At 48.3% G+C, this 83,808-nt stretch carries 74 protein-coding genes, 6 tRNA genes and 3 pseudogenes; 69 read left to right on the top strand and 14 right to left on the bottom strand.

What is annotated here, in order from left to right; translation table 11 throughout:
- Nucleotides 1–272: 272 nt before the first annotated feature.
- The 7 genes from ADU23_RS04350 to ADU23_RS04320 all read left to right on the top strand — a co-directional run bounded on the left by ADU23_RS04350 (nucleotide 273) and on the right by ADU23_RS04320 (nucleotide 1,549).
- A tRNA-His gene (locus tag ADU23_RS04350) sits at nucleotides 273–348 on the top strand.
- Between the two features lie 29 nt (nucleotides 349–377).
- Nucleotides 378–452: transfer RNA gene (locus ADU23_RS04345), tRNA-Gln, on the top strand.
- A gap of 7 nt (nucleotides 453–459) precedes the next feature.
- Nucleotides 460–534 (top strand) — tRNA-Gly (locus ADU23_RS04340).
- A gap of 7 nt (nucleotides 535–541) precedes the next feature.
- Nucleotides 542–615: transfer RNA gene (locus ADU23_RS04335), tRNA-Cys, on the top strand.
- Nucleotides 616–632: 17 nt separating this feature from the next.
- Nucleotides 633–709, top strand: a tRNA-Arg gene (locus ADU23_RS04330).
- A gap of 13 nt (nucleotides 710–722) precedes the next feature.
- Nucleotides 723–804: transfer RNA gene (locus ADU23_RS04325), tRNA-Leu, on the top strand.
- A gap of 361 nt (nucleotides 805–1,165) precedes the next feature.
- Nucleotides 1,166–1,549, top strand: a complete 384-nt coding sequence (locus ADU23_RS04320; protein ID WP_053372625.1) for a RidA family protein — start codon at nucleotides 1,166–1,168, stop codon at nucleotides 1,547–1,549.
- Between the two features lie 227 nt (nucleotides 1,550–1,776).
- Here ADU23_RS04320 and ADU23_RS31940 read toward each other — a convergent pair whose 3' ends face one another.
- The 3 genes from ADU23_RS31940 to ADU23_RS04305 form a co-directional block, all read right to left on the bottom strand.
- Nucleotides 1,777–2,574, bottom strand: coding sequence for a TraB/GumN family protein (locus tag ADU23_RS31940; RefSeq protein WP_082310995.1), 798 nt, complete (start codon nucleotides 2,572–2,574; stop codon nucleotides 1,777–1,779).
- Between the two features lie 33 nt (nucleotides 2,575–2,607).
- Entirely contained in the window at nucleotides 2,608–3,036 is a 429-nt protein-coding gene (locus tag ADU23_RS31935) for a copper amine oxidase N-terminal domain-containing protein (protein WP_053372623.1), read from the bottom strand.
- A 177-nt stretch (nucleotides 3,037–3,213) separates the two neighbouring features.
- The gene (locus ADU23_RS04305; RefSeq protein WP_053372622.1) at nucleotides 3,214–3,972 is read right to left on the bottom strand and encodes a MerR family transcriptional regulator; all 759 of its coding nucleotides are present in this window, start codon (nucleotides 3,970–3,972) and stop codon (nucleotides 3,214–3,216) included.
- A 176-nt stretch (nucleotides 3,973–4,148) separates the two neighbouring features.
- On the opposite strand from ADU23_RS04305, the pseudogene ADU23_RS34180 reads away from it, so the two are divergent.
- Nucleotides 4,149–4,494, top strand: a pseudogene (locus tag ADU23_RS34180) (hypothetical protein); the annotation flags it as partial.
- Nucleotides 4,486–5,298 (top strand): M13-type metalloendopeptidase, encoded by an 813-nt coding sequence (locus ADU23_RS04295; RefSeq protein ID WP_442950644.1) that lies wholly within the window; start codon nucleotides 4,486–4,488, stop codon nucleotides 5,296–5,298. The pseudogene ADU23_RS34180 and the gene ADU23_RS04295, both read left to right, overlap by 9 nt.
- A 130-nt stretch (nucleotides 5,299–5,428) precedes the next feature.
- Here ADU23_RS04295 and ADU23_RS04290 read toward each other — a convergent pair whose 3' ends face one another.
- Complete coding sequence (locus tag ADU23_RS04290; protein ID WP_053372619.1) at nucleotides 5,429–6,595, bottom strand: epoxide hydrolase family protein; 1,167 nt, start codon at nucleotides 6,593–6,595, stop codon at nucleotides 5,429–5,431.
- A 110-nt stretch (nucleotides 6,596–6,705) separates the two neighbouring features.
- On the opposite strand from ADU23_RS04290, the gene ADU23_RS04285 reads away from it, so the two are divergent.
- Nucleotides 6,706–7,560 carry an AraC family transcriptional regulator gene (locus ADU23_RS04285; RefSeq protein WP_053372618.1) on the top strand — a complete coding sequence of 285 codons (855 nt, stop codon included), beginning with the start codon at nucleotides 6,706–6,708 and terminating at the stop codon, nucleotides 7,558–7,560.
- Between the two features lie 83 nt (nucleotides 7,561–7,643).
- On the opposite strand, the pseudogene ADU23_RS04280 reads toward ADU23_RS04285, so the two are convergent.
- Nucleotides 7,644–8,000: pseudogene (locus tag ADU23_RS04280) on the bottom strand (arginase family protein); the annotation flags it as partial.
- A gap of 104 nt (nucleotides 8,001–8,104) precedes the next feature.
- On the opposite strand from ADU23_RS04280, the gene ADU23_RS04275 reads away from it, so the two are divergent.
- The 20 genes from ADU23_RS04275 to ADU23_RS04180 all read left to right on the top strand — a co-directional run bounded on the left by ADU23_RS04275 (nucleotide 8,105) and on the right by ADU23_RS04180 (nucleotide 28,217).
- Nucleotides 8,105–8,446, top strand: a complete 342-nt coding sequence (locus ADU23_RS04275; RefSeq protein ID WP_053372617.1) for a winged helix-turn-helix transcriptional regulator — start codon at nucleotides 8,105–8,107, stop codon at nucleotides 8,444–8,446.
- 251 nt (nucleotides 8,447–8,697) lie between these two features.
- Nucleotides 8,698–9,159, top strand: coding sequence for a GNAT family N-acetyltransferase (locus tag ADU23_RS04270; protein WP_053377459.1), 462 nt, complete (start codon nucleotides 8,698–8,700; stop codon nucleotides 9,157–9,159).
- Nucleotides 9,160–9,196: 37 nt separating this feature from the next.
- A complete protein-coding gene (locus tag ADU23_RS04265; RefSeq protein ID WP_053372616.1) occupies nucleotides 9,197–9,781 on the top strand; it encodes a GNAT family N-acetyltransferase in 585 nt (194 codons plus the stop codon).
- Between the two features lie 624 nt (nucleotides 9,782–10,405).
- Nucleotides 10,406–11,161, top strand: a complete 756-nt coding sequence (locus ADU23_RS04260) for an ABC transporter ATP-binding protein (protein ID WP_053372615.1) — start codon at nucleotides 10,406–10,408, stop codon at nucleotides 11,159–11,161.
- A gap of 51 nt (nucleotides 11,162–11,212) precedes the next feature.
- Nucleotides 11,213–11,860 (top strand): ABC transporter permease, encoded by a 648-nt coding sequence (locus ADU23_RS04255; protein WP_053372614.1) that lies wholly within the window; start codon nucleotides 11,213–11,215, stop codon nucleotides 11,858–11,860.
- A 320-nt stretch (nucleotides 11,861–12,180) separates the two neighbouring features.
- Entirely contained in the window at nucleotides 12,181–13,740 is a 1,560-nt protein-coding gene (locus ADU23_RS04250) for an HAL/PAL/TAL family ammonia-lyase (protein ID WP_231637576.1), read from the top strand.
- A 31-nt stretch (nucleotides 13,741–13,771) separates the two neighbouring features.
- Nucleotides 13,772–15,382 carry an FAD-dependent oxidoreductase gene (locus tag ADU23_RS04245; RefSeq protein ID WP_053372613.1) on the top strand — a complete coding sequence of 537 codons (1,611 nt, stop codon included), beginning with the start codon at nucleotides 13,772–13,774 and terminating at the stop codon, nucleotides 15,380–15,382.
- Nucleotides 15,379–15,717: a 4Fe-4S binding protein gene (locus tag ADU23_RS04240; RefSeq protein WP_053372612.1), complete on the top strand. Its 339-nt coding sequence runs from the start codon at nucleotides 15,379–15,381 to the stop codon at nucleotides 15,715–15,717. The genes ADU23_RS04245 and ADU23_RS04240 overlap by 4 nt, the downstream gene beginning before the upstream one ends.
- Nucleotides 15,718–15,739: 22 nt before the next feature.
- Nucleotides 15,740–17,035, top strand: a complete 1,296-nt coding sequence (locus ADU23_RS04235) for a 4-hydroxyphenylacetate 3-hydroxylase C-terminal domain-containing protein (RefSeq protein WP_053372611.1) — start codon at nucleotides 15,740–15,742, stop codon at nucleotides 17,033–17,035.
- A gap of 12 nt (nucleotides 17,036–17,047) precedes the next feature.
- The gene (locus ADU23_RS04230; RefSeq protein ID WP_053372610.1) at nucleotides 17,048–18,472 is read left to right on the top strand and encodes a 4-hydroxyphenylacetate 3-hydroxylase family protein; all 1,425 of its coding nucleotides are present in this window, start codon (nucleotides 17,048–17,050) and stop codon (nucleotides 18,470–18,472) included.
- A 153-nt stretch (nucleotides 18,473–18,625) separates the two neighbouring features.
- Nucleotides 18,626–19,570, top strand: coding sequence for an ABC transporter substrate-binding protein (locus tag ADU23_RS04225; protein ID WP_053372609.1), 945 nt, complete (start codon nucleotides 18,626–18,628; stop codon nucleotides 19,568–19,570).
- 124 nt (nucleotides 19,571–19,694) lie between these two features.
- Nucleotides 19,695–20,582, top strand: coding sequence for a DUF427 domain-containing protein (locus tag ADU23_RS34175; protein ID WP_082198236.1), 888 nt, complete (start codon nucleotides 19,695–19,697; stop codon nucleotides 20,580–20,582).
- Between the two features lie 535 nt (nucleotides 20,583–21,117).
- The gene (locus ADU23_RS04215) at nucleotides 21,118–21,534 is read left to right on the top strand and encodes a DUF2203 domain-containing protein (protein ID WP_053372608.1); all 417 of its coding nucleotides are present in this window, start codon (nucleotides 21,118–21,120) and stop codon (nucleotides 21,532–21,534) included.
- A gap of 147 nt (nucleotides 21,535–21,681) precedes the next feature.
- The gene (locus ADU23_RS04210; RefSeq protein WP_053372607.1) at nucleotides 21,682–22,971 is read left to right on the top strand and encodes a PQQ-binding-like beta-propeller repeat protein; all 1,290 of its coding nucleotides are present in this window, start codon (nucleotides 21,682–21,684) and stop codon (nucleotides 22,969–22,971) included.
- Between the two features lie 31 nt (nucleotides 22,972–23,002).
- The gene (locus ADU23_RS04205; RefSeq protein WP_053372606.1) at nucleotides 23,003–23,773 is read left to right on the top strand and encodes an IclR family transcriptional regulator; all 771 of its coding nucleotides are present in this window, start codon (nucleotides 23,003–23,005) and stop codon (nucleotides 23,771–23,773) included.
- Between the two features lie 120 nt (nucleotides 23,774–23,893).
- Entirely contained in the window at nucleotides 23,894–24,622 is a 729-nt protein-coding gene (locus ADU23_RS04200) for a type 1 glutamine amidotransferase (protein ID WP_053372605.1), read from the top strand.
- A gap of 38 nt (nucleotides 24,623–24,660) precedes the next feature.
- The gene (locus ADU23_RS04195) at nucleotides 24,661–25,569 is read left to right on the top strand and encodes an aldo/keto reductase (RefSeq protein WP_053372604.1); all 909 of its coding nucleotides are present in this window, start codon (nucleotides 24,661–24,663) and stop codon (nucleotides 25,567–25,569) included.
- A 421-nt stretch (nucleotides 25,570–25,990) separates the two neighbouring features.
- Nucleotides 25,991–26,392, top strand: coding sequence for a VOC family protein (locus tag ADU23_RS04190; protein WP_053372603.1), 402 nt, complete (start codon nucleotides 25,991–25,993; stop codon nucleotides 26,390–26,392).
- Nucleotides 26,393–26,548: 156 nt separating this feature from the next.
- On the top strand, nucleotides 26,549–26,992 hold the full coding sequence (locus ADU23_RS04185; RefSeq protein WP_053372602.1) for an Rrf2 family transcriptional regulator: 444 nt from the start codon (nucleotides 26,549–26,551) through the stop codon (nucleotides 26,990–26,992).
- A 208-nt stretch (nucleotides 26,993–27,200) separates the two neighbouring features.
- Nucleotides 27,201–28,217, top strand: a complete 1,017-nt coding sequence (locus ADU23_RS04180) for an LLM class flavin-dependent oxidoreductase (RefSeq protein WP_053372601.1) — start codon at nucleotides 27,201–27,203, stop codon at nucleotides 28,215–28,217.
- A 387-nt stretch (nucleotides 28,218–28,604) separates the two neighbouring features.
- Here ADU23_RS04180 and ADU23_RS04175 read toward each other — a convergent pair whose 3' ends face one another.
- A complete protein-coding gene (locus ADU23_RS04175) occupies nucleotides 28,605–29,234 on the bottom strand; it encodes a M15 family metallopeptidase (protein ID WP_082310991.1) in 630 nt (209 codons plus the stop codon).
- A 150-nt stretch (nucleotides 29,235–29,384) separates the two neighbouring features.
- On the opposite strand from ADU23_RS04175, the gene ADU23_RS04170 reads away from it, so the two are divergent.
- The 5 genes from ADU23_RS04170 (at nucleotide 29,385) to ADU23_RS04150 (ending at nucleotide 35,076) form a co-directional block, all read left to right on the top strand.
- A complete protein-coding gene (locus tag ADU23_RS04170) occupies nucleotides 29,385–29,831 on the top strand; it encodes a MarR family winged helix-turn-helix transcriptional regulator (RefSeq protein WP_053372600.1) in 447 nt (148 codons plus the stop codon).
- 47 nt (nucleotides 29,832–29,878) lie between these two features.
- Nucleotides 29,879–30,856 carry a ring-cleaving dioxygenase gene (locus tag ADU23_RS04165; RefSeq protein WP_053372599.1) on the top strand — a complete coding sequence of 326 codons (978 nt, stop codon included), beginning with the start codon at nucleotides 29,879–29,881 and terminating at the stop codon, nucleotides 30,854–30,856.
- Nucleotides 30,857–31,022: 166 nt separating this feature from the next.
- Entirely contained in the window at nucleotides 31,023–32,639 is a 1,617-nt protein-coding gene (locus ADU23_RS04160) for an S-layer homology domain-containing protein (protein ID WP_053372598.1), read from the top strand.
- 98 nt (nucleotides 32,640–32,737) lie between these two features.
- Nucleotides 32,738–33,586, top strand: a complete 849-nt coding sequence (locus ADU23_RS04155) for a pirin family protein (RefSeq protein ID WP_053372597.1) — start codon at nucleotides 32,738–32,740, stop codon at nucleotides 33,584–33,586.
- Between the two features lie 251 nt (nucleotides 33,587–33,837).
- Nucleotides 33,838–35,076, top strand: coding sequence for a TraB/GumN family protein (locus ADU23_RS04150; protein WP_053372596.1), 1,239 nt, complete (start codon nucleotides 33,838–33,840; stop codon nucleotides 35,074–35,076).
- Between the two features lie 54 nt (nucleotides 35,077–35,130).
- Here the strand turns inward: ADU23_RS04150 and ADU23_RS04145 are convergent, their stop codons facing one another.
- Together ADU23_RS04145 and ADU23_RS33445 are read right to left on the bottom strand one after the other, a co-directional pair.
- A complete protein-coding gene (locus tag ADU23_RS04145) occupies nucleotides 35,131–35,610 on the bottom strand; it encodes a sensor histidine kinase (protein ID WP_082310989.1) in 480 nt (159 codons plus the stop codon).
- Nucleotides 35,611–35,705: 95 nt separating this feature from the next.
- Nucleotides 35,706–36,017, bottom strand: coding sequence for a hypothetical protein (locus ADU23_RS33445; RefSeq protein WP_231637308.1), 312 nt, complete (start codon nucleotides 36,015–36,017; stop codon nucleotides 35,706–35,708).
- Nucleotides 36,018–36,523: 506 nt separating this feature from the next.
- On the opposite strand from ADU23_RS33445, the gene abc-f reads away from it, so the two are divergent.
- The gene (abc-f, locus tag ADU23_RS04135) at nucleotides 36,524–38,338 is read left to right on the top strand and encodes a ribosomal protection-like ABC-F family protein (protein ID WP_053372593.1); all 1,815 of its coding nucleotides are present in this window, start codon (nucleotides 36,524–36,526) and stop codon (nucleotides 38,336–38,338) included.
- 111 nt (nucleotides 38,339–38,449) lie between these two features.
- On the opposite strand, the gene ADU23_RS04130 is transcribed toward abc-f, so the two are convergent.
- The gene (locus ADU23_RS04130) at nucleotides 38,450–38,758 is read right to left on the bottom strand and encodes a thioredoxin family protein (protein ID WP_053372592.1); all 309 of its coding nucleotides are present in this window, start codon (nucleotides 38,756–38,758) and stop codon (nucleotides 38,450–38,452) included.
- A gap of 95 nt (nucleotides 38,759–38,853) precedes the next feature.
- Here ADU23_RS04130 and ADU23_RS04125 point away from each other — a divergent pair, with 95 nt between their 5' ends.
- The 16 genes and pseudogenes from ADU23_RS04125 to ADU23_RS04060 all read left to right on the top strand — a co-directional run bounded on the left by ADU23_RS04125 (nucleotide 38,854) and on the right by ADU23_RS04060 (nucleotide 53,231).
- The gene (locus ADU23_RS04125) at nucleotides 38,854–39,144 is read left to right on the top strand and encodes a hypothetical protein (RefSeq protein ID WP_053372591.1); all 291 of its coding nucleotides are present in this window, start codon (nucleotides 38,854–38,856) and stop codon (nucleotides 39,142–39,144) included.
- Between the two features lie 897 nt (nucleotides 39,145–40,041).
- A complete protein-coding gene (locus ADU23_RS04120; protein ID WP_053372590.1) occupies nucleotides 40,042–40,635 on the top strand; it encodes a TerD family protein in 594 nt (197 codons plus the stop codon).
- A gap of 27 nt (nucleotides 40,636–40,662) precedes the next feature.
- Entirely contained in the window at nucleotides 40,663–41,244 is a 582-nt protein-coding gene (locus tag ADU23_RS04115; RefSeq protein WP_053372589.1) for a TerD family protein, read from the top strand.
- Between the two features lie 93 nt (nucleotides 41,245–41,337).
- On the top strand, nucleotides 41,338–41,916 hold the full coding sequence (locus ADU23_RS04110; RefSeq protein WP_053372588.1) for a TerD family protein: 579 nt from the start codon (nucleotides 41,338–41,340) through the stop codon (nucleotides 41,914–41,916).
- A 77-nt stretch (nucleotides 41,917–41,993) separates the two neighbouring features.
- Nucleotides 41,994–43,286, top strand: a complete 1,293-nt coding sequence (locus ADU23_RS04105; RefSeq protein ID WP_053372587.1) for a TerD family protein — start codon at nucleotides 41,994–41,996, stop codon at nucleotides 43,284–43,286.
- 24 nt (nucleotides 43,287–43,310) lie between these two features.
- On the top strand, nucleotides 43,311–44,102 hold the full coding sequence (locus ADU23_RS04100; protein ID WP_053372586.1) for a TerC family protein: 792 nt from the start codon (nucleotides 43,311–43,313) through the stop codon (nucleotides 44,100–44,102).
- A 100-nt stretch (nucleotides 44,103–44,202) separates the two neighbouring features.
- Nucleotides 44,203–45,408 carry an HpcH/HpaI aldolase/citrate lyase family protein gene (locus ADU23_RS04095; RefSeq protein ID WP_082310988.1) on the top strand — a complete coding sequence of 402 codons (1,206 nt, stop codon included), beginning with the start codon at nucleotides 44,203–44,205 and terminating at the stop codon, nucleotides 45,406–45,408.
- Nucleotides 45,350–46,654 (top strand): annotated as a pseudogene (locus tag ADU23_RS33440) (phosphoribosyltransferase family protein); the annotation flags it as partial. The gene ADU23_RS04095 and the pseudogene ADU23_RS33440, both read left to right, overlap by 59 nt.
- Nucleotides 46,655–46,735: 81 nt before the next feature.
- On the top strand, nucleotides 46,736–47,833 hold the full coding sequence (locus ADU23_RS33435; protein ID WP_231637575.1) for a cysteine protease StiP family protein: 1,098 nt from the start codon (nucleotides 46,736–46,738) through the stop codon (nucleotides 47,831–47,833).
- Nucleotides 47,830–48,627 carry an HAD family hydrolase gene (locus ADU23_RS04085; protein ID WP_053372584.1) on the top strand — a complete coding sequence of 266 codons (798 nt, stop codon included), beginning with the start codon at nucleotides 47,830–47,832 and terminating at the stop codon, nucleotides 48,625–48,627. The genes ADU23_RS33435 and ADU23_RS04085 overlap by 4 nt, the downstream gene beginning before the upstream one ends.
- A 42-nt stretch (nucleotides 48,628–48,669) precedes the next feature.
- Nucleotides 48,670–49,692 carry an ATP-grasp domain-containing protein gene (locus ADU23_RS04080; protein WP_157265595.1) on the top strand — a complete coding sequence of 341 codons (1,023 nt, stop codon included), beginning with the start codon at nucleotides 48,670–48,672 and terminating at the stop codon, nucleotides 49,690–49,692.
- 146 nt (nucleotides 49,693–49,838) lie between these two features.
- Entirely contained in the window at nucleotides 49,839–50,531 is a 693-nt protein-coding gene (locus ADU23_RS04075; protein WP_053372582.1) for a hypothetical protein, read from the top strand.
- Between the two features lie 31 nt (nucleotides 50,532–50,562).
- Nucleotides 50,563–51,660, top strand: a complete 1,098-nt coding sequence (locus ADU23_RS04070; RefSeq protein ID WP_053372581.1) for a toxic anion resistance protein — start codon at nucleotides 50,563–50,565, stop codon at nucleotides 51,658–51,660.
- A gap of 118 nt (nucleotides 51,661–51,778) precedes the next feature.
- Nucleotides 51,779–51,904 carry a hypothetical protein gene (locus ADU23_RS33920; protein WP_255314302.1) on the top strand — a complete coding sequence of 42 codons (126 nt, stop codon included), beginning with the start codon at nucleotides 51,779–51,781 and terminating at the stop codon, nucleotides 51,902–51,904.
- A 70-nt stretch (nucleotides 51,905–51,974) separates the two neighbouring features.
- Nucleotides 51,975–52,538: a hypothetical protein gene (locus ADU23_RS04065; protein ID WP_053372580.1), complete on the top strand. Its 564-nt coding sequence runs from the start codon at nucleotides 51,975–51,977 to the stop codon at nucleotides 52,536–52,538.
- A 102-nt stretch (nucleotides 52,539–52,640) separates the two neighbouring features.
- The gene (locus ADU23_RS04060) at nucleotides 52,641–53,231 is read left to right on the top strand and encodes a thymidine kinase (RefSeq protein WP_053372579.1); all 591 of its coding nucleotides are present in this window, start codon (nucleotides 52,641–52,643) and stop codon (nucleotides 53,229–53,231) included.
- Between the two features lie 67 nt (nucleotides 53,232–53,298).
- Here the strand turns inward: ADU23_RS04060 and ADU23_RS04055 are convergent, their stop codons facing one another.
- Nucleotides 53,299–53,745, bottom strand: a complete 447-nt coding sequence (locus ADU23_RS04055) for a tellurite resistance TerB family protein (protein ID WP_053372578.1) — start codon at nucleotides 53,743–53,745, stop codon at nucleotides 53,299–53,301.
- 340 nt (nucleotides 53,746–54,085) lie between these two features.
- Here ADU23_RS04055 and ADU23_RS04050 point away from each other — a divergent pair, with 340 nt between their 5' ends.
- The 7 genes from ADU23_RS04050 (at nucleotide 54,086) to htpG (ending at nucleotide 68,025) form a co-directional block, all read left to right on the top strand.
- Complete coding sequence (locus ADU23_RS04050) at nucleotides 54,086–61,663, top strand: glycoside hydrolase family 3 N-terminal domain-containing protein (protein WP_231637307.1); 7,578 nt, start codon at nucleotides 54,086–54,088, stop codon at nucleotides 61,661–61,663.
- A 310-nt stretch (nucleotides 61,664–61,973) separates the two neighbouring features.
- Nucleotides 61,974–62,174, top strand: a complete 201-nt coding sequence (locus tag ADU23_RS04045; protein ID WP_157265592.1) for a hypothetical protein — start codon at nucleotides 61,974–61,976, stop codon at nucleotides 62,172–62,174.
- Nucleotides 62,158–63,033, top strand: a complete 876-nt coding sequence (locus ADU23_RS04040) for a glycosyltransferase family 2 protein (protein WP_053372576.1) — start codon at nucleotides 62,158–62,160, stop codon at nucleotides 63,031–63,033. The genes ADU23_RS04045 and ADU23_RS04040 overlap by 17 nt, the downstream gene beginning before the upstream one ends.
- A complete protein-coding gene (locus ADU23_RS04035; protein WP_053372575.1) occupies nucleotides 63,006–63,704 on the top strand; it encodes a glycosyltransferase family 2 protein in 699 nt (232 codons plus the stop codon). Before ADU23_RS04040 ends, ADU23_RS04035 begins: the two co-directional genes overlap by 28 nt.
- 5 nt (nucleotides 63,705–63,709) lie before the next feature.
- On the top strand, nucleotides 63,710–64,834 hold the full coding sequence (locus ADU23_RS04030) for a glycosyltransferase (protein WP_053372574.1): 1,125 nt from the start codon (nucleotides 63,710–63,712) through the stop codon (nucleotides 64,832–64,834).
- 13 nt (nucleotides 64,835–64,847) lie between these two features.
- Nucleotides 64,848–65,906 (top strand): polysaccharide pyruvyl transferase family protein, encoded by a 1,059-nt coding sequence (locus tag ADU23_RS04025; protein ID WP_053372573.1) that lies wholly within the window; start codon nucleotides 64,848–64,850, stop codon nucleotides 65,904–65,906.
- A 238-nt stretch (nucleotides 65,907–66,144) separates the two neighbouring features.
- On the top strand, nucleotides 66,145–68,025 hold the full coding sequence (htpG, locus tag ADU23_RS04020) for a molecular chaperone HtpG (RefSeq protein WP_053372572.1): 1,881 nt from the start codon (nucleotides 66,145–66,147) through the stop codon (nucleotides 68,023–68,025).
- Between the two features lie 31 nt (nucleotides 68,026–68,056).
- Here htpG and ADU23_RS04015 read toward each other — a convergent pair whose 3' ends face one another.
- The 3 genes from ADU23_RS04015 to ADU23_RS04005 all read right to left on the bottom strand — a co-directional run bounded on the left by ADU23_RS04015 (nucleotide 68,057) and on the right by ADU23_RS04005 (nucleotide 73,217).
- Nucleotides 68,057–69,598 (bottom strand): GGDEF domain-containing protein, encoded by a 1,542-nt coding sequence (locus ADU23_RS04015; protein WP_053372571.1) that lies wholly within the window; start codon nucleotides 69,596–69,598, stop codon nucleotides 68,057–68,059.
- A 180-nt stretch (nucleotides 69,599–69,778) separates the two neighbouring features.
- Nucleotides 69,779–71,407 carry a response regulator transcription factor gene (locus tag ADU23_RS04010; protein ID WP_053372570.1) on the bottom strand — a complete coding sequence of 543 codons (1,629 nt, stop codon included), beginning with the start codon at nucleotides 71,405–71,407 and terminating at the stop codon, nucleotides 69,779–69,781.
- A complete protein-coding gene (locus tag ADU23_RS04005; protein WP_053372569.1) occupies nucleotides 71,397–73,217 on the bottom strand; it encodes a cache domain-containing sensor histidine kinase in 1,821 nt (606 codons plus the stop codon). Before ADU23_RS04005 ends, ADU23_RS04010 begins: the two co-directional genes overlap by 11 nt.
- 195 nt (nucleotides 73,218–73,412) lie before the next feature.
- Between ADU23_RS04005 and ADU23_RS04000 the strand changes: the two genes are divergently transcribed.
- From ADU23_RS04000 to pyrE, 10 genes are all read left to right on the top strand, one after another.
- Nucleotides 73,413–74,780 carry an ABC transporter substrate-binding protein gene (locus ADU23_RS04000; protein WP_053372568.1) on the top strand — a complete coding sequence of 456 codons (1,368 nt, stop codon included), beginning with the start codon at nucleotides 73,413–73,415 and terminating at the stop codon, nucleotides 74,778–74,780.
- Nucleotides 74,781–74,861: 81 nt separating this feature from the next.
- Entirely contained in the window at nucleotides 74,862–75,746 is an 885-nt protein-coding gene (locus ADU23_RS03995) for a carbohydrate ABC transporter permease (RefSeq protein ID WP_053372567.1), read from the top strand.
- A 55-nt stretch (nucleotides 75,747–75,801) separates the two neighbouring features.
- Complete coding sequence (locus ADU23_RS03990; protein WP_231637306.1) at nucleotides 75,802–76,686, top strand: carbohydrate ABC transporter permease; 885 nt, start codon at nucleotides 75,802–75,804, stop codon at nucleotides 76,684–76,686.
- A 122-nt stretch (nucleotides 76,687–76,808) separates the two neighbouring features.
- Nucleotides 76,809–77,672, top strand: a complete 864-nt coding sequence (locus tag ADU23_RS03985) for an ABC transporter permease (RefSeq protein ID WP_082198273.1) — start codon at nucleotides 76,809–76,811, stop codon at nucleotides 77,670–77,672.
- Nucleotides 77,673–77,718: 46 nt separating this feature from the next.
- Nucleotides 77,719–78,621 carry a carbohydrate ABC transporter permease gene (locus ADU23_RS03980; RefSeq protein WP_053372565.1) on the top strand — a complete coding sequence of 301 codons (903 nt, stop codon included), beginning with the start codon at nucleotides 77,719–77,721 and terminating at the stop codon, nucleotides 78,619–78,621.
- Between the two features lie 72 nt (nucleotides 78,622–78,693).
- Entirely contained in the window at nucleotides 78,694–80,355 is a 1,662-nt protein-coding gene (locus tag ADU23_RS03975) for an extracellular solute-binding protein (RefSeq protein ID WP_053372564.1), read from the top strand.
- 246 nt (nucleotides 80,356–80,601) lie between these two features.
- Nucleotides 80,602–81,030 (top strand): disulfide oxidoreductase, encoded by a 429-nt coding sequence (locus ADU23_RS03970; protein WP_231637305.1) that lies wholly within the window; start codon nucleotides 80,602–80,604, stop codon nucleotides 81,028–81,030.
- A gap of 66 nt (nucleotides 81,031–81,096) precedes the next feature.
- Nucleotides 81,097–81,561: an MEKHLA domain-containing protein gene (locus ADU23_RS03965; protein WP_053372563.1), complete on the top strand. Its 465-nt coding sequence runs from the start codon at nucleotides 81,097–81,099 to the stop codon at nucleotides 81,559–81,561.
- Between the two features lie 150 nt (nucleotides 81,562–81,711).
- Entirely contained in the window at nucleotides 81,712–82,590 is an 879-nt protein-coding gene (locus ADU23_RS03960; protein WP_053372562.1) for a DUF72 domain-containing protein, read from the top strand.
- A 102-nt stretch (nucleotides 82,591–82,692) separates the two neighbouring features.
- A complete protein-coding gene (pyrE, locus tag ADU23_RS03955; RefSeq protein ID WP_053372561.1) occupies nucleotides 82,693–83,214 on the top strand; it encodes an orotate phosphoribosyltransferase in 522 nt (173 codons plus the stop codon).
- A gap of 209 nt (nucleotides 83,215–83,423) precedes the next feature.
- Here pyrE and ADU23_RS31925 read toward each other — a convergent pair.
- Nucleotides 83,424–83,808, bottom strand: a 385-nt coding sequence (locus ADU23_RS31925) for an integrase core domain-containing protein (RefSeq protein WP_197286031.1), incomplete at its 5' end; no start/stop codon positions are given.

Genomic DNA, 83,808 nt, shown 5'->3' with positions numbered 1-83,808 from the left:
ACGACGAGGTTGATAGGTTCGGGGTGGAAGCACAGCAATGTGTGTAGCTGACGAATACTAATCGGTCGAGGGCTTATCCTAAAACCGTTTGCTGCGACCCATACATCCAGCAGACACAGTTAAAGAGGTTTTCAGCAAACCTAATCTTTCGTATCCAGTTTTCAGGGCGCAACTTGCTAATGCAAGCATTAGCAATTGACCCACAAATGTGGGTTTTATTTTTTGTCTATGAGCCATCGCTCATGTAGGCAAAGCACCTGAATTTAATTATGGCGGTCGTGGCGAAGTGGTTAACGCATCGGTTTGTGGATCCGACATTCGGGGGTTCAATTCCCCTCGATCGCCCCATTTTTACAAAAAAAAATAATAGCTATTGTTGGGGATTAGCCAAGCGGTAAGGCAACGGACTTTGACTCCGTCATTCTCAGGTTCGATCCCTGAATCCCCAGCCATTGATATGCGGAAGTGGCTCAGCGGTAGAGCATCGCCTTGCCAAGGCGAGGGTCGCGGGTTCGATTCCCGTCTTCCGCTCCATTAAGTTGGCGCCATAGCCAAGTGGTAAGGCAGAGCTCTGCAAAAGCTCTACCCCTAGTTCGAGTCTAGGTGGCGCCTCCAACTTATTTTCAAAACATGTGCCCTTAGCTCAGCTGGATAGAGCGTTTGACTACGAATCAAAAGGCCAGGAGTTCGAATCTCTTAGGGCACGCCATCTTTATTGAATTGCCGATGTGGCGGAATGGCAGACGCGCGCGACTCAAAATCGTGAGGGAAACCGTGGAGGTTCGAGTCCTCTCATCGGCACCAAATTCATAAGTAACGCTCATTAGATAAAGTATCTAATGGGCTTTTTTTATTTAGATCTAAAATTTCATTTATAGTATTAGCTGAAGAAACCTTTGAACTATACTCCAGATGACAATAAACATGAGCTGTAGTTGAGTAACAACTATGGCCTAGCCACGCTTGAACTTTTATTATCACTCCACCGTTTTCCAGCAGCAAGCTTACACAGCTTTATGATCTTATTAACAAAAGAGGGGATTCGATTCAGCCATACTCATATTTACACTATCCTTTCTGGTAGTACCTATCAATAAAGTGCGTACTGTTTTTTTATATGTTTTCATTCTATACTAACCTTACTTTAAGTAAAGGAGAGAAAGGAATGACTAAAGTAAAAACCTACAATCACGATCTTTGGGATCACGGAATTACCCAGGGATACTCCGTAAACGGAACTATCTACATTTCAGGACAATTTTCCCACGACACAGAGGGCACGTTCGTTGGCGAAGGCGATATCGAGGCACAGACCCGGCAAACGCTGGGAAATCTTGATCGCGTGCTGGCGGGATTTAATGTCACGAGGTCGAACCTCGCTTATGTGGAGATCTATTTGACAAACGCTCAAAAACATTCCGAGCCGGTCATCCGGCTGTTCAAGGAATACGTAGGACAACACCGGCCTGCCGGCAGTCTCATCGGCGTGACATATCTTGCGTTCCCTGAGCAATTGATTGAAATTAGCGCCGTCGCACACGCGGACTAACTCGGTTACCGTGGTTAGCGCAACAAGAGCGGTCGGGTCTTGGATAGGCGCGACCGCCATTGGCATAAAGCAGCCCCATTCTTGCACCAGTATAGCGCAAGACGATAAGGAAGGCGGAAGTCCCATATACCGTGCTACATAGTGACAAAAAATCTCTTAGCCAAATAAAGAACAGGGCCAACCTAACGGTTAGCCCTGTCGTGTCATGAACAATGAGTATATAAGTGCTACTGTTTTTCCAGCTTAAAGCCTTCCTTCTCCAGCAATGTAACCATACCCACGTCACCCAGCGTATGCAGCGATCCAACTCCAATAAAATACGTTTCTTTTTTACCACTGTTCAAATAGCCTTTAATCTTCTCGACCATAGGTACATTGCGGTCAACCATCTGGGCTTTCACCCATTCAGCATCAAAGCCAATAAATTTGGACGCTTCAGCCAAGGCGTCATAATCGCCCTCACTCCACATTTTAGCCAAAAAATCTACCGATACATCTGGGGTAGGCGGGTTCGGAGAACCTGGCTCCAGATTTTGAAGCAGTAACCTTTCATTCAGCGAGTCAGAGAAGTTGTCCATCGCCTGGAACTGGAGCTCCATATTTTCCAGCGAAATAACCGGCTTTTTAGCTTTATAGGCTTTTTCCATCAGGTACCTGTCAATACCCATATCCTGTTTTTGCTCGCCTTGTGAACTTTTAATATATAGTATTTGTTTCTCGACGAACCACGTCTTAAAGTTATCGAAGCTATTTTCCGGAAGTCCCTGTGCTTTCAAGAATGCTGTAACTTTTTTATATGTTTCTGCGGAGATATGATCCTGCAGTTTTGTTCCGTCTTTATAAACACTCAAATCCGCTATCAGTTTCTTTGATTCCTCAGAAGGTCCCTTCATGAGGTCGACCTCTACGCCCAAGTAGTCAGCAGCTTTGAACGCATTCTCAATCTCCGGACGCAGCGGATACATGCTTCCATCGGCTAGATGTATTGTACCAAGCAAATACACCGTGTTGCCCTTATTTTCTATTTTCCATAGAAAACCGCGGCCTCCTTCGGATTGCTACTTTGAGGTAAGGGTGACCCTATGCAGCGACGGGTTCCAGGCAACCTGATAGCCTGCAGCTTCAGCGACAAAACGGATCGGGACATATGTTACATTTCCGGTTTGTTTAGGCGCTACATCCAGCTGAACTGCTTTTCCATTTGCAGTTGCCTTCGTGCTGCCAATTTGCAGGGAAAAGGAGAGGCCTTCTTTGGTACCGCTGATAGTACGGGTTACTACATCCCATTTCACTTTTATTCCCATATTATTCAGAAGAGAGCGGATCGGGACGAGCGTAACTCCTTTTTCTACGATCGGCGCGGACTTGCCAAACTGGATTTGCTCGCCATTTAGCCGTACGGACAAGGAATTATCTGCTGCTTGAATGGAAGAGAATGTCGATGTAAGCAAGACTAGGGAAAGTATTGAAGCGCTAAGTTTTTTCATCTGTATATACAACTCCTTCTAGTGGGGATAATAATAAGCGGTCTGGATAGTTAGAGATTTTAAATGACTATTCAGGACGTCTTTAGGATTAAGCTTATTGAGCGATTAGTCGGGTCAACGCCAGCGCCCTGGCTCAACTGCTCGAGCGGATTGTAGGGGTGTTCACATTAATTCTGATCATTCGCCTTCTCCTCCCTTTGAACCAATGATCAGATGACCAAACACTTCAAGCAAGTAGTTAATAAAGTCCGGCTGAAAGTTACTTGGAAACTCCATTTCCATCAAAATTTTTCCCGTTTCGCTCATCCCAAGCTCCTCTAGCGGTTGCGCCAGCAACCGATCGAGTATCAGCTTCAGGCTAAGTCCACGCTCCTGTACAAGCGGATGTTCCGGTTGCAGCCCTTGCTTGGACATGACGAGCAGATCATTAAACACAATCATGATCTCATGTTCCAAGCTTGCTCCACTGACAAATATAGATTCTACGAATTCATCCGGCAGCCGATCGAAGAGCCACTGCTTCATCTCTCCTTCCTGCTGAATGGCATTAATCATCAGCATGATGAGCTGGGGATCAATCGTATCGTTATCCTTAACAATCGCTCTTACCCGTTCAATCGTAGCCATAACGCGCTGGATATGCTGCTGCTTCTGCAGCAGCAGCTCGTATTGCATGTCCAGAGAGGTTCTATAATCCTTGCCGCCCTGCTCCAAATACTTGCCGATTTCATCCAAGGAGAGGTCTAAATATTTTAAGGCCAATATTTGTTGGAGACGGAACAAATCCTCGTCGGTATAAGTTCGGTGACCCTGTTCATTGTAGCCGCTTGGCTTGAGCAGACCCTTGTGATCATAAAAGTCAAGTGTACGCACCGTCGTTGAGGTCAGTTTGGCGAGTGAACCAATGGTATAATACGTCTTGCTTATCGTTCTCAACCCCTTTCCAGCATCAGTATAGCGCACGACGTAACGTTATGCGCAAGCATATTTTTAATCTTATTATTCTTCTCATATCAAACAGTGAAGAAGCTAAGTGCCTATAGCAAAAATATTGACCTTGAAAAAAATTGTTGGTAGATGTTACCGGCAAAAAAACCGAGAAGGTTTCCGTCATGAAATTAGACTATTTTGAAAATCTGGATAAGTTTATGAACGAAAAAAATTGGGAAAAAATAAAAAGCTGGACGTACGCGACCTTTGTATTAAACTCCGCCGCTATGCTGTCCGATGAGTATGTAGAAAAATCAACTCAATTGGGCAGAACAATAGGGTCAAAAAATGCCGCCAATCGAAGACATGGTTTATAATATCGTAAATGCTGCTTTCAAAGATGTTGCTGGAAACTACTATGGCAAGACATATCTTGGAGCAGAAGCCAAGCAAGATGTTACTGGCATGGTTGAAAACATGATTGGAATTTACAGAAATAAGCTGCTTAAAAATGACTGGATGTCTGAGAAAACGAAGACAGAAGCGATTAAAAAACTGGATGCCATGAAAGTACATATTGGCTATCCCGACAAGCTGGATGACATGTATTCGATGTTAAAGGTGGATGAAAATAAGTCGTTATATGAGAACAATCGATTCATACAAACGATAATCACTAAAAACAACTTTGCTAAAATTGATCAACCCGTTGATCGGGATGAGTGGAGAATGTCTGCAAATTCTGCGGGCGCATTCTATGAACCGCTGAAAAACACGGTTACGCTTCCTGCTGCAGGTCTTCGGGCGCCATTTTATGATAAAAATCAAAGCGCAAGCCAGAATTATGGAGCCATAGACGGGATTATTGGGCACGAAATCTCTCACGCCTTTGATACAAACGGATCAAAATATGATGAGGTTGGAAATAGGATCAATTGGTGGACAGAAGAAGACTACAAGAAATTCGAAGCCAAAGCAAAGGCCGTTGTTGACCAATACAACAAAGTTGAGTATCTGGGCCAAAAAGTCAATGGACAAAGGACAGTACCAGAAAATATTGCAGACATTGGCGGGCTGATGGTTGCTCTTGAAGCGACAAAACTATTGCCGGATGCAAATCTTCAAGAGTTCTATCAATCATGGGCAACCGTTTGGAGACAGAAGGCTCGTCCTGAGATTGAACAAATCCTTCTAGTCATCGATCCTAACCCGCCAGTAAAATTCAGGGTAAATGTCGTGGTTGCCAACACCGATGATTTCTACTCCACATTTAAAGTCAAAGAAGGCGATGCGATGTACATTGCCCCAGAGGACAGAATCAAGCTTTGGTAAAATACGTTAATCCGATAGTGAGCCATACCAAAATCCTTCCATTGAATGTTGTCTCGTCCACTCCATTCAATAGGAGAATTTTTGCTATGGCTCTCTTTTGTTGATAAGAGCAAAAATGTGTTTAGATGACCTATTCAGAATGATTATTTTTCTTTCTAATAGGTCTGTAGAATTCACGTATGTCATTGGCCAGCAGTTCCGGTTCTTCCATAGCAGTAAAATGCCCGCCGGAAGGCATTGTGGTCCAACGAGTTACATTCAGATTGCGCACAGCCCAGGATTTAGGAGGCAGCAATATATCCTCGGGAAATATGGCCATCCCTGTCGGAACTTCTATGCGACCTAGTGGTGGCAAGGAATGCGAATTTTCATAGTACATGCGAGTTGATGATCCTATGGTGTTAGTCACCCAATAGATCATAATATGAGTCAACAACTCATCCTTGCTGTATTTCTGGTTGAGGTCACCCTGACAATCGCTCCATGCGCGAAATTTCTCGATTATCCAAGCTGCCAAACCTACCGGCGAATCGGAAAGTCCATAAGCAAGAGTCTGAGGCTTTGTCGATTGAATGGACATATAGCCTCCTTCTTGCAAGATCCATTCGGAAGCGTTTTTCTTATATATCAGCTCTTCTTCAGAAACTTCCGGCTTATCCAGTGAAGCCATGAGACTCCTTACAATGCCAACATCAGTTAGATGGATACCAAATAAAAGCTCGGGATAATTGGATGCCAGATATCTTGTAACACCGGAGCCAATATCTCCGCCTGCTGCGGCAAATTTTTTGTAGCCTAATTCTTTTGTCATCAGTTTACTCCACATCTGGGAGACAAAAAAAATGTTGACGCCAGGCCGATTAGGGCGACTAGAAAATCCGAAACCAGGTAAGGATGGAACAATGACATCAAAAGAGTCCTCAGGATTTCCTCCGTAACTAGCAGGATCCGTAAGAAGAGGAATCATTTTTTGATAACGAAGGTAACTGTCGGGCCATCCATGGGTAAAGATAATGGGCAGAGGGTCAGGTCCTTTGCCGCGTTCGTGTACGAAGTGCACATGTATCCCATCAATATGGCAACGATACTGGGAAAAACGATTCAACTTGGATTCTTGCGCGCGCCAGTCGTAATGATCTCTCCAATATGAAACGAGTGATTTTAAATAACTTAAGTCTGTTCCTCTCTCCCAGCCTGCGTTTTCTAATTGATCGGGCCAACGGATGTGATGAAGCCTGTATTGTAGATCGTCAAGGACTTCATCGGAGACATGGATATGAAACCGTTCAGCAGCCATCATGATTTCCTCCCTTTTTGTTCATCTTCAACATGATTATATCTGCTGAACTTGTATGTTACACTGGCATAAGTGAAGCAACCAACTATACTATTGGATAGGTGATCACTATGCCACAAGTAGACAGATACAAAGAACGTACCGTGAACATAGAATTTGTAGCCGTGGAGGATTTTGGCATTCTTCCGTATCCAGAACGGTTTACGCTGATTTTTATAACATCTGGAAGTATAAAGGGGGTACTGAACCAACGTCCAATATCTATTAGTGCTCCTGGTGTCCTTTGCTTGGCAGAAGACGCTCATTTGCAAGTGGTTGAAAAGATTAATGTATCAGCGCAATCCTTTCGTTTTCATCCTGAATTTCTTAACACCATTACGCTTTCCGAAACGAAGGATTATTTACCTGCAGCGCCTAGAATACAAACAGGACTTTCTCTTTTTCAAAGTCATAATCTGTATGCAGGAGTGCCTCGTGTAACGGAAAAGGCATACCCGCTATTGTTTGAATGGTTTTTCGTACTTGGCATGGAAGTGCAGGCGCAAAGTGATGCACTCTGGGTGTGCCGAATAAAAAAGTACCTCATTCAAATTTTGGGGTTGTTGGAGGAATTGAATCGAAATAGCGAACACTCACCTGTCGATGTAGCGTTAGACTATATCCACACGAATTATCCGACAAAGATTTCATTGGAGGATCTGACGAAGTGTGCTCATTTGAACCGCGTGACTCTAAATAAGAGGTTTCAGGAAAGGTGCGGGAATACAGCGATTGGTTATTTGCTTTCACATCGCTTAAAGGTTGCGAGTGACCTTTTGGTACATACAGATATGAGCCTTAATGAAATCGCGCGCGCTACTGGATTTGAGTATGATACCTACTTTATCAAACAGTTTACGGCTAGAAAAGGGATGTCACCGACGACGTATCGGACTACCTCTCGTAAGTTCGCCGGTGCTCAATAACAAAAGGGTGCCTATATCCATACCGCCACCGTTATCCATATTTCCTTTACCGTCTCCATTGACCCGCGCGCGAGGCGCGGGTTCAATATTTTGTGTGCATCGATCCAAACCAACCCTAATTCCCCGCTGTATCGTTCGTTTAAATAGGCAAATGGAGCTTGTTCGTCTAAGCAGTCGCCACCAAACATGACATTGCGATCGGCTTATGAGCATAAATGATATGATGAGCAGCCTCTAATTGCTCAAGCAGCTGTTTTCGACCATACGTACCGTTCTCGTTTTCAAGCGGGAATTCCGTCATAAGCTTGAACGGGGACATGAATAAGGGGCTGATCATTGTCAGGGGTTAGCCAAGCAAGCAGGTCGGCTTCAAAAGAGTAGTTAGGGTTGTTTCCCCCTTGCCATTGCGGCATCAGCAAGCGTATTGTTTGTTTAGTCACCTTTTTCTCTCCTTTATTTAAAGTAACGCCAGTATAAAATGTAAACATACAAAAAAACAGTACGCACATTATAGGCGGGTACTTTCAGAAAGGATAGTGTAAACATGAGTATGGCTGAATTTAAAGGTAAGGTTAAAAATATTCAAGATACGCCTTTTGGTTATACATTATCGGTTATTGGAGGGAAGTGGAAAATGATTGTTATTTACCTCCTATCTGAAAACGGACCGGTTCGCTTTAATGATCTGAAAAGACAGATCGGAGTTATCACTTATAAAATGTTGAGCTCACAACTTAAAGAATTGGAAGCAGATGGAATGGTAAAACGGACAGAATACCCTCAAGTTCCCCCTAAAGTCGAATACAGGCTCACAGAGAAAGCGGAAACCTTATTGCCCGTTTTGGAAGGGTTATGTGAGTGGGGAGTAAAGAACCAGAATAATTAAATCCATTTTTTTGACTCCGTTATGAAGCTGTTTTGCTAGGTTGCTATCCAAAGGGATTTTATGTAAGCTACATCTATTGCTTATACTTATTAATTAAGTTTTTGATTCGCGCTATTCAGGCGCTAGATATTCATTTGGATGAAAAGAGAAATAGATATTTTTAAGGTTCGAGATCTTTTTGCATAAGAAAGAAGGAATGAAGGGTGTCATCAGAATTTATCGTTCGTGAGCTGACGGAAATATCGGACAATATGAGGGTCCATTTAGCAGATTTGCTCGTTGAGGTAGTCGAAGAAGGAGCCTCCATCGGTTTTTTACCTCCATTAAGTATGTCAGAAGCGATTTCGTATTGGTCACATGTCATCCATGAAGATGTTATATTATGGATCGCAGAGCGGAATGGAGAAATGGTTGGTTCTGTTCAATTGCATCTCTGCTCGCGCCCTAATGGCAGCCACCGTGCTGAAATTGCGAAGCTCATGGTTCATCCGAATGCCCGCCGTAAAGGGTTGGGACACATCCTGATGGCTGCGGCTGAAGAAAGGGCAAGAGAGCAAAATCGCAGTTTGCTCGTCTTGGATACCCGGGCTGGCGATCCCTCAAATCGATTATACCGAGCTATGGATTATATAGAGGCAGGGCGAATTCCCCGTTATGCAAAATCTGCAGATGGGGAGCTTCATGACACGGTGTATTATTATAAAAACTTATAGATGATACCAGTAAACTAGATTTAGGAGGCATGCCTTTATGAGCGAATTGAATTCCAATCCATTATTGCTATCCATTCCCGAAAGTATTGAAAGCGATCGACTGCTCATTCGTGCACCGAAATGGGGAGACGGAATTCAGCTAAATGAGGCGGTCATTGAAAGCAGTAACGAGCTTAAGCCATGGATGCCATGGGCTCAAAGCATTCCCACAGTTGAGGAATCGGAAATCGTCGTTAGGCGCGCACGCTTAAGGTATTTGGAGCGCACTGATTTGATGCTATTGCTCTTCTTGAAGGAGACAGGTCAGCTCATCGGCAGCAGCGGTCTTCATCGAATCGATTGGGAATCACGGAAGTTCGAGATCGGCTACTGGGGCCGTTCAGCATTTAGCGGCAACGGTTATATTACGGAAGCAGCTGAAGCGATAACGAATTTCGCTGTCCACGATCTAAACGCCAATCGCGTTGAAATACGCTGCGACTCACGAAATCAACGAAGCGCGCGAGTAGCTGAGCGATTAGGTTTTACGTTAGAAGGCATTCTTCGTTCTGAAAAATGCGCAATTGACGGCTCGCTGCGGGATACGATGATATTTGCAAAGGTGAGAGGGAAAGAGCTTTGACGATGATCATGGACACATGCTCAAGCTTATCCCAGCTATAATTTTGGGCAAAAAGAAATTACTATATCCTATTGAGACTCATTGATAAATCTTTTGAAAATGATCGGAGAAGGCAAAGTGCCTTGAGCTGGTCATTTTTTTTGTTTTTAGGCGTTATTGCAATCATTCATGGCTTGTGCAGAATTCAATTAGCTCCATTAAGGTTCATTATTAAAAAAATTATTGTTTACAGTCTTCATTAAAATCTCATTTCGGTGTAGTTGATGAAGAGAGGCTCGTGAATCTGGGATTTGATTAAACGCCTATGAAAGTAAAACTTAAGCAAAATAGCTGGTTCTACAACGTGGATATCGATAATTTGATAATTCCTATAAGAATACTTTAAATTACCATTGACATTACTGATTAATGCTAATAATATTACATCAATAGCTTATTACAAGTTTTGCATAGTAATTATAAACTTGCAAATTTAAATCATTGTATTTAGATATTTATTTAATCACATATTAGACTGATCATACAAATGGAGGTCTTATTTTTCCTGATAAAGGGAGAAATAAGACCTTTTATTTTATTAATTTAATTATTTTTACATAATTTATTTTTATGGAGGATGATGGAATGAGTGGGAACGCAGTAGAATTTATAGGAGTCAGTAAGAGCTATGGCTCCAGCAACGTATTGAAAAACTTTGATCTGGTCATTCCAAAAGAAAAAATCATTACGATAATAGGACCCTCAGGTTGCGGGAAGACGACACTGCTTAAAATGATCAATCGGTTGATTGAACCTGAATCCGGGCAAATCCTGCTGGAGGGAAAAGTTATCAATAGTCTCGATCCCGTGGAGTTAAGGCGAAACATTGGGTATGTCATTCAGCAGATCGGCTTGTTTCCTCATATGACAATTGAGCAGAACATCTCCATTGTGCCCAGACTAAAAGGTGAGAAAAAACAGCATTTAATTGCAAGGGCCTCGGAACTACTGGATTTAATCGGCCTAGACCCGGCTAAGTTCCTTAAACGGTATCCCCATGAGCTTAGTGGCGGACAGCAGCAGCGAATCGGCGTTGCTCGTGCCCTGGCTGCCAATCCTTCGATTGTGTTGATGGATGAGCCGTTCAGTGCGCTCGACCCTATTAGCCGTGTTCAATTGCAAAAAGAACTCATTCATTTAAATAAACAGGTACGAAAAACAATTGTATTCGTCACCCATGATATTGAAGAAGCATTGAAGATCGCTGATCAAGTCGTTTTGCTTAATGAAGGTACAATTGTTCAACAAGGTTCACCTAATGCGCTATTGCAATCACCCATAAACAATTTCGTTCGTGATTTTCTAGGTGCGGAAAGGTTTCCGCTTGCATACAACCTTTAACCTTTGTTGTGGGGTTGTATATTCAACCAATTTGAGAAAGGAAATAACTGCATGATTGAATTCTGGGAGATCCTCCGAACAAATTGGCAAGAGGTTTTGCAAAAAACAAGCGAGCATTTTCAATTGTCGTTCATTTCAGTCCTCATAGCTTGTGCGATAGCGGTACCCGCAGGCATTTATGTTTCTACACATAAACGGCTAGCCAATATTATGATTACAGTGGTGTCTGTTATTCAGACGATCCCAAGTTTAGCGTTATTTGGATTCATGATCCCACTGCTCGGCATTGGAGTTAAACCCGCAATCTTTGCTCTTACACTATATGCGCTTTTCCCAGTCTTGCAAAATACTTACGTTGGCATAAGTGGTGTTAATCCTGCTTTGATTGAAGCAGGGACGGGAATGGGCATGACGCGGTTGCAAATATTGAGGTTGGTGCAGTTGCCTATTGCCAGGAGCATGATTATGGCTGGCGTAAGAGTTGTTACAGTTCAAACTATCAGCATGGCCACCATTGCCACTTATATTGCAGCTGGCGGACTCGGAGACATTATTACGCGGGGCATATCGATGATTAACACGTCAATCATTTTGCTAGGGGCTATACCGGTATCGATATTAGTTATTATTGTTAATTTATTATTACTTGGTTTGAATCGTGTATTAACACCGAAAGGTTTAAGACATCAAAAAACATGAGCGTAAGAGGAGTATTCATTATATATGGATTTAGACAGACGCGTTGTTGATTGAAGTCATCATGGGTGGTAGGACTCGTCATTATATTGCTCGCTGCTACTGCAGGGTGCGGCAATTTGCTGGAGGCAGGCTCTAGTAAGTCTGACACATTCAATATTGCTACAAAAGGTTTTGCAGAGTAGGATGTTTTGGCCAATATGATTAAATTGCTGATTGAGAATGATACCGATTTGAAGACAAAAGCTCAAGGGCTAATTAAATAGATCTTGCAAATGCAGGATGCCCAGTAATCAAAAAATCCAAAGGAGTGATGACAGTTGGTGACAGTCAACCAAACGATACGCAACCATCATAGCGCCGCAGACGATGCGCTGGTTCTGAACGGGAAGCGAATGACGATTCAAGATGTATATGATGTCGCTCATCACGGCAGGTCTGTGAAAATCTCGGAAGAGGCCATGAGCCGTGTAGAAGCGGCGCGAAAGCTGGTATTAGAGCTGGTTGAGGAGGACGTACCGGTATATGGCTTTAACCGGGGAGTCGGATGGAACAAGGATAAGGTGGTTGCGCCGGCAGTCTTTGAGCAATTTAACCGCAACCTGATTTTGTCGCATAGTTCCGGGGTAGCACCCTATGCCACTGAAGCAGAAGTACGGGCCGTTATGGTTGCCAGACTGAATACACTGCTGCTTGGCTGCACAGGCTCGCAATCCACGATACCTGTGCGTTATGCCGAATTTTTGAATCTTGGCATTCATCCATTACTGCCGCTCAGAGGCTCTGTAGGAGCAGCAGATATTACAACGGTTACGCATATTGGCCTTGCCTTTATCGGCGAGGGGGAGGTCGATCGGGGAGGAGAACGGCTCACGGCGGTCGCTGCTCTGAGTGAGGCTGGGCTTGAGCCGCTTGTACTCGGGCCAAAAGATGGGCTATCACTGATTTGTACCAATGCATTATCTGCGGGAACAGGAGCGCTGGCGCTGCATGAATGCGGAGAACTGTTGAAGCTTGCTGATATTGTATTCGCGTTATCTCTGGAAGCCATTCGCGGCAATGTCAGCCCATTGGATGAAGCGGTCCATCGCGTACGCCCGTTTCCCGGTCAGTTGCAAAGCCTGTCCCATATCAAAAGCTTGCTTACGGGGAGCGATCTATGGGACAGCTATAATCCGGAATCGCTGCAGGACCCGTTAAGCTTTCGCGATGCCTGCCAAATTCATGGGGCAGCCTACGATGCATTCCGTTACACGAGGGATCAACTGGAAATCCAGCTTAATAGCTCGGACGATAATCCGTGCGTGATAATAGAAGAACGTAGAATTATCTCTTGCGCCAATTATGAGCCGGTATCCTGGACGCTCGGTTTTGAAATGCTTGGCAGTGCGCTACATCACATATCCAAGAGCGCCTGTTATCGGACGATCAAGTTAGGTACGCCTGCTTTTACGGGATTAAGCCGTTTTCTGACTGCAGACGAAAGCCGTTCGATCGGTTATTGCACTGTGCAGAAGACGATTACTTCACTAGACACGGAAATTCGCCATCTTATAAATCCTGCTTCTTCTGATTATTTCTCTCTCGCCGGGGACATTGAGGATCATGCCGCCAATTCGCCGTTTGTTGTAGCCAAAACCCGCGAAATCATCGACCGGCTTCACATTGTACTCGGTATCGAGGCGCTTCATGCAGCACAGGCCATTGATTTGCGTGGTGGTATTCGTCTTGGCAAAGGCACCGAAGCTGCGTATCAAGCCATTCGCTCGGTTGTCCCTTTTCTAGCTGAGGACCGAAATTTATCGGTAGATATCGCACAGGCATACGGGGTGTTGAAAAGCGGAGAATTACTCTCACGGGTAAGAGAGGCATTGGATCAGTAAGCATGAACTTAAGGAAGGCGGACTGATAGGAATGAGTAATGAAGAATTGAAGCTGAAAGCCGATGTACTCATCATCGGCGGCGGACCTGCTGGCGCATGGGCATCCATTGCTGCAGCGGAACAAGGTGCTAGTGTCATCCTTGTCGACAAGGGCTATTGCGGAACAAGTGGGGCGACAGCGCCGGCAGGGACGGGGATTTGGTACATAAAGCCGAATGAACAAGAGCGTGAAGAGGCCATGATGAGCCGTGCAGAGCTTGGCGGACATCTGGCGGACCGAAAATGGATGCTGCGCGTACTCGATCGTACCTATCATAATGTACATCAAATCCGGGACTGGGGTTATCCCTTCCCGATCGATCAAAGGGGTGAGCTTAATTATAGCAGTGTGCAGGGACCGGAATATATGCGGCTGATGCGCAAGCGCGTGCAGAAAGCGGGCGTACGCATATTGGATCATAGCCCGGCACTGGAATTGCTTGCCGATGGCCATGGTGTAGCTGGCGCAACAGGTATTCAGGAACAGACTGGGCAAACATGGCGTATTGATGCCGCAGCGGTCGTTATCGCTACAGGCGGATGCGCATTTCTAAGCAAGGCGCTGGGTACCAATGTTCTGACTGGTGACGGTTATCTGATGGCGGGAGAAGCCGGAGCGGAATTTTCGGGTATGGAATTTTCGACAGCCTATGCGATCGTTCCGCATTTCTCATCGGTGACGAAGACCGTATTTTACAATTGGGCGACCTTCTATTATGAGGATGGCAGAGTTGTCGAAGGCGCGGGATCGCGAAGAGGCCGCTCGGTGATTGCCAAGACTCTGCTTAAAGAGCCAGTGTACGCACGTCTGGACAAAGCGGACGAAGCCTTGAAGCTGGCAATGAGAAAAGCGCAGCCCAATTTCTTTCTCTCCTTCGACCGGCTTAAAATCGATCCCTTTACGGAGAAATTCCCGATTACACTCAGGTATGAAGGAACGGTCAGGGGCACAGGAGGCATTAACATTGTAGACGAAACCTGCGCGACCAAGGTTCCAGGTCTATATGCGGCAGGTGATGCAGCGACCCGCGAGCTGATTTGTGGCGGATTTACAGGCGGTGGCAGCCACAATGCGGCATGGGCGATGTCATCAGGTTACTGGTCTGGCGAAGGTGCGGCCAGATTTGCCTTGAAGCAGGGAGCACATCGATTGGATAGAGATGCCCGCGGCTTGTCCGAGCAAACAGGGGTGCCGACACACCCTAACTCACACAAAAGCGCTGTGAATTCCGAAGAACTGATCCGCCTTGTTCAAGATGAAGTGTTTCCGTATGATCGTAATTGGTTCCGGAACGAGCAGGGCCTTACGGACTCGCTGGGACGCCTGAACCGGTTATGGCACGAAATCAAACAGGGGGTAAGCACAGGTGAAGGCAGTACGATAAGTGTGAGAGAAGCCGCCGCTATGACGGCTACTGCTAGATGGATGTACGAAAGCGGCCTCGAGAGAAGGGAAACGCGGGGCATGCATGTACGAACGGATTTTCCGGGCAAGGATGCTGCCCAACACTACCGATTGCTTAGCGGTGGTCTGGATAAAGTTTGGGTTAAGCCGCATACAGGCCCATACTCTGGGAACATAAGGGAGGCAATCCGCCCATGATCGAGATATTGAGTGCCGATCGCTGTATTAGCTGCAATCAATGTGTAAGGATCTGTCCGACCAACGTATTTCAGGCAGTACCTAACGATATTCCGGTCATTGCCAGGCAATCGGCTTGCCAAACCTGCTTTATGTGCGAGCTGTATTGTCCTGTAGATGCGCTTTACGTGTCGCCTAACGCTGATCGTATAGAGAAGATTGAAGAGTCGACCGTTATTGAAGACGGACTTCTTGGCAGCTACCGCGAATCGGTTGGATGGGGAAAGGGCAGAAAATCCACTGCATCGGATGATGAATCCTATATCGTCTTCCGTGCAGCGCGCTCTTCCCATTAGATCAAAGAGGAGGAAAGTGAAAATGAGCACATCACATGATCTGACATTCACAATCGGATCAAAAGCAGCCCTTTACAACGGAGGACAACATTTGCCGTCACAGGTTCAGCAAGCGTTGCAACAGGAGTGGAACAGCATATCTCTGGAATTGGAGGCACAGGAAGGCGAGAGCTGGAAGCAAGCTTATATCCTGCCCAAATCATTGGATCAATTGCGTTCTAAACGATCCGGGTGGTATCAAATTGCTCGCGGCAGCTCCGTATTTGCAAGCGGTTTGAGCGATTATGCTCATTCTTTATGGTCCGGCTGGTACGGCAACAGGGAGCTCGATCAGATCAAGGAGCATCTTGATGCCCAGCGGTTAGCGAATTTGTTCGAGACCGCTCTGCGAGAGCGCAGCAGGCTTACGACCTCCTTTCATAAGATCAAGCCACTTGCAACTGGTTCAGAGACGATTCATCCGATCCTAAGTCTGACGGAGAGCGGAATTCGGTTACAAGGCAAGCAAACCTTTGGAGCAGACGCCTTATTTGCGGACGAATTGCTGGTGTTTCTCAACCAGGAAGGGGAGAAAGTCTCGTCAGGAATCGCTGTTATTCCAGTAAGCAGCGAGCAATTGGAGGTTCAGGTACACGCCGATTTGCAGGCAGGCTTTACCGTCATCTATAACAGCATCGACATACCTTGGGAACGCATATTGGTGAATGACGATGCAGCCAGTGTCAAGCAGTTGACTCAGCAGCCTGCAGCTGTATCTCTTGCCGATTATCAATGGATTGCAAGACAGCTAGACTTGCTGGAGCTAATAGCCGGAACTGCATTCGCGCTTGCGGAAGAGAATGGCTTGAACAAGGAACTTCATATTCAAACGGCATTAGGCGAAATTGTTCAGCATCTTGAAGTGCTGAAAGCTTTCATTTTCACAGCTGAAGAAGGAGCCAGCGCTAACGAAGCGGGTCTGTTCCTCCCTTCCGCTACTCCGCTGCAGGCGGCAAGGAAAGCCGGAGGAGCATATATTCATCATGCGCTGGATGTGCTCGATCGAGTAAGCCAAACCGCAATTTTGGATTCCCCGCACTTGTCTTTTTCCGGTCAGCGCGATGATGGGGATCAGGCAACGCTGCTGCACGGGGTGTGGACACTTATAGGCGGTGAGCAGGCATATCGAAGAAAGCAGCATGAGCTCTATACGTTTGGCGATCCGATCGTACAATCGGCTCTGTTCTATCAACAATATGCGTTTGATTTCTACAAAGAGCTGTACACAAAGTTTTGGAACAAGGCTGGTACTCCAGCAAGTCAATATATTTATGAATAGGGAGTGAGCGAATTGTCATCTGGCAAACGATATATAGAGCGTTTAAATGACGGAAGACAAGTATGGCTGAATGGAGAATGGGTAAAGGATCTCCCCTCGCATCCCGACTTCCGGGGCACAGTTGCATCTATCGCTTCCATTTTGGATTTGCAAGATGATCCGGACATCGGCCCGCAGCTTACTTTTGAGACGGAAACAGGGGTTAAAGCGAATTTAGCCTATTTAATTCCTACCGAAAAAGAAGACAATATCCGCCGAGGACATTCTTTTAAAATCTGGTCGGATGCAACGTTCGGTGTAATGAGCAGGGTTGCAGGTTCCTATCGGTCCCAAATTACAGGTCTTTATATTAATCGGAATTTCATCAATCAGGAGCAGCCGCATTTTGCTGAGAGAATCGAAAACTATTTTAAATATGTACGAGATAACGACCTGCTCATCACTTCGGCTGGTCATGATCCGCAGGTCGATCGCAGCAAGCTCGCCCATGATCTGGGTGATTTATATACCGCTGTCCGAATTGTGAGGGAAACGGAAGACGGAATTATCGTTCGCGGGGCTAAGATGATTGCTACTGGTGGGGCCTACCTGGATGAAATTATAATTTCTCCTCTCGCCAAAAAAACAGCAGCTGAGAAGGAATATGCGAGTTTATTCGTGATTCCAGCCAATAATCCGGGCGTATACCAGATTAGCCGTGAATCATTTGCTTCCCAACAGGAAGAGGATCATCCGCTAAGTTCGCGTTATGATGAGATGGATACCGTCATTGTGTTCGATGATGCACTGATTCCCTGGGAGCGGGTGTTGGTGAAAGAAGATTCGGATACGCTGTGGAAGCTGCGTACGGATCATGTATCCAATGGATTCGGGCTGCATGAAATTGTCGTGAGACTCGTAAGCAAGCTGGAATTCGTCACCGCTGTTGCCGTGGAGCTTGCCGAATCGATTAACATTACCAAATTCGCTCATGTGCAGGAGAAGCTTGCGGAGCTGGCTTTCCAGGTGGAATCCGTCAAGGCGTTATGGTATTCATCCGAGCATAAGAGTACGCTTCATCCTCTAGGCGTGTGGCTGCCAAGCAAGCAGGAGCTTGCCACAGCTAAAAATTTGGGGAACAAATACTACCCTCGAGCAATTGAAATTTTGCAGCAGTTATCGGGATCGGGTATGCTGCAGGTTCCTTCGAGACTGGACGATTTGCGGGGGCCGTTAGGGCCGGAATTGCAGAAATATTACCGGGGTTCCGACCGCAGCGCCGAGGAGCGTGGGAAACTGCTTAAGCTATCCTGGGAATTGGTGGGCAGCCAACTTGGGGCAAGACATGAACTCTATGAGCGATTCTATGCCGGAGACCCGGCTAGAACCTTTGCGGTTCAATTTCTGGACTATGATAAGCGTGAGCTTATTGCCAAAGCAAGGGCGAAATTCGGTTAATATCAGGAATGTCATGCAATCAAATATAACATTGATCGACCAAACGGTTGGAGGTCTTGTTTTCCCACAAGGGGAGAACAAGGCTTTTTTTATAAAATTTGTAAGCATGCGTCATCAACCAACAAATTAATTTAGTCGAGAGGGGAATTTCAGATGAAAGAAACATTCGGTCACAGCAGAAGCAATCAAAAGAGGGGTAGAGGGAGATACAGAAAAGCTGTAATCGTCATAGGGCTTTTGATTCTGCTCCTTGCAGGCTGCTCCAATTCAGGCGGCGGCGCTTCCGATACCATTAAGATTGCTACTAAGGGCTTTGCGGAATCAGATATTTTGGCAAATGCCTACAAGCTGCTGATTGAGCAGGATACCGATTTGAAGACAAATATTGAAACACTGGACAACGCGCTGCTCTGGGGTGCCGTTAAGGAAAAGAAAGTTGATTTTTATGTAGAATACACCGGTACGGCCCTTATTAATATATTGAAGGCAGAGCCGGAATTTGACCCGCAGAAGGCATATGACAAGGTGAAGTCGGAGCTAAAAGCCAATAATCACCTTACGATTCTTGACCCGATCGGCTTCAACAATACGTATGCTTTTGCACTGCACAAGGATATCGCGGAGAAATACGGAATTAAGACCACCTCGCAGCTTGCGGAGAAATCCAGTGAACTGATCTTTGGCGCAAGCGAAGAATTTTTGAATCGCCCAGACGCCTGGCCGCCGATATTGAAAGTATACAATCCTAAATTCAAGGAAATCAAAAACATTCAAGATACGGGCTTGGCCTTCAAAGCTATCGAGCAAGGGCTGATCGATTCGTTTATTCTTTACACGACACATAGCAACATTACAGTGAAGCCTATCGTGGTGCTTGAAGATGACAAGCATGTCTTCCTGCCTTACTATGCTGTGCCGCTCGTCCGCGACGAAGTGCTGGAGAAGCATCCCGAGCTGAATGAGGTGCTTAACAAGCTGTCCGGCAAAATTACGGATACCGAGATGCAGAGGTTGAATGGGGAAGTGGAGCTGAAGCAGAGGCCTGCGCTTGATGTTGCCAAAGAATGGCTTACGGAGAATGGCTTGTTAACCAAATAAAGCATGATATTCTTGGGGGAAGAAGCAAGCTTTATGTAACCAGTGTGCAGTGTTTGCTGCATGTTTGCAGGGGAGTAAAGCTGCTTCGGACTCTAATTTATATCCTATAAGGGGTTGGTTGAATATGACTCACCATGATCCAAGTACGTCCATCTCGATTAATCGCGTGCCATTCATCATATCAGATGCGGAACGGCGTGACATTCCGCGCTTTGAGAAACGCCCGATCGATGCTATACTGCCCACGGAGAGCTTAACTCTGACACGTCGCTTTGTTCCGTATCCTGATCGCTTCACCTTCGAATCGAGCGCACGTTGGATTCGAGCTGTAGTTGGCGATATCGCGGTGGTCGACAGCCGTTCGCAGATTCTGGTATGGGAGCCGAGGCACAAGGTTCCCGAGTATGGCTTTCCTATCGAGCACGTTCGTACAGATTTGCTAATACCGTCACAGGAAAGACCGGAGCCTCGAGAATTTTACAGGCCGCAAACAACGGACGTGAGTTGGTTCGATCTAAAGCTCGGTGAACGTCACATTCCGTTCGCGGCATGGTCATGGAACGTCGAGGGACTTAAGGGCTACCTTGGAGTCAATTGGTTTAACGGCGTGCTCGATGGCTGGTTTGAGGAAGATCAGCCTGTGATGACCCATCCTCGTGATCCATACAACCGGGTAGATGCCTTGCCGAGCAGCCGACATGTGGTCGTGTGGGCGAATGGCCGAGTGATTGCAGAGACGCATGACCCTGTACTGGTGTACGAGACTGGCTTACCGGTCAGATATTACTTTCCGGTTGCAGACGTAGATTTCAGCACACTGGTTAAAACCGACTATTGGAGCGAATGCCCCTATAAGGGTTACTCTGATGGATATTGGCGCCTGAGCGAAGATGATGTCAACATTGCATGGTCATATTCAGATCCGCGTCCGGAATTATCTGAGATAGCGGGTCGCATTGCCTTCTACAACGACCGCGTTCAACTCGTCGTGGATGGCGAGCGAGAGAACTGATGCAAATGCTTTAACCGCCAGCCACTCTCTTGCTACTCTTATTTTTTTATTTCCTCAACGTTCTCTCATAGTCTTCAAAACGAATTTTTCGAATTTGTTTCCGATCCGCTGATCGAACAATGATACCCTACGACTTTTCGGAGGCATCTATTCCTACTTTTGTCTGCTCGAAGCGCTTCAAAAATGTAAAGGTATTTTCATATACATATAGAGCATCATTTCATGAAGAAAGCCTCTTTCATCCGACAGCTCCTCCGTTAATCTGCCTCTTTCACCTAGCTTGTGGTAGGTAAGAATACTCGGGTATTTGGTTAAAGAATTTATTTTCTTTAAATCCATTTTGGGTAGCTCCTTATCAAATGTTTTTCACTAATAAGCATGGGTAATTGCCTTATTTGTATTTGGTAAAGAGTTCAGCTTTCCTTTTATGTGCGTCGAATGAGAGGATTGCTAGGCTTTTGGGCAAAAAGAGGTTACCATATCCTATAGAAGCTTATCGATAAAAAAGTGCAATCAGATAAGGAGTGATCATAGGATGGAGAATATAACCTTTACGCTAGATGAAGCTAACGAGCTGCTGCCGCAATTGAAGGAGGATTTAAAGCTGCTTCAGCAATTAACAGCACAGTTCGAGAACCTATACGTAGATTATCAGAAGGAAAAGGCTGTATATGAGCAAGCCTTTGCAGCTGTACAAGGAAGCAAGGATCCTTTTTTCGAACAGGAAAGCCAGCTGGAATTCATGAAAATGGAAGCCGACCTGCTGATTGACAACTTTTCGCGAAAAGGCGTGCTTTTGAAAATGATCAACCCAGGATTGATCGATTTTCCAGCAGTGCTGGATGGCGAGAATATTCTCATTTGCTGGAAGGAAGGGGAAGAGCATATTAGCCATTATCATGGCTGGCATGATGGCTTTGTTGGAAGAAAGCCTTACCCGAAACAAGGATGATAACGAGGATGAAAATGATCGGTGAAGGCAAGGTGCCTTAACCTGGTCATTTTTTGTTGATAGGCGGCATTGCTAAATGTGCAACATTTTCCATTTTTTATGCGTATGTAAATAGGCATTTAAATCGAGAAGATAAGCAGGTGTTGCATGAGAAAATGGATTTCGACGTTTGCCCGAGGCGTGATCATAACCTGTTGCTCGCTGCTGCTGGTCGGTACGGTTGTATCGGCATCAGTGGAACCGCATACCTCCTACATGGGAAACAATGAGGAGAGAGCCATAGCTGCGCCAATCGTGAAGCCGAAGTGGTCCTTAGCTTACGAAGGAATAGCAGCGACAGGTGAAGGCAAAGCCTTTTATATGCAAAAGGGTAAAGTGACAGCGGTGAATATTCAAAGTGGAAAGAAGCTATGGGAATACGGCAGCCAGTTGAAAGCTCCCCTCGTATACAAGGAAGGACTAATTTATGTCAATTCCGGCTCTGGAACTGTGCATGCCGTTCATTCGGCTTCAGGCAAGAAAGCTTGGGTAACTTCGACAAACACCAAACCTATTGATGATCTTGTCGTTGAAGGCGATCAGCTCTTTGTGCTTGATGGAGATATTACAGCATACAGCATCAAAAGTGGAAAACGCCAGTGGCGTGATAACTATAATGAGTTTCTGCCCGGTAAGATGCTGATTCATGGAGAATATATATGGATGGCAAATGAGCTTTCGGGAGCGTGTACCTACTCGCTGCTTCATGCTTTTAACAGGAAGACAGGGAAGGAAGTATGGAATCAGCCTTATTACGGCTTGCCGATTGCATTGAATGACGGGACCGTCACGGTACAGAAGCTCGCAAATCTGTTTGAGCCTTCACCGTTTACGACGCTGGATACAATCGATGTGAGAACGGGGAAGGTTTTGAGGAGCGTACGCTATAATCCTCTTCATATTAATTTTGAAAAAGATGAATTTGATGGCGATGGAAAGGCGTGGATAAGTGAAGGCAGCGTATATGTCAGCCTAGACTCCAAAGTATATCGTTATCCTGAAAATGCTGATCCAGCCACAACGGCTCCAACCGTCTATACTCCTGAGTTCGTAAAGGAAAAAACATTTGACTACGCGGCAGGCCCATATAACGGAAAATTGCTCTTTACGGATGGACGCCGCATTTACGGTGTCAAACTAGCGAATAAGACGACCGTTTCCTACAATGACGGAGTAACTGGACTGATCGCTCGATTTGATTTAATCGGTCGCGGCATGTACGCAGCACAGACGGATGGCACCTTATCGGTTATCGATCTCGCGTCAACACGTCCCGTGCTACAGATAAAAACGGGCAGCAGAGTGTTTGGCGAGACGCTCTCGGAGAGCGGCATGATCGTGGTGCAGGCAGAGGGCAAGCTGCTCGCCTTCAAAGAGCCGGCCAGCTTGAGAAATTAATCTAGTTGCAAAGGAAATGAGGCGAGGCGCCATGTCAGGCGTAATCACGAAAGCCATTCACATATTGGACCTTTTGCTTCCGCAAGGGACGGAGAAAGAGATGAGCGTCACGGAAATGAGCAGGGAGCTGGATATGCCCGTGCAAAGCGTTCATCGGATATTAGCCTCCTTAGTGGAGCATGGGTTCGTTGCGCAAAACACGAAGACGAAGAAGTACAAGCTAGGCCTGACGATTATGAAATATGGCTTCCTGATGTGGGATAGCTTGATGCTCCGCACGGTTGCGAGGCCGTTCATGGAGGAGCTTTCGCAGAAAACGAAGGAAACCGTTTACCTCGCTACCCGCGAAAATGCGGAGGGCGTCTATATCGACTCGGTTGATTCACCGCAAATTTTGAAAATATCCGAACCGATCGGGCTTAAGCTGCCCTTGTTCATCGGCGCTTCAAACCGTGTGATCCTCGCCTATTTGCCAAGAAAAACGCAGGAAGCATTGCTCGCGGATGTTGATTGGTCATCGGTGCCTTCGCTAAAGCCATTGTCGCGGGAGCATATTGAGGATGAGATTGCAATGATTCATAAGCAAGGGTATGCCATTACGACAGGCGAGGCAACGGAGGGAACGACCGGTATCGGTGCCCCGATCTTTTCTTATGAGAACATGGTAATTGGCTCATTAAATGTGGCAGGGCCTTCTCTTCGGTTTACGGAGGATACGATTGAAAGAAACAGCTCACTCGTCAAAAAATATGCAGATCTCATTTCGAACGAGCTTGGCTATCGCTACAAGCTGAAGCGGTAAGTTATTTTTTGTACATGGTTTCCCGTTATTCGGGATATAGATATTTTAGATACTGAATAATGGGATTATAATTACCTTCATTAGCAGCAGCGCCTGCGTACATTGGAGGAGATCCGAACGATGAATATCCTTGCTTTTAGACATTTTGAATTTGATGATGATTATGCGCTCCGTACATGGGCAAGCCTTAGGGGGCATCGGCTGGAGATGCGCGATCCTTCTATTGAAATAAATGCAGCTTGGCTTGATGAGACGGATTTGCTCGTTATATGCGGCGGGCCGATGAGCGTGTACGATGAAGATCGATATCCCTGGCTCATTTCCGAGAAGCAATTTGTGAAGCAGGCGATTGTGCGTTGCAAAAAAGTGCTGGGCATCTGCTTCGGCGCTCAAATGATAGCTGAGCTGTTAGGAAGTCCCGTATATCGTGGCGCCTATAAGGAAATAGGCTGGCATACGATTAATCGCACGGGAGAGCAGCATCCGTGGCTGGATGGCTTGCCGGAGCAGCTGGTATCGTTTCAGTGGCATGGCGACACCTTTGATTTGCCTGCGGAAACGCGTCTGCTCGCTTATTCGGAAGCGTGCAAGGTGCAGGCTTTTGCCTATAGGGAGCATGTACTCGGGCTGCAATTCCATCTGGAGACGACACCATCTTGCATCGAGTCGATGTTTGCGCACTGGTCCTCCGAGCTGATCGATGCTCCTTATATTCAGAAGGCAGAGCAAATTCGAGGTCAATTCGGTCAAAGCGAGCATTCGATAAAAGCGCTCCACCGTATATTGGATCAGATTACTGCCCATGCAGAGGCAAAGTGCCATACAACAACGATAAACGGAAATGGCTGAAAGGGAAGTTTATTTTTAAAAAAAGGGAGTGTTCAAGGATGAAGCGCAATCGTCTAGGAAAATCAGAGCTCTACGTAAGTGAGGTCGGTCTTGGCTGCATGTCGCTTGGGACAGACAGGGAGAAGGCGGTAGCTCTCGTGCATGAAGCTATTGACGGGGGCATCAATTTTCTGGATACGGCAGATCTTTATAATGAAGGGCTTAATGAGGAAATTGTCGGTGAGGCCATTCGGGGAAGGCGTTCAGAGGTTATACTCGCCACGAAGGTCGGCAATCGCTGGGAGCCTGGCAAGGAAGGCTGGACCTGGGACCCGTCGAAGGCATATATCAAGGCAGCAGTGAAGGACAGCCTAAGGAGGCTTCAAACGGACTATATTGATCTCTATCAGCTGCATGGCGGTACGCTGGAAGATCCAATCTCGGAAACCATCGAGGCGTTCGAGGAGCTTAAGCAGGAGGGGCTTATTCGTTATTACGGCATATCCTCTATTCGGCCAAACGTCATTCGCGAGTACGTGGAGCGGTCAAATATCATCAGCGTGATGAGCCAGTACAGCATATTGGATAGAAGGCCGGAAGAGCATGTGCTGTCTCTGCTGGCAGAGAAGGGGATAAGCTTAATTGCTCGCGGTCCGGTGGCAAAAGGGATTTTGACTGATGATGGCGCTGGGAAAGCGGAGAAAGGTTATTTGGATTATGGCAAGGAAGAGCTGTCAGTGCTGCGTGCTGTATTGCTCGAAACGGGAGATGGCTCCCGAGACATGGCACATACAGCAATCCGATATGCGCTAGCCCATCCGGCTGTTGCGACGGTTATTCCTGGCGCAAGCACTTCTAGGCAATTGCTGCATAATATAGCGGCGAGTGAGGCTGCACCGCTTACGCCACATGAACTAGAAGCTATTCAGAGCATAAGCCGAAGCAGCCGATATGAGCAGCACCGTTAAAATAAGCATGAGGGAGGATGACTGGGCAAAGTTTTCATTTACAGAACAAACGTTCAACGCTATGATCTCTTTGTGGGTCATTTTCCAATTAATTGCATGGAGAAATGAGGGAGCTGCCTGCCGGGCAGCTTTTTTTTTGAACCAACAAATAGTATGTTCGAAATTGTTCGTATGCTGATTCATACTGACAAACGTTATTAGATGACAAGCTGAGTCGTTTCATGCCTTGGCTGAATCGGATCGTTCGAAGGACCAGACATTGCCGACCGCGCAATTCTCTTACTTAGGCAAGCACAGGAGGCAGAAACAATGGGAGTGAGCAGCTCGAGCAGCTGTTTCATTTTATAAAGGAATACCATTCGGAAATTTGGGTCAATCCATTCTTACTTTCGAAAACGAGGAGAAAAGGAGAGGTTGAACGATGATTAAACGAATCGAATGTGCCTATGTACCTGTGTCTGATGTGGAGAGGTCGGCAGCGTGGTATGAGCGTGTATTAGGCATGCGCCTCCGTTCCAAGGTTGAACCGGGTCGCGGCGCGATTATGGTGATGGAGGAAGGCGGCTGGTTATTTCTTCTGCCAAGCCCTGACATGACACCGCTTACTTTCGTCACGGCAGGTTGGGCGGAAGATGATGCGTCATTCGAAATGTTCCCGCTTTGCTTTGAAACCAATCAGATTCATGTGCTGTTTGCTTCCCTTAAGGAAGCGGGGACATGGGTGGAGCGGGACATTCGAGATGAGGGTAGCTGTGGCCTGCAGCTTAATTTCAAGGACCCGGACGGCAATAAGTATCAAGTATGGCAGCAGCCGGCATCATAGGTTAAAATAAGGTCTATTCTATCGCCTTGAGAATGTGACAGAGAGAGAAGGCTATGCGAGTCCTTTCTCTCTGTGCTATTCTTAGATAGGAAGGTTTGACTTTATCAACTGTATGCAATAATATTACAGTATCCTTCTTGAGAGGGAGTTGTGAAAATGAATAGTGAATTTACGGTAGCGGTTCACAGTCTCGTGCTGTTAGCCTATTTGCCTGATCATATGGCCAGCAGCGATACGATCGCTCGGAACGTTTCGACGAATCCAACGCGCATTCGCAAAATTATGAGCACGCTGAGGAAGCACGGATTTGTGAAGACGAAGGAAGGAATCGGAGGCGGATATATTTTGAACTGCGAGCCGGGCGAGGTTACGCTGGCTCAAATTTACCGCGCAATTTCTGGCGGTACACTGAAGCCTCACTGGTGTTCCGGCAACCCGGAGGAGGATTGTCTCGTATCGGCTAATATTCAGGCTGTTATGGATCATTTTTTCTATGAAGCTGAGCAGCATTATGAGGCTTACCTGGAGCAAAATACGCTGCAAACGGCTTTGGATAAAATCCGAAAATGTCAGCAGCAGTATAAAACACAGCAGGTTTAATGTCATTGTACGGATGCGAGGAATCACGGCTGCTTCAACAACAATTAGCGGTAAAACGATAGAAGGAAGTTTTTACCGCTGATTGTTGCTGTCGTGCTAGAAAAGCAGCTTTTTTTATTGCTCGATATGTATCAAATATTCATACAGTTAATTTGAGAATGGATTAAGGAAGGCTATATCTTCCGATGATTAAGAAAGGGTGAGCATAATGTCAGAACAGACGCAAATAAATGCAACATTTAACATTCCACTTTCAGTGCTCGATGTTTCTCCAATTGTTGAAGGAGGCTCCGTTGCCGAATCGCTGAGAAATACGTTAGATCTTGCCCAGCATGCGGAAAAATGGGGCTACAACCGCTACTGGCTGGCGGAGCATCATAATGCGCCCAGCATAGCAAGCTCGGCTACTTCTATCGTAATTGGTCATGTAGCGGCAGGCACATCGACGATTCGTGTAGGCTCAGGCGGCATTATGCTGCCAAACCATGCGTCGCTTGTCATCGCCGAGCAATTCGGCACACTGGAGTCTTTGTTCCCCGGCCGTATCGATCTTGGGCTTGGCCGAGCGCCGGGCACGGATGGTCTTACAGCAGCGGCGCTTCGCGGGAACAGAAAAAGCAATGGGCATGATTTTCCCGAGCAGCTGGCAGAGCTCCGCGCATTTCTAGATCCGTCCAGCGCAGAGGTTGGAATGCCTGTAAGGGCGATTCCAGGCGAAGGACTGGAAATTCCGATTTGGCTGCTGGGCTCAAGTGATTTTAGCGCCTTGCTGGCTGCTCAGCTTGGCTTGCCGTTTGCATTCGCAGGACATTTCTCGCCGACCTTTACCGTTCCGGCTATGAATCTCTATCGCAGCAGCTTTAAGCCATCGGCAATTCTCGATAAGCCAAAGGGAATGGTTGCAGTTAACGTTGTAGCGGCAGATACGGATGAAGAGGCGGCTTACCTAGCTACGTCCATGCAGCAATTATTTCTTTCTTTTATTCGCAATACGCGCGGTCCATTGCCTGCCCCGGTTCGCGATATGGATACCGTATGGACACCTCAGGAGAAAATGGCTTTGCAGCAGCAGCTTGGCTCTTCCATTGTTGGAGGGCCAGAAACGGTTCGCAGCAAGCTGAAGCAATATATTGAGGCGACGCAAGCAGATGAGATTATGGTTGCTGCACATATTTTCGATCATAAGGCACGCTTGCGTTCTTATGAAATTATAGCTGGGCTGTAGAGGGCTGACGGATCGAGATCGTAAGGCTGTTCAGGTCGTACACTCATTTAGCGGGCGTCGTGAGAAAGCCCTATGGATGGACGTTTTTACTATCGGCTAAGTCACCTGTTCTTATGCAGCATTGCAGCAATTTTATTGTTGTATGTTCTGGGCGTTTAATCTGATGGTGTGCCTAGTGTTTGATTGCTCGCCAACATTAGTTCTACTTTCTAGACCTATTTCCGCTTTCCGCTGACGGAGCGTCAGTTACCCACTTGGCAGGTTGACCTTTGGCTGAGGGAGCACAAGATGTTCATTTGGCGCGGAATGCATGCAAATTAAAAAAGCTGTCCTAAGGTCGAAAACCTTTTGGGGCAGCTTTTTTTTGCGAACTCGGAAATATATCAATCATTCAGCGGGCGGCCGCTGTCCATTGCGGAGCTGCCGGATGGAATAACCGAAGTCCATCTGAAGATGCGGATAATCGGGGAAGTTGTTCCAATCGCCGCCCCAAGAGAAGCCAAGCTGCTTCGCTATGGCAACAACCTCCATCCAATCCGGCTGCCCGTTCTTGTTGCCGTCATACTCCATGTCCCATACGACCTCGCCCTTCTTCGTGTACAGCGCAAAATCGATGGCAAGCCCGTAATTGTGATAAGAATGGCCGCCCTGCACTTGCGTAACGACCTTACCCTCCGTCGTTCGTCCCTTTGCATAGATCGCATCCTGCTCCTCGCTTGAGCGGAAGCCGTCCGTAATCAGGATCTTGATGCCTGCTTTGCCCGTCTGGGCGATCAGCTCGTTCTGCTTGGCGAAGACGATCGGATGCAGTTCGGTTATCGGAGCAACGGGAATGATATCGTTATTAGGCAAATAAGGCTCGAGGGTGAGGATCATCTTCCATAACAAAACGGCCGTTATCGCTAAAATGACCAGCAGCAAAAGTCTGTTGCGCTTGCGTTTCGCTCTGGCTGCGAGGTCAAAGGGAGATTGACCAGCCGGCAGCGGCTGCCGGTTAATTGGATTTCGTTCAATCATGATAAATCTCCTTACGCATTGTATCCGCTTATCTTAACATATTGTCATTAAGCTTACCCTAGCCTGTGGTAGGGGATTCGATGTCGACATTTGACTTTTTATCAGTTTAGGTCTAAACTGATAAGTATGACGAAGAAGCGAGGTGGTCCAATGAGTGAAAATGAAGCGGAATCTTTCTTGTCTAAACGCGATGAACGATTAGGCTTAATGGTATGGTATCGCTTATCGCGGGTTTATAACCAAAGCTTGAAAGAAACCCATCAGCATTTGAGAAAATGGGACCTGTCGGTCTCGCAGTTCGATATACTCGCACAGGTCGGCGCAAATAAACGTTTGACTCAGCAGCAGCTAGCCGACAAGCTGTTTGTGACAAAAGGCAACATTACGCAGCTGCTCGGCAAGCTAGAGGAGCTTGGTTTCGTAAAGCGAGAGCAAGAGTGGAAGACTAAATATGTATCGTTAACGGAGAAGGGCAAGGAGCTATTTGATGATGTCGTTCCGATGCAGGAGCATTTTCAGGCATCGCAGTATAACGCTTTGAATCGGGATGAGAAGCGCCAGCTGCTCGACTTGCTCAAAAAAATACAAGATCGATAACTTACGCAGCATGATTTGCTGCCAAAAACTTATAGGAGGTTGTTATTATGCAACTTAAAGGCATTCACCACGTATCCGCAATCACGGGCACGGCATCCGGCAATTTTGACTTTTATACGAAGCTGCTAGGCCTTCGTTTAGTTAAGAAGACCGTCAATCAAGACGAGACTTCGGTTTATCATTTGTTCTATGGCGATGAGAAAGGCAATCCGGGGACGGAGCTTACTTTCTTCGAATTTCCGATGACAGGCAAAAACAAGCCCGGTACAAGCAGCATATCATCCCTGTCCCTTCGGGTGGCAAATGATGCGGCGCTTCGTTATTGGAAGGAGCGGTTTGAACAATCCGGCGTTGACCATGATGAAATCACAGAACGCGCAGGACGCAATACGATTGCTTTCCGTGATTTTGAAGGACAACGTCTCGTGCTCGTATCCGATGAGCGTAATGAAGGCGTTAAAGGCGGCGTTCCTTGGGACAAAAGCCCGGTTCCTGTTGCATTCGGCATACTTGGACTTGGCCCGGTACAGCTGACGGTCAAAAATCCTGAGCCAACCGTACTCGTCCTAACGCAGCTGATGGGCTTCCGCGAAAAAGGAAAGTACCCTTCCACCATCGCAGGCCAGCCGGATATCGTCGTATTCGAAACCGGCGAAGGGGGCAGCGGCGCTGAGATTCATATCGAGGAACGCCATGATTTGCCGCGTGAGCAGCAGGGCCATGGGGGCGTCCATCACGTGGCGTTCCGCGTGGACAACGACGACGAGCTTCGCGAGTGGATTGAGCATATCCGCGGAGTCCGCATTCCAAACTCCGGTTTCGTTGACCGTTTCTACTTCCGCTCGCTATACTTCCGCGAGCCAAACGGCATTCTTTTTGAGCTAGCGACTGACGGTCCTGGCTTCGATACGGATGAGGATATCAACCATTTGGGCGAATCGCTTGCTCTGCCTCCGTTCTTAGAGCCGCAGCGCGCGCAGATCGAAGCCAGATTAAAACCGCTGGAAACCAAATCAAACGGGTAAGCAACCATAGCGATAAAAGGCGAGCCATTCCTTTCTTAGAGTAGAAGGGAATGCTCGTCTTTTTTTTGCACAATTGATTATCTAGTATAACTACCAATAATTTAGCAATGAGTAATAGACGGAAGTTTGGTATGATTCGAGGATTCGGCCTAGTAGGAGGATCTTCATGAATTATAAAAGCACTAGAGTTGCTCTAGCGGCATTCGTTCTATTATTTGTGATCACGAACGTACAGTCAGCTGTTGCGGAAAGCACGCTGCCATTTGACGATATATCAAGGAGTTATGCCAAGCAGGAAATTATAGATTTATATAATAAAAAAATAATAACGGGCACATCGGATCGCATCTTCTCTCCGGCCCAATCGATATCTCGGGCAGAGTTTGTGACCGTGCTTGATCGGCTGCTTAGATTAGAGCCGGTGGCAACACCGGTATCACCATTTGCCGACATGCCGAAGAAGGCGTGGTATTATGGCTGGATTCAAGCTGCCGTGCAGCTTGGCTTAGCCGATGGCGTAAGCACCACTTCCTTTGCTCCAGCCAAGCCAGTCACGAGGCAGGAGGCGGCGGTATTGCTGTCGCGGGCGCTAAAGCAGCCCGGAGGCGCTGCGGGCGCGGACATGAGCTTCGAGGATGACAGCCTGATTGCGGAATGGGCGATTCCGTCAGTTATGTCGGTTCACGAGCTTGGCCTAATGAAAGGCGACGATAATGGCCGCTTCCGTCCAGCCGACCCCATCACAAGGCAAGAGACGGCGGTCATGATTCACCGGGTGCTGCAAAATAAGAAATGGGCAGCCGAGCTCGCGGCAAAGCCTAAGGAATCCATCAAGCTAGGCTGGCAATATTCGCAAACGACGCAGCAGTATGAACAAAATGTTTTGAAATCCAATGTGAATACGTTGTCTCCGCGCTGGTACTTTGCGGGCGCAACGGGTGACGTATCCGATAACACAGATAAAACGCTTGTGGATTGGGCGAAAAAGAACAATAAAAAAGTGTGGGCCATGGTCGGCAATCGTTCCGATCAAGCAGCTACGCATCAAATGCTGTCCAATAGCGCTTCGCGTAATGCGGCAATCACGAAGCTGACGGCATTTGTGCAAAAATATGAGCTAGACGGTCTTAATATCGATTTCGAAAATGTAGCGCCACAGGATCGTGCCGCGCTGACCGCCTTTATAACGGATTTATCGAAAAAGCTTCATCTTTTAAACGCGACTCTATCCATCGATGTATCTCCCGACCGGGGCACCGATTGGACGGATGCTTTCGATTTTGCAGCGCTTGGCAAGCAAGCGGATTATGTCGTATTGATGGGGTATGACGAGCATTGGGGCGGTACATCGGAAGCGGGACCCAATGCCTCATTAGACTTTGATAAAGCGTCGATCGATAAGCTATTGCGATTAGTGCCTAATGAGAAGGTCATTTTGGCATTGCCATTTTACAATCGCGATTGGGATCTGAAGAAGGATGGAAGCGTGGAATCCTCCGAGTTTATTTCCTTTAGCCAGCAAAATGCGCTCATTGAGCAGTATGCAATTAGACCGAAATGGAATGCTAAAGAAGGGCTATACACGGCTTCTTACGTAAAAAACGGCGTGAACCATAAAATGTGGGTAGAGGACGGACGCTCGTTATCCGCCAAATACAAGCTGGCAGTTGATAATCAGCTAGCTGGTTTAGCTTATTGGTACATCGGCGGGGAAAGTGCTGACATTTGGACGAGCATGAAAAACGCAGACCGTTTTTTGGGCTATTCCTTCAAGGGGCAATGACTTAAAATTAGTTACTTGAGAAAAGTGAGTTAACGAGCTATACTAAAGCTATAGAACAAACATCTAACAGCTTTCCTACTCTAAGGAGGTATAGCGCTATGAGTGAAAAATCGCAGATCTATAAACGCAGCATAAAAAAGGTGCGTACTCCGGAAATTAACCATATAAGCAGTCAGCATCAGAACAGTTTTATATTGGAGCAAGGTTTCTTCGAAGAGCATGACCCGTTTCTTCTGCTAGCAGAGGATTGGTTCCAGAAAGGCTCCTTCGACGATCATCCGCACCGCGGCATAGAAACCGTGACGTATGTGATCAAAGGACGGCTTGAGCATTATGACAATGCCTCTGGCAGCAAGGAAGAGCTCGTTGCGGGCGATGCCCAGTGGATGACAGCCGGACGAGGCGTTATCCATAACGAAGACCCTGCCGAAGGCGAGATCGTACATTCGCTACAGCTATGGGTTAACCTGCCGGCAGCCGATAAGATGACGACGCCCCGTTATCAAAATCTTAGAGGAGCCGATATGCCTGTAAGGGAGGAAGAAGGCGCGGTTATACGCGTTTTCTCCGGCTCATCGGGCAACGTTCACTCCGCAACCCAAAACGTGGTCCCAGTCACCATGCTGGAAATGACGCTTGAGCCGGGAGCTACGGTTAAGCAGCAATTGCCGGGCTCGCACAGCGGTTTTCTCTACGTGCTCGAAGGAGAAGGGGAGTTTGGCAGCGAACGAACGAAGGGCAGCAAGCGGCAAGTATTAACGTTGAGCCGAGAGGACGGCACCGAGTCAAGCGAGCTTGAGCTGACAGCCGTAACGAAGCTCCGCGTTATGCTCTATGCGGGCGAGCCGCTCAATGAGCCGATTGCCGCGCGAGGACCGTTCGTGATGAATACGGAAGAGCAGATCAGACAGGCTTATTCGGATTATCGGAATGGCAAATTTGTATAATCAATCGAGTAAGGCACGCCCGCACATTGCGGAGCGTGCCTTTTTTTTATGGACAAATAGCAGGCTGCCTTCAAATTGTAAGCGCATTATATGATACTGCCACTAGAGCATGCAACGAAAACAAAATTGGTATTTTCCGATATTGTAATTGCGCGGGCGCTATATGTAAAATATGGAGCGATAGGGTCTATTTGCCGTAGAAAAGCGAGTACGGCGCAAGGCCGATGAACGAAGAGGGAGAGGGTCCACTCATGAAAAGATTTGCAGCACTATTTCTAACACTAGCACTACTATTTTCATTTGTTACTAACGTACAAGCGGAGTCAAAGCCCGTAACGGTGTGGGTAGAGAACCAGCAGGTACAGCTCGGCGACCTCCAGCCTATAGTAGAGAAGGGCACGACGCTTGTTCCGGCGAAGCTGCTGCTTGAGAAGCTTGGTTTTGAAGTCACTTGGGACCAGAAGAACCAAGTCATTTCCGGCAAGAAGGAAGGTCTGGTTCTTTTATTCCAAATCGATAATCTTGGGGCAATGGTCAACGAAGCAGAGCAAGGCTTGCTTGTTGCGCCTAAACTGGTTAAGGGTACCGTTTATATCCCTTTACGCACGGCAGGCGAGGCGGCAGGGTATGAGGTATCTTGGAACAAAGAGCAGCGCGCCGTTTCCATTGTGGCCAAAGAACCGAGCCGCGGCTTCCTATGGAAGGTTGAGAATGCGGGAAATACGGTATATTTGTTAGGCTCGATTCATATTGCGAACAATGCCATGTATCCGCTTCGCCCGGAAATTCAGAAGGCGTATGAAGCTTCCGACTACTTGGCTGTAGAAGCTGATATTTCAAAAATGAACGAAGCCGATGTACAGAAGCTTGTGCTTGATCTAAGCGTCTACAAAGACAAAACATCGCTTAAGGATCACATTTCCGCTGATGCGTATAAGAAGCTGGGAGAAATTTTGAAGGCGAACGGCTTGGCTGAAAACGTGCTGGACACGTACAAGCCTTGGAGCGTGTCTTCAACCGTAGATTACCTTACAACGGCAAAATCAGGCTTTGATCCGGGTATCGGCATCGACGCGCATTTCTTGCAGCAGGCCATTACGGGCAAGAAGCCAATTCTTGAGCTTGAATCGATTGAATACCAGCTCAAAATGTTCGACGGATTCTCAGATAAGCTGCAAGAAGAGATGCTGAGCGCATCCCTTGAAAACTTTTACAAAGAGGATTCCGGAATCGAAAAGCTTACTGAAATGTGGGTGACCGGAGACGAGAAGCAGCTGCTTGAGCTGACTAACTCGACATCGTCCAATGAAGAGTTTAGAAAAGCACTGCTTACAGAACGCAATGGTCCAATGGTCGAAAAAGTTACAGGTTACTTGAATGACAGCGCCAAAAAAACTTACTTTGTTGTTGTTGGCGCAGCACATATGTTAGGCGAGGATGGCATCGTGCCATTGCTTGAGAAAAAGGGCTTCACCGTAACGCGTCAATAATGCGGCAAATACAGAAGGCAATCCCGTGAATAACGGTGATTGCCTTCTTTTTTATCATATGAAGCTGCAATGCGGCGAACCCGTTTTTGGCATATAAATGGTAGATACGTTATCAGCGATGTCCAAGTGCAATTCAAATTGATCGCGATATCGATACTTTTGTATTTTTGTATAGTCCTGAATAATGCCGACTTCTTTCTCGACGGATGAGAACACTTCGTTATTTCCGACTTGTACCGCATCTTGCAGAATATGAATAAACGCTGTCATCATCTCCGTAATATCATGGTGCCGCTGTTTTCTTGCTAAGTAAATGACCGTATTTAACGTGTTATAGATAAAGTGCGGATTAATTTGTGAGGGCAATAGATCGATTTCAAGCTGCTGCTTGATCTTCTCATTCTCCAACGATTCCTGGGTGTGCTCCCGCAAATCCTCAAGCATTCGGTTAAAGCCAAGAGCTAGCACTTCAAGCCCGTCCTTGCTTTGAACCGTTATATTCACATTCAAGTTCCCTGCGGACACTTGTTTCATTGCGCGTGCTAAAAAATTTGCTAATTACCGTATATTCTAAGGCAGATGTGAAATCATGACAGATAATAGTGTCGCTTCCCGTATTTTTGATCATTTTAATGTGGTTTTGCTGAGCTTGCCGGCTTTGCCATGTCTTGCTCCCAGTTTTGGAGATCTCTTCTGATTAGCGTCAAAAGGGTCATTCTCGGGAGTTCGTTGAATTTTCTAATGACGCTGCTTCTTGCTTTCCCGATGTCGAGAACGACCAAACAGCTGCCGTTTCGGAATGCCGTTATGTATTTTTTACTGTTTAATATGTTGTTTTCGCCCTCAATGATACCGATGTATTTCACGGTGAAAGTTTTAGGATTGATGGATAGCATTTGGGCGCTGGTCCTTCCTTCGGCCGTTCCGATCTTCAACGTCATGATGCTGTTTCTGCCAAAACGTTGAATGCGGCAAAAATATTAATTTCCATGCTGCCTATTCTCATTTTATATCCATTTTTACAGAAATATTTTATTCATGGTATTATGCTTGGTTCAGTTAAAGAATAAGAGAGACGCGCAGCTTGTCTGGAACTGTCTGGAAAGTTAGGCTTGAAAATGTATTTGGCAGTTCGTTATAATAGACACATATCAAAACTGATGACTGACGGAGGTAACCCAGCCGATGAAGTAAGTACACGATTCCTGTAAACAACTTGTCTAAGTACAAGCGGCGTTCTCGGCAGCGAGAACCGGTCAGGGATACGTGCGTCGATTTGGGGACTTATGGATAGTCAATCAGCAGCGATAGATAGGTGATGTTTACCCGCGATAAAGCGGTGTAACGCCTCCTTATTTTCGTTTACCTGATATTCCCCTGCGTATTCGACCGTGTGCCGCTGGCCACGGTTTTTTATTCTGTTTATTGAAATGGGGAATGTTCATTGATGCTGTTAAAAGTGAAACAATTGACTAAAGAATGGGACGGCAATCTGCTGTTCGAAAATATAAGCTTTGAAGTGAAAGAAGGCGAGCGGCTTGCGCTGTTTGGACGAAATGGCGTGGGCAAAACGACGTTATTGCAAGGGCTGACCGGCAGGCTAACGCTAGATGGCGGCGAGGTGCAGCGCTTGTTGCCGCTTGACGAGTGGGGCTGGCTCGACCAGCAGGCGCAGCTGCGTTCCTCGCTGACGCTGCTCGAATTCGTTCAAGCGGGATCGGCTGAGCTGTTCGGCTTGAAGCAAGCGTTGGCGGAGCTGACGCAGCAAATGGGGGCGGAGACGAGCGAGGAGCTGCTGAGCCGCTATAGCGGGCTGTACGAAAGGTATGCGCAGCTGGATGGCTACGGCTGGGAGATCAAGGCGGAGCGATGCTTAAATCAATTGGGCTTTGATCCTACGCTATGGAGCCTCCCGTTTGCGCGGCTTAGCGGAGGCCAGAAGACGAAAGCCCAGTTGGCGGCGCTTATGGTAAGGGAGCCGAAGCTCGTCATTTTGGATGAGCCAACGAATCACTTGGACTCGGCCGCGCTTGACTGGCTGGAGCAATGGGTGCAGTCGTATCCGGGAACGATCGTGTACGTGTCGCATGACCGAACGTTTATCGATCATACGGCAACGACCGTATTGGAGCTGGAGCGGCATGGATGCCGCCGTTATCCCGGCGGTTATACCGACTATAAAGCGCAGAAGGAGCTTGAGCTTAGGACGCAGGCGGCGCTGCACAAAAAACAGCAGCTGGAGCGGGAGAAGCTGCTTGAGAGCATTCGGATGTACGCGGAATGGTTCCAGCAAGCGCACAAGGCAGCGGGACAAAATGATTTTTTGAGATCAAAATCGAAAAAAAACGTCTCGCGCCTCCATGCCAAGGAGTCTGCGCTGGAGCGGCTAGAGAGCGACAAAGTTCAGAAGCCTCGGGAGGAGTCGCAGCTTCGCATGCAATTGGAAACGGAGGGCTTCGCGGCGTCGACGCTGCTGCGCATGGAGAATGTGAGTTTTGCTTATGAGGGCCGCAAGCAGGTGTTCAGCCAGCTCAACCTTTCGATTGACCGGGGCGACCGACTCGCCGTGCTAGGTCCAAACGGAGCGGGCAAGTCGACGCTGCTGAAGCTGGCGACAGGCATCATAACGCCCACTGCTGGCGAGGTAACCATTCATCCGCAGGTGAAGATCGGATATTTCGAGCAGGAGCTTGATAAGCTTGATCACGAGTCAACGATTCTGGACAGTCTGCTGATGATTCCGGAGATGACGCAATCGCATGCGCGTACGATTTTGGGCTGCTTCTTATTTTCGAAAGAGGATGTCTTTAAACGAATCGGGGATTTAAGCATGGGCGAGAAATGCCGTGTCGCCTTTCTAAGGCTGTATTTTGGCAAAGCGAATTTGCTTGTGCTGGATGAACCGACCAACTATTTGGATGTGAGTACGCGCGAGCAGGTGGAAGAGGCGCTTTCGCATTATCCAGGCGCCGTTCTTCTTGTAACCCATGACCGCTATTTGATCCGCCAAGCGGCTAACCGATTGCTTGTAATGGATGGGCATGGCGAGCCGAGCTTGTTTCCCGGAACCTATGAGGAGTACCTGTCCAGGGATCGCAGCCGATTGCTCTCGCCGGAGGAGCAGCTTAGCCAGAACGAGCAGGAAATGCTTCAGCTTCGGTTAGCTTGGCTCATGAGCAGCGAGCAGCCGGCTGAGCAAGAGGACCGGCAGCGGCTTATGCAGGAAATTCGCAAAGTGCGCGACCAAATAAGCGAGCATTAACACTCGTCTTTCCTCGGAGAAGAGCAACCTTTTGCAAACGAACCTCGTTTGTATATTTATGGAAATGGAAGTGGGGGCGGCTCATGAGCATGATTTTCTAGCAGAGTCCCCTTACTTTAGCATCAGATAGACATGGTCAACGGACTGCATCGCGTATTCCTTCTGAATCAGCTCGCCATTCTCGAGTATTGCCAAGCACGGAACGCTGGCAATTTTCCATTGCTCGCGCAGCCGCGGCGCATAGTTGATATTCAGTTTGTACAGCGGGACGGAAATGCCGGTCATATCAGCAATTTCCAGCATGCGCTCGCCGATTTTGCAGGTGCCGCACAGCGGGGTAAAGAAGTAGACTGCTGCTTTGCCGCCTTCGGCAAGCATGATGTTCAGTAAGGATGGTTCATCTATTTCTTGGATAGCCATTTCTCGATCTCCTTAACGTTTATAGTTGTAATGTACTCGATTGGCGTGAGGCATACAAGAGCAATGGATTTCATGGTTACGGGGTGAGCACGGGCATGAAGAAGAAAAACATTTTTATAGGCGCTGCTATTTTGGTTATTGCCTCCTTATTTGTTAGCTCTTTTTCTCCCGAATGGACAATCCGCAGACATATTTTAGGGAGCCTGCAACCGATTAACAGCCTAAAAGCTAAGATTACGACACTGGGGAGAGTGGATGCGGAGTACGGTCATTTATACAATGTCAGCGGATTTATGAACCGGGCTACGGGAGATGAGCTTGGATTCTTTTATTTGAAAAAGCTTGGCCTCTTCTGGTATGTGGCAAGCACGGGGACAGGGCCGTAACCAAAGGATTAAGTCAGAAGCCTAGATTTAGATCTAGAACAAGGGAGCTATCCATGAGGCAGCTCCCTTTCCTGTTTCTTATTGTTGGTAGTACATAAGATATATGAACATTTTAGGGAGCTAGGGAAACATTAAATGATTTATATTGGGAGGAATGACGTTGAAGGCGGAAAGGCTCATCAGCAATGCAGTGGGGGCAGTCGTATTCATTTGCGAGTGTTCTCGTGGAGTTTGACATGATCATAATCGGGCATAGGGCCTAGCGAGCTTATTCTGCTTTTTTTATTTGTTCGAGAGGACGAGCGACAGCAAAAACAACCCATTAATGAGGAGCAAGGCAGCGAAGATAAGTCCTGTTTTATTCCGTTTTATAAATTCCATACAAACACCTCGTTAACGCATATTTACTACTTATAATTATCACGCTTATTATCTGTTTTTTCCACCTTTTTTTTAGCAGATGCGCGGGGGATGCTATTATGTCCGTTCGTCAGCTTATCGCATGGCGCCATATTTGCTTTTTCGTCAAAAAAGGCAGACTCGTTTAAATTTTTGCAGAAAGGACAGCGAAATATTTCTTTTATAAAACGACAACTTTGGCGGAAGCGGATACCTTAATGTCTCTTTACTTGAAGAAATTTGTAATTGTAATGGCGATTGTTATAAAATTAAAGGCGAGGTGCTCGAAGTTCGAGCTTTCTCTGCAATATCGCTTTTTTTCATGTGGAGTTTCCGTAAAGAAGAGGTAATGTTCAGGATTTGTAGAATAATGTAGTGACCACACTTTTTTTTGGAACTTACATGTCGAATAGGCGTATTGTTGGGTAGAACCTATGGAACTATACCTGTTATTCATTGACTCTAGTAGTTTAACTAATGGAAAGGGGGTGCAATACAATGGCTATCTCTCTCGTTAAAGGTCAGAAGGTTGACTTGACAAAAGGTAATGCTGGTCTTAGCAAAGTGATCGTAGGCCTAGGATGGGACCCTGCTGCTGTAAAAGGCGGATTCTTCGGAATGAAGAAGGCGGCTAACGTAGACTGCGATGCTTCGGCGTTATTGCTTGATGCAAACGGCAAGCTAAGCGGCGAGAAAAATCTCGTTTGTTTCTATAATAAGCAGAGCGGTGACGGATCTGTCGTCCATACTGGCGACAACATCACAGGCGAAGGCGATGGCGATGACGAGCAAATTATCGTTCAGCTTGACCGGGTACCCGACCATATTCACAAAATTCTTTGCGTGGTGAACATTTACGAATGTGAGTCCAGACGTCAAGATTTTGGTATGATCAAATCCGCTTTTATCCGCATCGTAAATCCTGCCAACAATCAAGAGCTTATTCGTTTCAACTTGACGGATAATTACGCAGGCAAAACGGCATTGGTCGTCGGTGAGCTTTACAGACACAGCGGCGAATGGAAGTTTAATGCAATTGGCGAAGGCACTCATGCTGCCCACGTTGATATTCTTGCTCGTCAATACCAATAACTATAATTAGAAAAGAGGTCATTTCAAATGGCAATCAGCTTATCCAAAGGTCAAAAAATCGATCTTACGAAAACAAACCCGGGTCTAACTAAAATCACTGTAGGTCTAGGCTGGGATACTAATAAATATGACGGCGGAAAAGACTTTGACCTAGATGCATCCGTATTTGCTCTTAATGCACAAGGCAAAGCAGGTTCCGAGTCCGACTTTATTTTCTACAACAACCCTAAAAACAGCAACGGCTCCATCGTTCACACGGGCGATAACCGTACCGGCGCAGGCGACGGCGACGATGAGCAAGTGAACATCGACCTTTCTGCAGTTCCAGCAGAAACAGATAAAATTGCATTCTGCATTACGATCTATGATGGTCCTGCACGCAGCCAAAATTTTGGACAAGTATCCAACGCTTTCGTTCGTATCGTTGACGAGCAAAGCGGCACAGAGCTTATCCGCTATGACCTGGGAGAAGACTTCTCCGTTGAAACGGCTGTTATCGTAGGCGAGCTTTACCGTCATTCCGGCGAGTGGAAGTTCAGCGCAATCGGAAGCGGCTTCCAAGAAGGCCTTGGCGGTCTTGCACGCAACTACGGCCTATCGGCTAACTAATCGTTCCATCTACCCGTAAAGGGTCGCCAGCGGCGGCCCTTTTTTGAAATGAAGGAACTTATTCTTATTTTCACATAAAGGAGGAGAAGAGCGATGTCCATCAATCTTTCCAAAGGACAACGAATTGATCTTACCAAAACGAATCCAGGACTAACGAAGGTTGTTCTTGGACTCGGATGGGATACGAATAAGTATACCGGCGGCGGTGAAATTGACCTCGATGCGAGCGCGTTTCTTCTGCATCAGGACGGCAAAGCCAAGGACGAGAAAGACTTTGTATTTTATAATGCTTTGAATGCTTACAACGGTGCCGTTGAGCATACGGGCGATAACCGTACGGGCGAAGGCGACGGAGACGATGAGCAAATCAAAATTGATTTTCTCAAGGTTCCTGCGCATATTCAGAGAATCGGAATTAGCGTCACGATTCATGATGCCGAGTCGAGGCTGCAAAACTTCGGGCAAGTCTCGAATGCATTCGTGCGTTTGGTAGACGAGACAACCGGCAGGGAAGTGCTTCGTTACGATCTTGGCGAGGAGTTTTCCGTTGAAACGGCAATCGTATTTTGCGAGCTGTACCGTCATGGCGCGGATTGGAAATTCCAAGCGGTTGGCTCCGGTTTCTCGGGCGGACTTGCAGCGCTTTGCCGCAACTACGGACTTACCGTGTAAGCTGTACGTCGAAAAGGGTGACAGGGCTGGAGCGGATTTGTCACCCTCTTCTATTATTACCGAAGGGCGGTTTACGCATGGAGCTAGCATTAATGAAAGGCCAGAAAGCAGATATTACCAAAAACAATCCTTCTTATCGAAACCTGATCGTAGGAATGGGTTGGAATAGCGCTGCAGGAATTGATGTTGATTTCTCAGCCTTTCTATTACGCGCGAACGGCAAAACTGCCGGGGATCAAGATTTGATTTTTTACAGCAATCCGAAGGACGCTAGCGGTTCGATTGAGCTGATTGGCGATAATAAACGAAGCCTTGCAGGCAAAGTCGATAAGGAACAAGTGATGATACGCATTAACGATGTGCCTCAGGCGATCGAACGCATTTCCTTTACCTTAACGATTTATGATGGGGAAGCGAAAAGACAAAATTTTTCTAACGTGAACGATGCCTATATCCGGGTTGTTGACGAAGGAACAGGACGCGAAATATTGCGCTATGACCTTGGAAAAAATTTCTCTATCGAGACTGCAATAGTCGTAGGAGATTTATATAGATATAATGGCGAATGGAAGTTTAACGCCATTGGATCAGGCTATTCCGGCGGGCTTGCGGCGCTTTGCAATAGCTTCGGCATTGAAGTGAAGGCCGATACGCCAGCTCCGAGTACGCCGCCAGCACCTGTGAAAGCTCCTATTATTTCTGCTAAGCCGCCAGTACCTCCTGCACCGCCAGCACCGCCTGCACCAGAACCAAAAACAGCTCCAGTAAATCTCAGCAAGATTTCGCTTACCAAACGCGGAGATGTCATCAATTTGCAAAAAGGTGCCGGATCGCTCGGTGAAATCGTCGTTAATTTGAATTGGAACCAAAAGAAGGCGTCAACCGGATTTTTTGGCCGCTCAAGCGGCGGTGTTGATCTGGACGTTGGTTGCTTGTTTGAATTGAAGAACGGGCAAAAGGGAACCGTACAGGCACTGGGCAAAAGATTTGGAGATTTCTCGAGAGAGCCGTTCATTTCGTTGGATGGCGATGACCGTACCGGTTCGGTTACAACGGGCGAGAATCTTAGAATCAACGGCAATAAGGTTTCAGAGATTAAAAGAATCGTCATCTATGCATACATCTATGAAGGAGCGACTAACTGGGCCGAGGCAGCAGGTATCGTAACCATCACGCAATCAGGCGGGCCAGATATAGAAGTGCGCATGGACGAGCATAACAATCGCAAGGGCATGTGCGCCATAGCTATGATCGAGAATGTGAACGATCAAACCTTCAGTATTCAGCGGCTCGTGCAGTACTTCTCCGGGCATAAAGAGCTGGACGAGGCTTATGGCTGGGGTCTTAGATGGGTTCAAGGAAGCAAATAAAGCAATATTCGGAGGTATTCACAGATGGTTGATTTTTTTCAGAGCGTAATCGCAAATTTCGGGAGCTTTTTTCATTGGGACAACCTGTCGCAAGTGTTCACAAACCCTACTAACTGGGGGATCATTGCGACACTCGTCATTTTGGAAGGCTTGCTTTCGGCAGATAACGCGCTCGTGCTAGCGGTAATGGTTAAGCATTTGCCGAAAGACCAGCAGAAGAAAGCTTTGTTCTACGGTATTATCGGAGCCTATATTTTCCGGTTCATTGCAATCGGTGTGGGTGTCTACCTCGTTCAAATTACGTGGATAAAAGTCGCGGGCGGACTCTATTTATTATGGATTGCGCTGAGCAACCTGTTCCATCTTGAATTCAAGCTTGCGCGCGTCGGCAACATTCCATTAATTCCATACATCGGCAAGAAGGGCGACGGCGAAGAAGCAGAAGTCCAAAATAAAGGCTACGGCTTCTGGCGTACCGTACTTGCTGTTGAGATCATGGATATCGCGTTTAGTATCGACAGCGTTCTAGCTGCATTTGGCGTGAGCGAAGAGGTATGGGTTCTATTCCTCGGCGGTATTCTCGGCGTACTTATGATGCGCGGCGTCGCTCAAGTATTCCTCAAGCTGATCGATAAGTTTCCAGAGCTTGAGAAAGCAGCCTTTATTCTAATCATCGTTATCGCTGCAAAAATGATCGGCGGCGCGTATGGCTTGCATGTGCCGCATACATTGTTCTTCGGCTTAATTATAGCGGTATTCGGAGGCACGCTTATCTATAGCGCAGTTCGTAACAAAAGAGGCTCAAAAGCCGTCTAGTTTCTTGCATACAACGATTGTCGAAAATATCCCTCAATGGATCACGAGGGATATTTTTTAACTCTCAGCTGGGTTTTACAAACTTTTAGGAGGGATAACTTTGAGGTATTTTAACTATCTTACCAATGATGAAGAGCAAAATTTCTTTTACTCCCTTCCGACTCAGTTCAATAATGATGCTGACAAAGAAATTATTGCTCACGCGATTGGTGCTGCGCTATACATGCCGGCAACCAAGGATAATATAGCAGACGATTTGGTAGCCGTAAAACACGAGGGACTCGTGTCTATGGTGATAGACCTTGAAGATGCAGTAGGCGATAATCAGCTGGAGTATGCAGAAGAGACGTTGAAAGCAACGCTACTAAAGATTGGTAGATATATTTCGATAGGTTTGCTGCGTGCCGATCATATCCCTCTAATCTTCATTAGAGTTCGTTCCGTTGATCAGTTCAAACGGCTGCTCTCCTTTTTTGGAGAAGAGATCGAATACGTTACGGGCATCGTGTTTCCAAAATTCAATATAAAAAGCGGCAGCGAGTATTTAAGGCTGCTGGCGGAGTATAACAAACGGAAGCTGCCATCAAGCACGGTGCTGTACGGCATGCCGATTTTGGAGAGCGCGGACATCATATACCGTGAGAAGCGAGTTGAGACGCTGCTTGCCATTGCGGGGCTGCTGAACGAGTATAAGGAATATGTGCTGAATGTGAGGATTGGCGCTACGGATTTTTCGAGCCTATTTGGGCTTCGCAGAAGTCCGGACCATACAATCTACGATATTGGCGTCATACGGGATTGTATAGCTGATATCGTCAACGTCTTTGGACGAATGGACAACCATTACGTCATCTCCGGCCCTGTGTGGGAATATTTCAAGAGCGACCGGGTGTTCAAGCCTCAGCTCCGGCAGACGCCGTTTGAGGAGAGCATGGGACGGCACGGACGGATTTTGCGCATGGATTACATTAATAGGTATGTGGACGGGCTTATTCGCGAAGTAGCGATGGACAAGGAGAACGGCATCATCGGCAAAACGATTATTCATCCTACGCATATTAAGCCGGTTCAAGCGATGTTTGTTGTTACGCATGAGGAATATATGGATGCCCTGCACATTATGGAAAACGGCCAAGGCGACTTGGGCGTAATGAAGAGCCGCTATTCGAACAAAATGAATGAATTTAAGCCGCATATGACTTGGGCCAAACGGATTATGATCAGATCGAACATATATGGGGTGCTAAATGAAAACCAGAATTTTACCTGCCTACTCGCAGAAGAACGAGAATCAGCAATCGTTTAATATTATTGGAGATTTAGAGGTTTCGATAAAGGTGACGAGCAACGCCTTTCATATTCCGCTAGAGCAGCTATTCCAGATGGCGGCCCGCATTAATAAAAAACGAAGCTTCTTATTCGTAAGCAAGGTGTTAGGCAAACATATCCCCGTTCGTCCCCATGTATCTTTGTTATCAGGCGCGGCGCTTGGACTGCTGTATCAACAGTTTAGAGGAAAAGAGCTCCCGATTCAGGTTAAGCAGCTGCTTCACGCTTTTGAAGCGCCGGAGTCGGCAGGTGAAATCTATGATTTGATGAAGCGCAATAAAATGACAGTCGATGGGAAAACGCTGTTCATCGGTTTCGCGGAAACCGCTACGGGCCTTGGTCACAGCATGTTCGACATGTTTGATGGCGATGCCAGCTTCTTGCACACGACAAGGGAGAGCATCGATTATATGACCTCCTGCATCGATTTTGAGGAAGAGCATTCCCATGCCACTACGCATCGCTGCTATGCAAGCGATCCCGCCATATTCCAGCAAGCCGAAACGATTATTTTAGTTGACGATGAGATGACAACCGGTAAAACGGCGATTAATATCATTCATGATTTGCATGCCAGATACGGTAAAAAAAATTATATCGTAGCCAGTCTCTTGGACTGGCGTTCCAATGAGGATATAGAGCGCTTCAGCGAGCTTGAGCGGGAGCTGGGCGTCAGCGTGAACTGCTTATCGCTCGTGTCTGGGCAGATTGCTGTAAAGGGCGCCCCTATTGAGAGCACGGATCATATCGATGAGCAGCATGAGCCTGAAATCGTGCCGGTTATCGATTCCTTATATGTGAACAGCCGCTTCGCAAGCCTCCCTTCCTCAAACGGGGATGTTGACTATCTGAAGCATACCGGCCGGTTTGGCTTAACGGCGCAGGACAGCTTTGCACTGGACATGGAAGTAGATCTAGCGGCAGCATTTCTGCAAGAGCGCCGATCAGGCGGCAGGACGCTTTGTATGGGAACCGGTGAATTTATGTACGTTCCGATGCGGGTAGCTGCAAAGCTTGGCGAGGACGTCTGGTACCAATCAAGCACGCGCAGTCCGATTCATCCGAATACGCAGCCTGATTATGCCGTTCGATCCGCTTATCGGTTCGCCTCTCCAGAGCATGCGGATGTCATGAACTTCATGTACAACATTCCGCGCGGCCATTATGATGAAATGTTCCTCTTTATGGAGCGTGAGGCAGCCGCTGCGCAACTGGAGGAGCTTAGGCAGGTTCTGCACTCTCTAGGCATCCCGCATGTCCATATCGTTTACTTTAGCGCTAGAAAAATAGCCGATCCTGCTCCCATGGGCAGCTATAAGCCGGAGGATGCCATTTTTCTGCTTAAGGATCTTAGCGATATTTCGTTGGAACAGCGCACCGAGGATAGGGAAGCCGCGATGCAGACAGGGGGCCATTACTCGGAGAGCCTCGCGATTGAATACCAGCCAACGGCTGAATATATTCAGTTGTTCCATGATACGCTCAGCGACTCCGCCATTCGGATTGCAAGAGCGGTTGGGACCGTCTCCGAAATGATTATTCAGAAAAACGGATTTGACGTTGTGCTCGCTTCCTTGGCGAGAGGCGGTACGCCAATCGGCGTCTTAATCAAACGCTACATTAAGCAGGTGTACGGAGTCGATATGCCGCATTACAGCCTTTCGATCATACGGGGCAAAGGCATTGACGAGAATGCTCTCCTTTATATGAATCAGAGCCATCCGGATAAACGCGTGCAATTTGTTGACGGCTGGACGGGTAAGGGCGCAATACGGAAGGTGCTGATCGCTGCATGCAGCCTTATGAAGCAAAAGTATGGCCTTGAGCTGAACGACGAGCTTGCCGTGCTCGCAGATCCTGGCTATTGCGCGGGGACGTTCGGAACGAGAGAGGACTTCCTTATTCCGAGCGCTTGCCTCAATTCAACCGTGTCGGGCCTGATTAGCCGAACGGTGCTGCGCAGCGACCTGATCGGACCGGATGATTTTCACGGCGCCAAATTTTATAAGCAATGGGAAGAGTCAGACCTGACGGGCGTATTCGTGGACACGATCTCTGCCCATTTTAACGAGACAGCAGCTGGCTCGAAAGAAGAGGCGCTGCGAATGCAGGCGAATCCCGCGCAAAGTGAAATCACTTGGCAAGGGCTGCAGGATATTGCGCAAATCCAGAGCGATTTTGGCATTACGGATATTAATTTGATCAAGCCAGGGGTGGGAGAAACGACCCGCGTTCTGCTTCGAAGGGTGCCTTGGAAAATACTTGTCGACCGGCTCGATAATGCCACTCTGAAGCATATTCTTTTGCTGGCGAAGGATCGTGGCGTTCCGGTTGAGGAATATCCGAATATGACCTATTCCTGCTGCGGGATCATCAAGGCGATAAAGGGGGAGTCGGAATGATTTTTGCGAGCGATTTGGACCAGACGTTGATCTATTCGGCAAGGTCGAAGGGCGAGATGGAAATCGAGGAGATGGTGCCCGTTGAGTTGTATGAGGGCAGACATATCTCCTATATGACGAAGCCTGCTATAGAAAAGCTCAAGCAGCTAACGGGCACTGCAAGGTTCGTTCCTGTGACGACGCGTATACCGGCGCAATTTAACCGGATATTTGGAATTAGAGAAACGTTTGGCCCTGAATACGTAATTGTAAGCAACGGCGGCACCATTCTCGTGAACGGGCAAGTCGATCAGGACTGGCAAACCTTCGTACGGGATGCCGTGAAGCAGCATTGCGCCGAGCATACGGAGATTTCCAGCTTGTTCGCCAAGATCGCATCTTCACATTGGGTAAAATCGAGTGATCTTTGCGATGATTTGTTTTATTCCATCGTTGTGGAGAGAGACCATTTGCCTCATGAGTCGCTTGAGGAGCTGAGGCAGCAGCTTGCGCCGCTTGGCTGGAGCTATTCGCTTCAAGGACGCAAAATTTATTTGGTTCCCGAGAAAGTAAGCAAGGGAGCGGCTATTCAATATGTGAAGGAGAAGCTTGCTTCTACTTTCGTATATGCGGCGGGAGACAGCCTGCTTGATGAGAGCCTGCTGCTTGCTGCTGATTATGCGATTTCGCCGTCACACGGTGAATTAGGCCGTTTCTATGAATCGCATCCCCATATTCAATTTACGGAAGCCAGAGGCGCCCTTGCCTCTGAGGAACTGCTCGACGCCATCTTAAAGCATGCCCGGATAGCATGAACGCTCCAGCCTCATCACTCTTAATGACAGGGAAGAAGGTAAATAGATATGACACGCGTTTATATGAATCGTTGGTTTTCGGTAGCGTATCATTACATTAACATGATTCGGAACAATCCAGACGGCGAGTCGTTTGAGTTTTTTGGCACGCATCCGGACATTAACCATATGTCGCTGCTGGCATCCGACCATATCGGAGTGGAGCCGGCCGTTTTCGGCCTTGAGTATGTTCGGTTTTGTGTGGATTTCTGCAAAAAAAATGAAATCGATATTTTCATTCCGCGCCTGCATATGGAGGAAATCTCGCGCCACGTGCATCTGTTTGACCAGATTGGCACGAAGGTGATGGTATGCCGCGATATCGAGCTGCTGGATTCGATGATCGAAAAGGATAAATTCTATGAAGCTCTGCAAGGAAAAGATCTCGTTACGATTCCCGATTACCGCGTTGTGAATACGGCGGAGCAATTTAAACAAGCCTATGAAGAGCTTACGGCTGCCGGGCATAAGGKATGCTTCAAGCCTACGGTATCGGAGGGCGGAATGGGCTTTCGGATTATCGACAACGAACGTGATCCGCTTCGCGACCTTTACGGCTATGTCACCTTGTCCACTACGTTTGAGCAGGCCTATGAAACCTTGTCATCGACGGATCGCTTCGCCAATTTGATGGTGATGGAGCTGCTGGACGGCACGGAGTACAGCATCGATTGCGTGGCAAGCGCCGAAGGCGAACTCATTACGGCGATTCCTCGCCGCAAATCGACGGGAAGAACCTATCTTCTGGAAGACACGCCGGAGCTGATGGACATTGCTCATCGTATTGCGACGACGCTGCGTATCCCTTATGCTTTTAACATCCAAGTTCGTTATAATAATGGTGTTCCTAAGCTGCTTGAAATTAATCCGCGCATGTCTGGCGGTCTCTATATTACATGTCTTTCAGGCGTGAACATGCCTTACCTTGCAGTGCAAGCACTTCTAGGCAAAAAGATTGAGCCGCCTGTTCCGCAGTTTGGCATTCAGGCCGGCTACGTGGAGCAGCCGCTCATTATGAAGCATTAAACAAGAAGGGGACGAGAGTCCTCTTTTTTTTTTATAATGGGCCAACATATAAAAAATTGACTTACCTGTACCAAAAACGAGATAATTGAATCATAACGACGAATACAGGCATCAAGATAAGCAAGCTTAAACATGGAGGTGCAGCAATGAATTCAATAAAAACACCGTTAGGCATCGCGATAGGCAGCTACGCAGCCGCTCTTGTGGTTTACTGGATTTCTTCTCCCTATATAGCAATGGCTATACCTGCGCTTGGCATGTTTGCCGCGCTTTCGATTAGGCAACGGGGCGGGAAAGAAATCAATCCGCCAACACGCGAGCCTGAACTGCAGCAGACGCCGCAAAACCAACCTATCCAACAGCAAAGTGCAGCGAGCCCGGCTAGTGCACAAGCGGCCGCACAGACTGCTGGATCAGCAGCGGAACCGCCGCAGGTACTCGATCCCGAGCTTGCAGCTGCATTAGAATACATCGGCATTATTGAAGATATGATTTTACTCGAAGGTGAACAAAATAACTTGGACGATGAAATTGTACAGAAAACGCTCGCCCTGCTGTCACGCCTAAATCGGTTAATTCCTGATCTGGTCGCTTTGGGAGATGCAAGCATTAACCACAATATTTTGCGCTTGGTGCGCAAGGATCTAAACTCGACGATCAATCCATTTCTACGGCTAAGCGGCGACGCGAAGCGGCAGAACAGACGGCTTTTGCTGGATGGCATAAAGGATATCGATTCGAAGCTTACCTTCTATACGAAGACGATTGAGCAGAAGGATCTAATGGAGCTGCACACGAAGGCTGAGCTAATCCAACAGCGTTATCGTCTTACTGACTAATACTTCTGACTAATGAAAGGGGAAATGAGAGATGTCACAACAGCTCGTACAATTAAAAAACGAAGATCTCCAGAAGCTGGAGCAGGAAGTGCAAAGCACGATGCAGAAGGTAGCGACAACGGATGCGATGCATCTGGATACGCTAATGGATGAGATTACGAAAAAAGGCCAAAAGACGCTTGAGCGTTCCGGGCAGACGCTGACAATGCTGGAGCGCCCGTTATCCGATCTGATGTCAGGCAAGAGGTCTGAGGTAGCGACTAATATGCTGAAGCTGCGCAGCGAGGTTGAGGATTTGAGCAAGAGCAAGCAGCTCAGCCTTGTGCAGAAGCTGCTGCGGAAAGCGCCGATGAAGGCTTATATTTATAAGTATCAATCAGCCAAATCGAATGTACAGGTGATCGTGAAGTCGCTGCGCGACGGACGCGACAATCTGGAAGAGAATGTCGTGCACATGAGAAACTTGAAGCGCAGCAGCTTAGACAATGTCTATGATCTGCAGCTGCTAGTGGAATACGGCAATCGTCTCAAAAAAATGTTCGAGGATGAAATCGCGAAGCCGGAGAACGAGCTGCGCAAAACGTATTTGGAGCGCGGCCTTCGCAAGGTCGTTACGAAGCTTCAAACGTATACGGAAATGATTATGCTGTATCAGCAAGCGATTGCTGCAACGGATATTATTAACGATACCAATGATAAGCTAATGGATGCGCTCGACAGCTCCATCGATAAAACGCAGCATTTGATGTCGGTATCGGTGCTGATTGCCAGCGCGATTGATGACCAGATGAAAGCGATTGAAGCGGTCAATTCGACGAATGAGATGCTGGGCAATCAGTTTGCCGAGAATGCTCGCCTTTTGAATGAAACGAGCGAGAAGGCAAACCAAGCGCTGACGAAGCCGGCTATGAGCATGGAGCTTGTAGAGCGGGCGATGTCGGATCTCTTCTCGGCTATGGATAAATATGAGAATTCAAACCGCCAAATCATTCAAACCGTATCGCAGCAGACGGAGAAAATGACGCAAATCAATCAAAAGGTTGGACAGCGGCTAGGCATTCAAGCGGCTTCAGGGGCAGGCAATGCCGTGCTTCCTCCGGGAACGTCCGCGAAAGGCTTCTTGGAGTAAAACGATAATGAATTTGTGATGGACGAGCTCTCAGGGGCTCGTTTTTTTTGTCTTTAATTGAGGTGTGACGAGGGATGTCTCCATAATAATCGCTCATAAAAAAGGGATCGCCGGCATAGTGTTAAAGAAAAAACGAGGTGATCATGTTATGTTTGGCGGTATCGCGCTGGCTGCGCTCCTTCTTGTGTTGATTGTGGTCGCAAGCTCCGAGAGAGTGGAGGCTATTATGGAGGATTTCAACTAACAGCTGTTTGCGTTGCACTCTGATTTGGTATAATAGATTGAAATTATACTGTTGATCGGAGGTATGCCATTTGGAGTTCACCTATGAGATTATTTCGGAGTCCAATATTAACGTTCGGTTCATCTACGGCGGAGAATGGTTTACCTTTAACCTGTTTAACCGTGACAATCAGTGGGTCCTTCATCCATTTGACTCTACGCTGATACGCAATAAAGATATGAGCAGGCTTGTTATTGCTGATCTGCTTCAACATAGGCCGTTCCAGGTTATGCTTGCCAAAGAAGGCATTATCCTCTCGGAGCTGAATACGTCGATCCCGCTTGGCCAGAACGAGGAGCCGGAGGTGGAATACGAGGAGCTACCCCGCATAGACCGCGGATCAGATCGTTTATTCGATGAGCAGCGCTCCTCAAGTCCCCTGGAGTTTGATATCGATCAGCTAATCGAGGAAAATGAGCTTGAGGACTTGATACAGCTGGAGGTGCAGCTCATAGAAGCGCGCCAGAACATGTACAATCAAGTATTGCATAAGATGTTTATGGCTAATCTAGGGCCAACCGATCAGGAATTCCAGAGAGTCCAGCAAATCGTCAAAGCATACGGAGAAGCAAAAACAAGGCTCCTTACGATATAGCAGGGTTTGTCTGCTCCCCTTGTGCCTATCAAATTTTCCAATCGTTTCGTGCCGTCAAATCCTGTATAATAGGAGCACTGAACTTTTTTGGAGGAGATTTGATTGGCACAGCTTTATTATAAATACGGAACGATGAACAGCGGCAAATCGTTTGAAATTATTAAGGTCGCTCACAATTACGAGGAACAAGGCAAGCAGGTGCTTATTTATTCTCCATCCGTTGGGGCTAGGGGCGGCGTTGATCGCGTAGGCTCAAGAGTCGGCTTCGAGCGTGAAGCGATTCCCGTACACGAGAGCACGAATCTTTATGACAGCGTGAAGGCTTATGTAGCTGCCGCGCTGCCGTCAAAAATTTATTGCGTCCTGATCGATGAAGCGCAGTTTTTGAAGAAACATCATATTTTGGAGCTTACCCAGGTTGTGGACGAGCTAAATATACCGGTCATGGCTTTTGGCCTGAAAAATGATTTTCAAAACCAGCTGTTCGAGGGCAGCTATAATCTGCTCGTGCAAGCGGACAAAATCGAAGAGATTAAGACGATCTGCTGGTATTGCGACCGCAAGGCGACGATGGTCATCCGCTTTAATGATGGACAACCTATGAACGCAGGCGAACAGATTCAGATCGGCGGCAATGAGGATTATAAGCCGGTCTGCAGACGCTGCTACAATGAGGCATTTCGCAAGGCATAGCCGTATAGATAAAGAACCTCCAAAATCACGGTAAACGTGACGTTGGAGGTTCTTTTGCATTTCGATATTACAAGCTGAATTCGCTAGGGTTAAGGCCAAGTGTATTGCAGATATCACGAACAGCCGCTTGCTCCATAGCATCAAAATCGCCGTCCGCTGCGCCAATCGCGCTGCACACGCCCACGATGACACGTCCAACTTCAGGCTTGCTGCGGTATTTGGCAATCGCTTTAAGCGCTTCTTGCTTGCCGATCATGCCATCAAATTCGATGTTTCCTACGTAGTGATTGAAACGGTTGATCACATCGCTCATGTCAAAAACTTTAAGTTCCTCGCTGCGGCTAATATATCCAGCCATTTTTTGCTTTTCAGAAGCATCGATAGAACCGTCGGCTCCGGCAACAATCGCACAGCCTGCAACGACTGCATCCAAGAAATCTTTATTTTTGAATTTTTTGACCTGGTCGTTTAGTCCTTGTTTGGTATTCTGCAGCCATGATGTAAATGAACTCATATGGGTCAGCCTCCTATAGTGAATTGGTCATACTCTAACTCTATTGTAGATTCTAATGAGGTCAATTAGCAAATGCTGTGGAAAAATGTCTGTTTTTGCAAGCTTTTTCATGGGCATTAGCCATTGAAATAAAATGCTTAACCAGAAGCTGGCAGCCAAACGCGGATTTTTGCAACCGGTTGCAAAATCCCAAAAAACAACGCACATAATCACAAGAATGCGCCATATTTTCAAGTCCCTTTCGATTTTATACTTGTAGGTAATCTCGTCTGCAGCCGGACTTGGAAACGGGGCGGCTGAGCCGTGAGACGGCTATTACAGTTTTGAGGAGGGTTTGGATTTGAAAAGAAAGATGTCGATGATGACAGCGGTTCTATTGGTTGTATCGCTGATGACGAGCTTGCTCTCGGTAGGCGCGGCGCCTTCCGCGCAAGCAGAGGGAGCGCTTCCGACGTATTTGGATCCGGCGGCGAGCGTTGATGCCCGGGCAGCGGACTTGCTGTCGCGTATGACGCTGGAGGAACGCGCAGGACAAATGATACAGCCAGAGAAATCCAATATTACGCCGGAGGAGGTAAAGCAGTATTTTATCGGCTCGGTGCTTAGCGGCGGGGGATCGTTCCCGAATGGCAAGCAGCAGGACAGCACAAGGGAAAATTGGCAGGCGCTCATAGACAGCTATCAGGACGGGGCGCTCTCGACGCGGCTTGGCATCCCGCTGTTATATGGGGTGGACGGCGTGCATGGCCATAACAATGTGAAGGGGGCAACCTTGTTCCCCCATAACATTGGCCTGGGCGCGGCAAACAATGCTGAGCTTGTGAAGCAAATCGGAGCCGCAACGGCGAAGGAAATTCGGGCGACGGGAGCCAATTGGGACTTTGCGCCAACGATTGCTGCGCCGCAGGACATTCGCTGGGGCCGTACATATGAGGGCTACAGCGGCAACCAAGTGATCTCCAAGGTGCTTGGGGCTGCCTATATCGAAGGACTGCAAGGTGAAACCGCTGCCGAGCGCAGCCAAACGAAACATGTCGTTGGGGCTGCGAAGCATTTTATAGGCGAAGGTTACACCGACAATGGCACGAATCAAGGAAATATAACGAAGTATACGGAGGACGAACTGCTTGCAACCGATTTGTCGATGTACAAGGCGGCTGTAGACGCAGGCGTGCAAACGGTTATGGCGTCCTACCACAGCATCCAAGGCTTAAAGATGCATGCGAACAAGCGGCTTCTTACCGATGTGCTAAAGGGTCAGCTTGGGTTTAAAGGATTCGTCATTTCCGATTACAACGCCATACAGCAAATAACGCGTGATCAAGATGGCAAAGCTGTCAGCGGCTTGAGAAACCAGCTGCTCGTATCCGTCAATGCTGGCGTGGACATGTTCATGCTGACAGGTGATTGGAAGGCGAGCCTGACACATTTGATCAGCCTAGTGAAGGATGGCAGCATTGCGGAGGAGCGTTTGAACGATGCCGTATTGCGCATTTTGAAAGTGAAAATTTCTTCAGGGTTATTCGAAAATCCGAAGACAGATACGGATTTGACAGGCTACTTCGGAGCGGCTGAGCATCGTGCGCTTGCACGCCAAGCGGTTGCGGAATCGCTTGTGCTCTTGAAAAATGATGTGGTGAACGGTTCGCCGATCATGTCGCAGCTGAAGGGCATGAACAAAATTTTCGTAGCCGGCAAAAACGCGAACGACATCGGCAACCAGTCCGGCGGCTGGTCGATTACATGGCAAGGCGCATCCGGAGCGATTACGACCGGAACGACCATTTATGAAGGACTTAAGGAGGTTGCAGGTGCAAGCAAGACCGTAACCTACAACAAGCACGGCCGAGGCGCTGCGGGCTATGATGTCGCAATTGCGGTAGTCGGCGAAACGCCGTATGCGGAATCGACGGGCGATCGTACAAGCTTAAATCTCGATGAAGAGGATTTGGCAACGATCGCGAATATTCGCGCGGCTGATCCGAACATCCCGCTTGTTGTCGTTCTCGTATCCGGGCGTCCGCTCACGATAGCGGATCAAATGGATGATTGGGACGCGCTCGTGGCAGCTTGGCTGCCGGGAACGGAAGGCCAAGGCGTCGCTGACGTATTGATCGGAGGCAAAGGATTCAAAGGGAAAAACCCGATTAAATGGCCATTCTATTTGACCAATTATCCGATTGTGGGAGCCGACAGCCCGAACTTGCTGTTCCCTATCGGTTATGGCTTAACGAGCGGGCAGGCTACGCCTGTGCTGCCACCTAAGCCGGTACAGCCGGAGGCGCCGTCACAGCCGCTGCCGGGCAAGCTGGAAGCGGAATCTTTTGTCGCTAAGAGCAGCGGCTTGAATACGGAAGATACGACGGATACAGGCGGCGGCAAAAACATCGGCTGGACAACGGGCGGCGCTTGGCTGGACTACACGGTCAAGGTGAATGAGCCAGGCACATACAGCGCTGCGTTCCGCTATGCGGGCAACGGCGGAGCAACGGGCATAAAGATCAAGACAGAAGAAGGAGCGACAGTCGGCACGCTAAACGTAGGCTCAACAGGCGGCTGGCAGAGCTGGAAAACAGCAACGGTCGACAATGTCGTGTTAAGCAAAGCCGGCACGCAAAAGCTTCGATTGGAGTTTATTGCCGGCGATATCAACTTTAACTGGGTGGATTTCACGCGTACTGGAGACGTTCCAGTAGGCGGCGGTGTTACGGAGCCGGGCACTGGCGGCGAACAGCAGCCGGCCCTTGTTGCCGGAGCTGTTGAATCATGGATTTCCAGCGAGCGCGACGCGGGCAACCGCCAGTGGTATTACGCTGATCGTTACCACGCTGGAGATAAGAAGCTGGAGCAGCAAGCCAATCTGGATATTACGCTGCCGGATAACAGCAAAGCAACAGCGATCACGATCAATCCGGACAAAAAATACCAGTCGATGCTAGGCATTGGCTCTTCGATGGAAGAAGCGACGATTCACAATCTTGTGAAAATGTCGCCAAGCAAGCAGGAAGAGCTGCTTCGCGGCCTGTTCGACAAGGACAACGGCATCGGCATGAGCTTGGTTCGCCTGACGATCGGAACCTCCGATTTCACAGCGCAAAAGTTTTATTCGTATGATGATTTGCCTGCTGGCGAAACGGATGTTGAGCTAGCGAAGTTTTCGATTCAGAAGGATATCGATTTTGGCATTATTCCTACCGTGAAGAAGATGCAGGCGATTAATCCGGACGTGAAGTTTTTCGCTTCGCCTTGGAGCCCGCCGGGCTGGATGAAAACAACCGGCAGCATGATTAGAGGCCAAGTGAAGGAAGAGTATCTTCCTGTTCTTGCCGCTTACTATGTGAAGTTCTTGGAGGCCTATGCGGAGCAGGGCATTTACTTCGAAGGCATGACGCTGCAAAATGAGCCGCTGCTCGAAATTGATTACCCGAGCACGGCGATGTCATGGCAGCAAGCATCACGCCTTGCGAAGCTGCTGCGCGCGAAGCTGGATCAGAACGGCAATGCGAAGATCAAAAACGTGAAGCTGTGGATGTTCGACCATAATCCTGGCGATACGATGGCTTATCCGGCGCAAATTTTAGGCAATCCGGTAGAGGGTGCCTACGACGCCATTGAAGGAACAGCGTTCCATGATTACGGCGGTGAGCTGTCCATGATGACGACTCTCCAAAACCTGTTCCCGGAGAAAAGCGTTTATTTGACGGAGCGGGCGGTATGGGGCACGTCGGGTGCCGACCGAATCGCACAATATTTCCGTAACTATGCGAGAAGCTACAACAGCTGGGTAACGATGCTCGACAGCGATATATCGTCGCATCAATGGGTAGGCATCCCTGATCCGACACCGATCGTGCAGGATTCCTCAAACCCGGACAACTATTGGAAGCTTCCGGAATATTATTTGATGGGTCAATTCACGAAATTCGTGAAGCCGGGTTACGTGCGGATCGACAGCAATTATGGATCGGCGGCAACGGTGACGAACGTCGCTTTTGCAAGCCCGGATGGCCGCGAGATTGTAACGGTGGTCATTAACCAAACCAATGATCCGCAGCCTTTCAAAATCTTGATCGACGGCCTGCAAATCAATGCGGTTATTACGGCGAAGTCAGCCGCGACCTATCGCTGGGACCGCTCGCAAATCGCTAGCGTTCCAGCAACGATTGATGCAACACGTTTTGTCTCGGCAGAAGGCGAGTATCAGGTTAATCCGAAAGGATATTTGGGCTCGTTCAACGCTAGCGGAACGGCTTCCTTCGATTATATCGTCTCGGTAGGCGAGGCGGGCGAATACGATCTTGATCTGGCGCTCGCAGGCTTTCAGACGGATGCTTCCGTAGACTTTAAGCTGGACGGACAGCCGCTTGTTACGCTTCCGATTAATCAGACGACGTACCAATGGGAATATTTTGCGAATCAGCGCGTGCGTGTTGTGCTTCCTGCGGGTACGCATAAATTAACGATGGCTGTCAGCAAAAACGATTATAACATTAAGAGCATCACCTTCACCAAGGCGGAGTCGGCACCTATTGAGCTTCCGGGCCTTATTGAAGCAAGCAAGTTCTCATCCGCTTTGAATGTGCTTGTAAATGGATCAGCGGTCAGCTTTGCCGATCCGGATGATTGGATGGAATATAAAGTACAGGTTCCGGCAGACGGAACCTACGGCATTACTTATCAATACGCGACCGAGCAAAACGGCGCCAAAGCAGAGCTCTCAAGCGATGCTGCCGTGCTCCAAACAACGGATCTGCCAACCAGCGGAGGCTGGGATACATGGGCAGCCGTGACGGATAGCGTCACACTGACGGAAGGCTTGCATACGCTGCGGGTTCGGATCGTCGGCAGCGCATTTAATCTAAATGCGATTGCGGTTGGCCCGGCTATCCTTGCGGAGACGGCTTCCATTACGGAAGGCGCAGTAGCTGGAAGCGAGCTTATTATTAAATTGTATAATGACAGCTACAAAGAGGAATTGACGGCAGCCAACTGGTCGATCGAAGGATATGCGGGAACGGTCGTAGACAGCGTATACCGTGTGGATGACCATACGGCGAAGCTTGTTATCGGCGGCTCCGCGTCTCGCGATCACGACTCTGATCGTACGCTGACGGTCACAGCCAGCGTCTACGAGGCAGCATCAGGCAGCTTAGGCCAAACGATGAAAACCAAGGTTCTCATTCAAGCTGTTGATGATGCCGAATCGTTGTCATTGTCAGAAAACGCGCTGGCTTATGGCGTTAACGGCAAGGAGTTAATCCTTACGATTGCAGGCGGTACGTTCGTAGGGCAAAACTTAAATGCGATCACCCTGACGGGTACGGGCAAGACGCTTGGGGGCGTATCGCTTCAAGCGGCTGAGCTTCTTACTCCGCAGTCCGTGAAGCTTACGCTCAATTGGAATGAGACGGTTTACTATAACGAGCTGGAGCTGCAGGTTAACGTTCCAGTGGAAGCGTACGACGATTCTGCAGGAGGCACTGCATTAACGGCGAAGGCAGCACTGCTTGGCACGGAAAATGTGAAAACGCCAATTCAGCTGCTTGCCCTCGATTCGCTGGATCAATTCAATAAGCTGAGAGGCTTTACGGTAACCGGCACGGGCAGCGCAAGCGGACTATCGCAAATCGATGCAGGAGATTATGCGGATTATTTGGTTCATGTTCCTGCAACGGGCCCTTATGTCGTGACGCTAAAAGCAACGTCTGCTGGGCAGGCCTTAAACGGCATCGCCATCGAAGCGGAAAACGGCGCGGTTCGGAAAACGATCACCGTACCTAATCTTTACAATCAGGTAGTGGAACTGCGGGTCGTGATCGACCTGAAGGAGGGCGACCAAAAGATTCGTCTGGCAGCCGGCGCATCGGGCTACTCGTTGCGAGGAATCAAGTTTGAGCCGTATGCGGTACAAGTGATGGATCAAAGCGCAGCTATGAAAATTGAGGCGGAGAGCTACAGCCATGCAGACTCGGCTGCCGTTCAAAGCAACATGGACGGCCAAACGCTGAAATTCAAAAACGTAGGTTTTATCGCGGCGGCGGGCTCGCTTTATTTTGACGTCAGCATCGCGAAATCAGCTTTCTACAAAGTGACTTATCGTTATGCTACGCCTCAAGCGGGCGTGAGCGGAACATTGTCGGTGGACGGCCACAAGCTGTCGACAACGGCGCTTGGAGCAAGCGGAGGCTGGGACGCCTATACCGAGACTTCCGGTATTGTACAGCTTGCGGAAGGCGTGCAAACGATCCAATTCACGAGCAATAATGACGGAGCGAATCTGGACTGGATGTCGCTTGAAGAGACAGAGGCGGCTGCGCCGATCGAAGGCAGCACAGCGCTTCCGAAAGCTTCGCTTAAAGCTGGAGCTTACAAAGGCACAAAAACGGTTGTTTTATCGTCTGCAACAGAAGGAGCTTCCATCTACTACACGACGGATGGAACTTTGCCAAGCAGCGCGAATGGCAAACGATATAACGGGCAGCTTACGCTGTCGGAGCTGACAGTGCTCCGCACAATCGCCGTTAAAGCAGGCATGAAGGACAGCTTTGTCGCACCATTTACGTATATCATTACGCCAGGCGGGGTGCAGCCAACGCCGGATCCATCTACGGAGCCAACAACAGAACCAACAACAGAACCAACAACAGAACCAACAACAGAACCAACAACAGAGCCAACAACATCGCCAACGCCGGCACCGACGCCAGTGGCAACACCGGCGTCAACAACGGCACCGACGAAGGCACCGGGCGGCAAAGCCATCCCAGCGCCAACACCGGTCATCGACACGGCTAGCGGGCTCGGCAAAACAACGATAAGCCAAACGCTTATCGACGGCGCTTTGAAGCCTGGTCAAGGTGGAAGCGATGAAGTTCAAGCAGTAACAATCGAGGTTCCGAAAGTGAGCGGAGCTAAGGGCTATGAGGTGCAATTGCCTAAAGAGTCGATTAGCGCAGCGAAGCTAGCGGTTCAATATGAAATTGTAACGAATACAGGAACGGTCACCCTGCCAAGCAACATGCTGGCATCGGTGCCTGCAAGTGCGAAGCAGGTGTCCATCGTGATCTCAAGCGTTGACAAGGCGAAGCTTACCAAAGAGGCGCAAGCCGCACTTGGTGATCGCCATGCCATCGAGCTGAGCCTCTACGTGGACGGGGTTAAAGTGGAATGGAGCAATCCAGAAGCTGCTGTAAACGTATCGCTTGCCTACAGCCCAAGCGCGGAGGAAAAACAGAACTCCGAGCATATTACGGTATGGTACATCGACGCGGCAGGCAAAGTCATTGCGGTTCCAAGCGGTAAATACGATGAAACGAAAGGCACCGTAGCCTTTACTGTTCATCATTTCAGCACCTATGCGATTGCTTACGTGAACAAATCGTTTGATGACCTAGGCAAGCACGCTTGGGCGAAGCAAGCGATTGAGGTTATGGCATCCAAAGGCGTTATTAACGGCGTATCGGAAAAAGCTTACGCGCCGGCGCAGCAGGTGAAGCGCGCAGACTTCATCACGCTGCTTGTCAAAACGTTAGGCTTAAGCGCAGCGGTTGACGGTAACTTCACCGATGTAGCGCAGAATGCTTACTACTACGATGCAGTTGGCATTGCGAAGAAGTTAGGTATTGTTACCGGACGCGAAGGCGGTGCCTTTGATCCGAATGCATCGATCACAAGGCAAGAAATGATCGCGATGACCGCAAGAGCTTTAAAAGCCTCCGGCAAAAAGCTGCAAGCGGGAAGCGCGGATCAGCTGAAGCCGTTCACGGATATGAACCAGCTGGCTTCCTATGCGGAGGACAGCGCGGCCCTTCTTGTAGAGAACGGCATTGTGAAGGGAGACGGCTCCAAGCTGAATCCGCTTGGACCTACGACTCGCGCGGAAGCGGCAGTTATTATGTATGCGATTTATAACAAATAAGTAAGCTTCAAATTGAAGCAGGCCATGGTTAATCCATGGTCTGCTTTTTTTTGCTGCTGCAAGATTTTGAGTTTAGGCAGGTTTTCAGCGGTGCTTTGCGCAATAGACGCGCCTAATATCGCGAGCTTTCATTGAACGCTGCAATATGTGCAATATACGAGCTTCGTATCGGCAAGGGTGACTCTTACTCAGCATTTTGTACAACGCATAAGTGCGGATTCTATGAAAATTTTTTCAAATTAGCCTTGTGCCGTTCACTCTACTAATCTCTCGAATAGGATGAGGGTAACAATTGGAAGGAGTTGATCATGTGTCATTTTATCTAAAGCTGCGCACGTACCAAGGCAGAGACGTAGAGGTGGTTCTCTCGAACGGCGAAGTAATTGTAGGTGTTTTGATTAAGGTAGGCTTCTCCTTTGTGGTGGTTCAAGCTTTAAGCATACCCGGATACAGCGGCACGGAGGATGTGCTGATTCGCTCGCGGGTCATTGATTATGTTCGAATATTATAGGCAGGGCTGCACGGATGGCGGGCGAAGACGGGATCTGGTCAAGCGGCTGATGGAAGACAAGCAGGCGATGCCTGTGCTCAGGCAAGGAACGGATTTCTCCCAAGCCGGAAAACGCAGCACAGCCAAGCAGCGCTTATCCGTCATTATTCCTGCTCAGAACGAGGAAGCGGCTATTGGCCGTGTCATTCAAGAGGTAAAGCAGCTGTCGCCTGCTGAAATTATCGTTGTCGTAAACGGAAGCTTCGATCGAACGGAGAAGATCGCTCATGGGCTTGGCGCGTCCATTATTGGATTTCAGGAGCCGCTGGGAACAGATGTCGGCCGGGCAATCGGCGCTTTGGCATCCTCCGGTGAGCAATTATTGTTTGTGGATGGTGATTTTGTTATCCCGTGGAAGGAGCTTGTCCCGTTTGCTGATGCGGTGCTGCATGAATGTGATTTGGCTGTCAATAAGCTGGATCACCATCTTCGCATGCGCATTCCATGGAGTGCCGTAACGACGCTGAAAATAGCGCTAAATATGGCTTTGGGCCGCGTGGAGCTTGCGAATGCATCGCTTGTCCCCGTACCGTTCGCCATGAATAGACGGGTGCTTGAAGCCATTCCCTGGTCCTCGCTGTTGTGCCCGCCGAAGGCATACGCGCTTGCTGTGCTTAGCGGCTTGTCCATCAAGGCCGTGCATAAGGTCGAGGTGGATCGGCTGAACCGCTACAGGCCCCATAAGCACAATAAGCAAGGGGACGACCACTCGCCGGCTGCGATGCAAATTATCGGAGATCATTTTGAAGCTCTGCATGCCATCCATAGCAGAAAGGGGAATGAAGGAGACAAATGGTGCAGAGAGAGCCTGGAAAAGTAAGTATCGTTATAACTAACCATAATCGAGCGGCGTATTTGGCCGAATGTCTGGATAGCTTGCATCGGCAGACTTATGTGAATAAGGAGATTATTATCGTTGACGATGCATCATCCGATCGATCGATTGACGTCGTGAGAGCATGGTGCGAGAAAAATGGGGTAGTCGGCACAGATTCACTTATCCTCGTAAAGCTGCCTAGAAATGCTGGATTTTCTGGAGCTATAACAACGGGCTTCTTCCTTGCCCGCGGGGAGTTTATCGCAGTGCAGGATGCAGATGATTTCTCGCATTCCTCCCGTTTGGAGAAACAAGTGGCTTATTTGCAAAGCGAGCCGGATGTCGCGTTGGTCGGGACGAACTATGCTGCCTTTAAGGATGCGGAGAAAGATCGGCAATATGTGCCGGCTAACTGGCTAAGTTATGGCGAGGAGATCCGCAGCGTTTACCGAAAGGGCGGTCACTGCGTCTGCCATGGAACGATCATGTTTCGCGGCGACGTGTTTGACCGTATCGGAGGGCTTAGCCGGAAAATCGTCGGTGCAGAGGATTACGATTTTATCGTCAAGTTTTTGGAGCATAAGGCCCGCATAGAAAATATGCCTGAAATTTTATATTACTACCGCTTGCATACGAATCAACGCTCGTTAGCCTATTATTCCAAAAAGGAGTGAATGAAATGACAAGCTCGCCGTTATCCGTGTTGATGGCTCTGGACAGTATGGATGCCGGTGGCACGGAAACTCATGTATTAAGCTTGGCAAGGGCATTAATAAGCAGCGGTCAACGAGTGAGCCTAATTTCATCCGAGGGCCTAATGAGACCGCAGTTCGAAGAAGCGGGCTGCGCCGTGTTTTTATACGATTTTCGAGCAGCCAGCTCGCCAGCTTATGCGGATCGATTAGCGAGGCTGGTGGACATGATGCGAAGGCAAAAGATTGACATTGTTCACGTTCATCAGACGCCGTCAGGCCTGCTAGCCGCAAGAGCGGCAGAGCAATTAGCGATCCCGATGGTCTTCACCGCACATGGCACTTATTATCCGCAAGCGACCATAAAGAGCATTCTTGCCTCCTCCAAGGCGGTTATCAGCGTAAGTCCCCCCGTTCAAAAATATATCGAGAAGCTAGGATCCACGTCTGCAATCGTACCGAATGGGATCGATTTGCTCGCGTTTTATCCTACTCCGCAATCGAGCTTGCGCTCTGATCTAGGCATTTCTGAGGATGCAGTCGTTCTGGTCTACGCAAGCCGGCTGGCATGGGGAAAAGCGACGGCTTGCGACACGCTGCTGCGTGCGATGAAGGATCTTCATCGATACGGTTGGGACCGGCTGCAGCTGATCGTCGTAGGAGACGGGCCCAAATTCGAGCCGCTCAAAGAGCTCGCGTCCTTCATAGAGGAGGAGAGCGGTAGCAAGTTCATTCATATGGTAGGCAAGCAGGTACAAATGCGAGAGTACTATAATGCCGCAGACATCGTCGTAGGTACAGGTAGGGTAGCGCTGGAAGCGATGGCTTGCGAGAAGCCTGTGCTTGCTATCGGCAACCACGGCTATTTTGGCTGGGTGGAGCCGGACAATTACGAGCAGGCATGGATGCACTATTTTGGAGACCATGGATCAAACGCTCCTTATTCACGGTATCTTTATTCGAACGACATCGCACAGGGCTGCAGGCGGATAGATGAGCTGCGGGTGCTTGGAAAAGAAGGGAAACGGTGGATTGAGCGTGAGTTTCAGATTGGCCGGGTACTTGAACAGACGATGAATGTGTACCGTGTTGCCTTAGGCAATTCATCTTGAAGGGTGGTAAAGCATGAAACGAATTTTGTATGTGGGCTGGCTTGGATTTAATAACATTGGTGATGAATTGATGTGGCTCTTGTTCCGGGATCTGTGCAGATCCTATCTGCCTGACAAGCATTATGATGTCCTTCCATCGATACCGGGCGTCGATATCCGCAATCCGGGTCCATATGACACGGTTGTGCTGGGCGGCGGCTCGCTCCTCATTCCAGGTTATATTGATGTCGCTTATCAAGCGGTTAAGAAAAATAAGAGGGTGTTAATCTGGGGAAGCGGCCATGACAGGCAGGAATATCCCGCGCTGGGTGCTTCCGGCAAAGTAACAACGAATCTTGCCTACACGGCAGAAAATGAAGCTACAAACGCGAAGCTGGCGGAGCTGGTTCGGAGCTCTGTATTTTGCGGCGTCCGCGGGCCCTTATCCTATCAATTTCTTGAGGATTCCGGCGTTGACATGGAGCATGCGATCATTAGCGGCGATCCAGCCTTTCTGCTTCATCCTCCTTCGCCGCCCAAACGGGGGCAGGAGAGCCGGACGATCGGCGTAAACTGGGGTACCGCTTATAATCGGATTTTTGGCGGCAATGAGGAGAAAGTGGAGCAGCAATTGGCGGAGGCGCTGCGTCAGCTGATTTCCAAGGGCTACCGCATTCATATTTTCCCGGTATGGGGTCCGGATCGGGAGGCTTGCAAGCGATTGTACGCGAAGCTTGGAAACACGGACAAAGTAGAGCTTGATCTTGAGCTCTATCACCATGATGATTTGCTTGAGCGGATGAAATCGTATGCGCTGACGATCAACTTCAAGCTGCATGCCAGTTATTTATCCGCTGCTGCCGGCGTGCCTTTCATAAGCCTTGGCTACCGATTCAAATCCATCGATTTTGGCCTCTCTATCCAGCTTCCTGAATTCGTGCTGTCGACGGGAGACGAGCGGTTAGGGGAGAGCATTCTGGATCGAGTGGGCAGCATTGAGAAGGAATCGGAGGATATCCGCAGAACGATCAGTGCCGAGAAAGAAAAATATCGTTTGCTCCTCGAGAAGCCATTTCGCGAGGGACTGCTTTAACCGCGCTGCCATCCATCCATAAAGAGAAGCTGCCAAAGGGATATGACCTTGGGCAGCTTCTCTTTTTTTCGAATTTTGCCAAATTCAAGTTGACAGTAAAAAATAGTTTATGATATATAAAAGGAAGGATTAGCACTCTACGGATTTGAGTGCTAATATGGAAGAGGTACAAGCTTTTGCCGCCAGAGGCAGGCAGTAGCCGTTATGCTTGAATGACGAATGGAAAGGGGACTTACTCATGTCCAAAACACAGTTTAAAGCAGAATCGAAACGATTGCTGGAAATGATGATTAACTCCATTTATACGCAAAGAGAGATCTTCCTTAGAGAGCTGATCTCTAATGCGAGCGATGCCATCGACAAACTATATTACAAAGCGCTAACCGATGAGAAATTGGTATTCAACAAAGAAGATTATTACGTTAAAGTCGTTGCCGACAAGGAAAACCGGACGCTTACGATTACGGATACAGGTATTGGCATGACGAAGGAAGATCTTGAAAACAATCTTGGCGTCATTGCGAAGAGCGGCTCCTTTGCGTTCAAAAATGAAAATGAGCTGAAGGACGGCCACAATATCATCGGCCAATTCGGCGTCGGTTTCTACTCGGCGTTTATGGTGGCTGACGTAGTTACGGTCGTGACCAAGGCTCTCGGCAGCGACGAGGCTTTCAAATGGGAATCAACGGGTGCGGACGGCTACACGATCGAGCCTTGCGAGAAGGATTCGGTAGGTACGGAAATCGTATTGAACATTAAGGAAAATACCGAGGATGATCAATACGACGAGTATTTGGAGGAGTACCGCCTCAAATCCATTATCAAAAAATATTCCGACTTCATCCGTTATCCGATCAAGATGGATGTGAAGGGACAACGCCCTAAAGCTGACGCGGAAAACGAGTTTGAGGAATACCAAGAAGAGCAAACCGTCAACAGCATGGTGCCGATCTGGCGGAAAAATAAAAACGAGCTTACGCAGGAAGATTACGATCAATTTTATTTCGAAAAACGCTACGGCTTCGATAAGCCGATTAAGCATCTTCATATTAGCGCGGACGGCGCTGTCGTTTATAATGCGATCTTGTACATTCCGGAGAGCACGCCTTTTGATTACTATACGAAGGAATTTGAGAAAGGGCTGGAGCTTTATTCGAATGGCGTGTTGATTATGGATAAATGCTCGGACCTGCTTCCTGATTATTTCAGCTTCGTTAAAGGGATGGTTGATTCGGAGGATCTATCGCTCAACATTTCAAGAGAAATGCTGCAGCATGACCGCCAGCTGAAGCTGATTGCCAAAAACATCAACAGCAAAATCAAAAGCGCCCTGCAGGGCATTTTGAAGGATGATCGCGACAAGTACGAGTCCTTCTACAAAGCGTTCGGCAGACAGCTTAAATTTGGGGTATACAACGATTACGGCGTGAATAAGGACGTGCTTCAGGACTTGCTGCTGTTCCACTCCTCCAAGGAGAAAAAGCTTGTCACGCTGGATGAATACGTATCGAGAATGAGCGAGGACCAGAAATATATTTATTATGCTTCGGGCGAGTCGATTGAAAGAATCGATAGACTGCCGCAAACCGAGATGGTGACGGATAAAGGCTACGAGATTTTGTACTTTACGGATGATATCGATGAATTTGCAATCAAGATGGTCTCGAAGTATAAGGATAAAGAGTTTAAGTCGGTATCGAGCGGCGATCTAGGCATTGAAGCGGATGATAAGGATGAAGAATCGGCCGAAGAGCAGGATTTGAACAAAGAGCTGTTTGAGCAGATGAAAACGATCCTTCAGGATAAAGTGAAGAGCGTAAAAGCTTCAAAACGACTCAAAACCCATCCTGTATGCTTGTCCACTGAGGGCGAAGTAACGATCGAAATGGAAAAAATATTGAAGGCGATGCCGAACAGCCAGGATGTCAAAGCGGACAAGGTGCTCGAAATCAATATTAACCATGACATTTTCCAATCGCTCAAAAACGCCTACAGCAACGATAAAGAGAAGCTGAGCCTCTACACGAGCTTGCTTTATAATCAAGCGCTGCTAATCGAAGGGCTGCCTATTCAAGATCCGGTAGCGTTCACGAATGATATCTGTAAAGTAATGGCTTAATTTCGCGCTACAAAAAACAGCCCGCACCGGCTTATGCCAGTGCGGGTTGTTTGCCGTCATAAAAGCTAAACGTATTTTTGCCGCTTCGTTTGGAGTGATAGAGCGCCTGATCCGCGCAAGCATAGAGCTCATCGGAATCCTGGGCATGCTCCGGTGCAAGCGCAATTCCAATCGAAACCGTCGTGCGGAAATCGTTCACCACATTGATCCCCTTGATTTCAATAGGGCGCTTGAGCTCATGAATAATGTAGCTGGCTGCTTCGAGAGCGATCTGCCTGTCATCGATATGGTTCAAAATTACGGCAAACTCATCGCCGCCAAGGCGCGCGGTTATCGCATCGGGATAAGTCACAGCGGAACGGATCCGTTTGCTGATTTCTTGAAGAAACGAATCTCCCGCATCATGCCCGAGCCGATCGTTGACCATTTTGAAATTATCAAGATCGATAAGAAGCAATGCCGTGTTGCTCTGTTTTTTCTTGTTTTTCTCTATGCTTGATATAAGGGAGTTTTCAAACGCCGCGCGATTGAAGAGGCCTGTCAATAAATCATGGGAGGCCAGGTACATCGGTTTTGCCACAAGCCTCGTTATGATGTAGGAAATGATAAGCGCTATGGCGATTGTCGCTAACAGCTGAAGCAGGAACACATGCCTGTTCTGCTGCAGCTTGGTTTGCAGCTCCTGCTCGTTGTATATGATCTCGATGATGCGCTGATCGGTAAAGCGGGTTATCGCGTTGTCCACTTGAATCGTGTAGGGGACATAGCGATAAGTAACCGGCAAGCCATCCCTCTCGCTTGCGATCTCCTGTACGGTGGAATTTGCGTACGCTTGGCTGAAGACAGGCATATTTTGCTTGGCGACGACGAGCGACTTTCCATCCGCGCCCGTTTTGCCAATCGACTTGCCCGTCGTCGTGAACACGGTGATGTCGTTGATATAGCTGTATTTTTCGATAAGGCTGTTGCTGATTTCGAGAAAATTGAAGCTTTGGAAGATCGGATTATTATCGAGATACAAGCCAAGCTCGATCAAATATTTGTGGTCAGGGGTGGGGATATAGCTGTACTTTCTGATTTTCCCCGTATTCGTTTCCTGATCGAGCCCATCCGCTACGAACGTGTTCTCCTTTAGCCTCTCTTTCAAGAGATGCGAGAAGGAGCCCTCCGCGCCTCCATCGTCAGCGAAGCTTAGACCAACATCCAAAGGGAAGCTGCTGTGCCGAACGGTCATTGTATCGTCAATGATGTAAATGTCCATTCCATCGAGCTGCCCTTTGAGCGCTTGGTAGTCCCAGGATGCAACATCCGGATTTTCATAGTATTTTTGCAGCAAACGGTGGGAGTAGGCTCTCATCTTATTCTCGATGTCCCTATCTGAAATGAGAAATGCTTTGTCTGCTGCCGAGACCGCGGTGACGACGGTATCTTCGACTAAAGCGGATTCGCGTTTATAACCGGCGATCAAGTTATCCTTTAAACGATGCTGGTTGACCAGCGATACGCTGAAGGTCAGCAAAATGGTGAAGACACCCATAATGGTCATGAGCTTAGCGTTGAAACTAAATTGCACGGCAATACCTCCTCTACGATATTCATGCATTGCCCAGTGATGCTCTCGAATGAGCCGTTAGGTCTATTTACCTACGTTATATATCGGCTGGCTTAATCGTTAAGTTAATTGCTTTTTTTGGAAGTGAATACAAAAAAGCGAGGCGCTGTGCCGCGCCTCGCTTCTTATGGTTCATTGCTGCTATTCCGCATTGTAGTTTTTCTGATATTGCCGCGGCGTAAGTCCGGTCCACTTCTTGAAGGTTGAGCTGAAGTGGCGCTCCTCCTGGTAGCCGACCAGCTTGGAGACGGCATAAATTTTGTAGCTTTGGCGAAGCAGCTCCTTGGAGCGCTCCACACGGTATTGGTGCAGGTAATCGAGGAAGTTTACGCCAAGCTCTTGCTTGAACAGGGAGCTGAGGTAAGAATTGCTCACGAACGTCTCCTTGGCGGCCAGCTCCAGCGTAAGATTTGAATTGTACCGCTGCTTAATAAGCTCAATGGTCGCGTGTACGGTGCGGTGGAGCGACTTTTGATTCGATACGGCCTCGACGATGCTCTGGACGATCTTTTGCAGGACGACGGAGCAGTCATCCAGCGTCTCCATATTAGGAATTTTCTCAATCCAGTTGACGAAGCTGTCCTGCCATTCAATCGAAGCTACTTTGCGCTCTTGCGCAAACTTTTGCAGCTCGAGGATGAGGCTTGTCGCGTATAATTGAACCTCGGCTTTCGAATAACCCGAATTGTTGCGAATATGGGACATGCCTGCCTCGATCGCATCAACCGCCTGCTCATACTGCTCATTTTGCAGAGAGACGAGCAGTTCCTTTCCGATACGGTGCAGCAAGGCATCGTCCAATATGGACGCTTTGGCTGACTGCTGCTTATCCGTGCATGTGTAGAAGAAGATGCCGCCCCGGCCTTGATAGAACCTGCCCTGCATCGCTTCCATCGCCTCTTGGTAGCCGATATGCGCATATTCGACCGAGGCATTGACCGAGCTGATCGATATGCTGATGGAAAGCTTCAGATAAGCTTCCAGATTGTACTGCAGCTCCTTCATCGCGCGCTCAATCGCATCATGCGTCGTATCGGCCGGATAGTTGCCGATCCACAGCATCTCGTCGCCATGCCGGAATACTTCAAGCTTGCCGGCATAAAGCGGGCGGAGCGTCTCTCCTGTAATGTTCAGCAGCGCATAACGAATGAGCTCTAGATCTCTTTTGGAGGAAGCGGCGTTAGGTCCCGTGCTGGAATCGATTCGGATGATGCCGACCTGAATCGATCCTTGCACGAGCGTCATTTCTACCTCTCGGATGACGTTGTAACGATTTTCGAGCGGCATGAGCGGCTGCTGAATCCACTGGGACAAAATTTGATTTTTGAGCAAATGGATGTTGCGGTTCCAGCTGCGGCTCAGCTCGTTGACCGCTTTATCCTCATTTTCCGATTCTTCGATCTTTTGCTTGAGATCGAGGATCACGCGAACGATATCATGCGGCATGCACGGCTTAAGAAGATAGTCCGACACGCCAAGCTTGATGGCCTCCTTCGCGTATTCGAATTCGTTGTAGCCTGTCAGAAGCACGGAACGAAACTCATGTCCGGCCGCCTTGGCCGCGCGGATCAGGTCGAGCCCGTTCAAGTGGGGCATGCGGATATCAGTCAGCAGCAGATCGGGCGGATCATTGTTGATCATCTCCAAAGCTTGCCTGCCATTCTCGGCTTCGCCTGCAATCTCGATGCCGTAGAGCTTCCAGTCGACAAGTGTCAGGATGCCTTCGCGGAAGGACTGCTCATCCTCTGCAACGATCATTTTAAGCGCCATTTCCATTGCCCCCTTGTTTGATTCGTAATTGCACTCTAGTACCCAAGCCTTCTCTGCTCACAATCTCGAATTCCGCCTGCTCATAAAATAGAGCGAGCCTTTCTTTAATATTGGACAATGCCATCCCGGAGTGGGGCGCATTCATTTGCAAGTTTTTCATTGGCTCTTGTGCCGGCGCTTGGTTCAAACGCTGCACCTGTTCATCCGGCATGCCCAGCCCGTTATCCGCGACCTCCAAAATGATCCGCGAATTCTCCGTATAAGCTTTGACGTGAATATGTCCATTGCCGCCAGAGGGCTCGATCGCATGAATAATGGCGTTCTCGACGAGCGGCTGAAGCAGCAGCTTCGGCATGCGGAAATGCTGGATGGACGGCTCCATGTCGATTTCAAAATTAAAGCGGGTCGTGAACCGTTTCTTTTGCAAAAACAAGTAGTTTCGCACCAGCTCCATCTCATGCTCCAGCTCGACGAAGTCGTTGCCGCTGTTAAGGCTTAAACGAAACACCTGCGAGAGTGAAATAACCATTTCGGAAATCTCCTTGTCTCCCTTTTGCATGGCACTCCAGTTGATCATATTCAGCGTATTGTACAGAAAATGAGGATTAATTTGCGATTGCAGCGCCTTAAGCTCCGCTTCCTTCTGCTTCAGCCGCGAGGCGTAGACATCGTCGATCAACGTCTTGATCCGTCCGACCATCGTGTTGTACAAATGTCCGAGCCTGCCGATCTCATCATTGCCGTTAAAATGGACACGCTGCGTAAAATCACCGGTCTGAAGCGCTTTCATAGAAAACATGAGCTTTTTCATCGGATTCGTAATAATGCGGGCGATGACCCATGAGACAAGGATGGTGATCAGCGTCACGACAGCCATGATCGAGAATGTGACGGAGCCGATATGCTTTAGTTCTAGCACCAGCTTGCTGCGATCCTGAATGACGACGGAATGCCAGCCGGTAATGTCCGATACGGAATCCGAGACGATATATTGTTTCTTCTGCTTCAGTAGCTCGAGGCCGTGATCCGGATGAATATTGTCTACATTCGTCTGGTCAAATACGGGAAGCAGGGTGACCGGCTTGCCGATCCACTGCATGTCGGTTGCGGCGAGCACGATGCCTTGGTCATTCATAATAAACTGCGTGGCATCCCCGTTGTCATGATACAGCGTCTTGCTTAGCTTATCCGCGTCCATCCCAATGATCAGAAGGCCGTTGCGCGCATAATTGTAAAAGCTTTTGTAGGGCTTAATCAGGACGATCTTATGATGGTAATCGCCAGGCAAAATATAATCCGACGGATAGAACATATCCCAAATTTGTCCGTTCTCTGTTTTGGCTAGCCTTTCATAGTAACGGGTTTTGGTAAATCCATCTAAGCTAATTGCGCTTGCGATGCCTGTTTGCGTAATGACAAACGGCTGGCCGGATTCATGCTCCTTCGAGGTCGGGTAGAGGATGAGCGACTGGATCGATTCCCCGGTAACCATCAGCGGCAGCAAATTTTTGAATACCTGGTCGCGGCGCTGGGGCGTATCGCCATTCATCACCATGCCTTGCACGGTCGGATTCAGAAATAAGTAATTGGAGAAGCTTAGCGTGCTTTTGGCAAAATAGTCCAGCTGGTCCTTCGTCTTGATCGCCATGTTCAGCTGAGACTGGCGCAGCTTATCGACGACCTCGCCTGAGGCGATGTAGTACGAATACAGACCCGTAACACCTACGGTAACGATAAGAAGCGGAATGACTAACGTAAGCAATTTGCGCTGCAGCGTAATATGTCGAAATGGAGGGAAAAGAGCTCTCATCATTTTCACCTGTAGTCATTCAAATTTGTGATTTCAGTATACCAAGAAATAATTGGAGGAAGTGGTTTTTTGCTTATGATCCAAAAAATGAGGCATCTATTCTAAATTTTGGGTCATATTTTGGCATGGGAGTTCCAAGTTATAATGGGGGCAGAACAGGAAATACCTGGTCAAACAAATAAAGGTGGGGTAGCGATGAAAAAAATATGGATCACGCTCGTGGCGATGCTTATGGTGTTTACGGTAACGGCATGCGGCTCCGGCAATAACGGAGCAAACGGAAATAAGAGCACGAATGCGCCGAGCCCTAGCAACGAAGCGAAGGAAACAGAGGCTCCGGTTGAGGGCAAAACAGCAGAGCCGGTAACGCTTAAGTTTTTTACGGCGCTCGCGGACCGCTCTAACGGAGCAGGCAAAATCGAGCAAGCGATCATCGATAGCTACATGGCTGAAAACCCGAACGTGAAAATTGAAGTCGAGGCGCTTCAGGATGAGCCGTACAAAGCCAAAATCAAAGTATACGCTTCAACCGATGCGGTGCCTGACATTATTCAATCATGGGGCCAGACCTCTTTCATCAAGCCGCTTATCGACAACAATATGCTGCTTGAGCTGAATGCATCAGAATTTGCGGACAGCAATTTTGTTCCAGGCGCGACAGACGGCTTCTCCCAAGACGGCAAGCTGTACGGCTTGCCGCGCGGAACGGATTTCCTCGTTATCTACTATAACAAGAAGCTATTTGACGACAACGGCTTGAAAGTGCCGACAACGACGGCAGAATTGCTGGAGGTTTCGAAGCAGCTAAGAGCCAAAAAGATTAACCCGATCGCTACAAACGCAATGGAAGGCTGGTCGCTGCCAATCTGGTTCGAATATGCGGCACAGCGCCATACAGGCGATTTCAACAAAATGGATGCGGTTCTAAAGGGCGAAGGCAAATTCTCCGGCGATGCTGATTTCTTGGCAGCGGCGCAGGACATTGCGGCGCTGGCAGAAAATAAAGGACTCGCAGACGGCTTCCTGACAGCGGATTACGGCACATCCCGCAATCTGTTCGGCCAAGGCCAAGCGGCCATGTACGTGATGGGCAACTGGGAAGCGGGACTTGCAACGGACGAGAACTTCCCTGAAGAGTTCCGCAACAACGTAGGCGCGATCTCGTATCCGGCTTCCGATAAAGGCAAGGCAACGGACGTAGCGGCTTGGTATGGCGGCGGATACTCCGTATCGAAAAACTCGAAAAACCCAGAAGCAGCGGTAGCATTCCTGAAATACTTCTTTGCACCGGACAATTGGGCGAAGCAAGTATGGCAAAACGGCTCCGGCACGCCGGCTCAGAAGTTTGACCAGTTCTTGACTGGCAACGAAACGGCGCTTCAAAAGCAGCTGGTTGATATTTTCAGCGCAATGACATCTTCCAGCGGTACGCCAGTTCATGACAATGGCACGGATGAGTTTAAGACAAAAGTAATGGAAGCACACCAGAAGCTGTTCGGCAAACAAATTACGCCGGAGCAGTTCCTGACGGAAATGGATGCAGCAGTCGCTGTTCTGAAATAACAAGATTAACCTGGTAGCGGCGGGATGGCCAAATGATATTGGCTGTCCCGGCCTTCTACGAAAGAGAGAGCGGGGAGAACCATGCACAAACTGATGAGCAATCGGCTCACCATCTTCTGGCTAGTCGCACCTGGCTTTATGCTGTTTCTCTTCATGGTTTGCTTTCCGATTATCATGAGCGGTTACTATGGTACGACGAATTGGACGGGAATTGGCGCATACGAGTTCGTTGGGCTGGACAATTATATTAAAATCTTATTTCATGACGGCGTTTTTTGGCGGTCATTGCGCAACGCGCTGCTGCTGCTTGCAGCAACGCTTCTGATTCAGCATCCCCTTGCATTATTGTTTGCGATATTCGTCACGCATGCAGGAAAGCTAGAGAAATGGTTCCGGGCCATCTTTTTTATACCGGCCGTTATTTCGATCGTTGTTACCTCAAAAATGTGGGTAAGCGTATTTCATCCGAATTTCGGGATGTTAAATAAATTGCTTGAAGGCGTAGGCTTAAGCGCTTGGAAGCAGGACTGGCTCGGAGATCCGCAAATCGCCATTTGGTGCGTCATTGTCGTCGTCATGTGGCAAGGGTTCGGCTATGCGCTGCTGCTTTATTATGCCGGGCTGCAAGGCATACCGAAGGATCTATTCGAAGCCGCTGAGCTGGATGGCGCAGGCAGAGTGAATTTGTATACAAGAGTTATCATTCCGCTGCTCTCTCCTATGGTTCGGGTTGCGGTCGTCATTGCCGTCACCGCCTGCTTGAAGCAGATGGAAACGGTGTTTCTCATGACGAACGGAGGACCAGCCAATACGACGCAATTCATCGGCAACTACTTGTACAAAACAGCGTTTTCCTCCTCGCTTTACGGCTATGGAAACGCGATATCCGTTGTGTTCGTCATTATTTGTCTTATTATTACGCTTGCGATGAATAAGGCGTTCAAGAAGGATGTCGGCGAGTTCTAACGTAGGCAGATGCGTATGCATTTTTTGGTTATACGAATTTTTAGGAGGCATGCTTGTGGGAGCCGTTACAGCTAAGACCAATCGGGAAGCGGTAGGCATTAAGAAAAAGGATGCCGCATCGCCCGCAATAAAGGTTATTCTTCATCTCATCTTATGGAGCGTGGCGCTGCTTCAAATTTTTCCGCTCATTTGGCTGATCAATTATTCGTTTCTGAAGAGCGGAGATTTTTTTGGAAGCGGCATTTTAAAATGGCCTAAATCGTTTGAATGGAATAACTACGTGAATGCATTCACATACGGGAGCGTTCCGCGCTTCTTGCTCAACAGCGTGTTTATTACGACCGTGACGATTCTGGTAGCGGCCTTCCTCGCGCTAATGCTGAGCTACGCGTTCACTCGAATGGAGTGGAAGCTGCGGGGGCCGGCGATGGCTTTCATCATGCTTGGCATGATCGTACCGATTCACGCGACGCTGCTGCCGAACTTCATTTTGTTCGACAAGCTGAATCTCATCGATAATCCTTTGTCGCTCATTCTACCGTACATTGCTTTTTCGTTGCCGATCAGCCTGCTTATTATTTCGGGCTTTCTGGAGACGATCCCGAGGAGCATCGAGGAATCGGCGGTGATGGACGGCTGCTCCGTCTTTGGCGTTATTTTCCGCATTATCATGCCCATTACGAAGCCTGCTATCGCAACGGTATGCATTATGAACTTCATCAGCTGGTGGAATGAATTCATTATGGCGAATACGTTTCTAACGTCCGAGACGTTCAAGACGCTGCCATTTTCCATTATGAAATTCACCGGGCAATATTCATCCAATTATGGCGCCCAGTTTGCGGTCATGACGATTATTGCTTTGCCGACCGTCATCATTTATTTGTTGTTTACGGAGCAAATGTCGCGCGGCATAACAGCCGGAGCGGTGAAGGGCTAAGCCAGAATAGGGGAGGCGAAGGTAGCGTGCAAACACCTGTTACAGCAAATACAGCGGTAAGCAGCCCTCGCAGACAAAGACCGCTTTGGCGGCGGTTTTTGTCGCAATGGCAAGTACAGCTGATGATTTTTCCGGCATTGGTTTTTATCCTCGTATTTAATTACTTTCCGATGTACGGCGTGCTGATGGCCTTTCAGGACTACAGCTTGTTTAAAGGCTTTTTTGGCAGCCCATGGGCAGGGTTTAAGCATTTCGAAATGTTTTTTAACTCGCCTGACTTCTTCCGGGTAATAAAGAACACCATTGTAATCAGTCTATTGAAGCTGGTTATCAACTTCCCGGCTCCGATTTTGCTTGCGCTCATGCTTAATGAAGTTAGAAACATGGCGTTCAAAAAAGTGATTCAAACGATCAGCTATTTGCCCCATTTTTTATCGTGGGTAATCGTGTCAGGCTTTACGATCTCGATCCTCTCCGTCGATAACGGAAGCTTGAACATCCTGCTGCAGTCGCTTGGGCTCATCGACAAGCCGATTAATTTTCTGTCGCTGCCCCAGTACTTCTGGGGAATAATCGTGACGACGAATTTGTGGAAGGAAATCGGCTTTGCGACGATCGTTTATTTGGCGGCGATTGCAGGCGTGAATCCGAGCTTGTATGAGGCGGCGTCGATTGACGGGGCAAGCAAGTTCAAACAGATTTTTTTGATAACGCTTCCTTCGATTACGCCGGTCATTATTATTTTTCTAATACTGAACATCGGCAGCTTGTTGAATGCTGGTTTCGACGATTTGCTCCTGCTTGGCAAAAGCGCGATGCTCCGCGATGTGGCGGAGGTCATCGATACGTATGCGTACCGGATAGGGATCATTAACAACCGGTTCTCGTATGCGGCGGCGGTTGGCTTGTTCAAAGCGATTATTAGCGTTGGTTTGCTGACGATGGCGAACTATCTGTCTAGAAGAGCAGGTACAAGCCTATGGTAAAGCGGACCCGAATGGCAGCTTATATGCAGAAAAGTGGTGAAGCCTAGTGAAGCTGAGCAGCGGCGACAAAGTATTGCAAACGTTCATTTATATCTTCCTAGTGCTGCTAGGGCTGGCTACTCTATATCCGTTCTGGAACTCTGCCGTCATTTCCTTTAATGAGGGGTTGGATACGGCGAAGGGCGGGATAACGGTATGGCCAAGAGTGTTTACGCTTGATAATTACAGCATCGTATTCCAAAATGACCGCATCGTGGACGCCTTTCTCATTTCGGTTGCGCGTACCATTGCCGGAACTGCGATATCGATTTTCTTCACCGCTATTTTCGCTTACGGCTTGTCCGTCAAAGGCGTTATCGGGAAGAAATTTTATATGGTTTTTGCGATTATTACGATGTATTTCAGCGGCGGGCTCATCCCCTTCTACCTGCTAAACCGCGAGCTTGGCCTGATGGATACGTTCTGGGTCATGGTCATTCCGACCGCGGTCAGCGTATGGAATATGATCATATTCCGCACCTTCTTCATGGGCTTGCCCGATGGGCTGGAGGAATCGGCGAAAATGGATGGCGCAAGCACGTTTGGCATCTTTTTCAAAATTGTGCTTCCTTTATCAGGCCCTGTATTGGCTACGCTTTCATTGTTTACGGCGGTTTACCATTGGAACGATTGGTTTACGGCCACGATCTTCATTAACGACGCGAAGCTGTATCCGATTCAGACATTCCTGCAGCAAATTATGAACTCGAACACGATGAGCGAGCAGCTGTCGATCGCTTCGCAAGGCAGCGGCGCCGCTACGGATGCCTTAAGCCGGATGCAGAGCGTCACGAGCAAGTCGCTCACGATGGCCACGATGATGGTAGCCACGATTCCAATCGTATTGGTATATCCGTTCGTTCAACGTTTTTTCGTAAAAGGCGTCATGATCGGCTCCTTAAAGGAGTAAAGCTGGTATTCGGCCAAATAGCTTCGGCGAGTGGTTTGAGTATATATATTAAAAAATGGGAGGCGTACGAATATGAAAGGAAAAAAGCTGCTAACCACGCTTATGACCGTCGGTCTTGCCGGTTCTGTGCTGCTCGCGGGTTGCTCCGGCAATAATGGCGGAAACACCGGAAATACGGGCAAAGCAGGCAATTCAGGCAACACAGGCTCTAATAAAGCAGAAACGAGCAAAGGGTTTGTTTTGGGGGAAACGCCGGTATCATTTTCTTATTATGTACATTATGACTGGTGGACCACGGAGCCATGGGGCGCGAACCCGAACAGCAAATGGGTACAGGATAATTTGAAGGTTACGGTTAATCCGATTCAATCCGGCGGAGCGGCAGCGCAGAAGCTGAGCACGATGATCGCCTCCAAAGAGCTTCCCGACGCAATTATGATGGACCGCGGTCCAGAAGTAGAACGGCTAAGATCAGCGGGAGCGCTCGTTCCCCTTGACGAATATATCGATAAGTATCCCAATTTGAAAAAATGGGCGGGCGAAGAGACATTGAACATGCTTCGCTCCAGCGACGGCAAAATCTATCAATTCCCGAACTGGTATACGGCTGCGCCTACAGGCAACGGCGGCTGGTTTGTGAATAAGAAGATTTATGCGGAGCTTGGCTCTCCTAAGCTTGAAACGACTGATGATTTGTACGCTTACTTGCAGCAGGTAAAATCCAAATATCCTGACGTTGTGCCTTTAGAGGTTGGCGGCAACGCTTCCGGCGTTGAAGTCATGTTCCCTAGCTTCCAAGAGGGCGCAGCCGGCGCATTCCACGCGATGAAGGCATTCCCGAATGGCGATAAGTTCGATACGATCTATAACAATGAAGCTTGGAAGGAAACGATGCTTTATGCAAGCAAGCTGTTTAGAGAAGGCTTGATGACGCAGGATGCGATGACGCAAAAGGACGATCAGGTAAAAGAGAAGCTGGCAACTGGCAGGGTCGCTGTATTCGTGGGCGGCAATGCAACGAACATGGGCCGCGAAGGCCATAACGCGTTAAAAGCACAGGATCCAAATGCCGGTTATGAGTTTATTTGGCCGGTAGCGAAGGCTGGCTTGGATAAAAACAAAGTGTATCCGAATGGTTATAATGCGCTTGGCTGGAACGTTAACGTCATTACGACAAGCGCCAAAAACCCGGAAGCGATTTTCGCTTACTTGGATTGGATGACAGGCGAGGAAGGCACGCGCATTATGTTCTTCGGACCGCAAGGCTTGTATTGGGATGATTTTGACGCAGACGGAGCGCCAATTCCGAACGACAAATGGTTCAGCACTACGCAAGAGGTGAAGGACAAGGATAAACTGGAAGCATACGTATGGGCAGGAAACGCTACGTTTGTTGATACGAGCAAGCAGAAGATCGAGCAAACGCTGCCGGAGGACCAACGCAACTGGGGTGCTTTGGCACAGCTGAACATCGCTTGGAAAACATCGCAAAACATGACGCAGTACAACAATATCGACCCGGCTCCTGAGACGGATGAAGGGATTATCAACCAACAGGTTACGGAGATCGCTAACGAATACTTCGGCAAAATCCTGTTCGCGAAGAGCGACGCTGAGGTGCTTAGCCTGATCGACGAAGCGAAGAAAACGACAACAAGCCTCGGCTTCGACAAAGTCAACGAGTTCCGCACAGCAAGATGGAAAGAGAACTTAGCTTTGATTAACGGCAAATAATTAGTCTAAGCGATAGTGCAAAAGGGCTGCTCCGCCGGTAGATTTATCTGCCTGGCGGGCGTCCTTTTTTTGGGGAGGTGGAAGCTTTCTTCTTAGAGCGGTTTAAAAAGTGGGGAAACCACCCAATATCCGTGAATATTTTTAAACATGCCGCATGTTATAGCTCTTTCGAGTCATGTCTATCTCCACTTCTTTGAGCGAAAATGATAGATAGGGAATTGAGCTCAAGGAAGCGAGGAGAATGATTTGGAAGAACAATTGGATAAGAAGAAATCATTTTGGTTATTTGTTGCTTGGGCGGCGGCTGTGCTGGCAACGGCAGGCAGCTTGTATTTGAGCGAGGTCATGCATTTTGCGCCGTGCAGCCTCTGCTGGTTTCAGCGCATCTTTATGTACCCGCTGGCGATTCTGCTTGGAATAGCCTATTCGAAAAGCGATACAGGGATTGTTTCGTATGCTTTGCCGCTTGTTGTGATCGGAGGGGGCTTCTCGCTCTACCATACGGTGCTTCAGAAGCTGCCGCATGACTCCCCGCTTGCAGCATGCGGTCCGGTCTCCTGCCAAGGCGATTATTTGAACTGGTTTGGGTTCATTACGATTCCGATGCTGGCGCTTGCTGCGTTTATTATGATTTTGACGGCGCTGCTTCGCCTGCGCAAGCTTAACCGTTCATAAGAAGTAGACAAGCGCGGCTCTCCGTGATATATAGATTGGAGCAAGCAAAACGGGGAGGAACGACAAGTGCAATTACCGCTAACAGGCGTAGGCGCCGCCGAGGAGCACGCAAGGCTGCTGTTGGACAGCTACCGGCGTTGGACAGGCAAGGAGCTGCTGGATATAGAGCCCGGCAAGAGCATTAGGGAGCAGTTGTTTCATGCAACAACCGTTATTTTATCGCATGGCACGGAAGCTGATCCCGTTCTAAACTATGGGAATCAGAAAGGGCTTGGGCTGTGGGAGATGGAGTGGGAGACGTTCACGAGCACGCCCTCGAGATTGACGGCAGAGCCGATGGAGCGTGCGGAGCGGGACCGCTTCTTTGAGGCAGTAACCGCTAATGGCTACGTAGACAATTACACGGGCATTCGAATTTCAAGCACAGGCCGAAGGTTTTATATCGTGAACGCGACGGTTTGGAATTTGGCGGACGAGAGCGGAGGCTATCTGGGACAAGCGGCTGCATTCTCGGAGTATCGCTATCTATAGAAGGAATGGGCTTTGGAAGGGCTGCTCTTCGTAGAATGATCTACTGAGAGCAGCCCTTTTTTTTGCCGTGCGCAGCTGTTGGCTTCCTTATATGCAAGTTAGGTATAATGAAAAAAAAGATTGGCAAAAAGAAGCAGCGGAGGGGTAAATATGCCGATACATATCGGACTGGCAGGCTGGGGCGATCATGATCGGCTGTATGTCCCAAGCGCAAAAGCAGGCAGCAAGCTGCGGCAATATGCGAAGCATTTTCCGGTTGTGGAGGTGGACAGCACCTTTTACGCCATTCAATCGAGGGAGCGCTTTGGCAAATGGCTGGAGGATACGCCGGATACGCTTCATTTTCTCGTTAAGGCGTATCAAGGAATGACTGGACATCAGCGAGGACCGTCGGTGCCCGCGGCGGAAACCAATGAAATGTATGCGGCGTTCCGGGACATGCTTGAGCCTGTTATCGCGGCTGGCCGATTAACGGCGGCGCTATTTCAATATCCGCCTTGGTTTGACTGCACGCAGGCAAATGTTCGGATCTTGAGAGAGACGAAGGAGCGAATGAAGGGAATCCCGTGCGCACTGGAGTTTCGGCATCAGAGCTGGTTCACGGAGGAGTTTCGCGAGAAGACGCTAGCGTTCATGGAACGGGAGCAGTGGATGCACAGCGTTTGCGACGAGCCGCAGGCAGGAGCAGGCTCCGTGCCAACCGTGCTTAGGGCAACGGATGCGCTTTCCACGATCGTAAGGTTTCACGGACGGAATGTGTCCGGGTGGACGCAAGCCAGTGCGCCGAATTGGCGCGAGGTGCGCTATTTGTACCGATATAGCGATGAGGAGCTGTTGGACTGGGTTGGAAAGCTGCGGCTGCTGGAGCAGCAGAGCGAGCATATACACGTCATTTTCAACAACAACTCCGGTGGGGATGCGGCAGACAATGCGAAGCGGCTCATGGAGATGCTGGGGCTTGCCCGCCCGGATGGCGGGGAGCCGAACGAACCGCCGCCGCCCGTCGTCGAGCAGTTGGATTTATTTTAGCGGAATGATAGCCGTTTGAAGTCCGGATAAGTTGTGTACATATTCATCTATACATCAATTGGCATTGTGGTAAAATGAAAAGAAATCCTAGGCAGGTGGAATATGGAAATAGCTCTTCTGGCAAAAGAAATTTATAAGACGGCACATTTGACCGGTACTTTTAAGCTAAGATCAGGGAAAGAATCGAATGACTATTTTGACAAATATTTGTTTGAGTCGAATCCGATATTGCTAAATTTAATTGCGGAGTATTTATCAAAGTTGGTTCCCCTAGGAACAGAAGTGTTGGCGGGCCTTGAAATGGGCGGTATTCCGATCGCGACGGCCGTGTCGCTTAAAACGGGAATCCCCGTCGCGTTCGTCAGAAAAAAAGCCAAAGAGTACGGCACTTGCAAGCTCGCAGAGGGCATTGATATTCAAGGTAAAAACGTTTGTATCATTGAGGATGTCGTCACGACTGGCGGCCAAATTCTATTAAGCGCCAACGATTTGAAAGATTACGGAGCGATAGTTAAAAATGTCGTATGCGTCATCGAACGGGAGCAGCAGGGAAGAGAGAATCTGGAAGACGCGGGGTTGTCCTTGTATTCCTTGTTTAAGATGGACGAGCTTATCGAATCGTAATATAAATTTGACCTAATACGCAAAAAGTGAGCCTTAGAAGCGATTCTAAGGCTTTTTTGCGTATAGGGTGCATGTGCGAGTAGCGGTTAAACGGGTTTAGCGGGAAATTCGGTTTGACCCCTTAATTTTGGAGTTTTAATTGGAATTCAATAGTCGGTTCTTACGCTTGCACTTTATTTCGAGTAAATGCTCCAGAATTCAAAAMCCGGTTACAGTTTRATCACCATCGGCTGTATTTGGTTTTGTCGCCAAGCTTGAAAGAAGCATGTCGGTGATAGCATAAAAATACTACGATGCAAACGTMGGTTGTTATAAAAGTCTAAGTATCGGTCTATCGCTTCGTAGGCATCTGCAAACGTTTCAAACTCATTTTTTTGCAAAAGATCTCGCTCTAACTGGCTATGATAGGATTCAATGTAAGCATTCATATTCGGCGATTTTGGCGGGATCCTCTCGTGATGAATATGGAACTCCTCGCAGGCATCACCAAACACGTTAYTGATATACTGTGGGCCGTTATCCGTTCGGATGATAGGTCCTTTTCCATCTTTCTTAGGATCAAGCTTGCGTGTCTTCAGTGCCTCCTTAAGAGCT

Origin of the sequence: Paenibacillus sp. FJAT-27812, assembly GCF_001273905.1 — a bacterium.
Taxonomy (GTDB): domain Bacteria; phylum Bacillota; class Bacilli; order Paenibacillales; family Paenibacillaceae; genus Pristimantibacillus.
Note: the sequence above shows the minus strand (reverse complement) of the source record. Positions and strands in the feature narration are given on the sequence as shown.

Excerpts from the sequence above, each read along its gene's own strand:
- ADU23_RS04320 (WP_053372625.1), top strand. The coding sequence starts at position 1,166 with ATGACTAAAGTAAAAACCTACAATCACGATCTTTGGGATCACGGAATT.
- ADU23_RS31935 (WP_053372623.1), bottom strand. The coding sequence starts at position 3,036 with ATGAAAAAACTTAGCGCTTCAATACTTTCCCTAGTCTTGCTTACATCG.
- ADU23_RS04295 (WP_442950644.1), top strand. The coding sequence starts at position 4,486 with ATGTCTGAGAAAACGAAGACAGAAGCGATTAAAAAACTGGATGCCATG.
- ADU23_RS04290 (WP_053372619.1), bottom strand. The coding sequence starts at position 6,595 with ATGGCTGCTGAACGGTTTCATATCCATGTCTCCGATGAAGTCCTTGAC.
- ADU23_RS04285 (WP_053372618.1), top strand. The coding sequence starts at position 6,706 with ATGCCACAAGTAGACAGATACAAAGAACGTACCGTGAACATAGAATTT.
- ADU23_RS04275 (WP_053372617.1), top strand. The coding sequence starts at position 8,105 with ATGAGTATGGCTGAATTTAAAGGTAAGGTTAAAAATATTCAAGATACG.
- ADU23_RS04270 (WP_053377459.1), top strand. The coding sequence starts at position 8,698 with ATGAGGGTCCATTTAGCAGATTTGCTCGTTGAGGTAGTCGAAGAAGGA.
- ADU23_RS04265 (WP_053372616.1), top strand. The coding sequence starts at position 9,197 with ATGAGCGAATTGAATTCCAATCCATTATTGCTATCCATTCCCGAAAGT.
- ADU23_RS04260 (WP_053372615.1), top strand. The coding sequence starts at position 10,406 with ATGAGTGGGAACGCAGTAGAATTTATAGGAGTCAGTAAGAGCTATGGC.
- ADU23_RS04255 (WP_053372614.1), top strand. The coding sequence starts at position 11,213 with ATGATTGAATTCTGGGAGATCCTCCGAACAAATTGGCAAGAGGTTTTG.
- ADU23_RS04245 (WP_053372613.1), top strand. The coding sequence starts at position 13,772 with ATGAGTAATGAAGAATTGAAGCTGAAAGCCGATGTACTCATCATCGGC.
- ADU23_RS04240 (WP_053372612.1), top strand. The coding sequence starts at position 15,379 with ATGATCGAGATATTGAGTGCCGATCGCTGTATTAGCTGCAATCAATGT.
- ADU23_RS04235 (WP_053372611.1), top strand. The coding sequence starts at position 15,740 with ATGAGCACATCACATGATCTGACATTCACAATCGGATCAAAAGCAGCC.
- ADU23_RS04225 (WP_053372609.1), top strand. The coding sequence starts at position 18,626 with ATGAAAGAAACATTCGGTCACAGCAGAAGCAATCAAAAGAGGGGTAGA.
- ADU23_RS34175 (WP_082198236.1), top strand. The coding sequence starts at position 19,695 with ATGACTCACCATGATCCAAGTACGTCCATCTCGATTAATCGCGTGCCA.
- ADU23_RS04215 (WP_053372608.1), top strand. The coding sequence starts at position 21,118 with ATGGAGAATATAACCTTTACGCTAGATGAAGCTAACGAGCTGCTGCCG.
- ADU23_RS04210 (WP_053372607.1), top strand. The coding sequence starts at position 21,682 with ATGAGAAAATGGATTTCGACGTTTGCCCGAGGCGTGATCATAACCTGT.
- ADU23_RS04205 (WP_053372606.1), top strand. The coding sequence starts at position 23,003 with ATGTCAGGCGTAATCACGAAAGCCATTCACATATTGGACCTTTTGCTT.
- ADU23_RS04200 (WP_053372605.1), top strand. The coding sequence starts at position 23,894 with ATGAATATCCTTGCTTTTAGACATTTTGAATTTGATGATGATTATGCG.
- ADU23_RS04195 (WP_053372604.1), top strand. The coding sequence starts at position 24,661 with ATGAAGCGCAATCGTCTAGGAAAATCAGAGCTCTACGTAAGTGAGGTC.
- ADU23_RS04190 (WP_053372603.1), top strand. The coding sequence starts at position 25,991 with ATGATTAAACGAATCGAATGTGCCTATGTACCTGTGTCTGATGTGGAG.
- ADU23_RS04185 (WP_053372602.1), top strand. The coding sequence starts at position 26,549 with ATGAATAGTGAATTTACGGTAGCGGTTCACAGTCTCGTGCTGTTAGCC.
- ADU23_RS04180 (WP_053372601.1), top strand. The coding sequence starts at position 27,201 with ATGTCAGAACAGACGCAAATAAATGCAACATTTAACATTCCACTTTCA.
- ADU23_RS04175 (WP_082310991.1), bottom strand. The coding sequence starts at position 29,234 with ATGATTGAACGAAATCCAATTAACCGGCAGCCGCTGCCGGCTGGTCAA.
- ADU23_RS04170 (WP_053372600.1), top strand. The coding sequence starts at position 29,385 with ATGAGTGAAAATGAAGCGGAATCTTTCTTGTCTAAACGCGATGAACGA.
- ADU23_RS04165 (WP_053372599.1), top strand. The coding sequence starts at position 29,879 with ATGCAACTTAAAGGCATTCACCACGTATCCGCAATCACGGGCACGGCA.
- ADU23_RS04160 (WP_053372598.1), top strand. The coding sequence starts at position 31,023 with ATGAATTATAAAAGCACTAGAGTTGCTCTAGCGGCATTCGTTCTATTA.
- ADU23_RS04155 (WP_053372597.1), top strand. The coding sequence starts at position 32,738 with ATGAGTGAAAAATCGCAGATCTATAAACGCAGCATAAAAAAGGTGCGT.
- ADU23_RS04150 (WP_053372596.1), top strand. The coding sequence starts at position 33,838 with ATGAAAAGATTTGCAGCACTATTTCTAACACTAGCACTACTATTTTCA.
- ADU23_RS04145 (WP_082310989.1), bottom strand. The coding sequence starts at position 35,610 with ATGAAACAAGTGTCCGCAGGGAACTTGAATGTGAATATAACGGTTCAA.
- ADU23_RS33445 (WP_231637308.1), bottom strand. The coding sequence starts at position 36,017 with ATGACGTTGAAGATCGGAACGGCCGAAGGAAGGACCAGCGCCCAAATG.
- abc-f (WP_053372593.1), top strand. The coding sequence starts at position 36,524 with ATGCTGTTAAAAGTGAAACAATTGACTAAAGAATGGGACGGCAATCTG.
- ADU23_RS04130 (WP_053372592.1), bottom strand. The coding sequence starts at position 38,758 with ATGGCTATCCAAGAAATAGATGAACCATCCTTACTGAACATCATGCTT.
- ADU23_RS04125 (WP_053372591.1), top strand. The coding sequence starts at position 38,854 with ATGAAGAAGAAAAACATTTTTATAGGCGCTGCTATTTTGGTTATTGCC.
- ADU23_RS04120 (WP_053372590.1), top strand. The coding sequence starts at position 40,042 with ATGGCTATCTCTCTCGTTAAAGGTCAGAAGGTTGACTTGACAAAAGGT.
- ADU23_RS04115 (WP_053372589.1), top strand. The coding sequence starts at position 40,663 with ATGGCAATCAGCTTATCCAAAGGTCAAAAAATCGATCTTACGAAAACA.
- ADU23_RS04110 (WP_053372588.1), top strand. The coding sequence starts at position 41,338 with ATGTCCATCAATCTTTCCAAAGGACAACGAATTGATCTTACCAAAACG.
- ADU23_RS04105 (WP_053372587.1), top strand. The coding sequence starts at position 41,994 with ATGGAGCTAGCATTAATGAAAGGCCAGAAAGCAGATATTACCAAAAAC.
- ADU23_RS04100 (WP_053372586.1), top strand. The coding sequence starts at position 43,311 with ATGGTTGATTTTTTTCAGAGCGTAATCGCAAATTTCGGGAGCTTTTTT.
- ADU23_RS33435 (WP_231637575.1), top strand. The coding sequence starts at position 46,736 with ATGGGCAGCTATAAGCCGGAGGATGCCATTTTTCTGCTTAAGGATCTT.
- ADU23_RS04085 (WP_053372584.1), top strand. The coding sequence starts at position 47,830 with ATGATTTTTGCGAGCGATTTGGACCAGACGTTGATCTATTCGGCAAGG.
- ADU23_RS04075 (WP_053372582.1), top strand. The coding sequence starts at position 49,839 with ATGAATTCAATAAAAACACCGTTAGGCATCGCGATAGGCAGCTACGCA.
- ADU23_RS04070 (WP_053372581.1), top strand. The coding sequence starts at position 50,563 with ATGTCACAACAGCTCGTACAATTAAAAAACGAAGATCTCCAGAAGCTG.
- ADU23_RS04055 (WP_053372578.1), bottom strand. The coding sequence starts at position 53,745 with ATGAGTTCATTTACATCATGGCTGCAGAATACCAAACAAGGACTAAAC.
- ADU23_RS04040 (WP_053372576.1), top strand. The coding sequence starts at position 62,158 with ATGTTCGAATATTATAGGCAGGGCTGCACGGATGGCGGGCGAAGACGG.
- ADU23_RS04035 (WP_053372575.1), top strand. The coding sequence starts at position 63,006 with ATGGTGCAGAGAGAGCCTGGAAAAGTAAGTATCGTTATAACTAACCAT.
- ADU23_RS04030 (WP_053372574.1), top strand. The coding sequence starts at position 63,710 with ATGACAAGCTCGCCGTTATCCGTGTTGATGGCTCTGGACAGTATGGAT.
- ADU23_RS04025 (WP_053372573.1), top strand. The coding sequence starts at position 64,848 with ATGAAACGAATTTTGTATGTGGGCTGGCTTGGATTTAATAACATTGGT.
- htpG (WP_053372572.1), top strand. The coding sequence starts at position 66,145 with ATGTCCAAAACACAGTTTAAAGCAGAATCGAAACGATTGCTGGAAATG.
- ADU23_RS04010 (WP_053372570.1), bottom strand. The coding sequence starts at position 71,407 with ATGGCGCTTAAAATGATCGTTGCAGAGGATGAGCAGTCCTTCCGCGAA.
- ADU23_RS04005 (WP_053372569.1), bottom strand. The coding sequence starts at position 73,217 with ATGAGAGCTCTTTTCCCTCCATTTCGACATATTACGCTGCAGCGCAAA.
- ADU23_RS04000 (WP_053372568.1), top strand. The coding sequence starts at position 73,413 with ATGAAAAAAATATGGATCACGCTCGTGGCGATGCTTATGGTGTTTACG.
- ADU23_RS03995 (WP_053372567.1), top strand. The coding sequence starts at position 74,862 with ATGCACAAACTGATGAGCAATCGGCTCACCATCTTCTGGCTAGTCGCA.
- ADU23_RS03985 (WP_082198273.1), top strand. The coding sequence starts at position 76,809 with ATGATTTTTCCGGCATTGGTTTTTATCCTCGTATTTAATTACTTTCCG.
- ADU23_RS03975 (WP_053372564.1), top strand. The coding sequence starts at position 78,694 with ATGAAAGGAAAAAAGCTGCTAACCACGCTTATGACCGTCGGTCTTGCC.
- ADU23_RS03960 (WP_053372562.1), top strand. The coding sequence starts at position 81,712 with ATGCCGATACATATCGGACTGGCAGGCTGGGGCGATCATGATCGGCTG.
- pyrE (WP_053372561.1), top strand. The coding sequence starts at position 82,693 with ATGGAAATAGCTCTTCTGGCAAAAGAAATTTATAAGACGGCACATTTG.